Genomic DNA, 115343 nt, shown 5'->3' on the forward strand with positions numbered 1-115343 from the left:
TAGATCGTCTCTTCAGGTCGCCGTGTGAGTGCAAAGTAAATCACGTAGAACCACGACAAGACGCCGGCCACAATCGCCCAAATGATCGAGCGATTGCGTTGCCACGAGCAGACGACGGCAATCGCCGCGCCGAGGCTAATGCCGGAAGTTGTCACTGTATGAGCGGCTTGGTTGGTGACATCGGCAAGGATCATGATCATATTCTCGTTGAATGGCTTAAGTTGAAACGTCGCGTGCTCAAGCTTTTGCGGCAAAAGTGACGGCCAGGATATTATCGCGAATCAGAATCGGTGAAGCCACAGCAGTTTTTGGCCGCGCGGAGTTTTGTTCTAGCGTTTTAATCCTAGCCGGAGGGCAACGCCCCTCCGGGGGTTTGCGTGGGCTTTTAGAATGCTCCCGGCCCGCTTAGCGGCCCCGCCTATTGGCATTATAAACTTGTTATTTGAGAGGTTTGGCTCTTTACAAGGACTAGTTGTACAATTGTATAAATCATCAGTAGCCCTTCAGAGAAAAAAGCCGTGACGACTCAAGAACTCAACGACTTCGTCGAGCGAGCCGAACAGATTTACGATTCGCGTTTGCGTTCGCAGCTTGAATCTCAGCATGCCTATGCGTTTGTGACCATCGAACCAGACTCTGGCGACTACTTCTTGGGAAACACCGTGAGCGAAGCGATTGGTGCTGCTCGGCAGGTTCACCCTGACAAGCTGGCCCATGCGATGAGAGCGTGCCACAAAGCCGCGGTGAATTTTGGGGCTCAGCTTCGATGATCGGGCATGTCGATGATCAAGGCCGCGCGCGCCGATGTTGATCAGTGGGAAGGATTCAAGCGCAACGATGCGGGTGGCGAGATTCGGGAAACGGAGAAGAAGGAAGCGAAGAAAGCGGCGTGAGGGTAGGTCAGGCTCCGCCTGACAAGTCAAATTTAGGAGTCAGGCAGAGCCTGACCTACGAATTAGCGAGTCTTTGTGATGTCGGTACTTATCAAGAATCGAAACGGTGATCTACTTAAAACATTAAATAAGGGGATCAGTGCTGACTTGAGCGATCAGGTATTAATAGAGGCCGTATTTGACGATCTGATACTTGAAGGGGCATACTTTGCTAATTCCGACTTGTCAAAGACGAGCTTTCGTCATGCAGACTTGTATTGGTGCAACTTTTTTAACGCCAATTTAGAAGGCGCAGACTTCACAGAAGCAGATTTGCAGGGAAGTGATTTTTCAAGCACCTGTCTCCTGAATGCGAATTTTCGTCAAGCGAACATCGCTCATGACAACGTCGGAGGAGTTGCCGTTTTCGATGGAGCGAATTTGGCAGGGGCTGATTTTCAGAGGGGCCGATTTATCTGGAGCAGATTTCAACAACGCGAAATATTCGTCGAAGACATTGTTCCCTGCCAGCTTTGACCCCAAAAATCGTGGCCTTGAATTTTTGTCCTAGCCAGCATCTATCGGAAATACGTAACCATCGAATTCCCGCTGGCTACGCCTGCGGCTATTGGAATCGGACACGCACGAAGATTCCTTTAGCTCCCCGCCTTGGCCGAAAAGTGCAATAGGTCAGGCTCCGCCTGATAAGACAAATTTAGGAGTCAGGCGGAGCCTGTCCTACGAACTGCGTTTCCCCCGGCCCGCGTTGCGGCCCGGCTATTGGCTGGTATCTCTGCGCGATAGGCGAGTCTTTATCTCGCGGCCTAATATCAGAATCCGCTCTTTCTCTGCCACCGTTTCGGCAATGGCTTGTTTCCAGCGTGTCAACTCAGCAGAAGTGAATTCGCGGTAGATTCGTTTGGCTATTCGCTTGGTCATCGCTTCAGCACAAAAATGGTCTCTTTAAATTCATTACTGTGAGATGAGTTCATCAAACAAGGCCTCACCAGCGTCAGTAAAATCCATGCGATTGTCAGTTCGCCAAACCAAATTTAACTCGATAAGTTGTTCAAGCACTTCTTTTGGAATTGCCTCGCAATCAGATTCTGAGTCGCCGATTTGCAACATCACATTCTTTTGAGCCTCTGTGAGATCCATCATTCATATCCTCAAAAAGTTTGACTTACTCCGCACTAATTAACCTAAATATACAGTGATTCATTTTCGTCTGGAATTCCCGCCCGTTGACCCCCCTCCCCTGGCCGCGCTATACTCGCGGTTTCGCTTAATTCCGGCTTCGCAGCGATGCCGGCTAACCTGCCTCTGCGGTCGTCGTGGGTTCATTGCCCCGGGCCCGCCTAATTGACAACTTAAATCATGAAAATTCACGAATATCAGGCCAAGGAACTCCTGCGTCAGGCCAAGATCGCCGTACCCGAGAGCATTGTCGTCCGCAATGGCAAAGAAGCCGCCGACGCCTTCAATAAACTGGGCGGCAAGATCGCCGTGGTGAAGGCTCAGATCCACGCCGGTGGCCGCGGCAAGGGGACGATCAAAGACAACCCCGCCCAGCGCGGCGTGCAGTTGGTGAAGTCCGCCGACGAGGCCGCGAAGGTCGCCGACAACATTCTGGGCAAGGAGCTGGTCACGATCCAAACCGGCCCCGAGGGGAAGCAAGTCAACCAAGTGCTCGTCGAAGCCGGTTGCGATATCGCCCGCGAGTTGTACATGGGTATCGTGATCGACCGTGCGGCGGGCTTGCCGGTGTTGATGGTCTCCAGCGAAGGGGGCATGAACATTGAAGACGTCGCCGCCGAAACGCCCGAGAAAATTTTCAAGGAACACTTTTGCCCCGACGCCGGCTTACAGCCCTATCAAGTCAACAAGCTCTGCTATCGGCTGGGGATCAAGGGGGCGAGCGTTCGCAGTGCTCAATCCTTCATGCGAGCGATGTGCAAACTGTTCGTGTCGCTCGATTGCAGCCTCGTCGAAATCAATCCGCTGGTGGTGACCGGTGCCGGGGATTTGATCGCGCTCGATGCGAAAGTCACCTTCGACGACAACGCGATGTTCCGTCACAAGGATCTGATCGAACTCCGCGACATCGCCGAGGAAGATCCCAACGAAGTTCGTGCCGGCAAGGCGGGACTCAGCTATGTGCAGCTCGAAGGCAACATCGGCTGCTTGGTGAATGGGGCAGGGCTCGCGATGAGCACCATGGACCTGATCAAACTGCACGGCGGACAACCAGCGAACTTCCTCGACGTCGGCGGTGGCGCCCAAGTGGAAGCGGTCACCGAGGCGTTCCGCATTTTGCTTTCCGACAAAAACGTGAAGGCGGTGCTGGTCAATATTTTCGGCGGCATCATGCGGTGCACGACGATCGCCAACGCGGTGCTGGAAGCCTACAAGCAAGTCCCCTTCAACGTGCCGCTAGTGGTGCGATTGGAAGGGACCGAAGTCGAAGAAGGCCGCAAGATTCTCGCCGGCAGCGGCGTGGATATCATCTCGGCAACGGATTTGACCGACGCAGCAAATAAGGTCGTAGCGGCTGCAAAAGCTGGTAAATAAAATCTTTACCACAAAGGCACGAAGAACACCAAGAATGTTCTTCGTATCCTTTGTGACTTAAATGGTTACATAAAGAATTGCAAATACTGATGAGCATTTTAATCAATAAAAACACCCGCGTGATTTGCCAAGGCATCACCGGCAAGGTTGGCGAATTTCACACCAAGGGCTGCAAAGATTACGGCACCAAGATGGTCGGCGGCGTTACGCCCGGCAAGGGTGGCGAAACGGTCGAAGGCCTGCCGGTGTTCGACACCGTGATCGAAGCCGTCGAGCAGACCGGCGCGGATGCCTCGATGATCTTCGTGCCGCCGGCGTTTACGGCTGACGCGATTCTCGAAGCGGTCGACGCGGGGATCAAAGTCATCTGCGCGATCACCGAAGGGGTACCCGTATTGGATATGGTGCGCGTTTACAGCCGCATCAAAGATCGCGACGACGTGCGGCTGATCGGTCCGAACTGCCCCGGCGTGATCACACCCGAGGAATGCAAGATCGGCATCATGCCGGGCTACATTCACAAGAAGGGCCCCGTCGGCGTGATGAGCCGCAGCGGCACGCTCACCTACGAAGCGGTGTGGCAATTGTCGTCGCTGGGCCTGGGCCAATCAACGTGCGTGGGCCTGGGCGGCGACCCGATCGTGGGGACATCGTTCATCGATCTGTTGAAACTCTATCAGGCCGATGACGACACCGAAGCCATCATCATGATGGGCGAAATCGGCGGTAGCGCCGAAGAAGAGGCCGCGGCGTTCGCCAAGGAGCACGTCACCAAGCCGATGGCCGCGTTCATCGCTGGCCGCACGGCTCCTCCCGGCAAGCGAATGGGACACGCGGGTGCAATCATCTCCGGCGGCAAAGGAACGGCCGAAGAAAAACTCGCCGCCTTGGAAGACGCAGGGATCGAAATCGCACAAAGCCCCGCCGACATGGGAGCCGCGGTGAAACGGGCGATGGGGCGTGGGAAGTAATTTGTGAGCCAGCGGGCCAACTTTCAATAGATAGTGGACCGCCGCGACAAGCCTGGTGGCTCAATTTGGTGGCTCTTACAGATTCGAACTCGGCAAATAAAGATTGGGCGCTTGAAGTGTCAGTAGCGCCGCGGCGGTGCAAAATGTGCGGGCCGTGATGCAGTGGTGGCCGGTCCAGCTGCCGTCGTTGTTCTGCATTTTGATGATCCGCTTTTGAACGGTCGGATACCATGTTTGCCAATCCCCGTCGCGCTCGTTGAGCAAGCATTCGGTCACAAAGAAGAAGGCCAGATATTCTTCACCACCGGCTTGTTCGAAGGGGCGGGAATCTTCGCCCGCGATCCGTAAAATGCGTTTCACGCAATCTTGAAACACGGGATCGCCGCGATAGTTGAGCGAATACAACACGCGAATGCTGGACGCATCTTTGTAAAGACTGTGCATCCAGCTGCCTTCATCTTTGCCGTTGTTTTCGCGAAGCTGTTTGAGCAGCGCGTCGCCCGCCGATTTCGCGGAGGCGTTGACCTTGAGGCCGGTGGAACTCGAAACTCGCAAGCTTTCCCAGCCAAGAACGGTGCCCAACACGGGGGCCCAACTTTCGTTGCCCCAGGTGCCTTGCTTGCCTTGGGTTTGGCAAATGATCCAGACACATTTCTCGAGCGCGCGAGTGACGTCATCCTCCGCCGCGGCGGCTTCGCCGCGCACCTGGCTCAAAAACAAGGCTGCCAGAAAGATGTCGGCATTCGCGCCAATCTTGCGCTGCACGAGAGTTTGCTCGCGCGCGGGAATTTGATTGTTCGGAAAACGGTCCAGCATGTTGAGCACGGCATCGAGCACGCGCATCAATTCCTGCTGGTGGACGCCGCCGGTGGGGCAATTTCCTTCCGAAAGCAACGCCAAGCCCAGCATCGCCGTGCAGCCCAAATCGGGCGGATGGCCGATGTCGGTTCCCACCGAGCCGTCGTTGCGCATTGCCGAGAGCAGCCACGTCATGCCGCGATCGATTGTCTTACGGCATTCGGGCGAAATTTTCTGAGCGGGGGTCGAGCTGGCTCGATTGCCGGAAAGTGACGGGGCGCTATCTGCCCCCCATGCCGGTGATATCACAGATGCCAACATGACCCAAACGGCCATGCACGGCTTCAATCGACTATGCATAAGATTTCCCTGTCCAACTGGGACTCGCCGCGTACCTGGTTTATTTTATGCAGGAGCGTGCAAGAAAGAACAGCAATTTGCATTGATTGCTGGGCAAAGGCGTTTTTTTCAGCGTTGAATCAATAGGAGCAGCCAATTCTCCACAACAGGGTGTCGTCTAAGTCGACATTAGGCGCGTTTTCGAAATCGAGCTTACGGTTAAACACAAAGCCGACGTCGGTCCTCCAGTTGAGTCCCCCAAGGCTTTTTCTTTCGAAGCCAGCCAATAACCTTATGTCACTGGCCGCCAATATGTCGTGTTCACCCGTGGATGGGTGCTCGATCGACCATCTGCCACCGGCAAATTCACCGCCGAGAAAAACCCAGCGTGTGACGCCTGTTTGGGGATCACCCCAGGGCAGCTTCCAAGATACCCTTGGCCTGGGGAAAACGAATTCATAAGTGATGTCGGGATTCGTATCGTTGATCATACCCACGATCGGTAGGACGGTTGTCTCGCCAATGTTCACGTAGGCTGCCCCGAGGAGCCACTTATGTCCTGACTCGGCGACATAAACGGCCATCGCACGGCCCATGACTTGAAACGCATCGGAGTTGTCGGCCTCCCAATCGCTGAAACTGCCGAGCGTCACGGCCACGTCCATTCCCCAGGGCCCGGTGCCAAACTTGCGCATGTGGCGAAAGTCGACCGAGGCGTCGTAGACCTGGTTTGGCAAATCAAAATTCTCCGCTCCCTCGATGAAATGAACCCCGAAACGGGGCGTGATGAGTAGTGGTGTATCGATCTGAAAAAATGGAAAACCCAGCACTACAGCGGTTTCAACGTCGTTCCAACCGAGATCAGCCGAATTGGGTTGCGGCACGAGCGTATAGTTCACGAGCAGCTTTTGAAAGATTCCCTTGCGTACCCCGGGAGGCAATGACGGTTCTGCTTGTTCCGTGATGCCGTCTTCGCCCGTCGGCATCATGTCGACTGACACGTCGGCAACTTTTATGATTTCAGGATCGGGAACGACTGACTCGAGTTCGACTTGATCGGTTTCTGTGGTCCAATGATTGTGTAGGGCTTCTGGTTGATAGGGAACTCGCTCGGCGATGGCGGTTCCACCATAAACCGCTTTGGTTTGAGCGTAGGAATTGACACTGCAGTCGGCACAAAAGAACGACCAGCCCGCGGCCCAGCAGAACCCTATCCAACGCCATGAAGGGGTGTTATGCATGGTGACCTAAAATTCGATGCCGGCGCGAAGCATAATCGTGTCATCAACGTCGAGCGTGCCCATTCCCGATTCCGCGTAATAGATTTGGCGGTCGAAGACATAGCCTACTTCAAAGTGCCCGCGGGCTTGCGTTTGTGTTTCCCATTCGACGCCCCAGATCGCGCGGATGTCGTTGATGTCGATATCGTCGGGGACACCATCGCGGTCGACGGTCCAGCGGCCACCCGAGGCACCGTATTCGCCGGAGAAATACATCCAGAACTGAGCGGTTCCCATCGTGGCCCAACGGCGGCGAATCTTGGGGTTGGGAAATACGGCATAAAAGTCCCACAATCCGCCCGGACGCCAATGCACACCACCGGCAGGCAAAATCTTGATGTCGTTGCGATCCAAGTACCAGGCACCGAGCAGGAAGTCCATTTGCGGCGTCAGCGACATCACGCCAAGCCCGCGACCCATGATGCGAAACGAATCGCTGTTCACTTCTTCAAAGTCGCTATAAACGCCGGTACGCAGCCCGAGATCGGCTGAGAAAAACTGACTGAATTGGGGATGCCAAGCCGTGTCGAGATAGGCGTCGTACACGCGAGGTGGCAAATCGTAACCAGGTAACCGAGGTCCCGACAACCAGTTGAACGCAAAACCCGGGGTGATCAAAAGTGGCGTGTCGGGATTGGAAAATATCGGCAGGCCGAACGTCACATCGAGTTCGGTGCGATTGATCCCTAGAGCATCGGGCGAGCCGTTGTCATACAGCCAGGTTTGTTCCCAACTGATCTGCTGCATCAAACGTTGGAGCTTGGCCACGCTTCCGTCGGGGTTGCCGTATTGGTAAGTGCTCGAGGAACTCTGTGACGGTAAACCGTTGGGATAGAGCGAGCCACTCTGCTCGGTCACGCCGGGGGTCACCGGTGGCGCGGCTTGCGGCAGGATGGGCTGGGCTGTCGTCGGCTGAATTCCTGTCGGAAAGTTCGGAGTTACGTTGTACGGAATATCCGCGGGGGGCGTTCCCAACGTCGGGTTGGTGTAGGGATCGAACGTCGGCGTGATCGCGGGAGCGGGGGTGACCGGTGCCGATTGAAAAGGAGGCGCGGTCGTGGGCGGAACCACCGACGGAAATTGCACACGTTGAGCGCAAAGGAGATTGGTGCAAACCAACCAACCGATGATTCCTAACAGCAATTGCCGACAAAAACGCAACACGCGAGACCTGGGTGGGCGGGGGACCACGGGACGAAAGGACGACCGGTTCGCCGATTTCGCGGTGCAATTCGTACTTTGCCCGTGGCCGGGCGTCAAGCTTGATTCAGGTGCTAGCTGGGTGGGGATACCGTGGCTTGTGCTGGCAGATGAGGAAAATCTCTAAATCTTGCGCATCGGCTGTAGCCGAGGACGGAATTCCACGGCCTGAAACGCTGGCTGCCGCCTGCGGCTAGCACTGCGATAGCTCTACTATAAGTTCAGATGTCCCTTATCCGGCACGCCGGGGTGGCCAGAGTCGGTGCGATAGCGGCGCTGGATACTGCCCCGTTTGATGCGGCGTTGGGCTCTGCTGCGTAGTGCCACCAGACAAATCTCTTGGCGATTGAAGGCCAATTGCCGCACCCGCACGTCGCGATAGCCCCAGCTGCGCACGCGGTCGACGAACTCGCGGACATTCTCGGCCAGCGACCACTCGGCGAGCTTGAGGGTAAGGACCATGCCGCGGATCGTGTCGGTCTTGTTGCGAACAATGTCTTCCACGGCATCGAGCGTGTAAGACGGCGGGACATTCATATCGGCGGCGAGCCACCGCACACGGTTGAAGTCCTTTTTGGGGACTTCGGTGCTTCGGCGACGGACATGTAGAAAATTCGGATGCGCGGCCACCAAGTCATCGACTTCCGCCGGATCGATGCCGATCACAAACAACCCGCGCTCAAGCAGCGCTTGTGCGGCACCCCCGGGCGAGCACCCGAGCTCGGCACAGACTTCGCCCCGTGCGAGCGGCAAGGCGGCCCATTCCAGGGCCTCGGCCATCTTGAGATACGCCCGGCTGACCATTTCCTCGGGCGGCGTGATCTTCGGCACTCCCCCCACCCAACAGGCGGCACGGCGGCTGGTTTGATGCACTCCAATCCACCATTCCCTGGGCTCGACAAGGACGACATCCAGAACCCAAGTGTTGGGCTGGCTTGCTCCCTGGGAGGCATAGGAATGAGTCTTGAGCGATTCATTCGGTGAGCTGGCTCGCAGTGCAGCATCGACTTCGGCTGCCAAAGGCGTGGGGCCGGGCTCAAAGCCGTCGCCCCCCGGAGTCGTGCGGTCACGCTGCCAGACATGCAAATCGCTTAGTTTTTTCTCCGCGAGCGCCTCGGTCACGCCGGGCAGGTGCCAAACCGCGGTGGCCAGTTCTGCGATTTTCGTGCCGATGACTTTTCCGAGCGAGAAGCCCCACGTCCGCGCGAAGGTGCTGCGCAACTGGAAGCCATCAGGATTCTCACACGCCGCGTCGAACTTGAAGGTGACAAATCCTGGGCGCGAAAATGAGGGCCGCAGATCGGGGTGGCTTTTGGCGAGCTCCGCTTTGAGCGCAGACTCAGCCCCGCATTGACAGGAAACGAACAGATATTGGGGCGACCAGGGCATGGTGAGTTAAGAAGTGCCTTCTGACTTGAGTTGTCATTCCGATGGGAGTTCTACGACCAGAGGAATCTGGGTTCACTCGTCACACGTATCAGAGGACGTACACGGGGGTAACCCAGATCCCTCAGTCGGCAAGCCTCCCTCGGGAAAACATTCTATGCCAGAAAGGCTTCGAGCATCACTCCCAAACCCACTCGGCCCCTGGTTCGGGTAAACTTTTACGGACTTCGCCGACAGAGGCAATCTCTTCGACTTGATCGGTCAAAGCCCACGGGACAATTTGCACGCCCCCAGAGGTGCTGATGACGAAGTCGCGACGGCGACGCACGAAATTGGCCTTCGAGGCCACTTGCTGCGGGGCATTGTACTCGGACAAGGCCACGTCGTGGGTTAGCTTGGGCAATTCGAGATTCGCCTTGGCCATCAAGCCTTCTTTATCGAGCAATGCAGCCACGACGGCCAGATCCATCGCGTTTCGCAACTGGCCAAACGACGAATCGTGGTCAGCCAATTCCGTGAAACGTTCGGTCAGAGTATTCGCCCACTTCGTGGCGGTTGCACTTCCCTTGCTGGACGCTTCTTTCTTGCCTTCGGCGTTGAAATGGTCTTCTTCGGTCATGCACTGCACCCCTTGGCCACGAATTTGCCAGGCCAAACCTCCACCATCACGGGCCAGCGGTTCGTACTTGGGGGCGAGCCACCAACGCGGGGTGGCACTCTGGCTACCGCGGCTTGTGGCCAGCATGTCCATGAAGCTCGGCATGTTGCCGACGGGGGATTGCTCAAATCCCATGGCCAGCCGCTTCATGCGAAAGTCCGCCGCCACCAACGTGCGAGCAAAGTGGCTCGTGCGGGGCACACCACTCACGGTCACCACTTGGGGACCAAGAGCTTGTTCCATGGCAGGCAAGGTTTCATCAGGATTTCCCATTTCGCGGAACGTGCTGAACACTTCGTTCAAACGTTGCATGCCTTCGGGCGTAGGATCGATGGAGCAGGAAATCGCTTCAAGTTGAACCGTGTCGCGTGAACGCAGGGCCACGATCAAATCTTCAAGCAACAATACGGGGCGGCCCGTCGTGGCACCGACGACGTTGCCCAATTGATCCATCCGCCAACCTTCAGCGGGACCGGCGATCACAACGTCGTTCTTTTCGGGATAAACAAAGACATATTCCACCCGCTGCAAACCGGCGAGATAACGAATCGCTTCGGGCAATTCTTTGCCTTCAGCCAAGTGCTTGGCAATTTCCGCTTCGAGTTGCTTGAGCGACACGGCCCGCAGATCGGACCAAGCTTGCAAGTTTTCTGGAACCGCATCGAGGGCCGTCTCACGCACAGCGGCGAGAGCGGCTTCGTCTTCGACCGTGGGTGCATCAACCACACCATCGGCATTGACCGACACACCACCGACCGCCTGTTGAACGATCTGAGCGTGTGTACGTGCCGTGGTGAACGTGAGTGCCGCGCACATCGCAAAGGCGACAAGAAAACGACGCGAGAAGGAAATTGCTCTGTTCATCTCTGTGAAAACTCCTCAAGACCGATTGCAATGCAGCTCGGTGGTCATGTGTCTGGACACGATGACGACAAAACAATCCGAGCGGTAGCCCCGCGGGCTCGGTCGGAAACATGCCGCCAATACCTTCCAGACTAGTCGCTAAACTATTGATATTCAACACTTTTTGCCCGTTCTTCCCAGCTTGGCAGAGAACGGGAGAGCCGGCGCAGGGCCAAAATATCACGGGAAACGGCAATCGCGGGTCATCGCGCCCCCGCCAAGGTCGCTTTGTGCCAATTCTGCGGCCGTGGGTGAACGCTTGGGACCGGCCACCACCAACATTGCTGGCGGACGATCCTAGGCGGATCGGATACAATAAAGGTCTGAGCGTCTCTTAAAACTATGGGCCAAGCATGAATGCGTATTTGATCATCCGCGAGGGCTCCAAATGGGCCGACGTAATCCGGCTTGTTCCGGGCGAGTCGGCAACCATGGGGCGTGCCCCGACCAACACGGTCGTGGTCAAGGATGAACGCTGCAGCCGCAATCACGCTGAGATCTTTTTCACGCAGGGCCGATGGATCTTGCGCGACCTGGAAAGCCGCAACGGCACGCTCGTGAGCGGCGAGAAGGTGACCCGCGATCACGAGCTCCAGCCGGGCGATATCGTTCAAATTGGCAATTCGCATCTGGCGTTTGTTCATGATCTGACACAGGCGTTTCCAGAAACGGGCGCACTGCTGAAATCCTCCAAATCGGTCGCCGACGCCGACGAGATCACCGCCGGACATGGCGACGATGCCGATAGCATCTTCGAGGCCTACGAGCCGACGACGATCACGCACCGCAAAGATCAAAGTAAGTTCCTCGATGAACCTTCTATCGACGAAAGCGACGAGATCTTTCCGAAAGTGGGACGGGCGGCGGCGAAGCTCTGCCGCTTAGCGTTTGAACTTGCCAAAGCAACCGACGTGGTTTCGCTCGCCAACGGCGCACTCACCGGATTGTTCGAAGGGACTGGCGTCGATGCCGGTGCGATCTTGCTGCGATCGCATGATACGAGTGGCAAGCGTAAAGCCGATGAACTCGACGTCGTTGCATCACGCAGCGACAGCAGCCATTCCTATCATCGCGTCTCGCCATTTTTGACTTCGACCGTGCTGCGTGACGGCCAGGCCGTGATGGCGCGCAATGTGATGGACGACAGCAACCTCGGCAATCGCGATAGCCGGGGCGAGATTCTCGCCACGAGCGTGATCTGCGCACCCATCCGCATGGCGGGCAGCATTTATGGCTTGATTCATTTGTACACGACCGACACGGATCACTACACCGACCCCGATGATTTGGAATACACCCTGGCTGTGGCCGACACGGTGGGGGTCGCGCTCGAGAATCTCAACAAGCGGCAAGAGCTGGCCGAGAATCTCAACCAAATGCGATCGGAGAACGTGCAACTCCGCGAGCAGTTGGGGGTGCAAAGCGAAATCGTCGGCTCAAGCGACGTTATGCACCAAGTGACGCTACAAATCGCTCGTGCCGCGCCGAGCCGCGCGACGGTGCTGATACGCGGTGAAAGCGGCGTGGGTAAAGAACTTGTCGCGCGGGCGGTGCATTACTCCAGCCCGCGGGCCAAAAGCCCTTTCATCTGCCTCAATTGCGCGGCACTCTCGGAAACACTTTTGGAAAGCGAGCTCTTCGGTCACGAAAAAGGTTCGTTCACAGGTGCCACGGAACGCAAGATTGGCAAGTTCGAGCAGGCCGACAAAGGGACGCTGATGTTGGACGAAATTGGCGAGATGAGCCCGTCGATTCAAGCCAAGTTCTTGCGAGTGCTAGAAGGCCATCCTTTCGAGCGCGTGGGGGGCAGCCAGCAAATCAAAGTCGACGTCCGCGTGATCGCCGCCACGAATCGTGACCTGGAAAAAGACGTCGCCGAAGGAAAGTTTCGCCGCGATCTTTATTTCCGGCTGCATGTGTTGGAAATCATGGTCCCCGGGTTACGTAAACGTCCCGAAGACATCCCCGAGTTGGCTGAGTTCTTTCTACGAAAGTTCAGCGAAGAGACGGGCCGTAAACTCAAAGGTTACACGCCGCGGGCGATGGAAGAATTGCTGCGTTACCGCTGGCCGGGCAATGTCCGCGAGATGAAGAACGTCATCGAACGGGCCGTAGTGCTCGCGCGTGGTGATTATGTCGACCACAGCGACTTTGCTCTCTCAACGCTCAAAACGGCGGGCGATACCGAAATGGGGCATGACCCCGCCGCGTTCCTGCGGGAGTACGAACCAATGTCGCTCGCCGACGTCGAGCGAATTCATATTCTACAAACGCTTAAAGCCACAGGTTGGAACAAAAGCCGCACGGCAACAATTCTCGGCGTTGAACGGTCGACTTTGGACCGCAAAATCCGCCGGTATGGCTTGTTGGAAGAAAACACGCGGCAGCGATAAAGAAATGGAACGCGGATGAACGCTGATTAGACGGATTTACGCGGATAAATATTTTTAGCTAGTCTGCGGTAGATCCGTCGCATCCGTGGTAATCTGCGTTCTCTATTGTGGACCTTCTCGTGGAAAAAGCTTTTGATCTCATCGTCTGCGGCTCATGCGTGGTCGACGTATTGGTACGGCCCGTGGCGCTTGATGTCCCGATTGGCGGTGGGCAGCTTGTCCGCACCGAACCACTGGTCATCACCACGGGTGGCATTGTTTCCAACACCGGCACCACGGCCGCGCGGCTGGGAATGCGAACGGCGGCCTTCACCTATGTCGGCAACGACGAGTGGGCCAAGATCATTCGCGGCCGCTATGAGAGCGAAGGTATTGATACGTCGCATTTGATGACGCATGAATCGGCCCCGAGCAGTACGACCGCGGTGCTGATCGATCCGAGCGGCGAGCGAAGTTTTCTGCATGCCGTCGGCGCACCGAAACTGCTGAACAAGGATTCGTTTCTCGCGCAGCTTGATTTCTTTGCCAAAAGTCGAGTCATGTTGTTGGGCTATTTCTCGCTGCTGCCAAATTTGCAAGACGATTTGCCGGAGGTGCTCGCCGCGATTCGCAGCGTGGGTTGCCAAACGGCCCTCGACGCGGCAGGGAGTGGCGGCACGCTCGATTCGCTCGCGCCCTGCCTGCCGCATTTGGATTATTACGTTCCCAGCTACAAGGAAGCCGTGCATCAAACGGGGGAAAGCGAGCCTGAAAAAATCATCGCTGCGTATCGTGCGGCGGGAGCGACGGGACTCTTGGGCGTAAAATTGGGAACCGACGGGGCCCTGCTAAGTCCAGTTAATAGTGAATTGATCAAAATTCCCGCGATTACTCCGCCGGGGCCGGTGGTCGACACGACCGGCGCAGGAGATTGCTTCTTCGGCGGACTGCTCGCCGGTCTACTTCGTGGTCTTAATATCGAAGACGCCGGCAAACTGGGGGCGGCCTGCGGCGCGTATTGCGTTACCGGATTGGGGGCGACGACGGCGATTTGTGATTACGCAGCGACGGCGAAATTGGCGGGGATCTGACTAAAACTCATCCGCTGCGACATAGGCATCAATGACAGCTTGGTCCCCTTCGGCTCCTGGCTTGGAGTTGCCGTGCTCCATGCCGACAATGCCTGCAAAGCCTTTGCCGTGGATATGCTTGAAGACGTTGCGATAGTTGATCTCACCCGTGCCCGGCTCGTTACGGCCGGGATTGTCGCCCACTTGAAAATAGGCAATCTCATCCCAGGCCTTATCGATGTTGGGGATGATATTCCCCTCGGAAATCTGTTGGTGGTAAATATCGAATAGAATTTTGCACGACGGGCTGTTCACGGCCTTGCAAATCAGATGGGCTTGCGGGGTGAATTGTAGAAACTGTCCAGCGTGATTAGCCCACCAATTCAACGGTTCGAGCACCATCACCAAATCGTGCGGTTCGAGAATCTCCGCCGCACGGCGTAAGCTCTCGATGACGTTGGCGGTTTGATAGTCGATGTGCTGGCGATTGTCGACGTGCCCCGGGACGACGGTCATCCACTTGGCATTGACGCGTTTGGCGACTTCGACGGCGCTGCGGATCCCGGCCAGGAATTTTTCGCGGCCTTCCTCGCTGCCGCTGGTGAGTTCCGGCTCGCCCCAAGGAATCGCATGGGCGACGAATACCCCCATTGTCATTCCCAAGTGGCCCATCGTCTCGGCGATCTTTTCCTGTTCTTCAACCGATCGACCAGCCATGCCGTTGTCTTCCCAGGCCATGAAGCCTTGCTCGCTGGCATAGCGAAGTTGATCGAGCAAATCCTTGCCAGCCAGGTTCTCGAACATGCCAAAATGCGGAGCATATTTCAGCTTGAACTCTCGGATCGAACCCGTTTGGGCCTGGGTGCTGCTGGTGGTCAACATGGCGCTGGCTCCCAGCACGGTGGTCGCAGCCAAAAAATCGCGGCGCTGCATGTGGTGTCTCCCTCGTGGAATAGAAAAGATTGCGAGGGTATTGTAACCAAGTTAGTCGGCAATGTACCACTGCCGTGTTTTGGGCTTATACGGCATCGGGACGATGCCGGCTAACTGCTACACATCGAATTTGATGCCTTGGGCGAGAGGCAAATCTTTGGAGTAGTTGATTGTGTTGGTGGCTCGTCGCATGTAGGCCTTCCACGAATCGCTGCCCGATTCGCGGCCGCCGCCGGTTTCTTTTTCGCCGCCGAACGCGCCGCCGATCTCCGCACCGCTCGTGCCGATGTTCACGTTGACGATGCCGCAATCCGAACCGGCTGGCGAGCAGAACAATTCCGCTTCACGAACGTCGCTCGTGAGAATCGCCGATGCCAAACCTTGGGGTACGCAGTTATGAATGCCGATCGCTTCTTCCAGATTCTTGTACTTCATGACGTACAAAATCGGGGCAAAAGTTTCTTGTTGAACGATCGCGGCATCAGCGGAGATTTCGACGATGGCTGGGCGAACATAGACACCCGATGGCACGCCCTTTGTGACTCGGCCACCGCCATGGACTTTACCACCTTGCTGTTTCGCGGCGGCGAGGGCGTCGTCCATCATCTTGCCGGCTTGCTCGTCGACGAGCGGGCCGATTAACGTCCCTTCTGCCGTGGGATCGCCAATCGGCAACTTTTCGTAAACTGTCAGAAGCCGTTTTAGCAACTCGTCGGCAATCGATTCGTGGACGATCAATCGCCGCAACGTTGTGCAGCGTTGGCCGCAGGTTCCCACCGCGGCGAAGGTGATTGAACGAATCGCCAAATCGAGATCGGCACTGGGGGCGACAATCATTCCATTGTTGCCACCAAGTTCCAGCAGCGAACGACCCAACCGCGCGGCGACCGTTTGCGCGACGGCTCGGCCCATGCGGGTAGAACCGGTCGCCGAGATCAGCGGCAACAGGGGTGAAGCGGCAAGTGCCTGCCCCACGTCGGCGGCACCGACGACCAAGCAGGAAATCGCGGGATCGATGCTAGGATTATCTCGCAAAGTTTCCGCGACGATTTGTTGGCAAGCAATCGCCGTGAGCGGAGTTTTTTCGGATGGCTTCCACACGACGGGATCGCCACAGACCCAAGCCAGGGCCGCATTCCAGGCCCAGACGGCGACGGGAAAATTGAACGCCGAGATCACGCCAATCGCCCCCAGCGGCAGCCATTGCTCGGCAAGCCGATGGCCGGGCCGTTCGCTGGCGATCGTTTTACCGTAAAGCTGGCGACTCAAACCGACGGCGAAGTCGCAGATGTCGATCATCTCTTGCACTTCGCCGAGGGCTTCTTGCGTGATCTTGCCCGCTTCCCAGCTCACGATCTCCGCGAGCGGCGCTTTGTATTGGCGTAGCTTCGCGCCGAACTGACGCACAAACTCGCCACGCACGGGAGCCGGAGTTGTCCGCCAAGTCCGAAACGCGGCATTCGCGGCCGTGATCGCCGCGTTGGTTTGCTCAGCCGTGGCCATGGGGAACTGCGCGAGCTGCTCGCCATTGATGGGCGATTTCACGGTGAGTTGCTCCCCCTGCCCTCCTTGCCACTGGCCACCGATTGCCAGAGCTTCCAAGTTTTCGCCCATGGTGAAGATTTTTAGAGCGTGTTGTAGTCGACTGTTCATATCGATTGCTTTTCTTGTGGCCCCCGTGGCTTGCGCCTGGGGCTATGAGTGGTATATCTCAGTTTGCGCTGAAGCGGGTTGAGATTTTGGAATCGTAGTGCTTGCCGAAGCGATTGGCCAGGAATTTTTCGAAGTCCACTTCTTCCTGCCGCACAAAACCGGAACTCGGCAGCTGCCCTTGCATGTGCATATCGAGCACGGTGCAAATGCCTGCTGCGGTGGTAATTTGGATGGCGCTCCAATTTTCGCCGTCGATCTTTTCGTGGTAAATCTTGCGAGCGTCGGTGATCTGAACGAGTTGCCCCTTACGCATGCCGGTGACCGTGCAGAATGTCACGACGACGTCTTGGAACGTGATCGGCACGGCGTGTTCGAGAATATCTTTGAGCAAATCGCGGCGCTCGCTCAAGCGAAGTTCATTTATCAACAGCAGCATGTGCTCTTGATGGCCCATGTAGCGAATCGTTTTGTAATTGAGCATTCGCACCTTGCCGTCGAGCGATTCGCAGAGCGTCCCCAAGCCACCGCTTGTGTTGAACGCTTCGTATTTGACCCCGTCGAGCGAAAAATGCTCCAATCCTTCCAAGGGCAACACATCGATTCGCTGCGACTCGTGAATCGCTTCACACGGATTGCAGTATTCGTTGATCAAACCGTCGGTCGACCAAGTGAGGTTGTATTTGAGTGCACCAGTGGGGAATTGCGGCAAGGCGCCCACACGCATGTTCACGGAATCGATCTTGTCGAAACCTTTGGTCAGATGATTGGCCACGATCGAAATAAAACCGGGAGCCAAACCGCATTGCGGCATAAAAATTTGATTCTTCCCCGCCTTGCCCGAAATCGCGTACACGGCGCGGGTGGTGGCTACGTCTTCGGTGAGATCAAAATAGCTGGCCCCCGTCTCAAGTGCGGCTTGCGCGACCAACGGGTTGTAAGCAAAGCTCAGCGCCGAGATCACCGAGTTGCAATCTTTCATCGCCGCGGCCAGTTGCTTCACGTCGGAAGCATCGACCACCTTGGTGTCGACCGCGACCGCTTCGGCGATTCGCATGAGCGCGGTGGCATCCGCATCGGCAACAATGACTTGGTAGTCGCCGGAATCAACCAAGAAGTGAGCAATCATACGGCCGATTTTTCCGGCCCCCAACAACAACACGCGGTGCATACACCAACTCCAAACCTAAATAAAACCGACGAATGAAAGAAACCAATGCTCGTTGCCGCCAATTTTCAGAATAGCAGAAGTGCTAAACACGGGAACAGACGAGTTGCGCCGTTGCGTGAAAAAGTTGCGCAGAAAGCGCAGGCGAAAACGTATAACCGGGAGGACCCGGACCGTGTGACGGTCCGGCTATACAGAAACGGATCGCGGATTAAATCCCGAGTTGCTTGCAAACTTGGGTCATGGAGGTTTCTTGGATCTCGCTGTAGTAGTCGTACATGTTGACCACTTCCCGGCCCAAAGCGACTTCGAAGGTCTTCTGCGAATCGGGTTTCGCGACGCCGACGTTGCTGACATCTTCCAGGCCGATATTGGAGTTGAAGATATTCGTGGCGGCAGGGCCGAAGAAATCTTCGTACTGCTGGGGCACAAGGCGAATCGTGCCTGTGGCGAGCAGATCATCAATCAAGGTGTCGCTATCACTCCTTGGCAGCTGGGCTGGGAGCGCCGCTACGATTTCAAACCGGAAGTAAGCGAGGTCCTGATCCCAAAGCTCTTGCATATCGCTGGGGAAACTCGCGAGTGCTTCACGCATCACTTCGTAATAATGCTCGGCATAGCCGGGATCGCTTTCTTTGAGCTTGAGATTGTGTTTGCCTTGATCGAAGAGCGCCTCAAACATTTCGCGGCCCTGGGGAGTGAGCGCCTGCAAGCGTTCCTCGAACTCGACAAACGTTTCCTGGTACTGGGCTTCCTCGAAGGTGCCATCGCCGTTGGGGAATTTCAGCGTCACGGGCGGTGCTAAGCAGGAAGTTTGCCGCAGGATGAAATCTTTTCCCACGGGTCCCTGCCAAACGGGAATTGTTTTGATGCCCCGCTCGAGCATTTCTTCATGTGCCGCGGGGACGGACGCTACTGAGGGCGTGAGATGATTGAACGCCAGCGAGTTGCTTACCAGCACCTGGCAAGCGACTTTGTTGATCTCGTTAAGCTTCTTGTACTCAGCACGGCTGATAAGAGCTTCTTCCGGGCGAGTGAATAACTTCACACAAGAGGCAACGAACCGGTCGGCTTGTTCTTGATTCAGGCCCCCCTGCTCTTTGCCTGTTTTGATCAATGCCAAGAGTTCATCGCTAAAGATATTTCTCCTAGCGATGATCGATTCCACATAGGGGCGATGTTCGGCCGGGATACAATCCAGCGACAACCGCGAACAGAAAATGCGAAAGCCGTTTTGCTCGATTTCTTCCACCGTGATCGGACGGTAGGCCGTGCTTTCCACTGACACTTTTTCGCGAAGGTCGTAATAGTTGACCGGATAATCGCCCATTAAGGCAAATAGATCGCTGATCGTGCGGAGTTCTTCGTCCGAAGCACAGCGAATCGCGGCATGCATGATTTTGCCCAGCCGCTTGGCTTCGCTCTCGCCGGCCTTATTGTTGATGTCGCGCGCGACGGCGATCATTTGCTCGTAGATCGGCATGCTCTTTTCGAACATGGCTAATATCTTGTGAACGATCTCGCTGCGGATCCAACTGGGCTTCACAAACTCGGTAGACATAATCGCGATCCGATTGGGCAATGGGAAAGTGTTTGCTCTGTTGTCAATTTAGCATGGCTCGCGCTGAACGATAAAGCCTCTCGTTTGCGTTTAACGGAAACTTCTCTCGCTGCCTGGCGACATGAAACCAATTGCCAGCGACGGCGAAACGGTTATTGTGTATCAAAGCTTGATTCGCGCTTTTCCGTTTTCGATTCTCTTGATTTGTAGGGCTCCTCATGAATCCGCTGCTCGGCGTGTTGTTTCATTGGATCGGCGGTTTCGCCTCGGGTTCGTTTTACGTACCTTATCGCCGCGTGCGCAACTGGTCTTGGGAAACGTACTGGCTTGTCGGCGGGGTGGCTTCGTGGATTATCGCGCCGTGGTTGTTCTCTTTCATTATGACTGAGGACACGATCGGAGTGTTGCGCGCCCAATCTTGGAGCACCCTTGGTTGGACATACCTCTTTGGTGCGATGTGGGGCATGGGGGGACTCACCTTTGGACTCACGATGCGCTATCTCGGCTTGTCGCTTGGTATGGGCGTGGCTCTGGGATACTGCGCGGCCTTCGGCACGCTCGTCCCGCCGATTGCCAAGAGTTTGTATCCCACTCTGCCGATTGATACTCCCACGCTCGGCGAAATTGCCGCAACGTGGCCCGGCAAAATCACGTTGCTTGGCGTGGGAATTTGTTTGGTCGGGATTGCCGTCGGCGCGCTCGCGGGATTGACCAAAGAACGCGAAATGCCCGAGGAGAAAAAGAAGGAGTCGATCAAAGAGTTCAATTTCAGTAAGGGGATCGCCGTCGCGACGTTCTCCGGCATCATGAGCGCTTGCTTTGCGTTTGCTCTCACTGCTGCCGATCCCATTGCGAAGACAACGGCCGCGGCTGGAACGACCGAACTGTGGGTGGGTCTGCCGAAATTGGTTGTAGTGCTCTTGGGTGGTTTCACCACCAATTTCCTGTGGTGTGCAATGTTGAATCTCAAGAACCGCTCGGGCTATGAATATCTGGCGAGCGAGCTTCGCGCCCCCACGCACGGTAGCAGCGACGAAACGATTGTCGAAACCGCGACCGACGCCCCGGGTGAAGAGATGGCGAAACACGCGGCGGACCTTAGCGCCAACGGCGATCGCAGCGTTCCGCTCGCCAACAACTACTTCTTCTCTGCCTTGGCGGGCACAACGTGGTACATGCAGTTTTTCTTCTACACGATGGGCGAAACCCAGATGGGCAAGTTTGGCTTCGCGAGCTGGACTTTGCATATGGCAAGCATCATTATCTTTAGTACGCTCTGGGGAGTGATCCTCAAGGAATGGCACGGCACGAGCAGGAAGGCCAAACTGCTGATCACGGCCAGTATTGCTCTGCTGATTTTCTCGACCGTGGTGGTGGGTTACGGCACCTTGCTTAAGGGACAGGCCGTCTCGGCCCATTAGCCAAGCCTTGATCCGGCATCTATCCATTGCCCAGCATCTATCCATTGCGCTAGGCAATCATTAAAATGCGCATGTTTGCAGCGCTCCACCGGCGCGAAGCGTAGCCACGATCAACGTTTGGCTCGCCAGCGGCGGCACCGGTCGAGCTATTGTTAAAACCATAGAAATCGTGCGGCTGCCCCCAGCGGCCGTGCCAATCTTTGCCCGCCAATCCTCGAAAGGTCCCGTCGTGTTTGAAACCAACTATCGCAATATGCCTCTGCCGGGCGATTTGAAGGATCTGCTTTCCTCGTGCAAAAGCTTTTTGGTACCTAAGGATCGGCAAGCGATTCTCGACTTGGCCCTGGGACCCTATCAAAAGGGAACCTACGAAGTGACCTACGATGTTCCAGGCAAGGGAAATGTGGTCGAAGCGGTCGTGGTGAAATGCAAAAACGGCCTGTCGGTGAATTATCCTGACCCCCTGATGCGCCGCCGCGACCCCGATTGCATGGTCGTGGCCGACGATCAACCATCGGACAAGCAACGCTTCAGCGACCGTTTTGGTGAATCGTTCACCACACTCCGCAACGACACGTTTGAATGGCTTAAGGCCCAGGACCTCATCTTGCTGCCGCTCTATACCGGTGGCAAGGAACTTGGCTTCCCCACGCTGTTGGTCGCCCCCAAGAATGCGGCGTTCTTCGTGGGGGCTTTGGCGGACCTGCAAGAAATGCTCCCCGCTGGCCTTGTTGAGGCCGACTTCAATCCCAAAGCGATCATTTATCTCGCGCCGCCCTTCCGCCATACGCACTTTCATGGCCGGCAAGTTGTCGTGCATCATCGGCTGGAAGGTATGCACGAAATTTTTGCATACAACCTTTATCCTGGCCCCAGCGCGAAGAAGGGTATCTACGGCGTTTTGATTCACCACGGCGAGCAAGAGGGGTGGATCACGGCCCATGCGTCGACGGTGCAAGTCATCACGCCGTACGACAACGTCGTCACAATCATGCACGAGGGAGCGAGCGGCGGCGGGAAGAGTGAAATGCTCGAGCCTGTACATCGCGAATCCGACGGTACCTTGCTCTTGGGTCACAATCAAATCACGGATGAACGCCGCAAGTTGACGTTGCCGCGTGGTTGTGAGTTGCATCCCGTCTCCGACGACATGGCGTTGTGCCATCCCAACCTGCAAGAAGCCGATCAACGGTTAGCGGTTGTCGACGCCGAAAATGCTTGGTTCCTCCGCTTCAATCACATCAGGCGCTATGGCACGGACCACTACTGGGAATCGATTTGCTGCCACCCCCCCGAGCCACTCTTGATGCTGAACATGGACGGCAAAGAGGGGGCCACTTGCTTGATCTGGGAACACATTGAAGATTCTCCCGGCAAGCCCTGCCCGAATCCGCGGGTGATTATGCCACGTCGCATCGTGCCGAACGTGGTGAATAATGCCGTCTCGGTCGATATCCGCAGCTTCGGCATTCGCACGCCGCTGTGTACCAAGGAAGAACCAAGCTACGGCATTCTGGGGTTGTTTCATATGTTACCCCCATCGCTCGCTTGGCTCTGGCGGTTGGTTGCACCGCGGGGTCATGCCAATCCCAGCATTACCGATTCCGACGCGATGAGTAGCGAAGGGGTAGGCTCGTTCTGGCCATTTGCGACGGGTCGCCGGGTGACGCAGGCGAACTTGCTGTTACGTCAAATTGTCGACACGCCCAAAACTCGCTATGTTTTGGTCCCCAATCAACACGTGGGGGCCTGGCACACTGGCTTTATGCCGCAATGGCTGGCGCGAGAATTTCTTGCTCGCCGCGGCAGCGCGAAATTCCGGCCCGAGCAAATTCGGCACGCGCGTTGTCCCTTATTGGGCTTTGCCATGCGTTCGATGCAAATCGAAGGGACAACAATCGCTAAATGGTTTTTGGAAACGCACACGCAACCCGAAATCGGCGAAGAAGCTTATGACAAAGGTGCGGAAATCTTGTACGACTTCTTCCACCGCGAATTGGCTAACTACTTGGAAGACGACCTCGACCCGCTGGGACGGAAGATCATCCAATGTTGCCTCGACCGCGGCTCGGTGGATGACTACATTTCGCTCCTCCCCGGCGCGTAAGATTTTTTAATAGCTACCGGCGCAAGCCGGTGGTCGCATCTGCTTCAACCCCCGGCTTGCGCCGGCGGCTAGGCGAATTGAACATTAGGCGGAAATTGATGGAAACGAACGACCTCACCTTGAGCGATCTCGCGGAGCGCACCGCGGCAGCCTTTCAGAAGCACTTTGGCCGTCCCGCCAAGTACATCGTGGCTGCCCCTGGCCGCGTGAACATCATCGGCGAACACACTGACTACAACGACGGCTTCGTGTTGCCGATGGCCATCGATCGCTACACCGTGATTGCCGGTGACATGGCTCACGACGACCGCCCCATCCGCGCGGCACACATCGTGACGAGCACTTTGGGCGAAGAGCACGAGATTTGCCTCGCGGGCGAACATTCCGCCCCGCTACCCACTTGGGCGAAGTACATCCGCGGCGTGTTTGAAGCCGCGGCCGAACATGCGCTCGTCCCGCCGATCTTTGATGCCGTGGTGGATTCCAACGTCCCGCTCGGCGGGGGACTCTCCAGCAGTGCCGCCCTCGAAGTCGCCACGGCCACGTTGCTCGAACAACTGGCCGGCAGGCAGCTAGATCCGAAAGTCAAAGCCCTGCTCTGCCAACAAGCCGAACATCGCGGTGCCGGCGTGCCTTGCGGCATCATGGATCAATTCAGCAGCGTGCTGTGCGAAGCGCGGAACTTGATGCTGCTGGATTGCCGCAGCCAGGAAATTCGCATGGTGCCAATGAGCGACCCCAGCGTCACCGTGCTCATTATCAATACAAATGTAAAGCACGAGCTCACCGGCGGTGAATACGCCGAACGCCGCGCACAATGCGAAGCCGTCGCTAAGATTCTGGATGTCCCTTCGTTGCGGGAAGCTACTCCCGCTTTGCTCGAAGCGAAAAAACCCAAGCTCGACGACGTGCACTATCGCCGAGCTCGGCATGTGATCGGCGAGATCGACCGCACAGTCCGTGCCGCGGATGCCATTGCTGCCGGACAGTGGGACACGGTCGGAGAATTGATGTACGCCAGCCACGATTCCCTGCGCGATGACTATGAAGTGAGTTGCCCGGAACTCGATGCGTTGGTAGAAGCCGCCCGTGGGCTCGGGACAAGCCAGGGCGTGATCGGCTCGCGAATGACCGGCGGCGGATTCGGCGGTTCCACGGTAAGCCTTGTGCGTACTGCCCAAGCCATGGAAATCGCCGACGCGATCTGCGAGCAATACCGCCAAGCCACCGGCATCACGGCCACGCCGTTTGTCACTCCCCCGGCACGCGGGGCGCATGTGATTATGACAGCCTAAATATCAAGTCTGGAATTACGCACTTCGCAACGGTTTGATCCGCGCAATATCTTGCTTGATTGCCTGGGAGGCTTGCCATAAATCGACGGCCCTTTGTGCGTTGAGCCAAAACTCGGGCGAATTTCCAAACAGCCGCGCGAGTCGCAACGCCATTTCAGGACTAACGGCGCGGTGTCCACCCAATAACTCATTGACCGATTGCCGGGAAACGCCAATTGCCTCGGCCAGTTTGGCCACAGTGAGTCCAAAATCGGGCAGAAAATCTTCCTTAAGCATTTCGCCTGGATGCGTCGGCTGCCGTCTCATCTTTGTATTGGGAATCGTCATACTTTTGAATTGTACTCAGAAACTGCTTTATACCGACAGGCCATCGTCCTACAGTCAATTGTCCACGGTCTTCCTTATTCTTTCACCGCCCCCAGCGTCATTCCCGACACCAAATAGCGACTCAGGGCAATAAAGACGATCACTACCGGGATACTGACCAGAATCGACGCCGCGGCGTAGAGGGACCATTGCGTCGACATGCTCGCTTGGAAACTCTTGATCCCTAGCGGCAATGTGAACATGTCGCGGTCTTGCAAAACCTGGGCGGCCACGATGTATTCGCTCCACGCGGTCATGAAGCTGAAAAGCGCGGTGATCACCAACCCCGGCACGGCAATCGGCAGAATAATTCTCCAGAAAGCGCTGAATTGGCTGCAACCATCGATCCGAGCGGCTTCTTCGAGCGACGGTGGAATCGTGTCGTAAAAGCCTTTCATTTGCCAAATGCAAAACGGCAAGGCCGTCGAAACATAAAAAATCAACAGCCCAAAGAATGTGTCCACCAGATGCAGCTTCGCAATGATGATGTAAAGCGGCAGGAGCAGCATCGTCGCGGGGAACATTTGTGTCGTTAGAATCGCCAGCATCGTCGCCTGTCGGCCGATGAATTTGAAACGGCTCAGCGCGTAGCCACCGATCGAAGCCAGCACCACGCCGGTAATCGTCACAAGCGTCGAAACAATCAGCGAATTGCCAAGCCACTTGAGGAATGGCTGCTCGGTGAAGAGTTGCTTATAAGCAGCGAATGTCCAATTTTCGGGGATGATTGAGAGCTCGGTGGATTGGAGTTGGTTCCCCGGTCGCAACGAAATCGAGAATACCGTCAGGACGGGCCAAATGCTGATCGCTGCGAACAGCAACAGAAAGAGGTGCCGACAAATCGTGATGTAGCGGGGTTCGTTCATAGCTTAGGTGTACACGCTTTCCGTTGCGCGGGTTTTGTGCAGCGAAAACAAACTCACGGCCAGCAGCATCGCGAAGATCACCATCGAGAGCGCCGCGCCGTAACCGTAGCGATAAAAACTAAACACAGCCTTGTAGACGTAGGAAACCAGAATGTGTGTTTGGTCAGCCGGTTCGCCGCCGTTGGAGACCAACCAGATCACATTGAGGTTGTTAAAAGTCCAAATTGCTCCCAGTGTCACTGCCGGAGCCAACACCGGTTTCAATAATGGAAGCGTCACGTTCGTAAACTGCTGCCAACGGTTTGCCCCGTCGATGCGAGCGGCTTCGTAGAGTTCGTGCGGGATTCCTTGCAAGCCACCCAGTGCGATCACCATCATAAACGGATAACCCAGCCAGACGTTGGCCACGATGCACGCCGTGAATGCCAGCCCCGGCTCACCGAGCCAATTCAATGGCTCGATCCCGAACCAATTGCTCAGCACGAGATTCACTGCGCCGTAGTCGTAGTGAAACATGCTCCGCCAAGTGAGGGCTGTGATGTAAGCCGGCACGGCCCAGGGAATGATCAGCAGCACGCGGTAGAGCGTTTTACCGCGAATTGGTCCGTTGAGCGCAAGTGCCAGGGCAATGCCGATGCCCACATGGAATACGATATTCACCACCGTCCAAACGATGGTTTTCAGCAGCACCCAAAAAAATATGTCTTCCGTGAAGACTTCCACGTAGTTGCGTAGCCCGATGATCGACCAGTCCTGAAAATTCGTAAGCGACATGTTCGACATCGAGAGCAGCACGTTATAGAAAAACGGGAACACCACCGTCGCAAACATCACGAGAATTGCCGGGGCGATCAGCAAATAGGCGAACGGCTGCTTGCGGACGTCGGGCAAGAAGTTGAACAGACTTTCGCGCTGCCAAACGACGAGCGTTCCGCAAATGATGATCCCAGCGAGTTGCCAGACCCACGCGGCTGCGCTCGGCTTGGATTCCCGATGGATAAGCTCGATAGCCTGGAGCGCATTGTCCTGCATCGCATCGGCGGCTTCTTGTGGCGTGTTGCTACCACCGAGCAACGACTGATACGGAGGCCGCATAGCATCCCATGTCGCACGCATCTCGGTGGAGACGGGCATGATCCGTCCCCGATCGAGTTGTGTTTTCGAGGCTTGCAAGGTGGCATCGCTCTGCATCAAAGGATCGTCGAGCAGTTTTTTACGCGAAGGCAAAATCCGCACTTGCTCCATGAATTTCCGCTGAGCCTCTTCGCTCGTCATAAATTTGGCGAACTCCATCGCGTCGTCGGCAGCTTGTGGCGAAACAAACGGGTTGAGCGAATAACCCTTCGGCGAAACCATAGGTGCCATCGGTTTGCCCGTCTCGCTCACCGTCGGCAGCGGCGCGATGGCGGCATCGATGCCTGCCGTTTCCAGATAGTCGGTCCAACTCCAATCGCCGTTGATGATCATCGCGGCCTTGCCCGACTTGAAGAGCGAATCGGCCGTCTCATAGTCGCAGTTCCGCGGCACGACTTTGTGCTTGTCACGCAGCGACAAAATAAACTCGTAGGCCTTGGCGCTTTCCGGAGTGCTCAAGGCGGGAACGGATTGTCCTGAATCATCAAAGACCCAAGCCCCATAGCCGGTGATAAACGGCACGGCAAAGAACGGTTCGACGAAATTCCAAACCAGTCCGTAACGATCTTTACGGCCATCGTTGTCATCATCGACCGTATTCTCGACCGCGAGTTTGATCATCTCGTCGGTAGTTGTCGGCGGTTCTTTAATAAAGTCCCGGTTGTAAACGAGTGCCAAATGATTGCCAAAACGATCTGGCAGCAGCAAAAGCTGCTCGCGATCCTCATTTATTGGATCAGGCAAATAAGTGAGCGCACCCTCCACGAAATCGTCGGCCATCTCGGGCTCCACCCAGGGATTCATGTCGGCCACGATGCCCATTGCGTGAAACGCGCCCAGCACGTCCGATGGGCCGTATATCAGTTCGGGACCGATGCCCGCGAGGGCCGCCGCTTGATACCCGCTCCGCAGTTCTTCGGTTTCCTTGTACAGCGTGCGGACTTCGATCTCCGGATGCGCGTGCTCAAAATCCTGGACGAGTTGATCGAGCATCACCCTGTCGCGGGGAACCATCTGATGCCACAGCGTGATCACACGCTTATCGGAATGTTCACCGCAACCAGCGACGAGCAACAGACAAGCAGCGGCGAACGCAAATCCGATGCGAATACCAACCGCTTGAGAAAACATGCGTGCGTCACTCCTGATGAGCTTTCTCAACTAGGACCACACCTTCCAGCGGCGGGACTTTGATCACATGAACGCCGTCGCGTTTGTCGATGGAGATTTCCGGATTTGAATCTGAAGCTGCCTCGACGAGCGACAGCAATTCGCCGTTCTTGCTCGGAATTTCCCAGGAAAAGGTCGCATCGCCCCGATTAATCGCAATCAACATTTTTTGCCCGTTGGCTTCACGTTCGAAGGCGAAGAACTTAGCGTCATCGTCACTGGCTATGGGCTTAAAACTACCGTGCGATAACACTGGATTCTCACGGCGCAACTGGATCATGCGGCGATAGAAATTATGCAGCTCCTGGTCGAACGCCACTTCGTCCGGTTCGCGTTCACGTTTGAGCGGGTCAGCGGCTTGTGGTTCGTACGTCAAATCGTCCCACACCATCGGGAGACGATTGCAGGGATCGTCGGCTCCCCACATGCCCGTTTCGTCGCCGTAATAAACCATCGGCGCGCCGAGAAAAGTCATTTGCATCAACGCAACCAAACGCTGAATCTGCTTTTCACGTTCGTTAGGTTTGCGCACGCTGTAATCGTTGGCGTAACGAGGCGAGACTCGTTCACTCACGTCGTAGTCAAACCGCTCGGGCTGTAAGTAGGGCTTACCCGTGGCATTTACGATCATCGAGCCGACTCGTTCGGTGTCGTGCGAATCGATCAAATTCTGCATCGCATACTGCATAACCGGCGGATATTCGTTCAATCGGTTAACAAGCTCCCGACCAAAGTCATGCGGCGTGAGCGTGCCGTCGACGAGATAGCCCTTCACCAAATAGGCGAAGCCGTGGTAGTTCATGGTTCCCGAGAAATGGCCATCGATCAGATGGTCGCGGGCGTTGTCCCAAAATTCGCCGACTGTGTAGGCCTGGGGATTCAGTTTACGGACCAACTTATTCCAATCATCCCAAAAGCCCATGGGAACTTCGTTGGCCACGTCCAACCGCCAGCCGTCGACGCCGTCGCTGGGATCGCCGTCGCCATTAGGATCCATCCACCGCCGCGTGATATCGAAAACGTATTGCTTGGGCCCTGGATGAAGGTCGTCTTGCTCTTTTGTGTCCGCAAACTCAGGCAAAGTGTCGAAACCCCACCAACTCTTGTAGCGAAATTCGTTGTGCGACGTATTAGGGTCGTCGAAATACTGCACGATGTACCAATCTTTGTACGGCGACTTTTCTTGATTCTCACGCAAATCAGCGAACGCAAAGAAATCGCGTCCCGTGTGATTGAACACTCCATCGATAATCACACGCATGCCACGCTTGTGGATCTCGCTGACTAATTGCAGAAACAACTTGTCGGCGGCGGTCCACTGCCATGTCTTGGGATCGCTCGTCTCAGCGGCAATCAATTTCAAATCGCCGGCGGGATCGGGCCCAAAATAGGGATCGATATGGTGCATCGACGAGCCGTCGTATTTGTGCAACGACTTGCCGTAGAACACGGGATTGAAATAGATGGCGTTGATGCCAAGGTCTCGCAGATAATCGAGCTTATCGAGCACGCCTTGCAGGTCGCCACCATAACGTCGGTTAAACACACCCTTTTCAAAAAAGTTCTCGCTAAGCTCGCGTTCCCAATCGGCTTGGCCGTACCAATCGCTCGTCCAGGGAGTGATCTGCCAATTCTGGGGAACACCCGCGTGATCTTCCAGCGATTCGCGCACGGGATTGTTCTGTGAATCGCCATCCCGGAAGCGATCGGGAAAGATTTGATAGAAGATCGCTTCCTTGACCCAAGCCGGCACGAATCGCTCAGCAACCTCGGCCACTGGGTCTTCTTCGGGCACTTGGTCATCTTCGGGCAATTCCGACGGGTCGTCGATATTCGCGACGCGAACTTCGGCCTCCGCATCGTTTTTCGCAACTTTGGCAGGCGCAGGCTTGGTCGTGATGGTTAGTACGGGAGATTCCTGACACCCCGTAAGCCCTAATCCGCTGAGGCTCGACCCCAATAGCAAGATCCATGTCCGTGTTTGCAACCAACCGATCATTCTGCTCAGCCCAAAATCTTTCTGGATCAAATTTGCGATTTGCAATTCGTTTTATCGTAGAGAGAAAAATTCAAAAATAAGGGCTGGCCGCGATAGTGGGGTATCGCGGCCAGCCGGAGGAAGTCCACAACAAGCTTTAGGCTCGTCGGCGAAGCAGACCGCAGGCGGCAGCGGTCACGCTCAACAACACCAACGAACTGGGCTCGGGGACTGAGGTGAGAGCCAGAGCGGCAACACCATTAGGAATCGTTACGAACTGCTCACCGTCGGCCTCAAACTCCAGATCCGGAAACAAGCTGCCAAAGTTGCCACTTAAAATTCCCGTTCCCGAATATTGGTTCGATGAGAAATCGTGACCTGTTCCGTTGACATAAGCCAACAGTTTGATGTCGCCTGTTGGGTTACCAAGCGCAGATAACGGAATTGAGAATTCCAAGCCAGTGATGACGTTTTGGGGATCACCCGTGACGATGGCGCCACTACCTCCTTCTACACCAGCCACATTGCTGTTGTTGAACGCCATTTCCAAACCGATCGTATTGTTGAAATCGCGGTGGTTGAGGGCGTTGGTGGGATCGTTGGAGTCGACCGGCAAGGCCAGCTCAAGCTCAGGAGCCACGCAACCGGCGCCGCCATCGGTGGAATCAGCCGTACATCCCCCTGCCCCCAAGGCATAGTTCTGATCAATCAACTGACCCTGGGCTAAACCTGGCAAAGCTGGTCCTATCAACTGTGTTGTCGAGGGTCCACCAATGAAGGGATTGAAAGGAAAGTCAGTCAAATTGCGATCTGTCGCGTAACGATCTTGCCATTCTTGCAAATCAAGTCCATTAACCGCTCCATCACCGTTGGCATCCCCCTGGGCTTTGGTTGCTCCGGTCGTAAGTTCAGCATTCCGCTGCCAAGTAAGAAAATCACGACCATTCACGGAGAAGCTGCTATCAAAGTCCGGCCCCAGTGGACCACGTAAAACATTGGGCATGCCTAACGGAGCCATTTGATAACCGGCACGTACAACCTCTCCAGCCGTCCCTTGGGTCAAGTCGGCATAGTGAGCGCTGATTGCCCAGAATCCACGGCCGCCTACATTCTCGCCACCATTGGAAAACGTGAGATAACGATCCGCGTTGAAGTCGGCATCAAAAATTAATCCATCTTGACGCTGGAGCGCGCCATCAGTCGTGCCAAAGCCTCCGCAGCAGAACGCGTCTACCGCCGCCGGCAATTGAGAACCGATAATCTCGTTCACGCCGCCCGGTACCGAATCAATGTACACTTCGAGCTTGTTGAAGTTCGTTTCCAAATTGCCGGTGATCGTCACATACAGTCGGCCATTGGCAACGGTGCCAAAAACTTGATTGATCTCCGAGCCCCCATTGGCGGTTGCAACTAAGTCGCCACCGTTATTATCTCCGAACTGTGTTTGCGTATTCTGAATCGATAGCGCCGCGCCATAGCCGTCGCCAACGGTCGCCGAACCGTCAATCGTTGGGGCAGCCAATGCGTTGCCCCCCATGACTAAAGCCGCCGAGACAGCTAAACCTGCAAGAAAAAACTTTTTGGAACTCATTGTCATTCTCCCTCTACTGATGCTAAGGCCATTGATGGCCAACGCCCTCTTTTGAAATGAACGATAGCTGATTTAAGGTTTCCTGAAACGTCGCGGTAACACACCGCACATGCACAAAACAAATCCCAATAAGGTCGACGGTTCAGGAACCGTCGCGATACCTGTTATTGTGGCCGTTTGGCTCGAAAAACTAGAACCATAGGCCGCTTGCCAGATAGCCAGATCCGCGGCATTGATGACGCCATTAAGGTCGGCATCGCCTTGATCGTAGCGCGCCCCTGCCAGCAGGTTGCTGTTTCTCTGCAGGATCAAGAAATCACGACCGTCGACGTCGCCATCGAGATCGAAGTCACCATTGACGGTCTGCACGATATTTGTCAGCAATGTTTGCACGTCGAGAGCATCGACAACGCCATCGACGTTCAAGTCGCTGAACCAATCGCTCGTGCCAAAGTCGGCATACATCGCGGCCAAGTCGCTAACATTGGTCAAACTGTCCTGGTTGATATCACCACGACGGAGCAGAACACCGTTAAAGGAATTCAAAATCGTCGGCGTCACTCCCGACGAAACAAGGTGTGGTCCCAAGGCGAACAAGTCGAGATTATCGACTCGCCCATTGCCGTCGAGATCAGCGGCGGCATTAAACTGGGCGTTCTGGCTGTAGAGCACCGACTCGAACGAGCCGTTGCCGATGCCAGCCAGATCCGAGGTGCGAACCTGACCGTTAAAATTTAGATCCCCAAAACCGGCACCTACGCCAGTGGTCGTAAACATTCCCGGCGTTCGCTGAATCGAATATCCATGGGTGCCATCGTAGCTCGGCTCGAACGTCACAACGGTCGCGACGTGATTGCCTGTGCCGACGTTGTTGAATCCATACACAAATTTGCCCGCGTCATAGCTGCCTGCGCTGTTCTGACCGTTGAGCGCCATCTGCAGAATTTGTGCATCCGACAGGCCAGCAGGTAAGTCAAGAAACAAATGCATGCCGCTGGCCGTGCCGTCGGTCGATTCCACGACCAAATCGCGGTTTTGCAGCGTGTTGGGACTGGAAGCATAGGGAGCGAAGCTCACGATCTCCGATTCCGGTGCGAAACGGTCGACGTAAATTGCTCGTTTGAAATCGGTAAAAACCGCGGGTCCGCCATCTCCACCTGTGCCGGAATCGCGATGGCGAAAAGCCCGCACGGTGATAAAGTGCCGTCCTTCGGCAAGCTCCGAAGTATCGATCGTTTGCAAGTAGGTGCCGTTGCCGCCGTTGGTGTAACCAGGCACGCGAGTGTCGGTAAATTCTTCAAAACCATACGCCACGCTGCCGGGCGTAGGGTTGTCAATGCCCGCCAAATTATTCAAATCCATGCCATCGTTAATCCGAATTACGGCTGTATCGCCATCGGCGTGGTAATCGCGCACCATCTGGCCGTTCGTGGGATCGAGCAAGCTCACAGGCGTCGTGTTGAGTTGTACTACAAATGAATTCTCACGGATGATATCCATGCTGCCTAAACGGGCGGTCCCGTTATTGGCGGCGGTTGGAGTCGTGCCTGCAATAGAACCAGCCGTATTGGAAATGCTCAAGTTCCCTTGCGGCGTTGCCAAACCGTAAATGACATACCCGCGACCGTGAGTGTCGTTGCTCGGAATGCTCATATTGATCTGTCCCGAGCCATTCACTTTGATCGTCTCGGGAATCACATTATTCGGATCAACAAAAGAATCGGCGGCATTGCCGGTAAGTTCAACAAGAATCGAGCCCGGCGCAAAACTCGTTTGCACGCCGTTGCGAGTTTCGACGTAGGCATCGAGCCTGCTGTTCAAACCCACGATGGCCGAATTCGAGCGCTCATAGATATAGATATTTGATTCCTGATTTCCATTACCATTTCCATCGCCAAAAGCCTCATCGATCCACCGCTCCTGAAAGTTGCCTCTTCCGTGCGAATTGCGAATCTCCACGAGCTTGGTAATCGTGCTACCGTAGAATCCGCCGAGAGCATCGTCTTTGCCGTCGTTGGGAAAATCGCGGTTGTCGCCAAACTCGCGGGCATTCAGATAAACATTGGCCTGCCCAGGCCGCATCAGCGTGTAGGCGTAAGCGACGTTCTTGAGATAAGGAAATCCGCCACCCAAATTGTCGTGGCTGTCGACAAACGACACGCCTTGACTGCCATTTTGCAGGCCATCGTCCTGAAAATCTTGGCTGGCATTGCGGATGCCGTGCCAGTTGTTGGCCAAGCCGTTGCCCGAAAGATTGTCCCGCATCGCATAGAACAAGGGAAAATCCAACGCATCGCGATTGCCACCCACTGTGGTGTTATCTTGGGCAATCGCGTATTGGCTTGGCAGGTCGTGGCGAATAAAGGTTTGCAGGTATCCCTTGTTGCCGTCGAGAATCTCACCAAAGGAATAAACGGGCTTGAACGTGCCATCGTGATTCAAGCGGGGATTCGCGCGAAACACGGCCTGATCCATATAGTTCAGGACCCAAGTCGGCATGTGCTTCACTGCATCGGTGCGAAAACCATCAACCCCGATTTCTTGGACCATCCACCGCGCGTTCCGCATCAATAGCCCAGTTGCGTTCTCCACAACGGGATCACCACTGAGCGGCGACTCTGTGTTGAAATCGTAAAGGGTCACCGTGGCGTTGAGCGCGGGATCAAACACTTGGGTGCCGCCCAAATCTTGATCAGCATAAAACCGGGCATTGTTGGGATCGGGCTGGTTGTAGACCGTGCCCGCGGGAATGTTATTGGGATTGCCTGCTTCCACAGGGTTACGAATAAACTGATAGTTCTTTTCCTGGGCAATGTCGTACAAGCCAGCCAGCCGACCTTCCAACGGGTTGTTATCAAAATTGATAAAGGGATCGTGGAAATCGCCATAAGCGTCGCCAGGTCTTGTCATCACGAAACCTGGATAGCCTCCTAAAGCCACGAAGCCAGGATCCAAGGACGAGCCAAAGCCGTTGTGGTTCCAAATGAGATCGGTATAGACGCTCACGCTCGCTCGATGGGCCGTCTTCACAAGCGATTTCAGTGTATTCTCGGTGCCGTACAGCGTTTCATTCTGAGGCTTGCCCAAGTCAAAACGATCAAACACATCGTAGCCGACGGAAAAACCGCCGGTGTCCGCTCGCGTTGGAGGAGGCAACCACATCGCACCGTAACCCGAGTAAAACACGTCAACCTGTCGATCTTCGATCGTGCGCCACTTAGCTTCGAACATTTGCAGCGTGGCAGGTTGGGAAACGTCCTGAGCCTGCGCAAGTTGACAAAATGCCAACAGCAGCCCGCTCCAAACGATTCGCCAAGTGGTCAAAAAACTTTTCATCAACTTTGCCTATCTCTGCTCTCTGTTCACGATCAACACGCTATTAACGTCGCTGCGCTGTGTTTTGCCACCCTGCGGGTGGTGTCGAGGTGAGTTCCAAATTGATTTCGTTGGAACCAGGTTCGACGCTAAAGCTCAAGCCCGAAGTGCTCGGGGAGGCATACCACTTGGGTGTGATCTCTTTACCCGGAGGAGGTGGACCACCGCCTTCGGATCGAGTCCTGGAGGGCTCCCTCGCAACTACGGAGACGTTGTACTGCCCGGCAGGCAGTCCGACCTCACGGCCTGTAAAAACTTCGTAACTACCAGATTGATCTACTCGTGCGTAACCTAGAGGGCCTCCCGAGGCAGGTACAAAAGAGATGGCACCAGTTTGAACTGGGCTACCATCTAATGTGACCATCCCCACGACCGTGGCATCGTAAGGCCCACCACAGCCAATTGATCCTGCCAGCACTAAAGCAATACAACTACCCCACCATAGCTCTCGCCTTGCCGCTACCACAATTTTCCTCCCACAAAACCAACAAGTATTTCAAAACGCTTACGAGCCGCCGAGCGTCTAATTCGTGGATTCATCCGCAAATAAACGCGTCTTGAATAACATCACTCTAAACTACTGAATCGTCGCCACTTCTCCGCCTTCCCGCGTCGAAAGCGCTCGATAACTTACCGTATCTATATTTTCTTGGATAAAATGGACCGACCCATCAGCCATCACAAACTGAGCGCCGCCCGGATGCAGGCTCTTAAAACCTCTGACGCTTTTCGACTCAGTTCCATCTTGTAATTCTTCGGGTGTATATTTTAGTAACGTGGAATTAATCGGGATGCTGCATGTCGCCCAGTCTCCATCGGCAAAGTATGCTGCAGAGTGATAATCTTCGGAGACAACGTTCTCGCCGACCATGATTGTGTTGCTGGTTCCATCGGTCACTGATTTCAAGTTAAGAGGAATCCAAACGCTCGTTCTCTGAAAGATACCATTGTTGGACATAGTGCCGTGCGTGTCGGGTGATCCACTTTCAGGCGGAAAAGCTGCTATTATGTCGCAGGGAATCGCGCTAATTGATAGTAAGGAGTCACCTATGCAGCCCTTATAGCTTGTTGTGGCAGTGATGGCGCCGTCCCACCAAAATTGTTCGTTGGACGGCTGGGCCGACGCATCAGAAGGACATGTTGTTAACGGAAGTTGCGTTCCTACAATGTCACGGATGTCCATATCCCCCATTCCTCGACCATTGTTGGCTCGTGCTGCAAACGAGCCACTGTAATTGGCCACGATACGGTCGTGGAAGGCTTGCTGCTCGACTTGTGGCAAAATGTCGACGATCCAACCTTTCCCATTCAAACCCGACGGTGGGTCTGCAGCCGCAACAGTGGTTTGAGTGCTGCCGTTCGCACAGTCGACTGTTCGCTTTTCAAATCCCCATTGGGTCACACTTTGTGGGATATGCTTCTTCACGTCATGGAAGTTGATTACTGCCAAGCCAATGTTCTTCAAGTTGTTGGCACACTGCGTTCTTCGCGCCGCTTCGCGGGCCGCTTGCACTGCCGGTAGCAACAGCGCCACCAAAACGCCGATGATGGCGATCACCACCAATAGCTCCACCAAAGTAAAAGCCCGCTGGCCACGACAACGAGTAAAAGCATTCATGACAAGACAATCCTTGGAAAAGATCCCTCGAAACAAATAGCGCTGACGCGCTTTAAGGTGGCAACCGCCGATCGCTTACCAATGCCGGGGAGCACGGGCAAGCGAATCGGCGACTGCCCAACAAACAAGGACACAATTCCGTTTCCCGAAGGAAACGGCTAACTCTTAACGGCGACGCATTGCCAAACCCAACAACGACAGACCCATCAAGGCCAGCGAAGTCGGTTCGGGGATATCGCGCGGAACAACAAGGCTGAAGAATTGATCACCAGCAAAGTTATTGAAGTTAATACCTGACAAAGTTCCAGTAAAACCACCCGCGCCGTCACCACCCAAATTTCCTTGCGGGGCAGGCAGCCCACCCAAGATTTGATTCGAGTGATAATTGTTATCACCGTTGCCGTAGGCAGCGTGAATTTTGATCAAGTCGCCGGGGCTTGGATTGCCAAGATCCGACAATGCAATCGAAAACTCAAAACCCGTTGTAACCGCGGCGGCAGCAGCTTGATTGGCAGCCGCAGTACCACCGAGAACACCAGCGCTGTTGCTATTGTTGAATCCAAATTCCACGGGGCTACTAATGAAGCCCGTGAGAACTCTATTGCCGGCATTGTTCAAGCCGTTGTTTCCTGGATTGACCACTCCGGAGGCGATTGGACCAGGACCAGCACTGGCACCACCATTGACACCGACGACGGCATTGCCACCGCCAGCGCGATTGGCCAAGTCAATTTCAAAGTTGCCCCCACCCCAACGTCCAAACAAGTGGTAATCAGCCGCAAAGCCCGCGTCGAAAGTTAATCCGCCAAAGTTCTGGCTCACATTGTTGAAATCGTATTGAGGAATATTGGTCAATACGTTCTCACCACCAGCCACGGAATCGATAAAGACATTAACTTTATTGAAATTCGGCTCGATATTGCCAGTAATCATCACATAAAGTCGGCCACCCTCGATCGTGGCATAACCTGCGTCGAGTTCGCCGCCACCACTATTGCCGCCCGAGGAATCTCCAAACTGGGTCTCAACCGTTTGCACGGCCAAGGCCGAGCCATAAGCTCCGTCCAAGGTGCCATCCACACTTGGTGCAGCGATCGCGGGAGCGGCCATCAAACAGCCAATGGCCAAACAAAGAAGTCGTCTCATTAGTCCACCTCCGGGGTTTTTCCCCAACACGTTAGAACAAACAACAATGAAGCTCCGCAAAGTTGAACCGTACACGTGTAACGGTCGAGCCCTACGTCACCCCTCCAATTAGTGCCTCTTGAAAATGCCCCACCATCCCGAAAAGTCTTAGGCAGGCCGGGCCCTCACGACCCTGCCCACATTCTCAACCGGGCTCGGGACGAGCCGGCTCACTGACAAGCTCAAAATAAGTTAATCAAACAAGTGACCATGCGTGAGCGTCGCCAAGCTGACGTTGCCCCCGCGTGGAAAAATTCTCATCACAGGTTCGTCCTTAGCGATTGCATGCCGCTGCATGCCTCGCTTGCCTCCCCACCGCCCGGTCACCGCTAAAAAGTGCGTTCCAACGTGGATCTCATCAAGTTCGTGGATCTTGGCTCCATGGAAACTTGCCATGCTGATCCGATCGAACGCAAAGTTACCGCGTAGCACCGCGTCGACCGTGGATGCTTGCTCGTCGCGCAACGATTCGGGATTGCGAAACACTTCCACCACATCTCTATTTTCCACCCCGAATGTGATTTTAACAACAAAAAAGTTTTCTTCGGTATTCTCTTCACCGAGGGCTGGGAAGTTCTTCGCACCGTAGACATTATAATTCGACGTCACGCCATAAGTGGTTTCCTCGGCGCCGTGGCCAATTGACAGTACGCGATTGGCATTTCCATCGCTCCGGTGCAATTCGAAGCCATAGAAGTTGTCGGCGGTCGCCGAAACTCGTTGTACGAAACTGACATACACGTGCCGGCCATCACGCCCGATCAGCCGCACATCGTCCTGGCTTTCGACCAATCCTGCAGTATCAAAAATACTTCCCACCGAGGTTGCCAAAGTCCGGCGAATGCGATTCTGAGTGGCCGTTTGTACGGCACGGTTCCCCACGGGCACAATCCCCTTAGGGGTCAAACTTCCGCGACTGACTCGGTTGGAATCGGCTCCCGCTTGGCTGTCGGCCGCAATACTGAACCAAGCTCCCGCCCAACCGAAGCCACCATTCTGGGCATCGAGCGGGCCTTCGGGATAATCAAAACCTTCGTAGGCTAATAATCCGTCACGAGGGCCGGTGGTCGGCTCCAAACTCCGCACAAAGGCTGCCACGTCGGCAGGAAATTCCGCAACGGTCGTAGAAATCGGATTTACACTGGCGGCTTCCGACGAATTCAATTCTAGGCGACGCGTCGCCCGGCCACCGCTGTCGAGGACGTTGGCTTTCACCACACCATTAAAGACGTGAACTTCTGAGGCCCCCGATTGCTGGGCCATCAGGCCGAATTCCGTCCCAACGTCGAACACGTCGAGCGATTTGGTATGCACGCGAAAGCCACGGGATTGGGCAGGCACAACGGCGGCCATCCGACCTTCATACAACTCGACTTCATGGGGAGCGTTCACCACGAAACGTGCGGGACTTTCCAAAAGTACGGTTGCGCCATCTTGAAACGTCACTTCCGCTATCCCTTCAGTGAGCATCAATTCTTGTCCGGCGACAAGTTCCGAGCCGTAACCCACACGATGAGCAGCGTTATCTTTCCAAACGCTATTTTGCGTGCCCGTCACGCGAGCCACAATTTGGCCCGACAATTGGCCACTTAACTCGCTCTTGGAAAAGGAATAAGTCAGCACGCTGGAAAAGAGTGCCACTGCCGCCAACGCCGCGGCGATGGCCCAAGTCGGTAACCTTCGCCAAATGGATTCGCGTTCGCCAGCGTAAGTCGTGTGTTGATTCCCTTGAGTGGCGATTTCTCGTCCCAGAGCTACTAGCCCGCGATCGACTTCGCCATCTAATGCATTGAGCGCGGGATTGGCCAAAGCCGAGCCTTCCGCATCTAGACAAGCATCGAGTTCCATGTAATCCATGTAAACCGCGCGGGCCACGGCACTTTCGGCGAGCGTTTCCTGCAACCAAGATTCGTCCAGCGGAGCAAGCTGCTCGTTGCACAAGTCGCCGAGGACTCGCAACAGCTTTTGCTTCTGCGGAAAATCTTGTTGTGAAATGTCGCTCATACCAAACCTTCTGCATCGAGCGTGCGGTTGATGCACTCAAACAGCACGCGGCGAATTCGATTCATCGCCTTATAAACTGTATTCTCAGGCCGGCCCAGTTTGTGGGCCGTCGCCTTGAAGTTCACTTTATGATCTTGATAACACTCTTGAACCAAGGTTCGATCCGCGGGGGTCAGTTTTGTCAGACATCGCCGCAAGGCATCGCGTCGATAATCAAACAGATCCACGCGATCCACGGCCTCGGTTGCCAACAAATCAAATGTCACTTCGTCGAGCTGAAAGCCGACTTGTTTGCGTTGGCGGCGGAACTTGCGAACCTGGTTGTGGGCGATCACCGCCACCCATTTCACAAAGTCCGTCCCCAACTGAAACGTCTCATACTCCCGCCACAGGATCACGCACACTTCCTGAAATACTTCCTCAGCCTGAGCCGTGTTTCCCAGCAGCGTGACCAAATACGAGTACAGCCAACGATCATGCTTAGCGAACAACCGGGCAAAGGCATCCCTTCGGCGACTCTCATCATCGAAAGTCTCGGCATCCCAGTCGTCTTCTGAATGTTCTAGCCCTGGCTCGTGAAAAGTCACGGTGCGGCTCCTCCACCCAACCGCTCGAAAAGTGCGTCCTAACATAGTTAGGCGCGACGGCGGCGAATTTGGTATCGAAAAGTCTGTAAGATTTTGAGGTTTTGGTTAAGCAATCCACCCTTCTCGTTATAAGCCATTGCGAGCCTTAGGTTTAGGACTTATCGCCTCGATCTCCCGAATTATTCCTGGCACGCGAACTGCAAGTTTACTGAGCCTCTGGCAATCTCAGCTCACTCATACTCAGGAGGCTATTCCGATGAAACCGAATCCCCCAGCACCCCATCAACCGCATTTGGCCCCGAATACGAACGAAGACCGTCGACTTAATACACCCAATGACGTCGAAGAAAAGATCGACTGGCAAAAGTAAATGGGCGATGGCGACAAGTCGCGAAACCTGCGCGGCAGCGATGCCAAGCGTCTCAAGGGGGGAGAAAAAGGAGCTTAAAGCGGGGCCGAAGCGACCTTCTCGAGGGACTGCTGACGGGGGATGTGTCGATGCGATACAATACGCGCTTCATCTCCGCCAGTAATCCGCAGGAGCCCTCGCCATGTCCACTGCCCAAGCCTGGGTTGCCCCCGCCGCTAAAGAGATGTTTGTCCGCCAGGAAATCGATCTGGGATCGCTCGCTCCTGACGACGTGGAAGTCGCCGTTGAGCATTGCGGCCTTTGTCACTCCGACCTTTCTGTATGGCACAATGATTGGGGCGGTTCGACGTACCCGGCGGTCCTGGGGCACGAAGTTATCGGCCGAGTGACAGCCGTTGGTTCAGCCGCGAAAGGGCTTCAAGTGGGCCAGCGCGTCGGCGTCGGCTGGACGGCAGGCAGCTGCATGTGTTGCCGCCAATGCCTTTCCGGCGACCAGCATTTGTGCGCGCAAGCCATCCCGACCATCATCAAACATCTTGGCGGTTTCGCGAATGTGGTTCGCTCGCATTGGGCCTGGGCAGTGCCACTTCCCGAGAACATTAACGCCGCCGACTCCGGTCCCCTGCTCTGCGGTGGGATCACGGTATTTAATCCACTCGCCATGCATGCCAAACCCACTGACCGCGTGGGTATTGTCGGCATCGGTGGCTTGGGACACATGGGTGTAAAATTCGCGGCGGCCTATGGTTGCGACGTGACGGCTTTCACATCGAGCGAAAGCAAATTTGAGGAAGCCAAAGGCTTCGGCGCCCATCATGTTGTTTCCAGTCGCGATTCCGCAGCCATCGCGAAACTGGCCGGATCGCTGGATATGCTGATCGTGACCGTGAATGTCCCGCTCGACTGGAATGCGCTCATCGGTTCCCTAGCGCCAAATGGTCGGATGCACGTGGTTGGTGCGGTGATGGAGCCGATTCCAGTTGTCGCGATGTCGCTCATCATGGGCCAAAAGAGCATGTCGGGTTCCCCCACGGGTTCGCCCATCGATATGCGCACGATGCTCGAGTTCGCCGCGCGGCATAATGTGACGCCCCAGACCGAGCATTACCCCATGAGCCAGATCAACGAAGCCTTCGCACGACTGGAAGCGGGCAAGGCTCGTTATCGCATCGTGCTCGACGCAGACTTTTAACCTCTTACCCAGGTCCCACGGTGTTGAAAACATCGCTGACCCACCATTCGATGTAGCCATCGACGATCGGCACGGGGTGAAAAACTATCATAGGGTAATACAACCACATTACGCCGTAAAAGCCGTCCCAGCGCGTGGCTTCGCGCAAGCGAAAGGCGATTCCCAGCACCGGCCCTATGCTGAGCACATAGAGGAAAACGACAACGGTGATGATTATCACTCTGCGCCGCCACCGGCTGGGCGTAGGCGCATGAGAATACCGATCTTCTGGCATTGTTTGCATCAGCTACCCCCCAAACCGCCCCGCCCCCAGAAACTCCACTGCCAACTCCGTCCCCCCTGCGAGCGCCATATCCGCGAGCGCCTTACCCAACACCGGTACAAACTTGAAGCCATGCCCCGACAATCCCGCGGCGAAGACGACGTTCGGCTCACTAGGATGTCTATCCACAATGAAATTCTCGTCGGGTGACATCGTGTATAAACACGTTTGATGCTCCACCAAGCCGTTAGTAACTTCCGGCAAGTGTGCCTGAATAAAATTCTGCACACGCTCGGCGTCGTAAGCTTCGATCTCGCGATTGTATTGCAGTGGATCATGAATTGTTTGCCCGCCAGAGTGTTCCGCGACTTTCAAACGTCCTCCGATTTCGGGAAATCCATAAAACACTCCGTGCGGCAGTTCATATAAATAACAAGGCACCTTGGCATACGGTTGCCTCGCCGCGTACCAAAAGACGCTCTTCCGCCGCACTTCGAGTTGTAAGTTGAGATCACCGAGCAAACTCTCAGCCCACGCCCCCGCAGTAATGATGAGCTTATCGGCGATGATCATTCCTTGTGTGGTGTGCAAACGAATGGGGGTCCCTGGTTCCCAATCCAAGACTTCACAGGGCGCTGCAATGGTCGCCCCCGCTTGCTTGGCTGCTTCCAGATAGCTGGCTACGCATTCTTCGACCAGCAAATATCCGGCACGCGGTTCGAGCACGCAGGACAACTCATAGGGCACCCGCAACGCGGGCCACTTGGCTTCGACTTGCTGCGCCGTATAGTGCTCGACGCATAGGCCATGTTCCTTAGCAGCCTGAAGAACGCCGGGGACCACTTGCCCATTTTCGGGTCCGACCTGCAACAGTCCCGACTCAAAAAAAAGTTGCTTGCCGGAGTGTCTTTCCAGTTCACTCCACAGCTTGTAGCTTTCCAGCAACAGAGGCGTGTAGCGTGGATCTTCGAAGTAGGCTTGGCGGATGATTCGCGTCTGGCCATGCGAACTTCCTCGGTTGTGCGGCGCGATAAACCGGTCAATACCGATTGTGCGGGCCCCAGCCGAGGCCGCCTGCATTAAAGCGGCACTGCCAACGCCACCTGTTCCCAAAACAACCACGTCGTAGTTGGCCATTTTTAAGCTTTGATCCGATTACCATTCGGGGAAATGCCACAATCCACACATCTATTATGGTGGGTACTCCACACTCGTGAGATAGGTTTTGATATCGAATCAAAATTTCTCGTCGCTGCAATCTTATTTGTGCACCAAGGATCAGGCCACCGATGGAAGCCGTGCTCGAAAACACGGATGTTGGCTCATTACCGCTCATCGATTGCGTAAATTGCGTCAAAACGCTGCCGCTACGCATCTCACGCGACATGGAACAATCATCCGTCTGGATCTGCGCGGGCTGCGGCGTCTCGTTTGTCGGTCTGGCTCATCCAGAATTGCTCGAGCGCCAAGGCCGTTTGATTCGCCTGCACGATCAATATTTCGATGACACGACACTTCCCGATATTCCGGTACATATTCGCCGACACATTGCCTCGCTCGCGACGCGGAGTGCTCTACCCGCGCATCTGGAAAAGCGACGCTCGGAGCGTGTCTATAACGCGATGGTCATTCAAGCCGTCGAAATGGATCACAACTTTGTCCTCCAAAACAAAGTGATGAAAGTGATTCTTACAGACATTTCGCGCGACGGCGTCGGGCTCGCGATTCCTCAAACATTGTCGCACAATCTATTGGCCCTAAAATTTCCAGCGACCAGCGGTAGCGCGATCCAAGCGATTGTTAGCGTTGCACGGCAACGCGACTTGTCTCCCCCGTTTATCGAATTCGGTTGCGAGTTCGTCGCGCGGTTGGGCAACTAGCGTCGATTCGTCAGCGTCACAACTTCACGCGGCGCGGGTCCAATGTATTCGGCCAGTGGTCGCACCAACCTATTGTCGGCCAGTTGCTCGGACACATGCGAAACCCAACCCGCGGTGCGAGCCATCACGAATATCGGCGTGAATAAGTCGATTTCAAAGCCCATCAAAAAGTAAGCCGGTCCCGCTGGGTAATCCAAGTTGGGATAGATTTTCTTTTGAGCAACCATGTGCTCTTCGAGGATATTGGAAATCTCGACCCACTTCTTTTCGCCTTTGAGTTCGGCCATTTGGTCGCGGAATTTGGTCATCGTGGGGACGCGCGAATCGCCCAACCGGTAAACACGATGGCCAAAGCCCATCACTTTTTCTTTTTTCGCCAGTTTCTTGTCGAGCCATTCCTTGGCTTTATCCGGCGAGCCGATTTCTTGCAGCATGTACATCACTTCTTCATTCGCGCCACCATGCAGCGGCCCTTTGAGAGTTGCAATTGCTCCCGTGATTGCCCCGCACAAATCGGCGAGCGTCGACACGACGACCCGCGCCGCAAAAGTGGAAGCGTTGAAACTATGCTCCGCGTACATGGTGAGTGAACCATCAAACGCCTTCACGACTACCGGATCAGGAACTTCGCCAAAGCACATGTGGAAGAAGTTGGCCGCAATCGACAAATCTTGCCGCGGTGCAATCGCCGGTTTGCCGTGACGCATCCGCTGAAACGCGGCGATCGCCGTTGGGATTTTCGCGAGTAGCAGCGTGCCTTTGGCCAACGCCGACTCGGCGGTTTCGTCGCCAGCAAATTCGGGCTCCATTCCTAAATAGCTGACCGCAGTACGGATCGCATCCATCGGATGCCCCTTGCGGGGAAAACGCTCGATGACTTCGAGCAAGGGGGCACTGAGCTCGCGGGCAGCACGTTCTTTCTTTTCAAATTCTTCAAGCTGGTTCTGTGTCGGCAGTTCGCCGTGCATCAACAGATAGGCCGTCTCTTCAAAACGGCAATTCTCAGCCAATTGCTGCGCTGGATAGCCACGGTAATAGAGCGCCTTTTCCGTGGCGATCACGTTGGAAATCGCCGACGTATCGAAGACAATCCCTTCTAGGCCCTTCTTGGCAACAAATTTATCGTAATCAGTCATGAGATTGTCCCGCCGTTACAGTTTGAAATTAAAAAGCTCTTTATCAATGGCCGCGTATTTTTCGTAACCAAGTAGTTCGTAAAGCCGCGCGCGAGTTTGCATCTTGGGCACAAGGGATTCTTGAGTTCCCTCGTCGGCAATGACGCGTAAACCATCTTCGACGGCTTTCATCGCCAGCCGCAATGTGGTGACCGGGTAGATGACCAAATTGTAACCCAATTCGGTCAGTTGCTTGGTGTTCAAGAGCGACGATTTCCCGAACTCCGTCATATTGGCCATCAACGGCACGTCGATCGCTTGCCGGAACGCCGCGAATTCTTTTTCATCAACGAGTGCCTCGGGAAAAATCATCTCCGCGCCTGCGGCGACATAACGGTGTGCCCTATCTATGGCGGCGTTGAGGCCATCGACACCGCGAGCGTCGGTGCGCGCAATGATCAAAAAGTTGGGATCAGTTTTCGCGTCCACGGCGGCTTTAATCTTTCGCACCATGTCGTCGACGCCGATCAATTGTTTGCCATCCAAATGTCCGCAACGCTTGGGGAACAATTGATCTTCCAAATGGCAACCAGCCAGTCCCGCTTGCTCCATCGTTCGCACGGTGCGAGCGACATTCGCGGGTTCGCCAAAACCCGTATCGATATCCACCAGCGTGGGCAGATTCACCGACCGTGTGATAGCCTCCGCGCGTGCGGACACTTCAGTAAGGGTCGTTAAACCAATATCAGGAAGTCCCAAGTCGGCCGACAACGCAGCGCCGGAAATGTAGACCCCTTCAAATTGCAATTCGGCGATCAACATTGCCACCAGCGGCGAAAACGCACCGGGAAAGCGCAGGAGCCTGCCACTCGCCAGTTCACTACGAAACTGCTGACGGCGTTCGGCGGCATTAACGACTTCATTCATCAGAATATCCCCGCCGTGTTGCGCTCAGTCGAATCGACAGATCCTGCGGGGAGTTGCACGTTGAGCATGCCGATTTCCGCCGCCGTTAAATTGTTCAAGCGCTCACACAATCCGAAAAAGCGTTCCTGCTCGGTGGCTTCCACCAAACCGGCTGTAATCGTGCTGAACTTATTCTTGTAGTCGGCCCGTGCAAATGGCCGAGCACCAAAGGAATGGGCATTCGCTACCGCAAGCTCGTCGCTCAGCTTCTCGCCGTTCTTGAACTCGATCACCACGCGCCCGCCAAACGCCTTCTTAGCGGGATCAGCTGTGTGATAGCGCTCGGTCCATTCGGGATCTTCGACGGTTTCGATCTTCCGCCATAACGCCACCGTGGCTGGCTGGCTCGCTCGCTCCGGCGTGTAACTATCCACATGATGCCAACGCCCATCTTCGAGTGCCACCGCAAAGACATACATGATGCTGTGGTCCAGCGTTTCACGCGAGGCCGTCGGATCGAACTTCTGCGGATCGCCCGAGCCGGTGCCAATCACATAATGGGTGTGATGGCTGGTGTAGATCGTGACTCGCTCGATATCGTTGATGCTTTTGATCTGTTCGCGCATTTTGAAAGCCAGATCAATCAACGCCTGCGATTGATATTCGGCGGAATGTTCTTTCGTATAGGACTGCAAAATTGCTCGTCGCGGCTCGCCCGGTTCTACTAATGGCACTATATATTCGCTTTTCGGTCCATCGAGCATGTAAGCCAACACGCTGTCTTCGCCTTCGTATATCGGCGAAGGACTTCGTTCCCCGCGCATCGCACGGTCGACCGCCTCGATGGCCAGCTTTCCTGCATGGGCCGGGGCGTAGGCCTTCCAGCTGGAAATCTCACCCTTCCGCGATTGGCGCGTTGTGAACGACACATGCACCGTCTGTTGAATTGCTTGATAGACCACTTCCGTGGGGAGCTTGAGCATCGCCCCAATCCCCGCAGCCTGGGCAGGGCACAAATGGGCGATGTGATCTTTCTTGTGCTTGTGCAAGCAAATGCCGGTCACGAGCGACATCTGCACTTCGTAACCAACCACCGCGCCGCGCACGAAATCCGCGCCCGAACAACCGAGCTGCTGTGCCACCGCGAGAATCGGCGGAATATTGTCGGCCGGGTGGGAATAGTCCGCGGCCAAGTACGTGTCGTGCATATCGAGTTCGCGCACCGCCGTACCATTCGCCCACGCAGCCCACTCGGCATCAAACCGCTTGCCGTTATTGATTCCAAACAGCGTTGCCCCCGCTTCGCGAGGATGAGCCAACGCCTGCTCACGCGCGGTTCTCACCGGCTGCCGATTGATAGCAGCCACCGCCACGGCGGCATTGTCGATTACGCGATTGGCCACCATCTCGGCCACGCCCGGTTCGACCGGCACGGGATCGGTGGCCAATTCGGCTAATTTCCACGCGAGTTGCTCTTCGCGCGGTGGCGTGGCGGCGGACGGAAAAACTCGAACGGTATGCTGCTTCATCGTAGATTGGGTAAGGTGCCGAGAATGAAAGATTTCTATTTTGCACAACCTGCCCACTCTATGCGAGGGCACAGCTATCACAACTTGCCAAAAGTAAACCCGTGTTGTGGTAATCTCGGTAATCCGGTACGTTGCCAGCCGCTCTAGCACTCGCCGACCTCCACTCCGCCGGGGTCAGCGACGCGCGACCACTTAGGGTCCGCGACGATTGCTTATTTCAAGGAAGAACCCATGAGAATCGCCCAGCTAAGCCTCGAAGGACGAGGGGCCTGGCCCGACCTGCATATTGAGCAGCTTGATCCCCAGCTTAACGTATTTTTTGGTAAGCCCGCCGCAGGCAAAAGCTCGGTGGCTCAGCTTGCCAATCACTTGATCTACGGAAAATCGCATAGCCCCTGGCGGCAGCAGTTCGGCCAAACCGTTCCGCTGACCGAAGGCCGGTTGGTCGTGGAAAGTTCCCGCGGCAATTTTGTGCTGCGCCGGCATTTGGACACCGACCGCACGAGTCGCCTGACAGTGGCTGCCGTGGGGGGTGGGGCTGTTGATAGCCGCACGGTGCAACAACTGCTGGCTGATCTCACGCCGCAAGTGATCGCCCAATTGATGGCAGTCGACTTCGCGGAAGCGCCGTCGGTCGACTGGTTGCTGAAAAAAGATTTCACACGCGAGCTAGCCAAGAATCATGGCAAGCATTTGAATTCCCGCGCGGGGAATTACTGCACTGTGGGTCAAGAAATCGAACCCACGAATTCGCTCGATCGCCGGCGCGTGGATGAGCTCATCCGCCAGCGTGATGCGATCGCCGAGGCGATTGAAAAGCAATTGGGGATCCGCCGTCAAGAAGGCAGCGTGCTCTCCAATGAACTCGCCGACATCGAACATTTGCTCGAATCCAAACGCCGCGAACTCGAAGCCGTGCAAGCCGACTTGCGGGTCGTCGTTGGCGAAATCGCCGAGTGCGAAACACGCCTGCGCTATGTGTCGCTCGAAACGGCGGTCACAAGGCAAGCCAAAGATCACAACCTGCAGGCCAAACGCCAAGAACTCACGCAGCTGGAAAGCGAAATCACGCGCTGCCGACAAGCTCTCAATGATTTGCAAGCTCGTGAAGCGGTGGTCCGCGCGGAATTGGCACAAATAGCCCCCGATGGCACGGCCGACCGAGTAAGTTATCTAACCGATAGCCGCACAACGCTCAATGTGCTCGAAAAACTCGTGGCGGACCTCGACGGTGAAGTCGCCCTGCTCGCCCGTGCGCATGAACCGGGCCGCTGTTTGGGGCACGATTCGCATGCCAAATTGTCCCCCGTCGCCGCGATGCTTCGCCAACAGGTCTATACGCTATGCGGATTGGTGACCGAACAAGAACGCTATAACCGCCGGCAACAACTCAACATCGAATCACGCCAAGTTTCGCGGGCCCAACTCGATTTGAGCGAACGCCTGGAACACTTGCTCTCCCGGCGTGAATCGTTGGTGAACGAATTGAATTCGGTGGGGCAACCCGTTCTCTTGCGGCCTCAATCCCCAGCGGTCGAACATTGCCAATGCGATCATCACGCCGAATTTGTCAGCCATGCCGATCCTTTGCTGGTTGGCTACGGCACGCGTCATCCGCAAGAAGCCGAATTACGTGCTCAGTATCAACACTTGTTGCAGCGGCAGGAAACTTTACAGACTGCGGCCGATGCACTTGCCCATGATCTGGCCGATTTGGAAACACGCTGGAACGATGTTCAGCGTGAACGCGCCGGCCTCGTGGGCAATGCCAGCCTCGAAGAGCAACGGTTTGAGCTGGAGCGGTTGGAAATCAAGATACGCGAAGCGCTCAAGCCAGCGACTCAAACTGTTCCAACACAACAAGCCACTTGGCGGGCTTCCGATATTCTCGCGCAACTTACCGCTGGTAAGCTCGTCCAAATTCGTTTGGAGCGTGATGGCCGTCATCCCGTTGTGATCGATCATCTCGGCCAAGCCTACGAACTGGGTTCACTGAGCACAGCCGCACATGACCAATTGTATCTGTCACTCACGCTTGCGCTCGTTTCTTCGTTCGCTCGCCGTGGCGTGCATCTGCCGTTGATTCTCGACGAGCCGTTCCTCCGCCAGGATGCCAGCGGCAGTGCCGCTCTGGCAGGTGTGCTTGACGAATTCGCTCGCGCGGGACATCAGATTCTCGTCTTCACGGAAGACATGGACGCACTGCGACGATTTGAATCGCTCAATTCGACAATCCACGATCTGGCTCGCCTCCGCCGTCAGGTAGCTCCCGAACCGGCCACAGAAGTGGCCACCGCGGAAACCACGCTCACTCGCTTAGTCCGTGAAACGGAAGACGGGAGAATTACTCCCATCCTGCAATTCCGCGATCCTGGCGTGAATCCGGAACATCACTTTTACTTGACCGAGAATAGTTCGCTGGCAGAATTTCCTGTCCTAGGCAGCGGCACGACTGAAGCTTTTGCAAAGATTCAAATTGTCGAAGTCGGTCAGCTCATTGCCGCGGACCCTGTGATTGTGGCCACGCAATTGAATCGCACTTCCGTCACTGCGGAAACCGTTGCCTTGTGGCAATCGCATATGCGGCTCATGTGCGCTGTGCCGGGGCTTACACTTAACGACGCGCAAGTTCTCACGGCCTGTGGGATTCGCAGTTTTGCTGAATTACGCAAGGCCGTGCCTATCGAACTCGAAGCCACGATTCGCGAATTCTTGCGCAGCGATCGGGGGCAACGTTTTGCCAATGCGATTGGCCGATTCAACGCATCGCAAATCCGCGAATGGGTTCATCTCGGCACACATACCAACAAACCAAGTCAGCCCGCGGCACGAAACACGACAACGCCAACTCCGAAGGCACCTAAACTGCGAACGATCACATCCGCAGATCGTGAACCACAATTTCACTTGAGCCTTCACAGCGAAATCGAAGCGGCACCTTCGATTGGCCCTCAGGCGGCCAAGTATTTCAATGCCGTGGGGATTCGCACGGTCGCGGATTTCTTGAATGCCAATGCCGCGTCCGTGGCGGCGGAACTGGGACAGCATCATATTACGGCCCATACGATTGCCGATTGGCAAATGCAGGCACGGCTCGTCTGCCAAATCCCCGAGCTCCGTGGTTATGGGGCGCAGCTTCTGGTGGCGTGTGGCTTCACGTCGCCCGAGCAAATCGCGGGCACGCGTGTGGCTGACCTGATTCGCAAGATTCAAGCGTTCTGCCAATCGAAGCAGGGACAGCGCATCTTGCGAAACAGCGAAGTACCTTCTCCCGCGAAGATCAAGCGGTGGATTCAAAACGCTGCCCAGCGTCGTCCGCTGGAAGCCGCTTAACGAAGCGAACGGCCTGACAGTAACAATACACTTGCCAGCAGCAGAATTGTGCTTGGCTCGGGCACAGCCACGATTGATGTAAGTGGTCCTGGCCCCGTATAGGCCCGTTGCCAGAACAGAAAATCCCGGCCATCGCTGTCGCCGTCGTTGTCAGTGTCGCCGTTGGGATTCACGCCGTAGGCGCTTTGCCAGATTAACAAGTCGGCACTATCCACGTCGCCGTCTTCATTGAAATCGGCCGGATTAAACACTGGTGTCGGGTTGATGGTCGTGTAACCGACATCTCGCAAAAAGGCCAAATCGAGCGCCGTGAGCGATTTCCGGGTTCCAATGGTGATCGTGGGATCCATCACCGCTTCTTGGGCCGCACCATCGGAAATACGAGTGCTCATCACTCCCGAAGCGATGTGGTCGCCCGCGCCATTGATCAGCCCTGCTCCGCTCCCCTGTAAGGCGATCACATTCGATCCGGTCCAACTGGTACCCGACACCTTCGAGTCCCAAGTATCCGAAGCGCCAATGCCGATGGCATGCAGCATCTCGTGCAAGGCTACGGAATAAAGATCGTTCTTACCGGGAGCGACGGAAATAGTATGATCAAAATGCCAATAATTGCCCAAATCAGTGTCGTTATCTTTTGCACCGTTGTTGTTGCCGTCCCAGTCGAGAGACAATGAGCCGTAGCTAATGCCAACATCAATCGAGTAATTGTCTGTAAAGCTTCCGACTGTCGATGATCCCGTTAAGGTTCCGATCACCGGTCCCCCACCTCGTGTGTAAGCCGCTTCTGAAAGGCTCTCGGCTTGGTTGACCGCGCCGGGCCATTGGCTGGGGTTCGCGGGGTTATATGTGCCGCTCAGATTAAACCCCGTACCTGCTGGTCCGCCAAATCCCAATGTGTTACCACCTATTGACCGGGCACCGACAATGATCCTGACCGTGTTCGCGGTAATCGTTGCATTTTCTATCGTGGTCGACGTGCTATTCACAGGATCGTTGTATTGGAAATTCCAGTCGAACTCTGCTTCTGCAGCACCGTTCGTACCTGTGTAGATGTCAGTTGTAATGGCTGTCAAATTGCTGGTGATTGCCGCCGAAATGTCGCTCGCGGCGGCATTAATGGCCGCCTTTGCTGCGGTGTCATGTGTGGCAGAAAAGAGAACTCCGCTCGGGTAAGTGAGACTGATATTGATGGCTGAAGCAGCCTGGGCTACTGCGAGCAACAAAAGAAATGTAGCACAACCCTTCAATACAAATCTTCGCCTCATACTTTGACTCCCTGAAGTCGAAATCTGTCTCTACCTTACTTTAATCAGACATAGCTGCACTGAGAACCTTATTTGCGATTGATGTTGCAAATCGGTCAGATTGCTCCATATCTAGCAACCGTCGCTTCATCGCCAAACCTTCTGCCGCAGAATACCCGCCGATTTTCCCGCCGGATGCCAACACCCGATGACAGGGCACGATCAGGGGAAAGCGGTTCTTGCGCATGACCGTCCCCACGGCCCGGGCGGCACCGGTGTGGCCCACTTCCTCGGCCAATTCACCGTAGCTAACAGTTTTACCCCGGGGAATCGCTCGGCAAGCGGCAACAACTTCGGCTTGAAAGTCACTCATGCCGTATAGCGAGAGCGGCACATCATCGAAATCCACCGACTCACCCTCGGCGAAGCGAGTTAACAAGTCGACCACGTGATCGCTGGTCCGCGCCGATGCCGTCGAGTTGTCCAGCATGGCCTCGCAAATTTGGTCGCTTCCTTCATCAGCCTGAAACCGCTCAAGGGACTGCCGCGCGGCTCGAGCCGACGGATGCCCAAACGAAATGCCAATGACTTCGCCGTCTAATACGGCCAGCGACATGTATCCCAATTCCGTGGCAAACTCGACAATCATCCTCGACCTCCTTCGGAATCGACGAATTTCTAAGCATGCTCATCATAGCCGATTTTTCCCCTGATCAAAGAAAAACTTGCAATGGTGCAGTTTTTCACGGGGTTTCTAAGTCGGCAGCCCATACCTATACTAAAATTAAGCCCGGAACTCATGGATTGAGAAACAGAGTCACTCCGGGCCGATCAACTGGGATGCCCTCACACGATGAATTCGTATCATTCGCTTGCCGACGACTACTACGTCAACATGAATCTCAGTACCGAGATGGAGCTTCCCAGCAATCGGGAAACGGTGCTGCATTTCTTCGAGCAGCTTCAAAAAGCCTATCCCGAGATGCGGAACTTCTACACCCGCGAGAACCGCGATTTTGTGTTGGAAGAAGACAAAGATCGTGCCAGCCATCGCTGGTGTACCGTCGAACCTCGGAGAATTTCCTCGGGCTGTGTTAATCCCGAGGAGTTTGATACGGCGCTGGTACAGCATCGCAGCGTGCTCGACATCGCGCCCTATGCCCTTTCGGTGAGCCCACTCGATTGCGAGGCGATGGATTTGCTGATGGGCTTCGATTTTAACTATCGTGGCAACCACAACCAATTGATGGCCGAGGCTTTGGGACTTAGCCCCGCGGTGGAAGGTTTAGCAGCGCTGCCCGGTGCGACCATCATCAATCACGAACCCAGTATCACGATCGCGCTCGATGATGATTGCCGTTTGCAATGCCGCTTGAGCGTCGAATCGCGAACCAATGCGTTTCAGATTCGCACGGGCGATTATCAAGACGAGCAATTGAGCGTTTACGTCACGGCCCGCCACTACGGCAGCCTGCCACCCGGACAAACTTATCTCGACGTGCTGGTGCGTTTGCAAGAAGTTTGCCGGAAGGTCGTCGACAATTACGCCGTAGAAGCGGTCTTGCATCCGCTCGCCCGAGCGATTGCCCTCGGTTAAGTTGGCCTACTTGGTCATGCCGTATTGATCGAGCTTGCGTTTGAGCGTCGTGCGATGGAGTCCCAAAGCCCGTGCCGCGGGGGCGCATTCATTCGAATAACGATCCATTGCACTCGCTAATAGCGCGGGCTCAAGTTCTTCAAGAAACTTTTCGTAGACGAAGCCCTCGGCTTCGGGATCGTCGAGCAAATCCGTGGCCCGTTGCTTGGCCAATTCCTCCAAGGTGTCGTGCGATCCCAGTCCTGTCGACTCCGTCTGCAACATCGGCAGTGCCGCCGGCAAATGCTCTGGCAACACAAGCCCCGCCCGCGCAACCACGAGGGCGTGTTCGATCGCGTTGCGCAACTCGCGAACGTTCCCATACCAAGGCCGCGAACTCAGCTCATTGATTGTCTCTTCGGCAAAGCTCACCGTGGCGCCACGTTTTTCGAGTGCAAAATGCCGGGACAGCAGAGGAATATCGGCCTGTCGTTCGCGCAGCGGTGGAATCTCAATCTCAAAAGCGCTCAAACGAAAATACAAATCTTGCCGGCACTCACCGGTTTGAACTTTGCTAAGCAAGCTTTCGTCGCTCGCCGCAATCAAACGGCAATCCATTTTTATTGGCTGTTCGCTCCCCGCTGGAACAATTTCGCCCGACTCCAGCGCTCGCAACAACTTGGCTTGCACGCCGAATGGTATCTGAGCCACATCTGCCAAAAACAGCGTTCCACCCGTGGCTTCAGCCAAGTGCCCATCCCGAGCGTAACCATTGCCTTCGCCAAACAATTTGGCTTCGGCCTGAATTGCATCCAAGCCAGCCAAATTCACCGTCACGAATGGCCCCGGGGAGCGAGCGCTGTGGCGATGAATGGCCCGCGCGGCTGTGGCTTTGCCAACACCGCTTTCCCCTTGCAACAGCACGGCCGCATCGGAACTCGCAGCCAAGGCAATCCGCTTGAACACGGCCTGCATCACTTGTGTCTTGCCAACCATTCCCTCAGTTTGTTCGTTGGGTTGTTGATTGCTCATCACCTTATTCGCAAGCAAAGCACGCCGGATCGTGCCACGAATTTCCTCCAAATCAAAAGGCTTAAGCACATATTCGAACGCCCCGTTCTGCACGGCTTTCACGGCCGTGGGCAAATCGCCGAAGGCCGTGATGACCACAATTGGTGCCTCGCCCAGAATACGGCGAAACTCCTGCATCGCGCTCAGACCGTCCATGCCCGGCAGCCGCACGTCGAGAATGAGTAAATCAGGCTGACTTTCCGCGGCGAGCCGTAGCCCCTGCTCCGCCGATGAGGCGACGAAAACTTGAGCCCCCAGCGACTGCCCCAGTTTTTCGAGGCCCCAACAAATGGCTTGTTCGTCATCCACGACGAGTATTTTGGACATATGTTCCGTTCCTTTCTTCGGAGGCCAAACTTATAGCAGCAGCGGCAATCGCAAGCGGAAGCTTGTTTGGTTATTCGTTCGGCTCCAGGCAATCTCGCCGCCATGGGCTTGGGCCACTTGCTGCCCAACGGCCAGACCTAATCCTACTCCCTCGGCCTTGGTGGTGACAAATGGCTGGAATAACTTTTCCGCCACTGTATCCGACATTCCCGCCCCCGTGTCGTTGACTACTAGTTCAACCGAATTGCTATCCGTCAGCCCTAGTCTAACCTGCACCTGAGCTGAATTCGTGTGGGAAAATTTCTGCGCGGCCTCGATCGCGTTGAGCAACAGATTGACAATCACCATGCTCAATAATTCACGGTTGGCGAGCACTGTGATGGCTGCTTGACTCGGTTCCCAAGTCAGCGCCACATTCGTATGACGTGCCGCGGGACGGACCAGTGGTATCAGTTCATCGAGCAACAATTGCAAATCGAGGGGTTGTTTGATTGTTGTCGAATCTTCGCGGCCCAGTTGCAGAAAACTCTGCAACCGGCTTTCCATAAGTTGCAACTGACTTTTCGCGACGGTCAAACTGTCGTCACTTGTTGAAAGTGAACAGTTTTCCGCGTGAAGATCGACCGCCAACCGGCAACCCGTCGCCGCATTGCGCATTTCATGGGCGAGTCCTGCACCCAACATCGCTACGGTCCGTACTTGTTCGGTCTGCCTGACATGCTGCTCGTATTCGCTCAGCCGTGTGGCCGTTTGATTGACAGCGATGGCCAAATCTCGCACTTCATCGTCGCGCTCAGGGAGTTCCAGTGGCTTGAATTCTCCGCCGGCCAAGCGCTGCACACCGGTTCCCAAGCGCGCGAGATTGCGGCTGATTCTTTGCGCGATCCACTGCGTCACCAAAGCGACCGCGAGAACCGCGAACATCCCGATCACCAGCGGCGGCAAGAACGCGCTCCTCCAAGCTGCGTCATACTGTTCGCGAGGAAACAACACATGCAGCACACCGCTTGCCGACTCACCCCAGGGCCGCTTCAATTCCACGGCCGTGTGAAAGTACGCTTTATCACCCAAGGAAATCTGCGGGCCCAAGGCGACATCTTCAGTCGTGTTCGCCAGCGGCGTGCGGGGAAGTTGCATCGACCCCGGGGAAATACTTTTGGAAATTGGCAAACCTTCCTGACTTATCAAAACAAACTCCGCGCCGGAAAGATCCTTCATTTGACGCAGCACCGCGTCGGTCAATGGAAAGTTCGAAGACTTCAGAACCCGAACCACCCCCTGCAATTGGCGGTCGATGGAAGCCTGCGTTTCTTGCGTGGCTCGCCGCGCATTGATAGCACCAACAGCCATTAAGCTCGCCGCTGCCACCACCACCAGCGGCATCATGATTTGATATTGAAGGGGAATTCGCACCGATACGCTCGAAATACGGGCCAATATGCCAGTGTCGCGCAACTCGACAGGGGCGACGAATGTTTCAGCAGGCAATTTTAGATCAGGTTTAAACGAATACAATCTGTCGACGGCTCATAGACTCACGGCCACCGACTTTTACGAAAAAAGAGATTCTTATTATGACCAAATACAACCCGCGTCGAAATGGATTCACGCTCGTCGAACTGTTGGTGGTCATCGCTATTATTGGCGTGCTCGTGGCCTTGCTGTTGCCCGCAATTCAAGCGGCTCGCGAGGCGGCACGGCGCTCACAATGCCTTAATAATATGAAGCAAATGGGCCTAGCCTTTCTGAATTATGAAAGTGCTAAGAAAGAGTTTCCACTGGCAACAATCAATCCAGACCCTAATGCACCCACTGGAACACCTATCCCTGGTATTAACAATTGGGCACCTTTCATCTTGCCTTACGTTGAGCAAGGAAATTTGATCGTAGGATACGATCTCGACGTCGATTGGTGGCGCGAACCCAATCGTACAATCGTACAAAATCCCTTAGCACTGTTGCTTTGTCCGTCGACCCCCATTCAGCAACGGTTGCAGGATAAACCGGAAGCGAGTCCACCCAATAAGACGGGTGCTTGTGGAGACTATTTCACGCCAACTGGCGTGCATATGGATATCAACACCTCTTTGGCCGCCGACCAGCAAGTGGTCAACTACAACGAAAAACTTTCCACGGGGGCTGACAACCTCGTCCTCGATGGCGTAATAGCCGAGCAATACGAATTCAATAAAAGCAATCAAATCAAGAATGTCTCCGATGGAATGTCGAATACGATCATGCTCGGCGAATGCGTGGGACGCGAGGACGTTTACCGTGGGCGGGAGTTCTTTGGAGTCGATTACACCGGAAGCCCACCTATTCGTGCCCGCGGCGGAGCTTGGGCGACTACGGACAACCCCTACCCCATCGGTTCGCGTAACCCTTGGAAGGCTGCTTTTGGTACGATTCCCGGCACGGTTTCGATTAACAATTCCAACGAATGGGGCCACTGCTATTACAGCTTTCATCCCAGTGGTGCTAACTTCACTTTTGCCGATGGATCGGTTCGCTATTTGAGTGAGGATATCAGCCTGCGAACCCTTGCCGATCTTACGACCCGTGCCGGCAGAGAAATCATAAAGGAATATTAGTGGGACGCTTCGGCATCAAGGAATTCAATCGCTGTAAAACTGGTTTTATGTTGCTCTTGGTTTGTTCGGTATTTGCCGGATGTGGAGAAGCATTGCCGACGCTTGCGCCCGTGAGTGGCACGATCACACGAGCGGGCAAACCCGTGGCGGAAGCTAAAGTTACTCTTTTTCCTCAAGGTGAACGACTGGCCGGCTTACCGCTGCCCATCGCGATCACTGATGAGAGCGGTAATTTTTCTATAACTACGATCTCAGGCAATGACGGCGCACTTCCGGGGCCTTACACGGTAGCAGTTGAACTGCGGGCTCCTCGGCGCGCGGGTGAAGAAATGGTGCGCGACGGCACACATCTGCTTCCACCCCGCTATGCCGATCCTGCCACCAGTGGGATCGTCAAAGAAGTCACCGCGGAACCCAATCAGTGGGAGCCGATTGACTTGCCGGTGCGCTAGCTTGGCCGTCACTCACGAATAAACACGTCGTGATATTTCCGTGCTTCGTTTTGCCATTCGAATAGCACCTCTTTGTCGAGCGGCTGGGGCGTGGCGAAGCTTGCGCCCAGAACTTCGATTTCGTTCTCGCCGTCGGCATCTTTCGCAGGCTCCACGTAAACAATCTCGAGCCCTAACAGCTTGTGAACGTCGTGGTGCCGACGGTCGCGATCGAGCAGCAGGTAGTCACCCAAGAATTCTCGCACGGTTTTGGCGCCGGACGATTTCAAATTCGTGCAGAGCTTTCGCCATCGCATGTTGGGAAAGTTCGCCGACGCCAGTGACGGTTTCTCATAGGAAACGGGACTAGCCCCGGAGAGCAAATCTTCGCTATGTCCATCGGCGAATTGGGCGTGAAAGACAAACCAACCGTCGACTGCTTCGTGGATATTTGTGAACATCTTCCAGCTTTGCCGCCAGCGAAACACTCGCTCCAGATTTCGCACGACTTCCGGCATTCTCCAACTGGGGGTGACAACGGTTATGCAGGACCAAAGCGATACCAATATCGCCAACGCCAGAAACGTCTGCTTGCAGCCCCGCAGCACAACGTGCGTTCTCGGTGGCTGATACATTCTCGTTTCGCTGGCAGCAGAATCTTTGAGCACTACGGCCCAAAATTTTTCGGGCAGAAATGCGGTGTAAGCCACCAGGCACACATACGGGAACAATCCAATCGTAAAGCACGCCGCCAAAGCGATATGAAAAAGAGCTAAGACCGCCAGCACCGCCACGCGCAACCAACCTCTTGAAAGCAAAATCGCCAGCGGGCTCAAGAGTTCCAGATAGAGCGTCGCAGGCGTGAGCGGCTTGAGCAATTCAGGATGCCCGGCAAGCCACTGTCCCCAACCAGTGACGACATAATCTTTGGAAAGCGCCAGTTGAATGGCATCGCCCGTTTGCCACACGTTCTGTTGCCACTTGAGCAGCGCGGTGCTCACATACACGAACGCCACTTGCGAATAGAGTGCAAAACTCGCCAATGAAATGACTGCCGCAGCGGCGGTCTTATTACTCTGCCTGGCATCAACAGACCATTTCGCACCCAAAGGCAAAAAAATCCCCCAAAACGTCAGCAGTGCCAGATACTTGTCCCCAGCGTTGAGAATCAGCGGGTTCCGGAGGTGAAGCGATGCCAAGAGTACCCAAGAAATCGTCGCGGCCCAGGTCGTTCGATAGCCGGCAACCAACATCCCTGCGGCGATCCCCGCGACACAAAACAACAGTGCCTGAAACCAGGGCGCACCATTCACCAAATGCAACGACCAATGAGTCAGTGCATTTGGGCTGGTAGTGAGCAGCGACCGCGGCAAGAGACCTTGATCGGTGTAAAACGCCACGAGATCGCGCGAACGGAGCAACAGATCGATCAGGATCAGCAGCCCCAGGCCGATCCGCAAACAAGCGAGCGAGCGAAGATCGAGCGCAAACAAACGTTTGATCGGCTCAATCACCGACGAAAGTCGATCCATCGATTTCGCTCGTCAAAATTATGTTGCAGAATTGAGATCGCCCAGGGATTGCAATCCCTGGGCGTTTAGATCGTACTCGTGCTTCGATTTAGGACCTAGTCCACATCGGCTGCTTCTGCAGCTGATGCCGCTTCCTCAGTTTCCGACTTTACCTCATCAGCCTCGTCTGCGGGCTCGGCACTTTCCTCTTCCTCGCCGCCTTCGTGCTCTTTCAATTCGGCAGTTGCCAAATCTTTTCCGGCCAGGATATCGTCCAACTCTTGGGTGAGTTTCTGTTCTAGGTCGCCCCCAAATCCCACATGCACAACTTGCACGCGACCTGCCTTATCGATCAACACCGTTTGCGGAATTCCCGACACGCCGTACAGCTCGCTGACCGAAGAATCTTCGTCCAGCAAGACCGGAACATTCAGATTGCTTTCGGTAAGAAACTCTTTGATCACGTCCGGCGTTTCAGCCACATTCACCGCGTAAAATACGACGTTCTTATCAGCAAACTCGCCGGCAACCTTCGAGATGATCGGCAGCGCTGCCGTGCAAGGTCCGCACCATGTTGCCCAGAAGTCGAGAATCACCGCATCTTTATCTTTGTAGGACGCCAACGAAACTTCATTGCCTTCCAAATCCTTAACCGTAAACTCCGGTGCTGGTTCGCCCAGCAGCGGATGTGGCGGCTGCTTGGGCGTCAACGCCTCGGCCAACGAATCGGCCTTCTTAGCTCCTTCGGGAGGAGTAAACACAAAATCGCCTGCAGCAGGTTTTTTCTCGAGGTCCCAGTCAGTGAAATCCAAGTTGGCGACAATTTTGACCGAGTCGGCCTGGCCGGGGGGCGCGATCTTCGTAACGTCGGGCACGATCTCGACTCGCCGCACAAGCATGTGATTCGCTGGATCCGCCCAGACCTTCAGCTGCGTGCCGTTGTCGCGTTCAAAAGACGCGACCTGATATTCTTTGCCATCAATGACTTCGCTGGGCAATAGTTTTGATTTCTTCTTGTCTTGCAGTAAAAACTTTTCGAGCCCCTCGCCCTGGAAAATCTGTGCGAGTGAACCAGCCCCCAAGATCATCAACGACTGTTCATCGTCGAGCGAAGGGATCGTCTCGTCGGATAATTTTTCAACGACATAGCTATTGACCATAGGGAGATAGGTGGTCACCTGTTCGCCATCGGAAATGCTTGTCCCCCCCATCGCGCCGCTTTTACGAACGATGGCCCAACGATTCGGTTTTTCGATCACGATATCGAACGCCGCGTCCATGTTCTGCTCTTGGCCTTGGACCGAGATATCGAGCGCCACTTCCAAGTCCGTGCTGTAGAAAGGCAATTCCTTGAGCGATTTCTCGATCTGCTCTACGAATTCCTGGGGAGTTTTGGCGGCTTGATTCGAGCAACCAAACAAAGCGCACATACAGAGACAAACAGCGCACCAAACCGAGCGAGTCATGGTCAGCTCAACTTATATGAGAGTAAGGCCAAGAAAAGCGCACGAGCCAGCCGTGCCACGGCCACTCATTATCTGCGACTTGTCGAAAACCGGCAATTAGCAAATCGGTCGAAAACGCCGGTTATGGACCAACTCATGCACTCAGCAGACGGTCAACGCTTTGGATCAAGCGGTCCATCGGGAAAGGCTTGCGTACGTAATCATCGACGCCCAGCATTTCGGCGTAGGCTTTGTGCCGTGCCCCTTCGTTGGCGGTGATCATGATGATCCGATGCCGCTTTTCGCCCATGCGCTTCAAGCGTTCGAGCACAAGAAAACCGCTCCGCTTGGGCATCATCATGTCCAGAATGATCAAATCGGGCGATTCACGCTCGATCAAGGCGAGCCCTTGATTGCCGTCGCGAGCCACCAGCACTTCATAGTCGTTGGCTTCCAAAGCCAGACGCAACGATTCGATGATTTCGGCATCGTCGTCGACGAGAAGAATCCGTTTACTTCCGCTTGCCTGACTATTTTCGCTTGACTGGGCCATGACCGGTTTTTCGTTCTGGGTTGTGCGTACACTGGCAAACCCTCAAGATTACCGATCTACCGGCAATTTACAAGGGTAAGGAGCCTTGGGAAATCGACGGATTCCCCGCTATTTCCGAGCCCGCATGGCCGCCCGCTTGTCGCGAATGAAGGCCACATGATGGGGAATGTGTTTGCTCACCCGCTCGATCAACTGCCGCAACGTGAGCGGGCCATCGGTGCTATGAATGCCGCTGCGTTGCCAAGTTTCATCGGGAATATTTCGCAAGATGAGGGCTGTTTGGTTGCGAATCGTCTGAATCAACAGCAGCTCTTCGGCAACGTCTCGTTTTTCGTAGAACAACGTGCGCTCAAAATCATCCGGCTCGCCGTTGAATAGTGTCGGATCATCTTCGGCTAGCACCCGGCGAATCCGCTCGGCATTAATGACTTCGAAATCGGCAATGTGGCAAACAACTTCCTGCACGCTCCACTTGCCGGGCGCGATCCGCGTTCGCAGTTCCTCCGGAGTGAGATCCGCAACCGCGTCGACTAATTCTCTCGCGGCATCTTGGTAAGCCGTGATGAGATCGTTGTTGGAAAGTGAACTGGTATCCATGCAATTACTCCTTTGATTTTGCGTAGAGTGAGCGTGGTTGACTGGCCCGAAAATTGCTACGCTAGTCCCCTTTATCGAGTCCCACGCATACACCGTCAAGTTCGTCCCTATGAGTAAACAACCCGCTAAAAAACCTGCCAAGCAAATCGCATTTCCGAATTTACCTTATCTGCCGCGCGATCCCAAAAAATATTCGCCGGAAATCGCGCTCATCGGTTGCGGTGGTATCACGAAGCATCATCTTACCGCCTATCACGCGGCGGGCTACCGTGTGACCGCGCTCTGCGATGTGAAAATCGAAAATGCCGAGAAACGTCGGCAGGAGTTTTATCCCCACGCGCAAGTTTTCACCGACTACCGCGAGATGCTCAGGCTGCCCAACATCGAAGTCGTAGACGTCACGACTCATCCGCATAATCGCCCACCAATTATTAAGGATTGTCTCAAAGCGAAAAAGCACGTGCTCAGCCAAAAGCCGTTTGTGCTCGATCTTGACGTGGGCGAAAAGCTCGCGGATCTCGCCGATCAAATGGGTGTGTCGCTGGCCGTCAATCAGAATGGGCGTTGGGCACCGCATTTTAGTTACCTGCGTGAAGCCGCTCATTCCGGCCTGTTGGGCGAAATCGTCGGAGTGCATTGCGGCGTGCATTGGGATCATAGTTGGGTCAAAGGAACTCCGTTTGAACAAGTCGAGCAACTCATTCTCTATGATTTCGCCATCCACTGGTTCGATTTTCTTTCCACGGTGATGAGTGCGGAAGCCCCGACGCGCGTTTATGCTTCGACGGCCAAAACTAAAATCCAAACGATCAGCCCCGCGCTGTTAGGGCAAGTGCTCATCGAATACGACAATGCGCAGTCCACGCTCACCTTCGATGGCAACGTGCCCAAAGGTTCATGGGATCGCACGCTCATCTCGGGCACGCAAGGTCTGATTCGTTCCGCGGGAGTGAATCTCGCGGGGCAACGAATCGAAATCGTCACCGCCGACGGAATCATTTCGCCCAAGATCAAAGGGACGTGGTTCCCCGACGGCTTCCACGGCACAATGGGCGAACTGCTGTGCGCGATCGAAGAAAAACGCCAACCCTCGCACAGCGCGCGAAACAATCTGCGAAGCTTGGAACTCTGCTTCGCCGCAGTAGCGAGTTCGTTGCGGCATAAACCGATCGTGCCAGGAACTGTGCGTAAGCTGTTGTAAAAATATGTTCCCGCTCGCACAGGATTGAGCCACATTGCACGAAGCTTTGTGAATTACATGCCAAATCTCTTGCGGTCCCTAGGCCGCAAAACGCTTCTTTTGTAGACTGGCCAATGGATGAGCATGCGGACGCGTAAGGCTAGCGCCGCAGTTGCATCGGACGTGGACCATGTTGCTAACCGAAAATTTGCTGTTTGCCGAATGGTTGGACGTGGTGATGTTGTCGCGCATTCAGTTCGCGCTGACCATCATGTTTCACTATCTGTTTCCCCCGCTCACGATCGGTATGGGGGTCGTCCTCGTCTATCTCGAAGCCCAATACTTGCGCACTCGGGAAGCCATCTACGAAGAGGCCGCGCGGTTTTGGACAAAAATCTTTGCCGTCAACTTTGCCATCGGCGTGGCCACCGGCATCGTCATGGAATTTGAGTTCGGCACGAACTGGGCAACGTATTCCCGCTTCGTGGGTGACGTGTTTGGTTCGGCGCTGGCGGCGGAAGGCATTTTTGCGTTCTTTCTCGAATCGGGCTTCCTGGCCGTATTGGTGTTTGGCTGGGACAAGGTGAGCCCAGGCTTTCATTTCTTTGCCGCGTTGATGGTGTCGCTTGGTTCGATTTTCAGTTCGATCTGGATCACGGTCGCCAACAGTTGGCAACAAACCCCCGCCGGACATCATATCGTCCCGATCATGCGCGACGGCCAGCCGTGGGTTATTAACGGCGAAGTCATCCGCCGGGCCGAGATCACCGACTTCTGGGCCATGGTTTTTAATCCATCGACCGTGCACCGCCTCATCCACGTGTGGTTGGGGTGCTTTATTCTCGGTGCGGCGTTTGTGATGAGCATCTCCGCCTGGTATTTGCTCAAGAACAAGCATCGTGACTTTGCGGAACGCTCGTTCACAGGTGGATTGTGGCTTGCCACGATTTCGAGCCTTGCCATGTTAGTGAGCGGACACTTCCAGGCCCACAAAGTTTATGAAACGCAACCGGCGAAGCTCGCCGCGTTTGAAGCCCATTTCAAAACGGGCCCCGCGGATATGAGCATCATCGGCTGGCCGGATTCCGAATCGGAAACAATCAAAGGCAATCTCGCGATTCCCGGCGGGTTGAGCATGCTGTTGTTTAACGATCCCGACGCGACGGTGATCGGCCTCGACAAGTTTCGCGAAGAAGATCGCCCCCCCGTGGCGATTTCATTCTTCAGCTATCACATCATGATCGCCATCGGTATGTTTTTTATTGCCATCACCTTGATGGCGACGTTTTTGCGATTTCGCAATACGCTGTTCAATCACCGCTGGCTAATGTGGACGTTCGTCTTTGCCGTGATTCCCGCGTTCATTGCCAACGAAGCGGGCTGGGTTGCCGCCGAAGTGGGCCGTCAACCGTGGATTGTCTATCCGCCGTTTGAACAAACGGAACGTGGCGAGCGGCTCATCAACGACGAAGGTCAGTTCGTTTACGACGAAGAGGGAGGTTTGCGAACCACCAAAGCCGTGTCGCAAGCCATTACCGCCGAGCAAGTCGTCGGTTCGATCATCATGTTCACGGCCATCTACATGTTGCTCTTTGTGATTTGGGTTTATGTTTTGCATCAAAAGATTCAAAAGGGCCCGGAGAGCGTGTCCCAGAAAGTGACGACTGACAAACCTGGTGCCATGGGTGCTGCCACGGCGCGTGTTGAGCATCGCGAGTCGCTCACCGATGCCAAGGAGCAGCATTAACCATGGATTTGAATCTGATTTGGTTTGTGCTGCTGGGGATTCTGCTTGCTGGGTATGCAATTCTCGACGGCTTTGATCTTGGCGTGGGCATTCTGCATCCGCTGGCCCGCAGCGACGAAGAACGCCGGCTCGTGATGAGTTCGATCGGTCCGATCTGGGACGGTAACGAAGTCTGGTTGGTGACCTTTGGCGGTGCGCTCTTCGCCGCATTTCCCGAAGCTTATGCGACGATCTTCTCGGCATTTTACACGCCGTTTATGCTGCTGCTGTTTTGCTTGATCTTTCGCGGCGTGAGCTTAGAATTTCGCAGCAAAGTTTCCTCGGCCCAGTGGCGAAATCTGTGGGACTATGCCTTTTTCGGCTCGAGTTTGATCGCGTCGTTTTTGTTTGGTGTCACCACAGCCAACGGCCTGCTGGGTATTCCACTCAACGAACGGGGCGAATTCATCGGTGGCATTCACGATTTGTTGCGCCCCTACCCCATTCTCATTGGTCTGCTCACCGTGGCCATGTTTGCTTTGCATGGCGGGCTTTACTTGCACCTCAAAACCGAAGGGGGCACGCAGCGACTCTTCTATCGCTGGATCTGGCATGCCTGGGGTCTGTATCTCGTGCTCTGGAATTTGGCGACAATGTACACGCTCGCCGAAATTCCCCGCGCGACGGCCAATTTCAATCACGCCCCGTGGGCCATGGGGATCGTGTTGATCAATGTGCTAGCGATGGCCAACATCCCGCGCTGTATTTATTACAAGAGTATCGGCCAAGCTTTTATTTCGTCATCTCTAGGAATCGCCTGCCAGGTGGCACTCGTGGGGATCGCGCTCTTTCCGAATCTCGTAACAGCGAGCAACGACCCCGCCAACAGTCTCACGATTTACAACGCCGCATCAAGTCAGAAAACGCTGACGATCATGCTGATCATTGCCGTGATCGGCATGCCCGCCGTCATTAGCTACACGACGGTCGTCTATTGGACCTTCCGCGGCAAAGTGACCGAAGACATTTACGGTCATTGATTGCCATCTAGGCGGTCCGGGAAGCAGGACGAAGAAGTTTTCCCCGGATTGCGTTGCAATCCGGCTATGAAGAAAACCGAAGATTACGCCGCGATGTTTTTCTTCGCGCCATACAAAGCTTCGCAGATCGCACTGGCTATCTCGGCCGAAGCAAGAGGACGTGCCAAGCCTCGCATGTTGAGCGCCATCGTCTTACGCAAATTTTCGTCAATCAGGATATGCGTCAGTTCGCGAGCTAGGGCTTTATCGAGCGAACCGACTTGCGACGCCTCATCAATCAAACGGCAAGCCTTCGAGGCGGCGTAAACTTTGGCATTCGCGAGTTGCTGATCTTCGCGTGAAAATGCGTAGGGAACCAACAAAGCGGGCACACCGGCGAGTGCTAATTCCGCGAGCGTCGTGCCACCGGACCGGCAAACAACCAAATCGCTTTCGAACATCACTGAGGCAATTTCATCGATGTACGTCACCGCCAACGCGGGCACGCCCAACTGGCGGTAACGCTGCTCGGTTTCTTGCAATTGGCCTTCACCCGTTTGATGAACGATCTGCCAATCGGTCAAAAGTTCTTGCAGCTGCTTGAGCGCCGCTGGCATCGATTCGTTGAGCGAACGTGCCCCACCGGCACCGCCGAGGATGACCATTCGCTTCTGCCGGAGCGGATTGGGTTCGCGCATGCGTTTTTGCTGCAAGCGATTAAACAGCGCTTCGAACGCTGGCCGGACGGGATTCCCCGTCACTTTCACAGGGGCTTGCACATGGAGATGGGGCTTAGTTTCTTCAAAAGCCACGCACACCATTCGGGCCGCGCGTGCCAGCCAACGGGTGGTGCGGCTCGGCACGGAATTTTGTTCGAGCATGATAAACGGCGTACCGCGTTCGGCGGCGGCTCGCACGACTGAGGTGCTCGTGTGCCCGCCGAGCCCCACGACTAGCGACACATTCTGCTCCCGCAGAATCCATTTCGCGGCGCAGTAACCAGCGATGTTGTCCGTGACAAACCGCAGGGCCTGCATCGGATTTCTCGGCAATGGCTGCGACGGCACGGTCACATATTGATAACCGGAAGTTCGGACAGAATGCTTTTCACGGCAACGGCCAGGACCAGCGAACGAAATCACGGCCTGAGGGATTTGCTGGGCAACGTGGGCTGCCACCGCGATCCCGGGAAAGAGTTGCCCCTGAGCCCCACCGCCGGCAAACATGATATGAGGCGACGACGTGGTCATGATTTGTGATCGCTACGGGTTTCAAGAAAATCCGCTGAGCAACCGGGGCAACGCGACGCGTTACCCCGGTGCCCAGACATAAGCTTCATCGTGAAGCACCTATCAGGCAGCTGACCCAGAAGCTGCCTCGGATAGGCTCTATTGCTCCGACCCCAGGGAGGGCAGTTTGTCAGACCCCGCAATCCAACAAAACTTACGATGAAGCTTCAACAGTTTCCAATAATTTCAATGTTCGCCTAAGCCGCGGCCGACAACGAAAACTGTGCACGATCGTCGAGCAAATCGACGAGCCGGTCACAGCCTTCCTGATCGACGCCCAAGAGCAACACGGTGTCGCCGGGCAACAATCGACAGGCCAACAACTCACAAGCGGCACGACTATCGCGACAAACGACAACATTGGCAAGGTCAAGTCCTGAGTCGCGGGCACCAATGGCCACTTCTCGGCCAGACATGCCGCAGCTCACCAGCACCGACGCGCCACCTTCGGCGACGATGGACTGACCGAGTTGCCGTCCCGCACTGATTTGCGACGTATCGCACAGCACCATGCGACGACCGGTGGCTCTGAATCCTCGCAGTAGCTCCAGGGCCTCGGTCGTTTCCTGATGCGTGACAATATCCGCACAGAGTAGTGATGTACCTTGTGCAACGCGTACTTGCATCGCTTCGCGATGGATACGCAGATGCGTGACTTTGTGTTGTGGTTTTGGCTCTAACATAAGAGTATCAATCCATTCCATGGTCAAACTGGGTCCTATCTTCAAGCGTTGACTGAAAACCTTAGGCAACCAAGCGAAGCATGGGCTGCTTCACTCGGGCATACAATAGATGGCGAGTCAACGCGGCATCGCCCTCTTCTCCGTTTACGGCAAATGTTCCATAAGCTCGCTGCGGCTCCCACCGACAGCCAGCAATCACAACTACGTCACCAGGTTGGGCCAGACCCACCGCACAAGCGATGGCTTCTGCCCGATCGGTCACGATTTCTACGGTCGCGCGTTGTTCGCTATCGCCGACACCCACTTCCTCTTCGGGAAAGGGGCGGGCCACAATAGCGATGTCGGCCAAACGGCTCACCACATGAGCCACGGCCAATTGTTCTGTATAGGTTGCTTGCCCAGGATCACCCAACACGCACACCACGCGGCCGGTGCATAACTGCCGAGCGGTTCGCAAGCTCGCCCGCAGCGACTCGGCGGTGTTGGCGGCATCGACATACACGGGAAATCCTTGCCCGCAGTCGACACGTTCCATCCGGCCTGGAAGATTCTCAACCGCTTCAATTCCCGCGGCGATCAACTGCAAGTCGATGCCGTATGTCAAAGCGATAGCCGCCGCAGCCAAACAATTCGAAATATGATGCTCACCAATCATTGTGGTCCGCATCGCAGCGGACTGGCTGCCGGCCGAGATCATGAAAACTTGTTCGTTGGAATGCTGTTCGATCAGGTACGCTGAAACTTCAGCTTGACCTTTCGTGCCGTAGGTCAGCACGGGTCCGTCGACGTGATTGAGCCACTTGATGCTCACGGGATCGTCGGCATTGAACACCGCCACGCCCGCCGGATCGAGTGATTCAAGAATCCGTCGTTTGAGATTACGATAACTTTGCACCGAGTTGTGCAAATCGAGGTGGGCGTCCGACACGTTCGTAATACACACCGCATCAAACGCGACACCGGCAAAAGCGGATTGAGCAATCGCTTCGCTCGAAACTTCCATCAAAGCGTGCGTGCAACCCGCGGCAACCATCCGCTCCATCCGTGAAGCCAATTCAGGAGCCGAGGGAATTTCAATACCTGCGCTGTGCGACATGCCGTCGTAGCAGCCGACGCCGCTGATCTTGCCGCAATGCTTGCCGGCCATCGCGAAGATCGAATCCAACAAAGCGATAACCGTCGACTTGCCGTGGGTGCCGGTCACGGCGATCACGGGCAAAGTCACGTGAGGATTGCCCGACAAGGCTTGGCAAAGCTTGCCGTAAGCCACGCGGCTATCTGCCACGATATAGGTGGGCACGTCGAACACGGGAACCGGCTCTTCGCAAACAATCGCGATCGCGCCCCGTTCGACGGCTTGTTGAACGTAGGGGTGGCCGTCTTCTTCGTTGCCGAGTCGTTCGGAAAGGGCTACGAAAACGTCGCCAGCTTGAACTTCACGCCAATCGCTCGTGCAAGTCGTGGCGAGAATGGACTGAGAACCAGTACGGGTGGCGTCGGCAAACAACCGCTCCAGTGAAACACTACCGTGCAAATCGGCGGCGCAAGTTTTTGTCGCGTGCATCATGCCAGGCCTCCTTGCCTGGGAGCCGACACCACTACCAATGCGGGGGGAGCGGTGTCTGCCGTGACGGCTCGTGCGAAGAAATCCGTTTCTCCGCTTTTGCCCTCGAGTGGTGAAGAATCTCTGGGAAGGCTCTTCTGCGAGGGCGAGCCGGATTGTGTTCATTTGCGAAAATGTGTCAAGGCGACTTGCACGAGATTCAAAATCAACACGCTATCAGCTTAATCCTGCTGGTTTGCCGTAGACTTTGTCCCCCGCTTGCGCTGACAATGCAGCTAGCGTTAGCCGGTATCGTGCCGATGCCGCGTCCAAATTCTCAAACATTTTGCTAACAATGGCTGAAGAAGATTTCGACGTCGCCGCGTTGGCTGCTTATCTACATATGCTGCCTACGCAAATCTCCAAACTCGCCGATCGCGGTAAGATTCCCGCGCGACGTGTGGGTGGCGATTGGCGCTTTTCGCGAGCCGAGGTTCACCATTGGCTCGAAGATCGTATTGGCCTCTCCGACGATGGCGAGCTCGCTCAACTTGAAACCAGCCTCGAACGCGCCGATAAATTGGCCGAAGGCGATCTTTCGATTTCGGCATTGCTGCCCGTGGAAGCGATTGCCATCCCCTTAGGGGCACGCACTCGCAACAGTGTGATTACCGATATGGCCCAATTCGCGGCCAACACGGGTTTGTTGTGGGACGCCGCTAAGATGGCCGAAGCGGTGACCGCGCGTGAAGCGATGCACCCTACGGCGCTCGACATTGGCGTGGCGCTCATGCACCCCCGCCGACCGCAAATTTCAATCCTTAGCGAGGCCGTGATTGCACTGGGGATCACCAGCCAAGGCATTCCCTTCGGCGGATCCAGCGGTCTGACCGACGTTTTTTTCCTAATCTGTTCCACGAACGATCACGAACATTTGCGCATCCTGGCCCGTTTGAGCCGCATGATCACCGACCCCGATTGGCTGTTCGCATTGCGCGATGCCCCCGATGCAATCGCCGCCCACGATTTAGTCGCCCAACGCGACAGCGAACTCAATGACTAACGCGTCTCATCCCCCTCTCCGGTACTCCGGGAGGGGCTAGGGGAGGGCAACAGGCCTAAGAATAATGTTGTCCACTCCAACCATAGCCGAATCACGACACGTAACTTGCTTAGGTACTTCCACAACCACCATCCTCGCCATCGGCAATTGGAGCCACGGCGAGTTCGCCCTTTGTGTTTCACAAATCAAAGGAGCCAACGACTGGCTGTTTGCCGAAGACTCCAACTCCGCCTGCAAAATCCTAGCGGGCGATCAATTCCAGCCGCAGCTGATCCTGCTCGCGCAACCCTTGCCTGGTAGCATCCAACAACGCGAGATCGAACAACTCCGCCGCCTTGCTCCGCTAGCGAAGATCGTTGTCGTCGCCGGTAGTTGGTGCGAAGGGGAACTTCGCACGGGAGTGCCTCTTACCGGCGTGCTGCGTCTGTATTGGTATGAATTTCTCTCCTGGTGGCCACGGCAACTTGAAAATAACGCAGCTTGTTTACCGAGTTTAGATGGCCCGCTGACGCCAAGGGATTTCGCGGTCGATTGGGATTGCGAGTTGGATGCAATCGCCGCCGTGCATTCACCCTCGCTCGCCAGCTTTGAAACTATCGCCGCGACTTTAGAGCATCACGGCATCGACTGCGTTTGGTCTCGTGAAACTTCGCAAATCCCCGTCGACGCAAATCTCGGTCTGTGGGACGGTGGTCAGCTCGATCCACCAGAACTGGCCCAGTTGCAAACCTTCGCCAGCACGATTCAACAAGCCGGTGGCAACATGATCGTGCTGCTCGACTTCCCCCGCAAAGAAAATTTCACCCAGCTCCGCGCGATGGGCATTCACACAATCCTCGGCAAGCCCTACATCATCAACGAACTCCTCGCCGCTTGCGGCTTAGCGCTCCAAACAACATCACCAATCTTCTAATGCCGTCCGCAAAATCTCGCGTTTCCAATCGGGCTCATGCACGGGCCAACACCGCACGTCGCGCAAACCCTCGGGCAAGTCCTGACAATCATATTGCGCTGGCTCGCCTTGTTTGTGAGCCACCTGCCAGGTGCTCAATTCCGCTGGCACCATCGCCGGTGACCGCCGCAGCACGTTACTCTTTCGCCAAACCAGCTTCCCTTGATCGAACAACGAAATAATCACACTGGGCGACATCGAGAGCATCCGCCGCGCGATCAGTTCGTGGCTGGCCGTCGTGTAAATCTGCTTGAGCTCACACAGATCCCAATCAACGGCAAAACCATCCGCGCGAAACCACTCGAACGGCAACAACAGGGCGTTCGCCAAATGATTGGCCATCTGCTCGCGTTCCGCCGCGACGAGATCGGTCGGATCGATTCCCAATTCCGAGAACACCTGATGCGCGGCGTATTCGCCAATCTCGTGAGCGACCGCCCACTGCCGCCGTTCAGGCCGGGGATCATCGGCGAGCAAAATTGTCCCTCGCCCCGCGCGATTGGGGAGCCCGACGCGGATAAAGCGTGCCCGCACAGCGGCTTGATCGTCGCGCGCGATGACCAATTTCAGCCGCTCCGCGATAAGCATCGCATCGATCGGTGGGCGGTCGATCCCCGCCCCGGCCAGCAATTCCTGGGCACAATCGTTGATCGTTTCCTTCAGTTGTTCGACGGGAATCTCGGTCAGCATGATCGCCCTCCGCAAACCATTTTGTGTACATATGTATAGTACGCGAGTTTGGCGATTTGGCAAGCCTTAGGGCCTAGGATCGCGGCTGCCGCGGCTATTCCCAATCTGTTCCAAGAGGTATGATGGGGGATTGTCTGCCCCGTTCAGACGTGAACAGGGGGCGAGCCAACTCCAGGGACGTTTAGTGACCACAACATATAGTACCGACTACGATACGAAGACGGACCGCACAGGCCCCAAGGGTCGTTATGCCTTCATTAGCCTCGGCTGTCCCAAAAATTTGGTCGACAGCGAGCGAATGCTGGGCATGCTGCAGCTCGACGGCTATCAACTGGTCAACGATCCCCAGGGGGCCGACTTTGCGATCGTGAACACCTGCGGCTTCATCGAGCAAGCTCGCCAGGAGTCGTTCGGTGCGATCGATGAAATGCTTGAGCTCAAACGCCAGGGCAAACTCCGTGGCGTGATCGTTTCGGGGTGCCTCGCCGAGCGTCAAAAGGAATCACTCCTGGTCGACCGCCCCGGGATCGACCAGCTCGTCGGCGTGTTCGGTCGCGAAGAAGTCACTAAAGTTGCCGACCGGCTGATCGGTGGGCTCGCCGAACAGCGGAGCGTTTTTCAACCGGCCCCCACGCACACGCTCCCCGATAATCAGCGATTGCGGATCACCCCCAAGCATTTCGCCTTTCTGAAAATCAGTGAAGGCTGCGACCGGCTCTGCACGTTCTGCGCGATTCCTAAGATGCGCGGCAAGCATGTCACCAAACCGATTGAAACCGTCATCGCCGAAGCCAAAGAACTTGCCGCCGATGGCGTGCGTGAGCTGGTCGTCGTCGCTCAAGACACGACCTATTACGGCCTCGATCTGTACGGCGAAACTCGGCTGCCGGAATTGCTAAGACAATTGGAACAAGTCGAAGGTCTCGAGTGGATTCGGCTGATGTACTTGTATCCGATGTATTTCAGCGACGAACTGATCGACGTAATCGCGGCCAGCAAAAAGATCGTGCCGTATCTCGACATGCCGTTGCAACACGCGAGCGACTTCATGCTCCGCCGTATGCAACGCCGCGTCACGCGGAGCGAAACCGAAACTTTGCTCGGCAAGCTGCGTGCTGCGATTCCGAATCTCGTCATGCGGACCACGATGATCACCGGTTTCCCTGGCGAGACTGAAGAACATGTCGCGGAACTGGAAGAGTTCATCCGCACGCAAAAATTTGAGCGGCTGGGTGTGTTTACTTATTCGTTCGAGCCCGACACCCCCGCGGCGAAACTTCCCGACCATCTTCCCGAAGAAGTAAAGGCCGCGCGTCGGGATCATCTGATGGGCGTGCAGCAAGAAGTTGCGTTCCAGTGGAACGAGAGCCAAATCGGTCGGCAGGTGGATGTGATCCTCGATTCGCAAGTCCCCGGCGAGACCAACGCCTGGATCGGCCGCAGCCACGCCGATGCCCCCGACGTCGACGGCATTATCTATGTTTCCGGCGAAGGCCTTGCCGCGGGGAAGATTGTCCCCTGCGAAATTGTCGCCCGGCAGGAATACGATCTCATCGGGGTGGCGATTGGTGAGCCGAGGTAGCTGACCATCAGTCAAGAGCTAAGAGACAAGAGTCCAGAGCCAATCAGCCTGGCTCTGGACTCTTGTCTCTCGACTCTCAGCACATTCACAATAGACCATTCTCGAAACTTCAATTAAGCTAATATCAGCGTCGATTAGCGTCCCTCCGCGGTTGATTTCTTATGTCTGAATCCACGGTCACCAACCCGTCCACCACCGTGTGGAACTTTCCCAACCAGCTCACGCTGGCGCGGATCGTGTTGGCGTTGGCGCTCTTCGTATTTTTGCCGCTGGGTTGGTACAAAACTTCGCTCGCTTTGTTCGTCGTGACGGTCGGCACCGATTGGCTCGACGGCTACTGGGCGCGCAAATATCAGCAGATCACACAATTCGGCCGCGTGGTCGATCCGTTCGCCGACAAGTTGCTCATCTGCGGCGTCTTCATTTTGCTCGCGGCCATTCCACCCCTGACCAACGGAGTTTGGCCATCGGGCATTGCTGCTTGGATGGCGGTCGTCGTGACGGGCCGCGAATTGCTTGTGACCGCGCTACGAACTTTTGTCGAACAGCATGGCGGCGACTTCTCGGCCAAGTGGGTCGGCAAATGGAAGATGGCCCTGCAATGCTTGGCTGCCGGTTGGAGCATGGTGCATCTCACTTACGTCGATCAGGCCACGAACACTTGGCGAGTTGTTCCTCCCACGTGGATGACGCAGGGCCTCACCGCCGTGGCCTGGGCGATGGTGCTGCTCACGCTCTATTCCGGCGTGAGCTACGTCCGCTCCGCAGTGAAAAAATTTAGCGCCAACTGATGCGATACGAACATGCCTGTTGAAACCAGCTTCGCATCGCAGGTGTTCATCATCGGCACCTATCTGTCGAGCCTCGCGGCCTTGTTCTTCCTGTTTCAGCGTCACATTTTTGGCATGCGGCTGCTGGCCTACGAACCCCGCTACCGTGTTCCCTGGGGATTAAGTGTTGCGCTGTTGGCATTGCTTTTTCCACTACTGGGGATTGTCAGCGCGTTCTTGCAGGTCGATTCTCCGAAAAGTCCCCAGACCGTTGTTGAGCAACACACGCCGGAAATTGTCGAAGAAGTTGAAGCGGCAGTTTCTGACGGCGTGAATTCTGACGACGCAAACGACGACGACCATTCAAACTTTGTGATCAACGCCCTGGTGTCAACCACACTGATGCTGTTCTTTGTGGTGGCTATCGCGCTCCTCCTACGCTCCACGGTCAATGCGAATAGTAGCGATCTTGGCGTGCCGCAAAACAAAGAAGAATGGTTGCATGGCGCCAAAGCCGGCGTCGTGGCGGCCTTGGCTTCGATTCTGCCCGTCTTTCTTATTCAACTGTTTTTGATTCTTGCCTTGCAACCCGAGACCGAGCATCCGCTCATTGAGGAGCTAAAGCAAACGCATACCCCCGCGATGATGTTGATGGGCATGGTGATGGTCGTCGTCGCGGCTCCCATTTGCGAGGAATTCACGTTTCGTTTGTTGTTTCAGGGTTGGCTCGAAAAATTTGAAGACGAGTTGATGGGCTTCACCGCCACGGAACGACCACAACCGATTGAAGTTGAAGGCGACAACGCACTTTCGGAAGAGGACGAGGTAACCTCTGATCCACTCGATGATGACGACGAAGAGCCCAACGTCCTTCCGCTGCCGCTCACTCCGCAACCGATGCAACTCCCGCGGGAAGGCTTGCTCCCCGGCGTGCCGCACGGTTGGTTGCCAATTCTCTCCAGCGGCACGATTTTCGGCATCGCCCACGTGGGCCACGGCGTGTCCCCCGTTCCGCTGGTTTTATTCGGAATCGTGCTGGGCTACTTGTATCAGCGCACGCATCGCCTGGTCGCGCCAATCGTCGCCCACGCCGTATTCAATTCCTATTCGATGATTCTGTTATGGCTCAGCCTCGGCTAGCCAATAGCCGGGTCGCTACGCGGGCCGGGGCTCGGGATGACACACCGACCGTGTCTTTCCTATAATTCCCCATAACATCCCATTCCCAAGTCAGAGCACACGGCCTTGAATATCACCCGCAATCCCACCCGCTCGGTTCGCATCGGCACAACCGCCATCGGCGGCACGCACCCGATCGCCGTGCAAAGCATGACCGCCACGCACACGCAGAACATCGACGCCACGGTCGCGCAAGTGAACGCCCTGTATGAAGCCGGGGCCGACGTCGTACGGATCGCCGTCGATAATCAGCAAGATGCCGCCGCGCTCGCCGAAATTCGTCGCCAGACAAAGGCCAACCTCTCGGTCGACCTGCAAGAAAATTATCGCCTCGCCGAGTTGGTTGCCCCGCACGTCGACAAAGTTCGCTACAACCCGGGCCACCTTTATCATCACGAGCGCACCAAGCCGTGGCAGGAAAAAGTGAAATATCTCGCTGGGGTAGCCACCGACAACGATTGTGCCATCCGCGTCGGCGTCAATTGCGGCAGCGTCGATCCCGACAAACGCAATCAATATCCCGAAGATGATTCGATCAGCCCGATGCTCGATAGCGCGCTCGAGCATTGCCGGCATCTCGATGAGTTGGGTTTTACACGTTACTGTGTATCGCTCAAGGATTCCGATCCCAACAAGGTGATCGAGGTGAATCGCCGCTTTGCCGAAGTCCGTCCCGACGTGCCACTGCATCTGGGCGTGACCGAAGCCGGCATGCCCCCCGACGGCATCATCAAAACCCGCATCGCGTTCGAGCAACTCATCAGCCGCGGCATCGGCGACACAATTCGTGTGTCGCTCACCGTTTCCAATCCGCGCAAGCCCGAGGAAATCGCCGCAGGACGACAAATCCTAGCCGACATCGCCGCCGGGCGTGTCCGCTCGTTCGTCGATTATGGCCTCGACACGCTCAACATCATCAGCTGCCCCAGCTGTTCGCGGGTTGAGAACGAAGCGTTCATCGAACTCGCCGAACAGGTGAAGGAAATGACCCGCTACGCTGCGGAAAAGGCGATCACGATTGCCGTGATGGGCTGCCGCGTGAACGGCCCCGGCGAAACCGACGACGCCGACCTCGGCCTGTGGTGCGGCCCGCATTACGTCAACCTCAAACGCCGCAGCGAATCGCTAGGGCAATACCCTTACAACGAGATTTTGCCAAAGCTGAAGCAGGAACTGGATGCGCTGATCGCGGTGAGGTAAAACAGAACCCTAAAAAACTTGCACATTCGCAGAGTGACGATTAGCAATGAATCTTCCTAACGCGAACTCGGCGACTATTCCAGATGAGAAAATTATCTTTTACCTTCTGAACATTACGCATCGTCGTGGTGGCAGCAAAGCCAAGCTTCTCAACGCACTTGGCTATGATGTTCGTAGTTGGCAAGTGCTTGCAAACGATATTCTCCAACAGCACTTAGCGGCAGAGGTTGTCGAAAGCCGTGATAGCATATGGGGGAAACGCTACGAGATCGTGGCACCTTTGACAGGTCCTTCGGGTGATACCGTCATGTTCCGCAGCATCTGGCAAATCGATCTTGGCACGGACTACCCCCGATTGATTACAATGTATCCGGAGTAACTTATGTCTGATTTCGAACTTTACAAAGATGTGATTCTAACTGCGGACTTGCCGGGAGAAGGTCTACGCTCCGGTGATATCGGCACGGTCGTTGAGCGGCATGAAGTCAAAGGTGTTGATACGGTCGGCTACAGTGTTGAATTCTTTGACATGACTGGACACACGGTTGCGGTTGCCACAGTCCCCGCCGATCAACTTCGCTTGCCGACCTCAGCTGATCGTCCCAGTGTTCGAGCTATGTCGAACACGGAGTAAGTGCTTAGATTCGTAGACCGGAACGAGTTGCACGAAGTTCCGGCAATTCTGAGTGTTTACTAAACCCTGCCGGAACTGCGCCGAGCTTGTTCACGGCCTACAAAAAATCCTATCTACTTACTTTCCGCGCTAATGGTATTCTGACTCTACCATTTCACCCCTAGCCGGAGACTCTCCCCATGCACCGTACCTGCACATTGTTCCTCTTTCTCGCTTGCCTTCTCACCCTCTCCCCCGCCCTTGCCGCGGAGAAGTCTGCTGAGAAAACCATCACCGTCCCCCAAGAGGGCGTTACCAAGTTCACCGTCACCGGCAAGGCGCCCTTGTTTCGTCTCACGGCGTCGACAATCTCCGGCGGGTCGATTGCTGCCCCCAAAATCACTGGCAAAGCGAAACTGCTTGATTCCTATTCTGTGATCCACGTCGGCGAAGGGGGGCCTTTGATCGGCGCACATCAGAAGGAGTTTGTCTTTCAAGCCACGGGCATAGGGACGGTCACGATTGAGTTCAAGAAGACCTATCCTACGCAGCCTGAGCCGGAAATTGAGACTTATACGGTGACGGTGAAGTAGTGGTGAGTTGCGAGCTACGAGTTGCGAGTAGCGAGAGTCAAAATTAAAACACCTGAGGCTACCGCCTGCGGCTACTAAAGAAATTCTCTCTCCGTGAACTCCGTGTCTCCGTGGTAAAAATTAGTCACTGGGCCAAGCTGCGTGGATTTTGCTACAATACGCTCTCACACACTTGGAGAGTCAAACATGTCGCAAAAAGTTCCTCGCATCTTGGCCTTTGCCGGTAGCGCCCGTAAAGATTCTTACAACAAAAAACTCGTGAAGATCGCGGCCGATGCTGCCCGGGTGGCTGGTGCCGAAGTGACGCTGATCGATCTGGCCGATTATCCGCTGCCGATCATGGACGAGGACTTAGAAAAAGAGGGCTACCCGGAGAATGCCCTCAAGCTGCGTCAACTTTTTCTTGCCAACGATGGGCTCATAATCTCTTGCCCGGAATACAACAGTTCGATCACACCCATGTTAAAGAACGTGATCGACTGGGTGTCGCGTCCCCAACCGGACGAACCACGCTTGGCGGCTTACATCGATAAGGTGGCCGTATTGATGGCGGCATCCCCCGGCACGCTCGGCGGCTTGCGTGGCTTGGTTCACGTGCGTGCGATCCTGGGGAACATCGGAGTGCTTGTGTTACCCGATCAACGCGCCGTCCCCAACGCTCATCAGGAATTCACTGACGATGGCCAACTACGTGACGAACCGTTGCTTAAGGGCGTTCAAGGCCTAGGGGAATCGCTGGTGAAAATGCTTAAGCGTTTGGGCGAAGCTTAAGGCTGTGGTGGATTCTGCGTAGGCCCCGCATCCAAGCGGATTGACGCTAGGCGTTAGCTAGCTTTTTCTGGTATTCTAGTAGCAGCTAGAATTTTATTGGATGACCGTGCTGAGTCTGGGTGCCATTGCTGGCTTGCCCAGCAGTGTCTTCGCAGCACGGGTGGGCAAGCCACCCGTGGCACCCGGTATGGTTTGTTCACCACATTCAGTCTGAGGTGTAGCGAATGATCGATCCCGCCGAACTCATGCAAATGGCCATCGAAACCTGCCGTGAAGGGATTGCCCACGGCCAAAGCCCGTTTGGTTGTGCCATTGCCATCGGTGACCAAGTGATCTCCCGCGCCCACAACACCGTGGTCCTCACCACCGACATCACGGCCCACGCCGAAGTGAACGCGATCCGCGTCGGTTGCAAGACGATTGAGAACATCTTCCTTACCGACGCGGTTGTCGCGACCACCTGCGAGCCCTGCCCCATGTGCATGGCGGCGTTACATTGGGCCCGCGTGGGTACCGTTTACTACGGTGCGTCGATTGCCGATGCCGACACGGCCGGGTTCAACGAACTGCAACTCCCCGCCGCGGAATTGCTGCGGATCGGCAAGAGCGAGGTGAAGTTGATTAGTGGGTTGCTGACCGAAGAATGTTGTGAGTTGTTTGACTTGTGGAAGGCCAATCCCAGCAAGGTCGCGTACTGAAGTTTAATGAGAAAGGATTGCGGCGACGATGGTTACCAAATTGGATCTGACGAGAGACTGGCTCCCGCGCTACACGGGCATGCCGCTCGAAAAATTTGGGCCTTACGTGCTGCTCACGAACTTCCGCAATTACGTCAGCAAATTTGCCAAGAAATTTGATTGCGAAGTCCACGGCGAGGATCGCCCCATGCAGGCGGCAACCAACAGCGAAGGGCTGACGATCATCAACTTCGGCATCGGCTCGCCGAACGCCGCGACGATCATGGACTTGCTCACGGCCTATCATCCCCAAGCAGTATTGTTCTTGGGAAAGTGTGGCGGGCTCAAAAGTTCCACCGAAATCGGCAATTTCATTTTGCCAATCGGCGCGATTCGTGGTGAAGGAACCTCCGACGACTACTTGCCAACGAAAGTCCCCGCGCTCCCGTCGTTTAAGCTGCATAAGTTTGTGTCCGATAAACTCGTTTCGCGCAATCTCGGTTACCGCACCGGTGTGATCTACACCACCAACCGCCGCGTGTGGGAGCATGACGACGAATTCAAGGAACGGCTCAAGGACTACACGCCGATCGCGATTGATATGGAAGTCGCCACGCTGTTTATCGTGGGGCATAAGAACGAAATCGCCCGCGGCGCTCTGCTGTTGGTGTCGGATCTCCCCATGACCGAGCACGGCATCAAAACCCAAGCCAGCGATAAGCACGTCGACACGAATTGGTCGGACGTGCATCTGGAGATCGGCATCGAATCGCTCACCGAGATCGGCGAAAAGGGTGAAGAAATCAAGCACTTCCGTTATTAGTTTGCCTTTCGTTCTTCCACATCGCTCGTGGAATCCCCCAGGCAATTCGGTTACGATTGAGCCTGCTCTTAGCCGCGTTAACTCTGCGCGGCTTCATCATACTGGAAGGCTTGCTATGCGAAATTGTCTGATTGCGTTTGCAATACTGTTATCGAGTTATCTTCCAGCGCAAGCGGAGACGCCATTCCGCATTATGACGTTCAACGCCGAGATCCTCACGGCCCCCGGCGAGCGCGGCGGCGAGATCGAAAAGTATCGCGGCGACGTTGCTCGCGAAGAGCAGTTCGAGCAAATCGCCGCGGTGATCGAAGGTCTCAACCCCGACGTGCTAAACCTCGTGGAAGTCGTTTCCAAACAAGGGGTCGATAAGCTCGTCGAGATCTTGCATGAGAAAGGACTCACCGATTATCGCGGTTATCACATCGACGGGTTCGACAACTATTCCAAGTTAGACGTTGCGCTGATTAGCCGCATCGAACCCGAAACCATCGACGGACAGCAAATTCGTTTATTCCATTCCCCGGAGAGCGATCCCACGTGGCGCCAGAGCTTTCAAGCCCCTGGTCGCGACGGCAAGCCATTCAATGCGAATGCCTCGCTGCAACGCCACGCCGTTTATATGATGGACGTTGGTGGCCACAAGCTGGGCTTTCTCGGCTTGCATCTCAAATCGAATCCCAGCGACGCTTATTCCAACGCCCAGCGGACGGCGCAAACTGAAATTGCTCGCCGCATTTTGCGTTCGCAAATCACCGGTAAGGGATATCAGCCCATCGTGCTGGGGGACATCAACGATTTCGATCCCGACGTGCCCGATCAGGATGACAATCAGGACACCGTCACCAAGGTGATCAAGAATCTCAAGGACTTTGATCCTGAAAAGCCGGGGCCAGAATTGGAGAATGTCGCGAAGCTGATGCCCCGCAAGCAGGATCGATTCACCTGTTTTTGGGATCGCAACGAAAACGGCGTGAAAGACCCCTACGACGTTTTCTCGATGCTCGATCACATCTTTCTCCCCACCGAAATGATGCCCTACGTGAAGCGGGCATTCATTTTCCACGGCGTGCCGCTCACGGCTTCGGATCACTATCCCGTGGTGGTCGACTTGGTGCTGCCCGACCGATAAGATGGAGCGGTCAAATTTGTTGAGTTCGTGAATCTGTGAGTAGGTAGTTTATGAGTCAATCAGTTGTCGCACTTATCGATCATGCCGTTTTGAGCCCAACGAAAACCGACGCCGATTTGCGCGACGCCTGTGCAATGTGCGTCAAAGTCGGCACAGCCAGCGTCTGCGTGAAGCCTGCGATGATTCCCTTGACGGCGGAGTTGCTCGCGGGCTCAAGCGTTGTGCCGAGCACCGTTATCGGTTTTCCGCATGGCGGGACAACCACTGGCACAAAGGTCCGCGAAACGGAAATCGCCTGCCGCGAGGGGGCCAAAGAAGTCGACATGGTCGTCAACATCGGCCGCGTGATTCAGCAAGATTGGGGCTATGTGGCTGACGACATTCGTGCGGTCGTCGAAGCCGCACAGGCCGGCGGCGCGATCACGAAGGTGATTTTCGAGACGGGCCTAATTCCCAACGACGACCTCAAGATTCGTCTGTGCCAGATTTGCGAAGAAGCCGGCGCGGCATTTGTGAAGACCAGCACCGGCTTTGGGTACGTCAAAGGTGCCGACGGCGCGATGCAGGCTACAGGAGCTACGGAGCATGACATCAAACTCATGCGCGCCAACGTAAGCGAGAAAGTCCAAGTAAAAGCGTCGGGTGGTATTCGTAACTATGCCGATGCGCTGAAATTCGTTCAGCTTGGGGTAACGCGCCTCGGCACGAGCGGCACGCAAGCCATCTGGCAAGGCGAACAAGGCCAGCACGCCGAAAACACCGCTGCTTATTAATTTTTTGAACCACGAATTTTACGAATAGCACGAATGAGGAATATTCGAAGCAGTATTTCCTGATTCGTGCAATTCGTTCTATTCGTGGTTATTCAGTTTGGAAGAAAATATGCTAGAGCTTTACGATCAAATCCAAACGGCGGCTGCCGCGATTCGTCAACAATGGGATCACACGCCGCGCGCGGGAATTATCCTCGGCACGGGCCTTGGTGGTTTCGCTGAGCGGATCGAATCGCCCGTTGCGATCGACTACGAGAACATCCCCAACTTCCCACGCTCCACCGCGACGAGCCATCGTGGCCGCCTCGTGTGTGGGATGCTCGAAGGAGTACCGATCATGGCGATGGAAGGCCGCTTCCATCAGTACGAAGGCTATCCGCTCAAGCAAATCACGTTGCCGGTCCGAGTGATGAAGGCCATGGGAGCCGATCTGCTGATCGTCACTCAAGCCGTGGGGGGCATGAACCCACATTATGTTCCTGGCGACGTGATGATCATCGACGATCACATCAATCTGATGGGCGACAACCCGCTGGTCGGAATCAACGACGACCGGCTCGGCCCGCGTTTTCCTGACATGAGCGCGCCTTACACGCCCGAGTTGATTGCCGTGGGGCAGGAAGTCTCGCGCAAGGGCAACTTCCCCGTCCAGCGCGGCGTGATGGTGGCCGTCACCGGCCCCAACTTGGAAACCCGTGCCGAGTATCGTTTCCTGCGTGCGATGGGCGCCGATGTCGTTGGTATGTCGACCGTGCCCGAAGTCGTTGTCGCGGTGCATAGCGGCATGCGTGTCTTTGGTCTCTCGGTGGTTACCGACATGTGTTTCCCCGATTCGCTCAAGCCGGCCGACATTAACGAAATTATCGCGTTCGCCAATTCCGCTGAGCCCAAATTGCGGGCTCTCGTTTTAGGCATTCTCTCGCACGAGAAAGCGCGAGGCTAACCGATGCTGCACGTTGCTGAACAAATCAACGCCGCGACGAAAGCCGTCCGTGAGCGCTGGTCCGTCACTCCCGCCGCAGGCATCATCCTGGGCTCAGGCCTCGGAGGGCTCGTTGAAGAAATTTCCGTTGAGGGAACCATCGATTACGGTGACATTCCTCACTTTGTGAAGAGCACCGCGATTGGCCACAAGGGCCAACTGGTTTGCGGTCGGCTCGAGGATGTACCCGTCATTGCGTTTCAGGGTCGCTTCCATTTGTATGAAGGTTACTCGGCGGAACAAGCAGCACTGCCCACGCGATTGACGAAAGCCCTGGGCGCTAACGCGCTCGTGGTTTCCAACGCCGCCGGGGGATTGAATCCGCATTATGTTGTGGGCGATGTGATGGTCATCGAAGATCATATCAATCTGATGTTCGCCAATCCGCTCATCGGGGTAAACGACGACCAACTCGGCCCGCGCTTCCCGGATATGTCGAGCCCCTACGATCGTGAATTCATGGAAACCGCGGCTCGCGTGGCGCGGCGTGAAGATTTCGTGCTGCATCGCGGCGTGTATGTCGCGATGAAAGGTCCCACTTACGAAACCCGCGCGGAGTATCGCATGGCCCGCCGCTTGGGTGGCGACGTCGCGGGCATGTCGACCGTCCCCGAAGTGATCGCCGCGCGGCATGCCGATATGCGTGTCTTTGGTTTGTCGACAATCACGAACGTCGGTTCCCCCGATGCCCCCGTGGGAACGACCGGTCACGACGTCATCAATGCCGCTCAATCGGCCTCGTCGAAACTTAACAAACTCGTGCGAGGCGTGGTCGCCACTCTTCGCTAACTCAGCAACGAGACAATCATGAATCCCGTTTGGATTATCGCCAAGAAACGCGACGGTGAAGAACTCACCAGCGAAGAAATTGGCTACTTTATCAGCAACTACGCCAAGGGGGACATACCCGACTATCAGATGTCGGCTCTTGCGATGGCGATCTACTTGCGTGGCATGTCGACCGCCGAGATCGCCGCTCTCACCGACAACATGCTTGCCTCGGGGGCACGATTTTCTTGGGATGCCGGTGGTCCGCCGAAAGTTGACAAGCACTCCACCGGCGGCATCGGCGATAAAGTTTCGTTGCCGCTCGCTCCGATGCTGGCGTGTTGTGATCTGCAAGTGCCGATGATTTCCGGCCGTGGCTTGGGTGCGACCGGCGGCACGCTCGACAAACTCGAAGCGATACCCGGCTACCGCACTAATCTCTCGATGGACGAAATGCGCGCCGTCATGGAGCGCGTCGGCTGCGTGATCAGCGGTGCGACAGCGGATTTGGTCCCCGCCGACCGCAAACTCTACGCGCTCCGCGACGTAACCGCCACCGTACCGTCGATTCCTTTGATCACCGGCAGCATCATGAGTAAGAAGCTCGCCGAGGGGCTCGATGCTTTGGTGCTCGACGTCAAATTCGGTAGCGGGGCGTTCATGAAGTCCGCGGAGCTCGCCCGCGAGTTGGCCGTTTCGATGGTCAACACCGGCAAGCGAATGAACGTGTCGACAACCGCCGTGCTGACCGATATGAACCAACCGCTGGGCCGCATGGTGGGGAACGCCGTGGAAGTGAACGAGTCAGTGGCATCGCTCGAAGGCCGAGGCCCCGCCGATTTAATGGAAGTGACGCTCGCGCTGGGCGCCGAGCTGCTCGTCTCTATGAAGAAGGCCACCACGATTGAAGCGGCTCGCAAACAGTTGCAAGCCACGATCGATTCCGGCAAAGCGCGTGAAAAATTCGCCGAGATGGTTGCCGCCCAGGGGGGCAATCTCAACGCCCCACGACCGGTGGCTCCAGAAAGTCCCGTCACAACGGACCGCGCGGGTTACATCGCCGCGATGAACGCCGAGAAGCTGGGCCAGGCCGTCATCGCCATGCGCGGCGGCCGCAAACAACTCGGCGACGAGCTCGATCTGTCGACCGGCTTCGAAATACTCGTCCGCCTCGGCGACCGCGTTGAAGCGGGGCAGCCACTAGCCACGCTGTTTTCCCCGGCCAAACTCGCCGACGAAGGCCGTCGCATGCTGATCGAAGCAATACAAATCAGTGACGAACCACCGAGTGTCGGGCCGTTAATTTTGGAGAGAATTGGGTAAAGGCATGATCTCCAAGTGGCGGTGGATTCTCCTGCAGGTATCGCGCAAGCTGTGGGTCCGTGCAACCCTCTTTGCGGTGCTCGGCGTCGTGACCGCTCTGATTTCCATCGTTGCCGAAGATCATTTGCCGTGGGAACTTCCTGGAAAAATCGGCGCTGATGCCGTCGATAATATTCTCAATATTCTTGCTTCGAGCATGTTGGCGGTGACCACGTTTTCGCTCAGCGTGATGGTCGCCGCTTATGCGTCGGCAACGAGCAACGCGACGCCACGCGCGACCAAGTTGCTCATGCAGGACACCACGACGCAGAACGCCTTGGCCACGTTTATTGGCACGTTCCTGTATAGTCTTGTGGGTTTGATCGCGTTAAGCACCGGCGCGTATGGAGATCGTGGGCGGGTTGTGTTGTTTATTGTAACGGTCGGCGTCGTTATTCTGATCGTGGTGACGATTTTGCGGTGGATTGATCATCTTTCTCGCCTGGGCCGCGTTGGCGAGACAACCGACCGAGTCGAACATGCGACCGCGAAAGCGATTGAAGGGCGAATTGATAGTCCATGCTTAGGAGGCAGGCCTTTAACAACTGACGTTCCAGCACATAAGTCGCTCATTGAAATCTTTCCTGAAACGATTGGCTATATTCAGCATATCGACGTTCAACAGTTGTCAACATTCGCGGATGATCATGATTCTCTCGTTTACTTGATGTCGCTGCCTGGAACGTTTGTCCATCCTGCTCGTAAGTTATTTTGTGTGCAGGGCGTGGACGATGAGGAAGCAGCACAAAAACTTCGGTCGGCATTCACCATCGCCGACGAGCGAAGCTTTGACCAAGACCCCAGATTCGGACTAGCTGTCTTGGCCGAGATCGGCTCCCGGGCTTTATCTCCTGCCGTTAACGATCCTGGAACGGCCATCGACGTCATCGGCCGCGGAGTCAGGTTGCTGGCTCAGTGGCGCGATTGCCCAACGGATGTTGACGAAGATGATCTTCCATATCCGAAGGTGTTCGTGCCCCCTTTGGAAATTGACGATCTCTTCGATGATGTCTATTTGAGCCTGACCCGCGATGGTGCCGGCATGATCGAAGTGCAATTGCGTTTGCAGAAGGCTCTGCTGGCCCTAGCCCAGTTGGGGGATGATCGCTACAAGGCCAACGCGGCACGCGTTTCCCGTATCGCCCTCAAGCGTAGCGAACAAGCGATGCAAATTGATTCAGAAATTTCGGCCTTACGTGAAGTAGCAAGTGAAATTGAAAGTTTAAATTCCAACTAATTCTGTCTCGTTCCCTGAATTGTATGAGGAATCTCTCCCCATGAACCAAGCCTTTCAACCACTCATCGACGCCGCTTTGGAAGTTCGCAAGAACGCCTACGCGCCCTATTCCAAGTTTCTCGTGGGCGCCGCCGCACTCACCGAGGATGGCACGATCTTCACCGGCACGAATGTGGAGAATGCTTCCTACGGGCTCACGATCTGCGCGGAACGCATTGCCGTGGGTTCGGCTGTCGCCGCAGGGCATCGCATGATCACGGCGATTGCAGTCGCCACCGAAGCCGCGGCCTCACCCTGTGGGGCCTGTCGGCAGTTCCTGTGCGAGTTTGGCGGCGACATGAAAGTCTTGCAGGTGAACGCCGATATCCCGTCGCACGTCATCGAAACATCGCTCGACGTGCTACTCCCCGAGCAGTTCGACTTCGAGAAGAAATAACGCCGTCTAAAGCGCGTGCGTTTCGCGGGACATTTCCTGATGCTTCAGAAGGTCTTCATCCTCAAGTGCCGCGAGGTAGGGCAGATTGCGGTACATGTCCTCGTAATCGAGGCCGTACCCCACCACGAATTCATCGGGAATATCAAACGCCGTGAAGTCGGGTTCGTAAACCACTTCTTGCCGACCATGCTTTCGGAGAAGCACGGCGGACTTCACGGACTTCGGTTCAAACTCATGGAGCTTTTCTACGACGTTCTTGAGCGTGTGGCCGGTATCGAAAATATCGTCGACCAACAGCACGTCGCGGCCCGAGATATCGAGCATCAACTCGGAATTGATGATCAACCCACCGCGCTCGGTCGTGGCCCCGCGATAGCTGGAAGCTTGAATCACCCCGACGCGCATCGGCTGCTCGATCAAGCGGATCAGATCGGCAAGCAACACGACGCTCCCCGTCAGCACGCCGACAATCGTCAACTGGCGGCCTTCGTAGCTGGCCTCGATCTTAGCCGCCAAGTCGGCAACACCGCGATGCAAGGTTGCTTTGTCAAATAGAGTTTTCATGTCCGCCAATCCTTGGTGCTAAAATTGCCGAAATTGCTGAGATTCATGCCTTCGAGGAACACTTGTTTTTACAGCAATAGCCCGGCGAAGCAAGCCGTCATAAAACTGGCCAAGGTCCCGCCGAGCATGGCTCGCAGCCCCAAACGGGCGAGATCGCCCCGCCGATCGGGAGCAATGCCACCGATTCCGCCGAGCTGAATGCCGATCGAGCTAAAATTGGCAAACCCGCACAGGGCGAACATCATGATATCTCGCGAACGCTGGCTGATTTCAATCGTGCTCTCGGGGGTATTGAATTTGGCCAATTGACCGTAAGCGACAAATTCGTTGGTGGCCATTTTCAAGCCCAATAACTGACCGGCAGCAGCACAATCGTTGGTTTCAATTCCGATCAGCCAAGCAATCGGCCAAAAAAGTTTGCCGAGCCCCGCTTCGAGTGACCACGCACTAGCATCAACAAAGCCGAAATAGCCGCCGATCCAGCCGAGCAAACCATTGATCACGGCAATCAATGCCAAAAAGACGATCAACATGGCTCCCACGTTGAGTGCCAGTTGCAGGCCTCCCACGGTGCCGTTGGCGACCGACTCTAGCACGTTGGCGCTCTCATCCTTGATATCGATCTTCAGCGAGCCCATCGTCTTGGGCTCGTCCAACTCGGGTTGAATCACCTTCGCCAATAGCAAACCACCCGGGGCCGAAATCATCGACGCACACAGCAAATTGCCGGCATCGAAGCCCATCGAAGCCAAAGCGCCCAATACGCCCCCTGCCATCGTTGCGAAACCACCCACCATGACGGCGTTGAGTTCGGAGGTTGTCATGCTGCTAATATACGGCTTGATCACCAATGGAGCTTCCGTCTGGCCAACGAAAACATTCGCTGCCGCGGAAAGCGTCTCTGCCCCCGAAGTGCGCATCGTCTTCTGCATGACGATGGCCATCACACCCACGATCTTCTGCATTACGCCGTAGTAGTAAAAGATCGACATGAAGGCTGAGAAAAAGATGATCGTCGGCAGCACTTTGAACGCAAAGAAGTGGTCGGCATAGTTAGCACCAAAGACGAAACTTGTCCCCGCGTCGACACAACTCAGCAGCGACACAAAAATGAAGTCGACTTGCTCAAAAAGCCATTCACCTTGCGATGTCTTGAGAAAAACAACTGCAAAGACTAATTGCAGCGCCAAGCCGCTCACTACGGTCCGCCAAGGGAACTTATCCTTGTGCGAACTCATCAACCAAGCCAGGGCGATCATCGCCACAATGCCAAACACGCTGGTCAGATTTTGCATGAATCGATCTCGGAGCTAGGCCACACGTTGACAATTAGTGCGGATGGACGGTGTTGAAAATGCGGTCACCGGCGTCGCCTAGCCCCGGGACAATATACTTGCGGTCGTTCAAAATCGGATCGACCACACAAACAAAAATTTGTGCTTCGGGAAATTCCGCCGCCACGGCATCGACCCCTGCTTGCGAAGCGATCAGTGAAACGACCTTCACTTGCTTCACGCCCCAAGCACGTAAGGTCGCGAGCGCCGCCATGACCGACCCCCCCGTGGCCAACATCGGATCGAGCACAATCGCCACGTCGACCGGTGACTTCTCCGGCAGCTTGTCGTAATAGCGCACCGGCTGGGCCGTTTCCTCGTCGCGGTACAAACCCAAGTGCCACACTTCCGCGGTGGGAACCAAATCCAACACGGGATCCACCATCCCCAATCCAGCCCGCAGAATGGGAATCAACCCCACGCGTTCGGCCAACTCGACACCGTCGGTTTCTTCGAGCGGCGTCTCCACGCGGGTCTGTTCGAGACTCAAATCCTTGGTGGCTTCGTAGGCAATCAGCGCGGCGAGACGCCGGACCGATGCCCGAAACAACGAAGGTTGGGTAAACTTGTTCCGCAACTTGGTGAGATGTACTTGCACGAGCGGGTGATCGACCACGGTCACGCCGCCGATTTGGCTGGCCGGGAGGTCCATAGATTTGTCCAAGGTACTGCTGGGCATGGGAAAATCCTCGACAAGGGGCGGAGGTGCGCGAGTGGCCCTATTCTAATCGTGCGATTCTGCGGTGAGAAGCAGCAATGGCCGCGTTTCAATGAATCGCCGAAATCCGCAACTCGTGGAGTCGTGGCAATCAACACCAACGCTACACTTTAACTCACCTGGCAATGCTCGATCATCTCGTCGGGGGTACAGACATAGCTCACTATGAACGGCCCGAACTCGGCATAGCGGGCGCTTGCTTCGTCGAAGCGCATCCGGTAGACGATGTCTTTGAGATACTCGGGATTGGTCGCCCAAAGCGTGACGCCCCATTCCCAGTCGTCGAGACCCAAACCAACTGTGATGAGCTGGCTCACTTTCCCCGCGAAGGCCATCCCGCTGCGGGCGTGCTCGCTCATCATGTGATTGCGATCTTCCTTGCTGAGCGTGAACCAGTTCTCGCCCACTTTGCGCTTCTTGTTCATCGGATAGAAGCACGTGTTGGGATACGCCGGGAAGTCGGGCGTGAGCCGCTGCTTGTTCATCCCTTCCAAGCGGTTGGCATAGCCTTCGACCTTCGCCGCGTAGGTGGGGCTGTCGACGGTTTCCCCTTCGGCAATCAAACGCTGGCCGAATTGCTCGACCGAGGGAACATATTCGCTAATCTCGGTCATCGAAACGAACGAGTAGCCAGGAACAAGTGCTTGGCCCAAGGGCGATGCGAGAAGTCGTTGATTGACCCGTTCCACTTTCAAGGGATCGGGGTCCATCATCATCAAACCGAAATCGGCCTTGTGGCCACTGACCAGCGACGTTTGCAATCGCAGCGGAGCGTCTTCAGCCGCGGGGTCGAGTGCTGCAATTATTGCGGCAGTGGCTGCGGAGCGTTCCGCTCGATCCATCCGCGCGAGTGCGGCGCGATTCCACGAGTAGTAGAGATGGCTGCAATGCCATCCGCCCGCGGCAGGCGCTAAAGAGATCTCGGTAGGAGTTGAAGTAACGTGCGGGCGGCTCATGATGGCTAAGTCGACGAAGCAATTGGAGCAAGTGAGCAAATTCAGTCCGCATCGTAACAAATCTCCCGTAATAGTCGTAAGGGGTTAGAAAGTTCGAGGCAAGATCCTCTCAACGCAGGACAAGGAGCGTATCTACTTTTGTGTACGCAGGATTCAAGGATTTGTTGGCTGCACAAGTTCATTCCTTGCGCAAGTTGCTGAGAAAAGCCATAAACACGGCGACAGCCGTCAGAGAAGAGCGCCATCCCAGCGGCGATCACGTAATCGATGCCGCCACATTTAACGGGATTGGCTTCGAGACGCCCGGCTAACCGCTGCAGCGTGAGATGCACGGCACTGGTGCCCTCGAAATGCATGCTTCCCTCGATGAGGGCCCAGTTGAGATCGCCGTTAAGTAGGCTTTCGTAACTCCGCATATCTTTAATTTTAATTCGGCTCCCCGGGTTGGCTAGTTAAAGCAAAATGAAATCTTCACAAATTCGTAGTGGTGGCTTCCAGCCGCCATCAACTGGAGCAGAATGTTCCAGCTAAATAATTACCTCCACCACGGCTCGATCAAAATCTTCCACCAAACGGGCAAGTACCTCATGCGTCAACGTCGCGGGCACGATCGCCCTTGGGTTCGCCGGTTGCTTTTCATAGCGGCAGAGCGACACACACCCGCCGCGGCGGAGGGTGAGCTCGTAGTACTTCAGCCCATTGTCATCTTTATGGGGGGGATTGCTCCTCATCTGCACGACACACCCCGTCGCATCGATTTCAATGGGCGAAATCGGTTCAAGTAAATAAGTCACCCGCAAGCATAACGCTCGACTCGCGGCTTGCAGTTTCACGATATCGGCGTGGGCAAGTTCCGCTGTTTCCAGCGTGAAATCACTCACCGAAGCACTCAGCGCATCGCATTGCTCGACGCGGCACTTCACGGTGCGCGGTCCATCCGCTGCCACGACACGCTGCTGTGTCTGCCCGATGAGTTGACGCAATTCCTGCAAAAAGTCGTTGCGGAGTTTCATATCCCCCCCTCCGCTTCGTCGAGCAAATCAATCCTGTCTCCTTTTTCGATCTCGTGGTCCGAACCGTCAAAGGACAACACCGTGCGTGTCTCTTCCAGGCACGTCTCCAAATGAACCGGCCGGCCCCAAATCCGCTGCAAATTTTCGAGCGTGTCGCGGGCGTAATCCATCTGCAACTCGACACCCGAGAATTTGTGTTCCAGATACAACTCGCCACGGTTTTTGTAATTGCCGTCAACCACGGCGATCCTCGGTCGGCCGCGGTTGGTCAGACTTTCGAGGAGTTGCTGTTTGACTTTGGGAAACTCACGGCTTTCGATCTCATAGACATCGCTACGCGTGTTGTAGCCAAAACGAAACAGTTTGTGCTCGCGAACGAATTCCAACGTCAGAAACTCGTCGATAAACGTCAGGTCATTGTGAATCTGCCGAACCTCAAAAATCTTTTTGCGGCCCAACCCCGCATCCGTGTTCCAGGTTTCGCGCACTCGGTGGTCGTCGCAATCTTCATATTCCGAGCCAAACGCGCCACGATTCCAGCGATCTTCAATGTTGCGGAACAGTTCGATGCCGACCTTGTACGGATTGAGCTGCGTCGGCGAACTCGCCAGCGTGCCGCTGTGATGGTCGCAGTAATTAATAATGTCGGCCCCAGTCAGCCCCTGCCGGATCATGATCGTTGAGTGCCAGTAGCTGGCCCAGCCTTCGTTCATGATCTTGGTCTGCGCCTGTGGAGCAAAGTAATACGATTCATCGCGCAAAATCGCCAGTACGTCGGCCTGCCAACTATTGAGGGGCGCGTGTTCCAGCAGGAACAACATCACGTCGCGTTCCGGCCGCTCGGGAAATTTGCGCACCGGTGGAGCTTCTTCCTCTTCATCGGCCTGCATTCGGTGCCGAGGATTAATGAACGCATCCATGTAATCCTTGGCCTCAAACCTCGCCGGGCCACGCCGTTGTTCCTTGGCATCGCCGTTAAAATCATAGCGGCTTTTATCGTCGCGGCGGCGGATGAACGGCGAATGAATATCGATCAAGTCCTCAATGCTCAGGCAGGTGTCGATAAAGCTTTCCACCTTTTCGATCCCGACTTCGTCCATATAGCGACGAATCCGGTTGCCGTGATTCGCCATCTCGTCCATCATCTTGCGGCTGGTGTGGGCAAACCACTGATTGTTCTTGAAGAAGTCGCAATGCCCATACACGTGAGCCATCACCAGCTTCTGGTCGATCAAGCCGTTGCTCCGCATCAAGTAGGCGTAGCACGGATTGTTGTTGATGACCATCTCGTAGATTTTTTGCAGCCCGTAGTGATAGCCCTTGCTGAGCTGCTCGTACTCCATCCCAAACCGCCAGTGCGGATAGCGCGTGGGAAAACCACCGCGGGCGGCGATGGCGTTGAGCTGATCGGCGTCGATTAACTCGAATATTGTCGGATAGAAATCCAGGCCATAAGCGGCCGCATAACCTTCGATCTCCACTTGGATCGCGGCCAGTTCCGGCGTCAAATTTCCGAGTTCCGCTAATGCCATGTTGATACTTCAGTGTTAGCCGCAGGCGAAGCCAGCGGTTCAATTACATCTACGCAGCCTTCTGCAACTCAAATCGCGTCGATTCCAGCGCACGGATCAAGTCATAAAACCGCGGCAACTCACGGGCAAACTCCCGCCGCGCGAGCGCGATTGCTTCGACTTCATCGTGCGCGATCACCACGACTTCCAAATGACCAACCCGCACCCGATAGCGGTGCATTGTTTCAGCCGAGTTCACCATATCACTTGCCCTTGCCTAAAAATGTCTTGATCGATTGATAGATGGCTTCTTTGTCGGGAATTTCAGACAGGATTAACGAGGGATGATTCGCGAATTGCTTCTGCAAGGCGTCGATAAAGTCGCCGCTACCGTACGGGCTTTCAACCTGTCCGTAGCAAAAGGCATTCACCGCCGGCAGCAGCTTTTGTCCCAAAATGTCAAACGCCACACGATTGTCGTCACCCCAGTTGTCGCCGTCGGAAAATTGGAAGCAATAAATGTTCCATTCCGATAACGGGAAATCGCGATCAACCAGATCCGCACATACTTTGTAAGCCGAGCTGATCCGCGTCCCACCACTTTCCCGGGTGTGATAAAACGTGTGTTCGTCGACTTCTTTCGCCACGGCGTCGTGAATGATGTACCGCTTTTCGATCCCCTTGTATTGGTGACTGAGCCAGGCATCGATCCAAAACGCTTCGTTTCGCACGATTTCCTTTTGCTCGTCCGTCATCGAGCCCGAAACATCCATCAAATAAATCGCGACGGCATTCACTTCCGGCAGCGGCACGTCGTTCCACGAGCGATACTGTTTGTCGCCCTTGATCGGTACCACGTTCGGATTGTCGGGGACGTATGTTCCCGTGGAAATCTGCCGCTTGATCGCCCGCAAATAAGTCTTCTTAAAATGCTTGAGCGATTCGGGGCCCGTTTGGCGGATGCTGTTGTACTTGGCTTTTTCGCTTTCAATCGTGGCCGTGCCTTTGGGTTGAATCCGCGGCAGTTCCAGTTCCTCACCGAGCATTTGTGCCAACTCGTCGAGCGAAACTTCCACTTCCATCAAGTGGCCCGAACCTGGCTCGCTCCCCGCACTGCCGGCTCCTTCTTCACCATCACCTTTTCCCAGCGGATCGCCAACGTCGCCGTCACCTTGGCCGACACCTCCCGAACCATTCTTGCCATATTTGAAATGCGGCACGTCGAGCTGCGGCACCGGGATGCTCACCGCATCGCGTCCCTTGCGGCCGATCATTTCGCCATGAGTGATGTACTTGCGCAGATTCTGCCGGATTCGTCCGCGGACGATTTGCTTAAACCGGCGTCGATCGCGTTCAATGTCCATCACTATTGTAAATCCCTGTTCCGACTGTGGCTGACCTCTGTGAGGTCGGATTTCTTAAGTCGGACCTCAAAACATCCGAGGTCAAAGACCTCAGCCACAGTCAGTTAATGCTTCTCTTTAGCATCACCTCGCGCGAAGATGCTCGCCACATAGTTCAACACGTCGGTGGCACTTTCGTCGTCGTAGCCGTGATCCCGAATTAAACGGCCCTTCACCACGTCGATTTTCTTTTGCGTGTCTTCGTCGATCACGTTGGAAACCAAGCTCGTGAGCTTGATCGAATCCTTTTGATCTTCAAAGAGCTTCAATTCCAGCGCTTTGTTAAGCCGTTCGTTCGTCTTGTAATCAAACTTCTTGCCGTCGATCGAAAGCGCGCCGATGTAGTTCATGATCTCGCGGCGGAAATCATCCTTTCGGCTATCGGGAATATCGATTTTCTCTTCAATCGAGCGCATGAGCCGTTCATCTGGCTCTTCATTCTGGCCGGTGAAGGGATTCTTCACTTTTTCCTTCTGCGTGTAGGCCTTGATATTGTCGATGTAGTTGCCGCACAGTCGCTTGAGCGCATCTTCGTCGGCAGCAATTGCTCGCTGCACTTCCAGCTTCACGATGTTTTCGTACTCTTCCTTCACAACGCCCAAGAGATCGCGGTATTCCTGCTTCAATTCCTCGTCGTTGATGAGGCTGTGATGCTTGAGCCCGCTTTCCAATTCGTTAATAACCATAAAAGGATTGATTGAACGCGCTTCGGGATGTGCCACCAACGCGTTGGAAATCTTGTCCTGCACGTACCGCGGCGAGATTCCTACCAGGCCTTCATTGTGAGCATGTTCGCGCAACTCGGCGATGTTTTCCTCGGTGAAGCCGGGCAAGCTCTTACCGTTGTACAGCTTGAGTTTCTGCAACCGGGTCAAACCAGCGTGCTTTGGCTCTTCCAATCGCGTGAGAATTGCCCACATCGCGGCCATTTCAATCGTATGCGGAGCGATATGCCGATCCTTCACCGTCTCCGCGTTGTAATCCTTCTCGTAAATCAGCTTCTCATGTTCGAGCGTCGTCACGTACGGGATATCGATCTTCACCGTTCGGTCACGCAGCGCTTCCATGAACTCATTATTCTTCAACCGTCGGTATTCCGGCTCGTTCGTGTGGCCGATGATCACTTCATCGATATCGGTCTGCGCGAATTTCTTCGGCTTGATCCGATGCTCCTGGCTCGCGCCCAATAAGTCGTAAAGGAACGCCACGTCGAGTTTCAACACTTCCACGAACTCGATAATCCCGCGGTTCGCGACGTTGAATTCGCCGTCGAAGTTGAACGCCCGCGGGTCGCTGTCGCTGCCATAAACGGCGATCTTGCGATAGTTGATATCGCCGGTCAGTTCCGTAGCGTCTTGGTTCTTCTCGTCCTTGGGCTGGAACGTGCCGATGCCGACGCGATCCTTTTCGCTCAAGATCACGCGCTTCACGCGGATGTCTTGAATCACGCGGGTCCAGTCGCCGTCGTACTTTTTCAGCCGTTGCTGATACATAAACCGGCAGTAGGGATCGAGTTCACCGCGAATGCGAACCTTGAAATCGCCTTCTTTGTGACCTTCATTGAGACTCGCCGCGACACCCTCGCGGAAACGCTCCGGAATCAGGTGCAACGGCTCCTCGTTCATCGGGCACCAATGCACTTCCTCGGGATCCTCGTCGTCGGCCCAACCCAAAGTGTAGAGCGCGCCTTCGTCCGATTCGCTGTAACGCTGCAAACCTTGCTTCAACAGCCGCACGATCGTGCTCTTGCTGCTTCCCACGGGACCATGCAACAGCAACACCCGCTTCTCGATGCCATATTCATAGGCCGCGCTCTTGAGCGCGTTCACCAAAAGATGCAACGGTCCCCGCAAGCCATACACGGCGTCGTGACCTTCGTTCGTGGGGTCGTCGAAGAAGTGGTAGTGATGCTCCTTCTCGCGGCCTTTTTGGATAACGTCCACGCCGTATGAGAGAATCATGTCGTAGATGCGCTGATAAGCGGTCCGCGTCACCTTGGGGTTTTCGCGAACGATGTCTAGATATTCCTCGAAGGTACCGACCCAATTCTTGCGGCGAAATTGGTCGCGGTCCTGACGTTGCGATATGATCGAGATGATTTCACTTCCATTGACCATCGTAATGCTCCTTGGCGCGACGGTGGCCCCCGCTCTAACGGAGGTCGGCGTGACGCGGATTCCTCTCTGTGGCTCTGGGTTGGTAAGGGGATGTTAGGAAAGCGAATAGTGATTCAGTCGTGGGACGTAGGTCTCCTTCATCGGGTATGGTTTTCAACAGCGCTTCGTTCAACTCGGCGCGTCCTTGCGCGGACACTTAGAGACACAACCCAACCATTCGGGTTCTCGCGCTCAATTCACACTGCGGGGAGAGCGGGTGCGAACGGCCAACAAAAGCAGTCGGGCAAAGTTGGCCAAGGCGGGGAGTCGGCGATCAAGATAGTGATGCCGAGCGGCGCGAGACTCGTAAGCAGGGTTGGTAAACTGACCGGGCCCTATCTTACAAGCGAGGGGGCGGACCTAAGCGAAGGTTGGCAAAGAGCGTGGAGAATTTCTCTATCCGGGTGGGGCGTATCGTCGTCTGGCGGTGCCCGCGAGAGCGAGCACAACATTTGGCTTGTTATTGTGCTGTCTCTATCTCCAGTATCGACTCCGATTTCAATGCAGGCAACATCGACTTTGTGTCGAGTTGCTCGGCGCGATACTCGTCGAGACAGCAGACACCACTCGCAAACTATTGCTAGCAAACAATTTGTGGCCGAGCAAAATCAGAAAATGGAATGCAAGATCAGGCAAAAATAACTTGGAATTTGACTCGATTTTCGCACTCGCGACATTCATTTTCTCTGAGGAAATTGCAGGTTTTCTCGTCGTGAAGCAACGATTTCCAAGCGGCGCTAGCAACCAACGGAGAAACTTGAACGGTTGTGCAAAGTTTTCTCAAAGTTCCTGTCGTAGCGGGTCGATAACCTCATTACACGTTTTGTTCTCGGGGGGGCTACCGAGACGCAAGCGGTGCTGGCATTTATCCAAGCCACGACCTGCTGCGTCGATCTCCAAGGCAAAACCAACGTGAAAAACTCACGCTGGTGGCCTGAGAGGCGATCGATGACTAGCTCACGACTCTGCAGCATTAAGCTTCTCTTCACTGGTTTCGTCGCGACGATGCTCTGCATCGCCACGGCCAGTGCCCAAGATAATTCGCTCCGGTTTCAGCGTCCGGGTCGCGCTGGCGAATCCTCGGCAACGACCAGCCAACAAAAATTCCGCGCGCCTTCGCAAGCCGTCGCACAACCGGTGAAGCAACCAGTTGTGGTACAACGAGCAGCCGAGCAACCTGTTGCTCAGCCCGTCGCGAAGAAGCCGGCTCCCAAGAAAGTTGCCGCCAAGGCGCCCGTGCAAAAAGCAGTCGTTCCGGTTGCGACGAAAAAAGTCGCCAAACAACCCGTGCGACGAGACACTCAAGTTCGTCGCGCTCAAAGCGAAGAACTCCCTATGACCACCGAAGCGGAAACTTGGGAAGAACCTATCTACGTTGATGGCGCGGGCATGGATCCCTCTATGCAAGGCGACATGGGCGGCTATCCCGAGATGGCCATGGGTCCACAGCAAATGGGCGGCTGCCAATGCGATGCTTGCATGCGTGGGGGCGTTGGTTGTGGCATGATCGATCCTGGTTGCGGCATGATGGACCCCGGTTGCGGGTGTGCCGAACCAAGCTGTGGCGTAGCGGGTTGCGGCGATGCCGTTCGTCCCCGCGGGCCCGATTACTGGTGCTTCCCCGTGTGTCTGCCTCGCTTGAAGGACGTCAGCGCCTGGGGTGGTGTCCACGGTTTCCGTGGTCCGCGTGACTTCATTCCCGCTGGCCGAAGTGATTCCAACTTCGGTTTCCAAGAGGGTATTAACTTGAGCGGTCGCGCCCCGTTCATCGGTTTCATGTTTCCTGAACTGAACTATCAATTAGGCTATCAAGCCTTGCAAAGTCGTCTCTCCGGCACTGAAACTTCGACGGACAGCCGTGACCAACAGTTTATCACTGCCGGTCTCTTCCGTCGGACTTGCACCGGCTTGCAATTCGGTGTGGTGTGGGACTCGATGCACGACGACTTGGACGAAAGCGTCTCGCTCCACCAAGTCCGTTATGAGTTAAGCCTCAAGACGCCCAAAGGCCGTGAAATCGGTTTCTGGGGGGCGAGCCCTACCAACAGCGGGACGTCGTTCAACGGTGTAAATGTTGTTGAATACGAAACGGTCGGCCAGTATTGCGGTTTCTATCGTTGGAATTTCCGCGGTGGCAACCAGGGTCGCATCTGGGGTGGCGGTTCGAGCGAAGGGGAAGGCATCGTCGGTGCCGACTTCTATGCTCCGCTCAATGACCGTTGGTCCGTGCAAACCGGCTTCAATTATCTGATTCCCGACGAAGATGCGGGCCTTGCCGGCGTCTCGCAAGAATCATGGAACATCGGCATCAACCTAGTTTGGCACTGGGGCCGTACGGCTCGCGAAGGAAACACCAGCCCCCATCGGCCACTGTTCTCCGTGGCCGACAATGGCTGGATGTTTGTTGATCGTGTTCAGTAATCAAGTCATTCTGAAGGAGCCTAGGCGACAGAAGAATCCGGCGTCAGTCTCAGCAAGTCATCCATAAGTGGAGATAGTGCGAACCAGATCCTTCGGTCGGCGAGCCTCCCTCAGGATGACTTTGAGTTTGCCTTTTCGTGCCTAGGCGTGATTATTTATCTTCCGGTGAAATCACGATGTAATTGCCAGCAGTTGCCGGCTGCCCCTAGCGACCCGGGTAATTTCCTCAATGTCGCGAAATTTGGGTAATTTCGGCGCTGCGGCAAGCCGAAGTCGTGATTACACTCAGTTGTTTATCAAGGCCCGGTGAGAGTTCACTGAGAAGAGGCCGCAACCGAACATTGTCATATGGAGTGAGATTCATGCACACGATTGAAACCCATTGGGAGGACGAAGAGAATAATCGCCACGTTGCGTTCGCGGTGGAATTTGTCCGCCGGAACGACGCCGTTGAGATTCAATCGCTCACTCCCAAGCAAGTCACGTTTCTTTGTCCCCAGTCGAACGCCCCGCTGCGCAGCATCGGCGTCTGGACCGAAAAGGGCCGCGAACTCTTGGCCAACCAATTCCGCGCCAGCGAGCAGATCGCTCAACTGGAAAAAGAAATCGACGCGCATCTGGCCGTCTAGGCAAAGACACTTTATCGAACAGCAATAGCCCACGGCGAAAGCCGTGGGTTTTTTCATGCAAATACGGCGCTGGCTTACCGTCGATCCAAGCGGAACTTGTGCAGATCCACTTTCGGCAAGGTATTTACTTCGCGACCCATGTTGATGGGAGTCACGGCCCCCGCACCTTTAATGCCCCATTGGGCAAACGTCACTTTGAGTTCAAGCGTTTCCGGCGTCTCGTTCGGCCGCGGCCGCAGGATGGTGAACATCACGGAATCCCCAGGCTCGTGTTGGGCAATCAGGTCTTTCATCGCCAGAAAATCTTTGATCTCTTCGCCGTCGATCTTGGCTATGATGTCGTTCTCTCGAATGCCCGCCTTGTCGGCGGCACTTTCGGCCACGACCTTCGCCACAATCGCTTGATTGCCGGAGGTCATCCCCTGCACACCTAGAAAGGCACCGCTCCCCACGTCGACCTGGGCCTTAATCTTACCTTTCAGATTTTCGATGGCCTCCGGCGTGATTTGCTTCGCCCCATAAAGTTCCACGCGTAGCAGTTGCGGCATCCGCTCTAAAACTTCCAGCGCCTCATCACCGAGCGGAGCAGAATGGTAACAAACCAGCACCGCGTGAGGAACTTGCGTCAGATGCTCAAGCCCTTCGACGCCACCTTTCCACTCCGAGCCAATCACAATTTGAACGCTGTGGTCGGGGCGTGTGATCATCATTCCGTTGATCTGCACGCCAATTTGGAAGGAGCCCCCTAGCTTCGCGATCTCTTTGAGTGCGACATTCTCGCGCACCTGGGCCAACATTTCTTTGGCTATGGCCGCTTCTTTGGGGCGATTGGCCAGACCCGCCAGTGCTTCGAGCGCCGCAACCTGGAGCTGGGCGTCCTCGGCTTCCGACCAAGTGAGCAATATATTCAGCGCCCGGGTCGAACCTTCCAGCGTGCCGTTTCGAGCCGCTTCCACGACCTCGTTAATCGCGGGAATCCCGGCTTCGGTGAGCCGCTTTTGCGACCGTTCGCGGGTATCGAACAGTTCGCTGTCGAGCTCGCCGACCCACCAGGAAATCTCGCCCTCGGAATTGGGGGACGATTCCTCAACCGGCGCAGGCTCGGCCCACAGTGGGCCCGCCACCACGGAGGCCAGCGTCACAAGGCAGTAGAACAAGAGATTACGCATGTCGTAATTGTACCACTTTCTGCGTTTTTGTCCGCGACCAATATTTCGTCACGCGCGGTCTCTTTATTTAAATTGCCTATTCGATTACGCTCGCAGACATGAAATTTGCCCTGCTTGGCGCCGATCCCGAAAGTTGCCTGCTCGTCGCGAGTGCCGCGGAATTGGGCCACGAAATTGTCTGGTATGGCGACGTTGCCCAGGTCGACCGGGCGACCCACCCCTGGCTCGCCGAGGCCGATCAGGCCGACGATTGGGAAGCACTGTTCGACCGCGACTTTTGCGATTTCGTCATCGTGGGTTGTGGTGACGCCCCCTCGGCTCGCCGGATCGAGCAAGTCATCCAGCTTGTCCGCATCGGCATACCCCTGCTCACCACGTTTCCGCTGCACGAATCGGTGCTGACCTATTACGAAATCGATATGGCCCGCCTCGACAGTGGCGCGGTCCTGTGGCATTTCAATCCGCTGGTGGCTCAAACCAACCGCATTGAAGAATTCGCCAGTTGGATTCACAAGGGACACCCCGAGCTGGGCCCCATCGAGCAACTGATCTGCGATCGCCCGCTGGACGACCGTTCCAAAGACAAAGTCTTGTGGCATTTCGCACGCGACGTGGAACTCTTGGACAAGATCGCCGGGCCCCTCGATCGCCTCGGCGCGCTTGGCTCGCCCGACGAAGCGGCGACCTACTCGGGCTTGAGCGTTCAACTACTGGGCAAAAGCCAAGTCCCGGTCCGCTGGGCCGTGGGTCCCGCGGATCAATCAACTTACCCATCGCTCACCTTCGTGGGTCAAAAGGGTCGTGCGCGATTTGAGTTTGATGAAAGCAGCGTCTTTCGGTCGCTGGAAACCTCGATACCTCACGAGCTGGTTCCCACTACCGCCGCCGCGCATTGCATCAAAGAGTTCGTCACCGCGGTGGATGAAGTGCGTTCGCGCACCACTTGGCTTGCGGCACTCCGCGCGATGGAGCTCACCGACACGATTGAAATCAGCTTACGTCGTGGCCGGATGATCGACGTGCATCATCAGCAACTCACCGAAGAGTTATCATTCCGAGGCCGGATGTCGGCCGTGGGCTGCTTCGTGCTGCTGCTCTTGCCGCCACTATTGATCTTTGCCGGTTGGTTTGGAGATCTGCTGGGCCTGCAATTCGCCAAAAACTGGTGGGCCATCGGTCTCTTGGGGTTACTCGCCCTATTTCTGCTCGTGCAGTTCGCACCGAAGCTGCTACTGAAAAAGCCAAACAACGCTGACAATTCCTAGCCCACCGCGCAAGCGGTGGGTCTTGCCACGCCCCTTCAATACAATTGCCCATATTGGCGAAATCCGATATATTCTCTTGGCATTGGCTAGTAGTTTCTAGCTCTATGTAATTGTGGCAGCAAGGAAGCAATATGAGAAGTTTTCAAGCGAACTCCAACATTGTTGCGCACTTTCAGGTAGTGCTGCTCATTGGATTGACCTTCTTTGCCTCTATCGATGCAAATTGCGGTGAAGATGCGACTGCGACAATCAGTTTGCTAGAGCCTATCGATGTCGCGACTGCCCAACTTGAAGAGGGGCTCACTCAGCTACTAGCTGACAAAGTGTCAGATTCTGACGAACTGCTGCAAGCAAAGTTTGCTTCTGCCTTAGAGCTTTTTCGAGACGGCAAATTTCAAGAAGCACTCAACGACGCTAATGCCGTTATAAATAGTTCTGATGATAATGCGCGTGCTCATACACTCTTGCTGGGGCTTGGAGGCGCAATTGAATTTCAGCTTGAAAATTACGCTTCTGCGAAAAGACTTCTTCTAAAGTCGCTCAAAACGGGTTTTGAAAGCAAGGTATTGAGTGACGAAGAAAAAGCGTCGTTACTTCATTTTTTGGCGGATACTTTCTCACTCATGGCGGAGTATGAGGATGCGTTAGCTGCCCTGAAAAAAGCTGAGGAGCTTCACAATTCTTCGGACAGATCGAACGATCTCATCAATCAAGCAACGTTAAAAGATTTAGTAACCGTCTATTGTGAGTTGGGAGATATCAACAAGGCTACGGAAACATGTGACCGAATGAAGCAAGCGACGGATATGTCGCAAAAAGAGCAAGAATTACTTCATGGTTTGTATTTGTCGGCATTGGGAAGGATCGAGTTCGAAAATTGGGATTATAAGAACGCTTCGATACACCTCGCCCAGGCAGTAGAGATATGGCAGCGATTCCCAGAAAACCACATCGAGAGAATCCGTGCTCTCCTATTTTTGGCGACGGCGGAAGCCAGAATACTCGTCTCAGAAAAGATGCATAAGGAGCGCGCAGCACACGGCGAAAAGTTAATCAATCAAGCCAAGGAACTGACCGAGAAATCGCTGGGAAAGCGTCACCCTTTGTACACGATGTCCCTATTGAACGCCGCGGAAATTCAGATGTATCTCGGCAACTTAGAATCTTCCATGCAGCTGCTAGAGCCGGCAACAATCTATGATGTGAACTCCAGCAGTTCTATCGGAATTGGTTATCACTCGCAGTTGTATGCTGGATATCTAGATGCACAACAAAAATGGGATGAGGCCGAAGAAGCCACCATGTGTGCCTGCGCAATTTTCAAGGCGAGAGGCCAGATGCTCCGGTGTGCTGATACTATGTTGATTCTAGCAGATGTGCATATGTCGCAAGGAAAAGACACTCTGGCTTTGTGGGAATCTGCGGCAGCGGAAAAAGAAATTGAAGACAAGGTAGGCCCATATCATCCAATACGAGCGCAGGTCTCACACTCTCGAGCAAAAAACTTTTTCAATAAAGGAAAATACGAAAGTGCTTTGACACTTTTTGAACTGAATGTAGCTGCATACAGACGGTTTTACAAAGAAGACAACATTTGGGTGGCGATTAGCCTCACTCATCTCGGCGACAGCCAAGTAAAAATGGAAAATTATGCCGTAGGTTCAGAGACGCTACGTTCAGCTATATCTCTCATGGAGTCGAATGGATGGACACAAAGGCCAGAGTATCGCATCGCCCACCGCGCACTTGATGCGGCTGATCAACAACTCGCCAAGAGTAAGACGGCATCTCAAAAGCATTAGCAAACACAACCCACACTTGTTGTGGATTCTAACTCACTCTCTTCCCTCGACCCCTGCTAGCATCTCCTCTTCCTCTGACTTTAACGGTTACACAAAAGTTGTCACCCATCGCGTGCCGATTTTGCGTTTAGGGAAAAATGCCGTTGGCTCGCGACCTTGGGGGGCCGAGCCAGCCGTTTGCCCCGTTATCCGAAACAGGGGGGGCCGTGTTTCAACGCGTCTTGCTTTATTCAGCGCTAATGCTGACGGCGGCTGGGATCAACGGCTGCGCACCAATTGCCTGCGGCACGAACCAAAGCGGCTGCGCGATCGATAGCGTGCTCGGCTGCGGTCAATACGGCGGTGGCGGCAATTGTTGCGATTGCGGTGATGGCGTTTGCTGTGCCTCTGGTGGTGGCTGTCACAACGGCTGCTGTGGCATTCGCGGACGATTGGCGGGTTGCACCTGCGGCGGCTTAGGTCGCTGTGGCATCTGCCAAGCCCACGCTCGCCTGCTAGCATTAAAGCACCAGCATTGCATGATCGCCGTGGGACCCCCGGCCGTTAAATTTCAGCCTCAGATGCCGCCGGAGTTTCTGCCGGTTCCGACGCAGCCGATTATGGCCAATGTCAACACGTGTGCCCCAGTGGAAATGCGTGGCTCAGTCGACGCCGGCTGGGGCCGCTATTTCGTGGTCGAGCCTCACGACTGAGTTCATTCTCAATCCTTCCGACCTCAAAGATGTCGGCTACAGCTTTTGACTGTAGCCGAGGTCTGTGACCTCGGTCTTTCTCCGTCCTCGCTCTTTTCTGGGGCTGAGGTCTCCGATATCGGTCTTGGCAATATCCGACCTCAAAGAGGTCAGCCACAGCTTTCAAGATCAGCCACAGTTAGGGCCAACTCTGATCACGGCTGAATCGCAGCACAATTTTCGTGACCGGCCTATCTGCCGCATAACTTGAGCACTGTTTTCTACGACTGACAATCTGGGGGTTTTATGAGGGAGGCCGGTCGTAGCGTTTAAGCGCCCCGTGACGGCTGGCCGATCAACGCTTCTGTCTAACACCGACTTTCCCCGCAGATTGTCGGCCCGGCATTATGGCGCGTCGGCGTGCCAGTACCCTCATTCGGACGACCCACATGCACGACCTGCGCTCCCGCGACGCCGTTCTGAAGTTGTTTCCCGCCGGCCTGCGATTGCTCGCCATTTTGGGATTGGCCTGTTCGGTGCAGTTGGTGAGCGCGGCTGAAAGTGCCCGCATGACGCCCATCGTGCGTGCGGTTCGCAACGCCAGCCCGGCCGTGGTCAATATCCAAGGCCAGAAGTCTGTTGTCGAAACCACCGAATCATCCCGCCAGGTTTCCAAGCAAGTCAACGGCATGGGCACCGGTGTGATCATCGATCCCCGGGGTTTCATTCTCACGAACTTCCACGTCGTCGATGGCGTGAAGCGGATCAACGTGACACTTTCCACCGGCCAAGCGTTCGTCGCCAAGATCGTGGCCCGCGATGCTCAAACCGATTTGGCGATTATCCGTATCAATGCGTCGTTTGAGCTTCCCGTAATCAACATTGGCTCGTCCCGCGATCTGATGACCGGCGAAACGGTCGTCGCCGTCGGCAATGCCTTTGGCTACGAAAACACGGTCACCACGGGTATCATCAGCCAGCTGCACCGCAACGTGCAGGTGAACGAAACTCAACAATATCTTGATCTCATCCAAACCGATGCCAGCATCAACCCCGGCAATTCCGGCGGCCCGCTGCTCAACATCGATGGCGAAATGATCGGCGTGAATGTCGCCGTCCGTGCGGGGGCCCAAGGGATTGGCTTTGCGATTCCCGTGGACAATGCCCTGGAAGTCGCCACGAAGCTGATGAGCATCGAGCAGCTTGATAACAATTGGCACGGCATGGCCGCACTGACGTTAAACACAGCTGGCCCGGTGACGATTGCCCGCGTCGATCGCAATAGCCCCGCCGAAGTTTGCGGCATCGCCCGGGGCGATTTGATTCAAAGCATCGGCAGCACCCAAATCCGCCGCCCGATGGACATCGAGCGAGCTTTGCTGGGACGGCGCTCTGGCGAAAAAATTCCCGTGCAAGTTGTTCGCGACAACCAGGAAATGACCGTCGACCTGCAACTCGCTAGCAAGACGGGTGCTCCCACACGAGTGAAAGAACGCGAACCAGCCGATACCTTCGATCAAGCCACCTGGGAAACGCTCGGCCTCATTCTTGAAGAAGAACCCGCCGAAGGCTTCCGTGAAAAATCGCTGCCCTACGAAGGGGGCATGCGGGTTGTTTCGGTGAAGCCTGAAAGTTCTGCCGCCCGCCAAGGGGTTCGCGAGGGCGACATTCTCGTCCGCTTCCACCGCTGGACCACCGTCTCACAAGCCGACGTGCAATTCTTGGTCGACCACGCCGACACACTCTCTCAAGCCGGGTCACTGAAGTTCTACATCGTCCGCGGCGACAAGACGCACTTTGCCCAGATGGAAGTGGCGAATCGTGTGGGCACCGTGCGGTAGATTATTTCCATATCTGCACGTGATAGACGACAACCTTCATGTCGTCAGGTATGCAATAGAAGTGAAGAGCAAGCGGTGCCTCGATAATTAGCCGTCTATTAGCGTGACGAGATTAGCCAGCGTTCAATGGATCTGATTGCAGCTGATCTTCAAGTGAGTTTGCTGCGTCAGCCACGGCTTGGCGATCGTCACTCTCAAGCCAAATATCGGCAAGCCTGCGGTCGGCGGATGGCAAATACACAACCGCACACTTCATTTGACACCCAACCGCATCCAGGTTTCTTCGAGAGTACAACCACCTGTCTCTGCGGCACGACGCTCAAGTTCTTCCTCGCTCAAATCACATTTGTAGCTGGCATAGAGCATCTTGACATACTCGTCTTTGGGCAAGAAATGACCAAGCACATGACCGTTGGTGTCTCGCAACTCGATATGCGATGACATTCCTCCAAGCATTTGTTGAATCGACGGATCAACGGTAATTTGTGCCATGGTCGTAGCCCTCGCAAATGGAAAAAGCCTTCTCTGCTTAGAATTATACCATAGCCCCAGCTGCGGGCACGCAACAAAAATGACCGTCATTGTTTGGAGAGCAGTCGTATTATTTCGTCGAAGCTTGATTGGCTTGGTGCGAAACCGGAACTATATCCGCGTCCCCAATTTGGTGGTGATAAATCGCAGTTGGGTAGTAAATCTTTGATGATTTGGGTCTCAACTTGGCACAAAGTAGCCAAGCTCTCTGCGTAGACTCCATAGCGAACGCCCTTACTGGCAGTGCTAATCACTGGATAAAGGCCGAAAATTGCCGCACTAGTTTTATAGCCGGGTAACTGTGTGCCAAACGAGATGTTCCCTTGTGTTGTAGATATTTCCTCAAAGATTTGGGAAAGTTTTTTGACTAATACAGAATAAAGGGGACCAACTCCCCGTTCATCCGCGATAGCCTGTAATTCATCTTTTGTCAGCTTCGGTTTTCTAGAGATTTGCGAAGCAGGATTCTTCTTTCTATCCGCTTCAGCTGTTAAGCCAATTAATCGCGGTACCAATGTTTTAAGCCCCTGGGCCTCGTAGTGTTTAATCTCAACTCCCAGTACTTCAGCAGGATCCATCTGGACGTTCAGAAATTCTATAATACGCCTAAGTTCTGATGGAATGACGTCTGCAACGAAAAGCAATCTAATTCTTCCCGCCTGAAGGTTAGTCTTTACCTTCTGCCAAAATTCTTCAGAGTTCCCGCCATCCAAAAACTCCGTGAGCCGCATTTCCGCGTCTAATCCCTCTTTGTTGCAGTTTTCGACAAACTCAGCCTGAACACGATCAATCGACCAATGAACTACTGCATTAGCAGCATAGTCCAGAAGCTGTCCAACCACTTCGCGACGAATGCGAGTATCACTGCTGCGCTTGACTTCAACCAGCGTAGGCGTTCCTTGTTGATCGACGAACAAATGATCTAAGGACCAGCGGTCACCAGCGCCTTCCTCGGCAGCGATGCCCATTTCTCGACGTATTAGCAACCACCTCCTCGGTGAGTCGCCTTGTTCGGAATCGCCAGACAAAAGATCAGGATACTGCCTAAGTAAATCTTGAAAGATGTCTTCGCTAGCAAATGGCGACTCCATCATTTCAACCAAACGGTCATTAACAACGTTAAAAATGCGACTAGCCATGTTGATTCTTGTTAGAGTTGTCTTGATCCTGCTTTGAACTTTTCATTATTTTGCGTTTTTCATCAACTCTGCGCCAAAGCTCTTCTTCGGAGATAAGTTCAACAGAGCCCGACTCGATTTCGGCAACCCTGCGTTTGAGTTCCGCAATCTCGGCATCAGAAATTCCAAACTTCCTAAATGCTTGGTCGAATTCTTCACTCATGGCAGACTTAAAAAGAAAATGGCCGCGGAAAAATTCCACGGCCACTTATTATAGTAAAATCAAACTAGTTTACTACGCCATCGCCACCGTCACGGTCTTGAGTTCCGTGTACGCAGCCAAGCCTGCTTCGCCCAGTTCACGGCCTAGGCCGCTTTCTTTGAAACCGCCAAACGGCGCGGCTGCATCGAAGACATCGTAGCAGTTGACCCACACGGTGCCCGCGCGGATCTTCGAGGCGAGCGTGTGCGCCTTGCCAATGTCGCGGGTCCACACGGCAGCGGCCAAACCGAATTGCGTTCCATTCGCACGACGGGCAATCTCATCCAGATCGCTGAATTTCAGCACACTCATCACGGGGCCAAAGATTTCTTCCTTGGCGATCCGCATATCGTCTTCGACGTTGGTGAACAACGTTGGCTCGATGAAGAAGCCCTTATCGCCATGCCGTTTACCACCGCTGACGAGCTTCGCGCCATCTTTCTTGCCGTATTCGACATACTGCAAAATCTTGTCGAACTGGGCCTGATCGACCTGTGGTCCTTGCTCGGTTTCGGGATCAAACGGATCACCCACTTTGCGAGCCTTGTTCTTCGCTTGGAGACGATCCACGAACTCGTCGTGAATCTCGTCCTCCACGAACAATCGGCTACCAGCACAGCAGCACTGGCCCTGATTGAAGTACAGTGCGAAGTGCGCTCCATCCACCGCGGCGTCGACGTCCGCATCGGAGAACACCACATTTGGGCTCTTGCCACCGAGTTCGAACGTCACGCGCTTCATCGTCTCGAGCGCGCTGCGTTGAATAATCTTGGCCGTGTTGCCTTCACCGGTGAACGCAATCTTGTCCACGCCCGGATGCGCAACGAGTGCTGCACCTGCCGTGGGACCGTAACCCGGCACTACGTTGATCACGCCGTCGGGGATGCCAGCCTTCTGAGCAAGCCGTGCCATCCGCAAACAGGTGAGCGGTGTTTGCTCGGCGGGCTTCATCACGATCGTGCAACCGGCAGCCAGCGCGGGTCCCCATTTCCAGGCGGTCATCAATGCGGGAAAGTTCCACGGAATAATCTGACCCACCACGCCGACTGGCTCACGCTTGGTGTAGCAGAAATAGTTGCCGCGGATGGGAATCGTTGAGCCATGAATCTTATCAGCCCAACCAGCGTAGTAGCGGATGCAATCGATCACCAGCGGAATGTCCGCGGCGCGAGAATCGCGGATCGGCTTGCCATTGTCCAGTGTTTCGAGTGCGGCGAGTTCTTCGGCATTCTCTTCCAACAAATCGGCGAACTTGTACATCAACCGCCCACGATCGCGAGCATCCATCCGCGACCATTCGCCGCCGTCGAACTGCTTGCGCGCGGCCTTCACGGCCAGATCGATGTCAGCCTTGTCCCCCTCGGCCACTTGCGCGATCACTTCCTCGGTGGCGGGATGAATCGTCTCAAATGTTTTCCCACTCACCGACGGCACCCATCGGCCATCGATAAAGCATTGCGACTGGCGCACCTTGGGTTTGGGAACTTTTTTGGACGACGGTTTTTCGGTAACGGTGGCCATGATTGAATCTCCGCGGGAACAGATGGCTCGATAAGTCGCTAAGCAAGGAATTATAGGCGATTAGCGTCCTGACATTCTAGCATCGCGGATAAGCAGTCGCCTAGTTGCAATTTTTCGCAACCAACTTAGCGACATAAAGCGGTTGGCCTGAAAGCCACACTAGATTTCACGGCCGTTCGGGCGCTCAATCATTTTGTTGACGCTTAAAGTGAGTGCAGAAGCAATAAAGAAAACGCCAATCGTCAGAGATCCTTTCCAAGCAAGCTTGTTATTAATATCCCCCCAGATCAGAGTCAGAGCAAAAACAATTCCAGCAATAATGCAAACGATGCAGATCGTATAGCAGATAAGATTGAGTTGCTTTAAGTTCACGGATGCACCTCGACGTTTGGGCCCAATTTTTACTCAGAGCAATTTGTCGGCCGTTGTGAGTGAAAATTGTGCTCATAGCTGAAGTATATCAGAAATCTTAGAATCGACGAAAACGCAATCTGCATCTACGCCACGCTACGCAGGAATAGTCAATATGCCCAAGATCAACGGCATCCTCGAAACCGCACTCTACGTCGCCGATCTCCAGCGCGCGACCGATTTCTATTGCGCGATCTTCGGCTTTGAAATCCTCTCGCGGAGCGAACGGTTGATCGCGCTCAACGTTGCCGACTGCAACGTGCTGCTCTTATTTCTAACGGGCGTCACCCAAGAGCCGTTGGAATTTGAATGCGGAGTCATCCCGCCCCACGGCCCCGCTTGTGGCACGCACTTCGCGTTCTCGATTGCCAAGGAAGATTTCAAAGACTGGCAAGCGGAACTTTCTGCCAAGCACATCCCCATCGAAAGCATCGTCAACTGGCCCGGCGGCGCGCGAAGCCTTTACATCCGCGATCCCGACGACAATTTGGTCGAGTTTATCACGCCAGGGTTCTGGGCGCTGAAATAAGTGATCGTCTTATTGGGCTTCAAAGCAGGATGGTCACCAATACCGAGGCGTCCTCAAGCCCCTTCAGGGCATGTTCTTCGTCGCCGCTTAAATAAAGCATCTCTCCGGATTCGATGATCCTTGGCCCACGCGATGTCGTGAACTCGACGCATCCCTCCAAACATTGCACCGTGATCTCGCCCGCGACCTTGTGCGATGGTATGACTTTGCCCGCGGGCAACACGAGCCGTATCACTTCCAAGCGTTCAGTTTTAATCAGTGTTTTGGTGCTAGAACTCGGTATCGCACCACTCAGAGGGCGAACGTCAATCACCTCTCCAGGTGCAGCGTGTGCAAGAGCCATCGCGATTTCCTTGGATGAGAGCTAGAAAAGGGTCTCAGCAAACGATGGCAGTATATCAGATACTCGCCAGGCGAGTGGACAAGCCCGGTAACCTGCGATTAAACCCAGCTGGCGACTTTCGACAGCGCCGGACGGGTAGAGCCGTTTTGCACCGAAGTACCTTTGCGGAACACGTAGCCCCGGTCGACTTCGATAAACCCGAGGCTTTGATAGAAGGCGAGTGCTTGTTCGTTGGTCGACATGCACTGGGCTTCGATCGTGGCTACGCCGCGACGGCGCAAGAGGCGAAAGGCTTCACCCAACAGAAATGAGGCACATCCTTGCCGCCGCCACTCAGGCAGCACTTCCAATTCAAACAGCCCGGCGGTACAGATTCCCCAACAGGCCGACAGGGGTTGCACGTCCCAGAACGACGCCGTGGCAATGGGCGTTCCGCTGTTCTTGTCGAGCAACTGGAAGCGGTCACGTTGCTGTGAACCCCACACGCAGGCTTCCCACCAATTGCAACTTAACGGGTCGACCGTTTCCTCAAACCTTGTCACGCGGCCAATCTGCCGGACCTTGCGGGAAACGGAGGGGCGAAAACGCACAAGGTCGTTTTGCAGAATACATACCTGCCCCGCTTCGCTATAACCCCGGCGCGAGCACGATTCGCGGAGCAATTTGTTCGCTTGCAGAACGCCAGGGATTTCGCTGCCGCCGTACAAACCCAAATAAAACGAGTTAAGCGGCTTGATTCCTCCAGCGTAAATCACCGTGGCTCCCGACGAACGCAAATACTCTTCGCTCGCGGCCAGCAGCATATCCACCAGCGTGTTGTCTTCGAAGCCGGCACGCAACATCAGCATATGCGTCGTGCCCATGGTCTTATCAAGCTTCGTGCCGTCGTCGTTGGGACCGAAACCAGCGTGGGCAAAACCGACGACCTGCCCGTCGAGTTCTGCAACGATCAATCCATTGCGATCGAAGTGCGCCTTCGAGAACACGGCGAACTCCAACATCGGTGCCGACACGGGCTGTAGAATCCCCCGTTGCGGAGGTTGGCTGCGCCAAATCTCAGCTAGGTGTGGTGGATCCGTGTTGCGAAACGGTCGAAGGTGATACACTTTGCGTACGACATCCAAGGTGGGACAGTGGGATGTTCTAGGCGGGAGCTCACTGAAGTTGCAATGAATCAGTAGCTCTTCAGATTATGGCAGGGATGGCATCCGTAGCAAGTGGAAGTGCAAAATCTGGCCGTACAATTATGCTTTTGCGAAATGGCCACCTGTCAGGCAGCTTGTTGTTTTCGCAAAAGCCGACGATTTTGGCGGTCATCGGGTGATCCACGCCACCGCCGATGAACCCACCAATACTGATCCGGGGCATCTCGGACCAGCTTTTCGAGGTTCTTCGTGTACCATTCGGTAAGCAAAGGAATCGTTCCCAAGGCAAAGTCCTTTTCCTCCGGGTCCACGATTCCGGTGATATCCATCTTGATGCAGAGTGGCCCGCCCTTTCGCACCGCCGCCGATACCAAAGTGCGTGCCTTACTTCCTAAAGAGAACACAGCCACCGCTTTATGAGTTGAAGCCGGTCGGCCAAAGAATTCAACCCAACATCCTGCGGTGCTGGCGAATTGATCCCCTAACAGCACCAGGGTCCCACCCTGATCCAGCACCTCAGCGATCTGCGGCCCGCTGCCATGTTTGGGTAACATGTACTGCCCCTTCGAACCGCGAAACTCATTCACAAAGCGATCCAAATAGGGATTATCGAGCGGCCGGGCAATCGTGTGGGTCGGAAAACCATGAAGCGCAAGTAAATAGCCGCCGAGTTCAAAATTGCCAAGGTGGCCGGAAATGATCACGCTTGGCCGATCATCGATCAACGCCGCAATCGCCGCGCGCATGTTGGTGAAGCTAGAATGCTGCCGCCAGTTGGTGCGGTGCAGCTTGCGCGGTGCATGGGCGATTTCGGCAATCATCAAAAACAGATGCTGCCACATCGCGAGCGCAATCTGGTCGCGTTCGCCTTGAGACTTTTCCGGAAAAGCGATTAGCAAGTTTTCTTCGACGACCTGCCGACGAAAGCGCAGCACGTTCCAACAGACCCAGCCGAATTGATCGCAGATAGGCGCAATCATCTTGAGCGGCATCGCCTGCAAGCCACAGATCAATATCCGCACGATGAAATAGACAACGTAATCAACGACCGGCTTCATGCGCCCCGCAGCTCCTTCCTTGGAGCGAACATTGTCGCCGAAAACCGGGATACGCGGAAATACCGATTCCCCGCTAGCTTGTCACGCAAATACTGCTAGCCGGAGAGCAACGCCTTTCCGGGAACACCCGTAATTTTGCAGAAGCCCGCGCTCTCCGCGCCTCTGCGTGAGACCTCTTACCCCGCCAGCTTCACCGACTTGCCCGTCTTCGCCGATTTGTAAATCGCCAGGATGATCTCCACCGATTTCCTCGCCTCGGGACCGTCAATCGCCGGGGTCGTGTCGTTCTTGATTGCTTTTACGAAATCCTGAAACTGCTTGGCGTGGCCGTGGTGCCCAATCGCGGCGGGATCGGCGGCGCCACCTCCTGAACTCTTTTTGTTTTTCATCGCCTCAAGAATCGCGTCATCCCCACGTGCCTTGTCGGCGAATTCCCAACTCTTGATATCCTCTTCTTCTAACACGGCCGAGCCGCGCGTGCCGTGCAGTTCGATCCGCTTGAGATAGCCTGGATAAACGCCCGTCGACGCTTCGATCACGCCGAGCGCGCCGTTGGCAAACGTCAGCGTGGCCGTGGCGACGTCTTCGACTTCGATCCGCTTGTGCGCGAGCGTGGCTGTGAAGGCCTGCACTTTGGCCACCGGTCCCATCAACCACATCAATAGATCGACCGTGTGAATCGCTTGATTCATCAGCGCGCCGCCGCCGTCGAGTTTCCAAGTCCCTCGCCAGGCGCCGCTGTCGTAATACTCCTGCGACCGCCACCACTTCACATAAGCATCTCCCAACGTCAGTGTGCCAAACCGGCCCGTGTCGACGGCTTGCTTCAGCTTGAGCGACGAATCGTGAAACCGCGATTGAAACACGGTCGACAATTTCACGCCGTGCTTTTCGCAGGCGTTGATAATCTGATCGCAACGCCTAAGCGTCACTTCCAGTGGCTTCTCGATGATGACGTGCTTACCCGCCTTCGCCGCGGCAATGGCCGGTTCCATGTGCGCGCCGCTCGCGGTGGTGATCGCCACGGCGTCGACCTTGTCATCGGCCAGCATCGCCTCGAGCGAATGATAAGCTTGGCAGCCAAACTCTTCGGCCAACTTGTCGGCCTTCTCCGGCGTGCGATTGAAGCAGGCCACCAGCTTCGCCCCCCGCACGTCGCCAATCGCCCGCGCGTGAAACTTGCTAATCATCCCCGTGCCAATAATCCCAAACCCCACCGACATGATACCTCCCACGATTCACCACAAAGGCTCAAAGAGCACGAAGAAAAGTAGTTCTTAATTTGACGACACTTGCCCAAAGAGCATATTCAATTTGGCGATGTTTCGACATACTTGGAACTTCATAAATTGATGTCCTTGGTGCCCTTTGTGTCTTCGTGGTTAACTTCCGTGCCCAACGAACCCCAACTTCACGTCGTCCTCTACCAGCCCGAGATTCACTACAACACCGGTAACATCGGCCGGACCTGTGTGGCCGTCGGCGCGAAACTGTGGCTCGTCAAACCGCTGGGCTTCAACATCGACGATGCCTCGGTGCGGCGGGCCGGGCTCGATTACTGGGAACT

The 115343-nt window shown here is 55.3% G+C and carries 103 protein-coding genes (2 of these 103 cut by a window edge); 45 read left to right on the forward strand and 58 right to left on the reverse strand.

Translation table 11 applies throughout. From position 1 onward, the window contains the following. A protein-coding gene (locus SH678x_RS12675) for a hypothetical protein (protein ID WP_496918819.1) crosses the window boundary here: on the reverse strand, positions 1-194 show its 5' portion. 1 nt of this gene lie to the left of the window's left edge; 194 of the gene's 195 nt are visible here — the first part of the coding sequence; it begins with the start codon at positions 192-194; the stop codon is cut by the window's left edge — 2 of its three bases fall inside, at positions 1-2. Positions 195-518: 324 nt separating this feature from the next. On the opposite strand from SH678x_RS12675, the gene SH678x_RS12680 reads away from it, so the two are divergent. After that, the gene (locus SH678x_RS12680) at positions 519-770 is read left to right on the forward strand and encodes a hypothetical protein (protein ID WP_496918820.1); all 252 of its coding nucleotides are present in this window, start codon (positions 519-521) and stop codon (positions 768-770) included. A gap of 201 nt (positions 771-971) precedes the next feature. Next, positions 972-1409 carry a pentapeptide repeat-containing protein gene (locus tag SH678x_RS12685; protein ID WP_496918821.1) on the forward strand — a complete coding sequence of 146 codons (438 nt, stop codon included), beginning with the start codon at positions 972-974 and terminating at the stop codon, positions 1407-1409. Between the two features lie 435 nt (positions 1410-1844). Here the strand turns inward: SH678x_RS12685 and SH678x_RS12690 are convergent, their stop codons facing one another. Continuing rightward, a complete protein-coding gene (locus SH678x_RS12690; RefSeq protein WP_496918822.1) occupies positions 1845-2033 on the reverse strand; it encodes a hypothetical protein in 189 nt (62 codons plus the stop codon). A gap of 216 nt (positions 2034-2249) precedes the next feature. On the opposite strand from SH678x_RS12690, the gene sucC reads away from it, so the two are divergent. Both sucC and sucD read left to right on the forward strand, forming a co-directional pair. Next, entirely contained in the window at positions 2250-3443 is a 1194-nt protein-coding gene (gene sucC, locus SH678x_RS12695; protein WP_496918823.1) for an ADP-forming succinate--CoA ligase subunit beta, read from the forward strand. Positions 3444-3532: 89 nt separating this feature from the next. Then, entirely contained in the window at positions 3533-4414 is an 882-nt protein-coding gene (sucD, locus tag SH678x_RS12700) for a succinate--CoA ligase subunit alpha (RefSeq protein WP_496918824.1), read from the forward strand. A gap of 75 nt (positions 4415-4489) precedes the next feature. Here the strand turns inward: sucD and SH678x_RS12705 are convergent, their stop codons facing one another. The 5 genes from SH678x_RS12705 to SH678x_RS12725 all read right to left on the reverse strand — a co-directional run bounded on the left by SH678x_RS12705 (position 4490) and on the right by SH678x_RS12725 (position 10939). Next, a complete protein-coding gene (locus SH678x_RS12705) occupies positions 4490-5572 on the reverse strand; it encodes a hypothetical protein (protein WP_496918825.1) in 1083 nt (360 codons plus the stop codon). Positions 5573-5691: 119 nt separating this feature from the next. Further along, complete coding sequence (locus SH678x_RS12710; RefSeq protein WP_496918826.1) at positions 5692-6792, reverse strand: hypothetical protein; 1101 nt, start codon at positions 6790-6792, stop codon at positions 5692-5694. A 6-nt stretch (positions 6793-6798) separates the two neighbouring features. Next, positions 6799-7995 carry a hypothetical protein gene (locus tag SH678x_RS12715; protein ID WP_496918827.1) on the reverse strand — a complete coding sequence of 399 codons (1197 nt, stop codon included), beginning with the start codon at positions 7993-7995 and terminating at the stop codon, positions 6799-6801. Between the two features lie 249 nt (positions 7996-8244). Beyond that, positions 8245-9420 (reverse strand): SAM-dependent methyltransferase, encoded by a 1176-nt coding sequence (locus SH678x_RS12720; protein WP_496918828.1) that lies wholly within the window; start codon positions 9418-9420, stop codon positions 8245-8247. 175 nt (positions 9421-9595) lie between these two features. Beyond that, positions 9596-10939 carry a DUF1598 domain-containing protein gene (locus SH678x_RS12725; protein ID WP_496918829.1) on the reverse strand — a complete coding sequence of 448 codons (1344 nt, stop codon included), beginning with the start codon at positions 10937-10939 and terminating at the stop codon, positions 9596-9598. A gap of 392 nt (positions 10940-11331) precedes the next feature. Here SH678x_RS12725 and SH678x_RS12730 point away from each other — a divergent pair, with 392 nt between their 5' ends. Then, positions 11332-13371, forward strand: coding sequence for a sigma 54-interacting transcriptional regulator (locus SH678x_RS12730; protein ID WP_496918830.1), 2040 nt, complete (start codon positions 11332-11334; stop codon positions 13369-13371). A 119-nt stretch (positions 13372-13490) separates the two neighbouring features. Then, the gene (locus tag SH678x_RS12735) at positions 13491-14441 is read left to right on the forward strand and encodes a carbohydrate kinase family protein (RefSeq protein WP_496918831.1); all 951 of its coding nucleotides are present in this window, start codon (positions 13491-13493) and stop codon (positions 14439-14441) included. Here SH678x_RS12735 and SH678x_RS12740 read toward each other — a convergent pair whose 3' ends face one another. From SH678x_RS12740 to SH678x_RS12755, 4 genes are all read right to left on the reverse strand, one after another. Next, positions 14442-15353 carry a hydroxypyruvate isomerase family protein gene (locus SH678x_RS12740; RefSeq protein WP_496918832.1) on the reverse strand — a complete coding sequence of 304 codons (912 nt, stop codon included), beginning with the start codon at positions 15351-15353 and terminating at the stop codon, positions 14442-14444. A gap of 117 nt (positions 15354-15470) precedes the next feature. After that, positions 15471-17006, reverse strand: a complete 1536-nt coding sequence (gene amaB, locus SH678x_RS12745) for an L-piperidine-6-carboxylate dehydrogenase (protein ID WP_496918833.1) — start codon at positions 17004-17006, stop codon at positions 15471-15473. Positions 17007-17064: 58 nt separating this feature from the next. Beyond that, positions 17065-18174: a saccharopine dehydrogenase family protein gene (locus SH678x_RS12750; RefSeq protein WP_496918834.1), complete on the reverse strand. Its 1110-nt coding sequence runs from the start codon at positions 18172-18174 to the stop codon at positions 17065-17067. Between the two features lie 208 nt (positions 18175-18382). Beyond that, positions 18383-19732 (reverse strand): 2-oxoadipate dioxygenase/decarboxylase family protein, encoded by a 1350-nt coding sequence (locus tag SH678x_RS12755; RefSeq protein WP_496918835.1) that lies wholly within the window; start codon positions 19730-19732, stop codon positions 18383-18385. 218 nt (positions 19733-19950) lie between these two features. Between SH678x_RS12755 and rhaT the strand changes: the two genes are divergently transcribed. The 3 genes from rhaT (at position 19951) to galK (ending at position 24555) form a co-directional block, all read left to right on the forward strand. After that, positions 19951-21153, forward strand: coding sequence for an L-rhamnose/proton symporter RhaT (gene rhaT, locus SH678x_RS12760; RefSeq protein ID WP_496918836.1), 1203 nt, complete (start codon positions 19951-19953; stop codon positions 21151-21153). A 169-nt stretch (positions 21154-21322) separates the two neighbouring features. Next, entirely contained in the window at positions 21323-23260 is a 1938-nt protein-coding gene (locus SH678x_RS12765) for a DUF4914 family protein (RefSeq protein ID WP_496918837.1), read from the forward strand. A 98-nt stretch (positions 23261-23358) separates the two neighbouring features. Next, entirely contained in the window at positions 23359-24555 is a 1197-nt protein-coding gene (gene galK / locus SH678x_RS12770) for a galactokinase (protein ID WP_496918838.1), read from the forward strand. Between the two features lie 15 nt (positions 24556-24570). Here galK and SH678x_RS12775 read toward each other — a convergent pair whose 3' ends face one another. From SH678x_RS12775 to SH678x_RS12820, 10 genes are all read right to left on the reverse strand, one after another. Further along, positions 24571-24882, reverse strand: coding sequence for a HigA family addiction module antitoxin (locus tag SH678x_RS12775; protein WP_496918839.1), 312 nt, complete (start codon positions 24880-24882; stop codon positions 24571-24573). A 74-nt stretch (positions 24883-24956) separates the two neighbouring features. Then, a complete protein-coding gene (locus SH678x_RS12780; RefSeq protein WP_496918840.1) occupies positions 24957-25787 on the reverse strand; it encodes a sugar ABC transporter permease in 831 nt (276 codons plus the stop codon). 3 nt (positions 25788-25790) lie between these two features. Continuing rightward, positions 25791-28052 carry an extracellular solute-binding protein gene (locus tag SH678x_RS12785; RefSeq protein WP_496918841.1) on the reverse strand — a complete coding sequence of 754 codons (2262 nt, stop codon included), beginning with the start codon at positions 28050-28052 and terminating at the stop codon, positions 25791-25793. Positions 28053-28059: 7 nt separating this feature from the next. Beyond that, complete coding sequence (locus SH678x_RS12790; RefSeq protein WP_496918842.1) at positions 28060-30090, reverse strand: glycoside hydrolase family 13 protein; 2031 nt, start codon at positions 30088-30090, stop codon at positions 28060-28062. A gap of 136 nt (positions 30091-30226) precedes the next feature. Continuing rightward, positions 30227-31660 (reverse strand): PEP-CTERM sorting domain-containing protein, encoded by a 1434-nt coding sequence (locus SH678x_RS12795; RefSeq protein WP_496918843.1) that lies wholly within the window; start codon positions 31658-31660, stop codon positions 30227-30229. A gap of 72 nt (positions 31661-31732) precedes the next feature. Then, on the reverse strand, positions 31733-34996 hold the full coding sequence (locus SH678x_RS12800) for a hypothetical protein (protein ID WP_496918844.1): 3264 nt from the start codon (positions 34994-34996) through the stop codon (positions 31733-31735). A gap of 616 nt (positions 34997-35612) precedes the next feature. Further along, positions 35613-36653: a DUF1559 family PulG-like putative transporter gene (locus SH678x_RS12805; protein ID WP_496918845.1), complete on the reverse strand. Its 1041-nt coding sequence runs from the start codon at positions 36651-36653 to the stop codon at positions 35613-35615. A gap of 165 nt (positions 36654-36818) precedes the next feature. Beyond that, entirely contained in the window at positions 36819-37799 is a 981-nt protein-coding gene (locus SH678x_RS12810) for a PEP-CTERM sorting domain-containing protein (RefSeq protein WP_496918846.1), read from the reverse strand. Between the two features lie 231 nt (positions 37800-38030). After that, positions 38031-39842 carry a FecR domain-containing protein gene (locus tag SH678x_RS12815; protein WP_496918847.1) on the reverse strand — a complete coding sequence of 604 codons (1812 nt, stop codon included), beginning with the start codon at positions 39840-39842 and terminating at the stop codon, positions 38031-38033. Continuing rightward, the gene (locus tag SH678x_RS12820; protein ID WP_496918848.1) at positions 39839-40429 is read right to left on the reverse strand and encodes a sigma-70 family RNA polymerase sigma factor; all 591 of its coding nucleotides are present in this window, start codon (positions 40427-40429) and stop codon (positions 39839-39841) included. Before SH678x_RS12820 ends, SH678x_RS12815 begins: the two co-directional genes overlap by 4 nt. Before the next feature lie 551 nt (positions 40430-40980). On the opposite strand from SH678x_RS12820, the gene ahr reads away from it, so the two are divergent. After that, positions 40981-41991: an NADPH-dependent aldehyde reductase Ahr gene (ahr, locus tag SH678x_RS12825; RefSeq protein ID WP_496918849.1), complete on the forward strand. Its 1011-nt coding sequence runs from the start codon at positions 40981-40983 to the stop codon at positions 41989-41991. 4 nt (positions 41992-41995) lie between these two features. Here the strand turns inward: ahr and SH678x_RS12830 are convergent, their stop codons facing one another. Then, a complete protein-coding gene (locus tag SH678x_RS12830; RefSeq protein WP_496918850.1) occupies positions 41996-42211 on the reverse strand; it encodes a hypothetical protein in 216 nt (71 codons plus the stop codon). 66 nt (positions 42212-42277) lie between these two features. Continuing rightward, positions 42278-43390 (reverse strand): N-methyl-L-tryptophan oxidase, encoded by a 1113-nt coding sequence (gene solA, locus SH678x_RS12835; RefSeq protein ID WP_496918851.1) that lies wholly within the window; start codon positions 43388-43390, stop codon positions 42278-42280. 152 nt (positions 43391-43542) lie between these two features. On the opposite strand from solA, the gene SH678x_RS12840 reads away from it, so the two are divergent. Further along, positions 43543-44133: a hypothetical protein gene (locus SH678x_RS12840; RefSeq protein ID WP_496918852.1), complete on the forward strand. Its 591-nt coding sequence runs from the start codon at positions 43543-43545 to the stop codon at positions 44131-44133. Here the strand turns inward: SH678x_RS12840 and SH678x_RS12845 are convergent. Genes SH678x_RS12845 through SH678x_RS12855 form a run of 3 tightly spaced genes read right to left on the reverse strand, consistent with a single transcriptional unit; the run spans position 44130 to position 47683 of the window. Next, entirely contained in the window at positions 44130-45269 is a 1140-nt protein-coding gene (locus tag SH678x_RS12845; protein ID WP_496918853.1) for a bifunctional 2-methylcitrate synthase/citrate synthase, read from the reverse strand. The two genes, SH678x_RS12840 and SH678x_RS12845, sit on opposite strands and share 4 nt — an antisense overlap. 15 nt (positions 45270-45284) lie before the next feature. Continuing rightward, on the reverse strand, positions 45285-46175 hold the full coding sequence (prpB, locus tag SH678x_RS12850; RefSeq protein ID WP_496918854.1) for a methylisocitrate lyase: 891 nt from the start codon (positions 46173-46175) through the stop codon (positions 45285-45287). Continuing rightward, on the reverse strand, positions 46175-47683 hold the full coding sequence (locus SH678x_RS12855) for an MmgE/PrpD family protein (RefSeq protein WP_496918855.1): 1509 nt from the start codon (positions 47681-47683) through the stop codon (positions 46175-46177). The genes prpB and SH678x_RS12855 overlap by 1 nt, the downstream gene beginning before the upstream one ends. Positions 47684-47914: 231 nt before the next feature. Here SH678x_RS12855 and SH678x_RS12860 point away from each other — a divergent pair, with 231 nt between their 5' ends. After that, positions 47915-51016 carry a DUF4332 domain-containing protein gene (locus SH678x_RS12860; protein ID WP_496918856.1) on the forward strand — a complete coding sequence of 1034 codons (3102 nt, stop codon included), beginning with the start codon at positions 47915-47917 and terminating at the stop codon, positions 51014-51016. Here SH678x_RS12860 and SH678x_RS12865 read toward each other — a convergent pair. Together SH678x_RS12865 and SH678x_RS12870 are read right to left on the reverse strand one after the other, a co-directional pair. Continuing rightward, positions 51013-52284 (reverse strand): hypothetical protein, encoded by a 1272-nt coding sequence (locus tag SH678x_RS12865; RefSeq protein WP_496918857.1) that lies wholly within the window; start codon positions 52282-52284, stop codon positions 51013-51015. The two genes, SH678x_RS12860 and SH678x_RS12865, sit on opposite strands and share 4 nt — an antisense overlap. Positions 52285-52324: 40 nt before the next feature. Further along, positions 52325-52912, reverse strand: coding sequence for a methylated-DNA--[protein]-cysteine S-methyltransferase (locus SH678x_RS12870; RefSeq protein WP_496918858.1), 588 nt, complete (start codon positions 52910-52912; stop codon positions 52325-52327). A 204-nt stretch (positions 52913-53116) separates the two neighbouring features. Between SH678x_RS12870 and SH678x_RS12875 the strand changes: the two genes are divergently transcribed. Next, a complete protein-coding gene (locus SH678x_RS12875) occupies positions 53117-53860 on the forward strand; it encodes a hypothetical protein (protein ID WP_496918859.1) in 744 nt (247 codons plus the stop codon). Positions 53861-53866: 6 nt separating this feature from the next. Here SH678x_RS12875 and SH678x_RS12880 read toward each other — a convergent pair whose 3' ends face one another. After that, positions 53867-55237 (reverse strand): sigma-54-dependent transcriptional regulator, encoded by a 1371-nt coding sequence (locus SH678x_RS12880; RefSeq protein ID WP_496918860.1) that lies wholly within the window; start codon positions 55235-55237, stop codon positions 53867-53869. A 30-nt stretch (positions 55238-55267) separates the two neighbouring features. Then, entirely contained in the window at positions 55268-56650 is a 1383-nt protein-coding gene (locus SH678x_RS12885; RefSeq protein WP_496918861.1) for a sensor histidine kinase, read from the reverse strand. 161 nt (positions 56651-56811) lie between these two features. Between SH678x_RS12885 and SH678x_RS12890 the strand changes: the two genes are divergently transcribed. Both SH678x_RS12890 and SH678x_RS12895 read left to right on the forward strand, forming a co-directional pair. After that, positions 56812-57828: a DUF1559 family PulG-like putative transporter gene (locus SH678x_RS12890; RefSeq protein WP_496918862.1), complete on the forward strand. Its 1017-nt coding sequence runs from the start codon at positions 56812-56814 to the stop codon at positions 57826-57828. Next, positions 57828-58280, forward strand: coding sequence for a carboxypeptidase-like regulatory domain-containing protein (locus tag SH678x_RS12895; protein ID WP_496918863.1), 453 nt, complete (start codon positions 57828-57830; stop codon positions 58278-58280). Before SH678x_RS12890 ends, SH678x_RS12895 begins: the two co-directional genes overlap by 1 nt. 8 nt (positions 58281-58288) lie before the next feature. On the opposite strand, the gene SH678x_RS12900 is transcribed toward SH678x_RS12895, so the two are convergent. The 4 genes from SH678x_RS12900 to SH678x_RS12915 all read right to left on the reverse strand — a co-directional run bounded on the left by SH678x_RS12900 (position 58289) and on the right by SH678x_RS12915 (position 62365). Further along, positions 58289-59791: an HTTM domain-containing protein gene (locus SH678x_RS12900; RefSeq protein ID WP_496918864.1), complete on the reverse strand. Its 1503-nt coding sequence runs from the start codon at positions 59789-59791 to the stop codon at positions 58289-58291. A 95-nt stretch (positions 59792-59886) separates the two neighbouring features. Next, positions 59887-61236: a redoxin domain-containing protein gene (locus tag SH678x_RS12905; RefSeq protein WP_496918865.1), complete on the reverse strand. Its 1350-nt coding sequence runs from the start codon at positions 61234-61236 to the stop codon at positions 59887-59889. Between the two features lie 133 nt (positions 61237-61369). Beyond that, on the reverse strand, positions 61370-61768 hold the full coding sequence (locus SH678x_RS12910) for a response regulator transcription factor (RefSeq protein WP_496918866.1): 399 nt from the start codon (positions 61766-61768) through the stop codon (positions 61370-61372). A gap of 108 nt (positions 61769-61876) precedes the next feature. Next, complete coding sequence (locus SH678x_RS12915; RefSeq protein WP_496918867.1) at positions 61877-62365, reverse strand: DinB family protein; 489 nt, start codon at positions 62363-62365, stop codon at positions 61877-61879. Positions 62366-62474: 109 nt separating this feature from the next. On the opposite strand from SH678x_RS12915, the gene SH678x_RS12920 reads away from it, so the two are divergent. The 3 genes from SH678x_RS12920 (at position 62475) to cydB (ending at position 66311) form a co-directional block, all read left to right on the forward strand. Further along, complete coding sequence (locus tag SH678x_RS12920) at positions 62475-63566, forward strand: Gfo/Idh/MocA family protein (RefSeq protein WP_496918868.1); 1092 nt, start codon at positions 62475-62477, stop codon at positions 63564-63566. A 169-nt stretch (positions 63567-63735) separates the two neighbouring features. Next, positions 63736-65292: a cytochrome ubiquinol oxidase subunit I gene (locus SH678x_RS12925; RefSeq protein ID WP_496918869.1), complete on the forward strand. Its 1557-nt coding sequence runs from the start codon at positions 63736-63738 to the stop codon at positions 65290-65292. 2 nt (positions 65293-65294) lie between these two features. Then, on the forward strand, positions 65295-66311 hold the full coding sequence (cydB, locus tag SH678x_RS12930; RefSeq protein WP_496918870.1) for a cytochrome d ubiquinol oxidase subunit II: 1017 nt from the start codon (positions 65295-65297) through the stop codon (positions 66309-66311). Positions 66312-66394: 83 nt separating this feature from the next. Here the strand turns inward: cydB and SH678x_RS12935 are convergent, their stop codons facing one another. The 3 genes from SH678x_RS12935 to SH678x_RS12945 form a co-directional block, all read right to left on the reverse strand. Then, positions 66395-67540 carry a UDP-N-acetylglucosamine--N-acetylmuramyl-(pentapeptide) pyrophosphoryl-undecaprenol N-acetylglucosamine transferase gene (locus SH678x_RS12935; protein WP_496918871.1) on the reverse strand — a complete coding sequence of 382 codons (1146 nt, stop codon included), beginning with the start codon at positions 67538-67540 and terminating at the stop codon, positions 66395-66397. 236 nt (positions 67541-67776) lie between these two features. After that, positions 67777-68262: a hypothetical protein gene (locus tag SH678x_RS12940; protein WP_496918872.1), complete on the reverse strand. Its 486-nt coding sequence runs from the start codon at positions 68260-68262 to the stop codon at positions 67777-67779. A 61-nt stretch (positions 68263-68323) separates the two neighbouring features. Next, positions 68324-69829 (reverse strand): Mur ligase family protein, encoded by a 1506-nt coding sequence (locus tag SH678x_RS12945; RefSeq protein ID WP_496918873.1) that lies wholly within the window; start codon positions 69827-69829, stop codon positions 68324-68326. 331 nt (positions 69830-70160) lie between these two features. Here SH678x_RS12945 and SH678x_RS12950 point away from each other — a divergent pair, with 331 nt between their 5' ends. Next, positions 70161-70868, forward strand: coding sequence for a PTS sugar transporter subunit IIA (locus tag SH678x_RS12950; protein WP_496918874.1), 708 nt, complete (start codon positions 70161-70163; stop codon positions 70866-70868). Positions 70869-70932: 64 nt separating this feature from the next. Beyond that, the gene (locus tag SH678x_RS12955) at positions 70933-71781 is read left to right on the forward strand and encodes a hypothetical protein (protein WP_496918875.1); all 849 of its coding nucleotides are present in this window, start codon (positions 70933-70935) and stop codon (positions 71779-71781) included. On the opposite strand, the gene SH678x_RS12960 is transcribed toward SH678x_RS12955, so the two are convergent. Then, positions 71767-72510 carry an ImmA/IrrE family metallo-endopeptidase gene (locus SH678x_RS12960; protein WP_496918876.1) on the reverse strand — a complete coding sequence of 248 codons (744 nt, stop codon included), beginning with the start codon at positions 72508-72510 and terminating at the stop codon, positions 71767-71769. The two genes, SH678x_RS12955 and SH678x_RS12960, sit on opposite strands and share 15 nt — an antisense overlap. A 184-nt stretch (positions 72511-72694) precedes the next feature. Between SH678x_RS12960 and rimO the strand changes: the two genes are divergently transcribed. The 17 genes from rimO (at position 72695) to cdd (ending at position 87405) form a co-directional block, all read left to right on the forward strand. Next, positions 72695-74092, forward strand: coding sequence for a 30S ribosomal protein S12 methylthiotransferase RimO (gene rimO, locus SH678x_RS12965; protein WP_496918877.1), 1398 nt, complete (start codon positions 72695-72697; stop codon positions 74090-74092). Positions 74093-74253: 161 nt separating this feature from the next. Beyond that, positions 74254-74883, forward strand: a complete 630-nt coding sequence (pgsA, locus tag SH678x_RS12970) for a CDP-diacylglycerol--glycerol-3-phosphate 3-phosphatidyltransferase (protein ID WP_496918878.1) — start codon at positions 74254-74256, stop codon at positions 74881-74883. A 12-nt stretch (positions 74884-74895) separates the two neighbouring features. Beyond that, on the forward strand, positions 74896-76002 hold the full coding sequence (locus SH678x_RS12975; protein WP_496918879.1) for a CPBP family intramembrane glutamic endopeptidase: 1107 nt from the start codon (positions 74896-74898) through the stop codon (positions 76000-76002). Between the two features lie 105 nt (positions 76003-76107). After that, on the forward strand, positions 76108-77241 hold the full coding sequence (ispG, locus tag SH678x_RS12980; RefSeq protein ID WP_496918880.1) for a (E)-4-hydroxy-3-methylbut-2-enyl-diphosphate synthase: 1134 nt from the start codon (positions 76108-76110) through the stop codon (positions 77239-77241). A gap of 46 nt (positions 77242-77287) precedes the next feature. Beyond that, the gene (locus SH678x_RS12985; RefSeq protein ID WP_496918881.1) at positions 77288-77620 is read left to right on the forward strand and encodes a DUF6883 domain-containing protein; all 333 of its coding nucleotides are present in this window, start codon (positions 77288-77290) and stop codon (positions 77618-77620) included. Between the two features lie 3 nt (positions 77621-77623). Then, positions 77624-77875, forward strand: a complete 252-nt coding sequence (locus tag SH678x_RS12990; RefSeq protein WP_496918882.1) for a DUF4926 domain-containing protein — start codon at positions 77624-77626, stop codon at positions 77873-77875. Between the two features lie 179 nt (positions 77876-78054). Then, entirely contained in the window at positions 78055-78447 is a 393-nt protein-coding gene (locus tag SH678x_RS12995) for a hypothetical protein (protein WP_496918883.1), read from the forward strand. A 186-nt stretch (positions 78448-78633) separates the two neighbouring features. Next, entirely contained in the window at positions 78634-79218 is a 585-nt protein-coding gene (locus SH678x_RS13000; RefSeq protein ID WP_496918884.1) for an NADPH-dependent FMN reductase, read from the forward strand. A 224-nt stretch (positions 79219-79442) separates the two neighbouring features. Then, positions 79443-79916 (forward strand): nucleoside deaminase, encoded by a 474-nt coding sequence (locus SH678x_RS13005; RefSeq protein ID WP_496918885.1) that lies wholly within the window; start codon positions 79443-79445, stop codon positions 79914-79916. 28 nt (positions 79917-79944) lie between these two features. After that, complete coding sequence (locus SH678x_RS13010; RefSeq protein ID WP_496918886.1) at positions 79945-80718, forward strand: AMP nucleosidase; 774 nt, start codon at positions 79945-79947, stop codon at positions 80716-80718. 115 nt (positions 80719-80833) lie between these two features. Continuing rightward, positions 80834-81847, forward strand: coding sequence for an endonuclease/exonuclease/phosphatase family protein (locus SH678x_RS13015; RefSeq protein WP_496918887.1), 1014 nt, complete (start codon positions 80834-80836; stop codon positions 81845-81847). 50 nt (positions 81848-81897) lie between these two features. Continuing rightward, complete coding sequence (gene deoC, locus SH678x_RS13020) at positions 81898-82620, forward strand: deoxyribose-phosphate aldolase (RefSeq protein WP_496918888.1); 723 nt, start codon at positions 81898-81900, stop codon at positions 82618-82620. A 109-nt stretch (positions 82621-82729) separates the two neighbouring features. Continuing rightward, on the forward strand, positions 82730-83563 hold the full coding sequence (locus SH678x_RS13025) for a purine-nucleoside phosphorylase (RefSeq protein WP_496918889.1): 834 nt from the start codon (positions 82730-82732) through the stop codon (positions 83561-83563). A 3-nt stretch (positions 83564-83566) separates the two neighbouring features. Further along, positions 83567-84391 (forward strand): purine-nucleoside phosphorylase, encoded by an 825-nt coding sequence (locus SH678x_RS13030; RefSeq protein WP_496918890.1) that lies wholly within the window; start codon positions 83567-83569, stop codon positions 84389-84391. 18 nt (positions 84392-84409) lie between these two features. Further along, positions 84410-85693, forward strand: coding sequence for a thymidine phosphorylase (locus tag SH678x_RS13035; RefSeq protein WP_496918891.1), 1284 nt, complete (start codon positions 84410-84412; stop codon positions 85691-85693). Positions 85694-85697: 4 nt separating this feature from the next. Further along, positions 85698-86969 (forward strand): DUF2254 domain-containing protein, encoded by a 1272-nt coding sequence (locus SH678x_RS13040; protein ID WP_496918892.1) that lies wholly within the window; start codon positions 85698-85700, stop codon positions 86967-86969. Positions 86970-87009: 40 nt separating this feature from the next. After that, positions 87010-87405, forward strand: coding sequence for a cytidine deaminase (gene cdd, locus SH678x_RS13045; RefSeq protein WP_496918893.1), 396 nt, complete (start codon positions 87010-87012; stop codon positions 87403-87405). Between the two features lie 6 nt (positions 87406-87411). Here cdd and hpt read toward each other — a convergent pair whose 3' ends face one another. The 10 genes from hpt to SH678x_RS13095 all read right to left on the reverse strand — a co-directional run bounded on the left by hpt (position 87412) and on the right by SH678x_RS13095 (position 97021). Then, positions 87412-87969: a hypoxanthine phosphoribosyltransferase gene (hpt, locus tag SH678x_RS13050; protein ID WP_496918894.1), complete on the reverse strand. Its 558-nt coding sequence runs from the start codon at positions 87967-87969 to the stop codon at positions 87412-87414. A 68-nt stretch (positions 87970-88037) separates the two neighbouring features. Next, on the reverse strand, positions 88038-89264 hold the full coding sequence (locus SH678x_RS13055; RefSeq protein ID WP_496918895.1) for a NupC/NupG family nucleoside CNT transporter: 1227 nt from the start codon (positions 89262-89264) through the stop codon (positions 88038-88040). 34 nt (positions 89265-89298) lie between these two features. Continuing rightward, positions 89299-89982, reverse strand: coding sequence for a uracil phosphoribosyltransferase (upp, locus tag SH678x_RS13060; RefSeq protein ID WP_496918896.1), 684 nt, complete (start codon positions 89980-89982; stop codon positions 89299-89301). Between the two features lie 149 nt (positions 89983-90131). Beyond that, positions 90132-90977: a hydrogen peroxide-dependent heme synthase gene (gene hemQ, locus SH678x_RS13065; RefSeq protein ID WP_496918897.1), complete on the reverse strand. Its 846-nt coding sequence runs from the start codon at positions 90975-90977 to the stop codon at positions 90132-90134. A 41-nt stretch (positions 90978-91018) separates the two neighbouring features. After that, positions 91019-91393, reverse strand: a complete 375-nt coding sequence (locus tag SH678x_RS13070; protein WP_496918898.1) for a hypothetical protein — start codon at positions 91391-91393, stop codon at positions 91019-91021. A gap of 111 nt (positions 91394-91504) precedes the next feature. Continuing rightward, the gene (locus SH678x_RS13075) at positions 91505-91990 is read right to left on the reverse strand and encodes a hypothetical protein (protein ID WP_496918899.1); all 486 of its coding nucleotides are present in this window, start codon (positions 91988-91990) and stop codon (positions 91505-91507) included. Next, complete coding sequence (locus SH678x_RS13080) at positions 91987-93522, reverse strand: SpoVR family protein (protein ID WP_496918900.1); 1536 nt, start codon at positions 93520-93522, stop codon at positions 91987-91989. The genes SH678x_RS13075 and SH678x_RS13080 overlap by 4 nt, the downstream gene beginning before the upstream one ends. A gap of 49 nt (positions 93523-93571) precedes the next feature. Then, complete coding sequence (locus SH678x_RS13085; RefSeq protein WP_496918901.1) at positions 93572-93763, reverse strand: hypothetical protein; 192 nt, start codon at positions 93761-93763, stop codon at positions 93572-93574. Position 93764: 1 nt separating this feature from the next. Then, a complete protein-coding gene (locus SH678x_RS13090) occupies positions 93765-94865 on the reverse strand; it encodes a DUF444 family protein (protein WP_496923068.1) in 1101 nt (366 codons plus the stop codon). Positions 94866-94969: 104 nt separating this feature from the next. Further along, positions 94970-97021, reverse strand: a complete 2052-nt coding sequence (locus SH678x_RS13095) for a PrkA family serine protein kinase (RefSeq protein WP_496918902.1) — start codon at positions 97019-97021, stop codon at positions 94970-94972. 987 nt (positions 97022-98008) lie between these two features. On the opposite strand from SH678x_RS13095, the gene SH678x_RS13100 reads away from it, so the two are divergent. Further along, positions 98009-99481, forward strand: coding sequence for a DUF6666 family protein (locus tag SH678x_RS13100; protein ID WP_496918903.1), 1473 nt, complete (start codon positions 98009-98011; stop codon positions 99479-99481). Positions 99482-99843: 362 nt separating this feature from the next. Beyond that, complete coding sequence (locus SH678x_RS13105) at positions 99844-100110, forward strand: hypothetical protein (protein WP_496918904.1); 267 nt, start codon at positions 99844-99846, stop codon at positions 100108-100110. Positions 100111-100184: 74 nt separating this feature from the next. Here SH678x_RS13105 and SH678x_RS13110 read toward each other — a convergent pair whose 3' ends face one another. Continuing rightward, positions 100185-101279: a PDZ domain-containing protein gene (locus SH678x_RS13110; protein WP_496918905.1), complete on the reverse strand. Its 1095-nt coding sequence runs from the start codon at positions 101277-101279 to the stop codon at positions 100185-100187. Positions 101280-101377: 98 nt separating this feature from the next. Between SH678x_RS13110 and SH678x_RS13115 the strand changes: the two genes are divergently transcribed. The 4 genes from SH678x_RS13115 (at position 101378) to SH678x_RS13130 (ending at position 106858) form a co-directional block, all read left to right on the forward strand. Beyond that, positions 101378-102544: a hypothetical protein gene (locus SH678x_RS13115; RefSeq protein WP_496918906.1), complete on the forward strand. Its 1167-nt coding sequence runs from the start codon at positions 101378-101380 to the stop codon at positions 102542-102544. 131 nt (positions 102545-102675) lie between these two features. Next, positions 102676-104346 (forward strand): tetratricopeptide repeat protein, encoded by a 1671-nt coding sequence (locus SH678x_RS13120; protein ID WP_496918907.1) that lies wholly within the window; start codon positions 102676-102678, stop codon positions 104344-104346. A 143-nt stretch (positions 104347-104489) separates the two neighbouring features. Beyond that, positions 104490-105038 (forward strand): hypothetical protein, encoded by a 549-nt coding sequence (locus tag SH678x_RS13125; protein ID WP_496918908.1) that lies wholly within the window; start codon positions 104490-104492, stop codon positions 105036-105038. Between the two features lie 428 nt (positions 105039-105466). After that, positions 105467-106858, forward strand: coding sequence for a trypsin-like peptidase domain-containing protein (locus SH678x_RS13130; RefSeq protein ID WP_496918909.1), 1392 nt, complete (start codon positions 105467-105469; stop codon positions 106856-106858). A 252-nt stretch (positions 106859-107110) separates the two neighbouring features. Here the strand turns inward: SH678x_RS13130 and SH678x_RS13135 are convergent, their stop codons facing one another. The 5 genes from SH678x_RS13135 to SH678x_RS13155 all read right to left on the reverse strand — a co-directional run bounded on the left by SH678x_RS13135 (position 107111) and on the right by SH678x_RS13155 (position 110662). Further along, on the reverse strand, positions 107111-107350 hold the full coding sequence (locus tag SH678x_RS13135; protein ID WP_496918910.1) for a hypothetical protein: 240 nt from the start codon (positions 107348-107350) through the stop codon (positions 107111-107113). A gap of 86 nt (positions 107351-107436) precedes the next feature. Further along, entirely contained in the window at positions 107437-108528 is a 1092-nt protein-coding gene (locus SH678x_RS13140) for a hypothetical protein (protein ID WP_496918911.1), read from the reverse strand. Then, positions 108521-108769: an addiction module protein gene (locus SH678x_RS13145; protein ID WP_496918912.1), complete on the reverse strand. Its 249-nt coding sequence runs from the start codon at positions 108767-108769 to the stop codon at positions 108521-108523. The genes SH678x_RS13140 and SH678x_RS13145 overlap by 8 nt, the downstream gene beginning before the upstream one ends. A 33-nt stretch (positions 108770-108802) precedes the next feature. Beyond that, positions 108803-110290 (reverse strand): aldehyde dehydrogenase family protein, encoded by a 1488-nt coding sequence (locus SH678x_RS13150; protein ID WP_496918913.1) that lies wholly within the window; start codon positions 110288-110290, stop codon positions 108803-108805. A 159-nt stretch (positions 110291-110449) separates the two neighbouring features. Continuing rightward, complete coding sequence (locus SH678x_RS13155; protein WP_496918914.1) at positions 110450-110662, reverse strand: hypothetical protein; 213 nt, start codon at positions 110660-110662, stop codon at positions 110450-110452. Between the two features lie 154 nt (positions 110663-110816). On the opposite strand from SH678x_RS13155, the gene SH678x_RS13160 reads away from it, so the two are divergent. Beyond that, the gene (locus SH678x_RS13160; RefSeq protein ID WP_496918915.1) at positions 110817-111230 is read left to right on the forward strand and encodes a VOC family protein; all 414 of its coding nucleotides are present in this window, start codon (positions 110817-110819) and stop codon (positions 111228-111230) included. A 19-nt stretch (positions 111231-111249) separates the two neighbouring features. Here SH678x_RS13160 and SH678x_RS13165 read toward each other — a convergent pair whose 3' ends face one another. The 4 genes from SH678x_RS13165 to SH678x_RS13180 all read right to left on the reverse strand — a co-directional run bounded on the left by SH678x_RS13165 (position 111250) and on the right by SH678x_RS13180 (position 114999). After that, positions 111250-111573 carry a cupin domain-containing protein gene (locus SH678x_RS13165; RefSeq protein WP_496918916.1) on the reverse strand — a complete coding sequence of 108 codons (324 nt, stop codon included), beginning with the start codon at positions 111571-111573 and terminating at the stop codon, positions 111250-111252. A 98-nt stretch (positions 111574-111671) separates the two neighbouring features. Next, complete coding sequence (locus SH678x_RS13170; RefSeq protein WP_496918917.1) at positions 111672-112586, reverse strand: GNAT family N-acetyltransferase; 915 nt, start codon at positions 112584-112586, stop codon at positions 111672-111674. 257 nt (positions 112587-112843) lie between these two features. Further along, complete coding sequence (locus SH678x_RS13175) at positions 112844-113776, reverse strand: lysophospholipid acyltransferase family protein (protein WP_496918918.1); 933 nt, start codon at positions 113774-113776, stop codon at positions 112844-112846. A 176-nt stretch (positions 113777-113952) separates the two neighbouring features. Beyond that, a complete protein-coding gene (locus SH678x_RS13180; RefSeq protein WP_496918919.1) occupies positions 113953-114999 on the reverse strand; it encodes a Gfo/Idh/MocA family protein in 1047 nt (348 codons plus the stop codon). A 168-nt stretch (positions 115000-115167) separates the two neighbouring features. Between SH678x_RS13180 and SH678x_RS13185 the strand changes: the two genes are divergently transcribed. Continuing rightward, positions 115168-115343, forward strand: the start of a protein-coding gene (locus tag SH678x_RS13185) for a tRNA (cytidine(34)-2'-O)-methyltransferase (protein WP_496918920.1). 301 nt of this gene lie beyond the right edge of the window; the window shows 176 of its 477 coding nt (coding positions 1-176); its start codon is at positions 115168-115170; its stop codon lies beyond the right edge, outside the window.

The organism is Bythopirellula superficialaquae (assembly GCF_059632245.1).

Coding starts and splice junctions, on each gene's coding strand:
- SH678x_RS12855 (WP_496918855.1), bottom strand. CDS start 47,683: ATGAAGCAGCATACCGTTCGAGTTTTTCCGTCCGCCGCCACGCCACCG.
- hpt (WP_496918894.1), bottom strand. CDS start 87,969: ATGAAAACTCTATTTGACAAAGCAACCTTGCATCGCGGTGTTGCCGAC.
- SH678x_RS12920 (WP_496918868.1), top strand. CDS start 62,475: ATGAGTAAACAACCCGCTAAAAAACCTGCCAAGCAAATCGCATTTCCG.
- solA (WP_496918851.1), bottom strand. CDS start 43,390: ATGGCCAACTACGACGTGGTTGTTTTGGGAACAGGTGGCGTTGGCAGT.
- SH678x_RS12755 (WP_496918835.1), bottom strand. CDS start 19,732: ATGTCTACCGAGTTTGTGAAGCCCAGTTGGATCCGCAGCGAGATCGTT.
- SH678x_RS12795 (WP_496918843.1), bottom strand. CDS start 31,660: ATGAGTTCCAAAAAGTTTTTTCTTGCAGGTTTAGCTGTCTCGGCGGCT.
- galK (WP_496918838.1), top strand. CDS start 23,359: ATGGAAACGAACGACCTCACCTTGAGCGATCTCGCGGAGCGCACCGCG.
- prpB (WP_496918854.1), bottom strand. CDS start 46,175: ATGAATGAAGTCGTTAATGCCGCCGAACGCCGTCAGCAGTTTCGTAGT.
- SH678x_RS13075 (WP_496918899.1), bottom strand. CDS start 91,990: ATGAAACTCCGCAACGACTTTTTGCAGGAATTGCGTCAACTCATCGGG.
- SH678x_RS13115 (WP_496918906.1), top strand. CDS start 101,378: ATGAAATTTGCCCTGCTTGGCGCCGATCCCGAAAGTTGCCTGCTCGTC.
- SH678x_RS13180 (WP_496918919.1), bottom strand. CDS start 114,999: ATGTCGGTGGGGTTTGGGATTATTGGCACGGGGATGATTAGCAAGTTT.
- SH678x_RS13080 (WP_496918900.1), bottom strand. CDS start 93,522: ATGGCATTAGCGGAACTCGGAAATTTGACGCCGGAACTGGCCGCGATC.
- SH678x_RS13015 (WP_496918887.1), top strand. CDS start 80,834: ATGCGAAATTGTCTGATTGCGTTTGCAATACTGTTATCGAGTTATCTT.
- SH678x_RS13085 (WP_496918901.1), bottom strand. CDS start 93,763: ATGGTGAACTCGGCTGAAACAATGCACCGCTATCGGGTGCGGGTTGGT.
- ahr (WP_496918849.1), top strand. CDS start 40,981: ATGTCCACTGCCCAAGCCTGGGTTGCCCCCGCCGCTAAAGAGATGTTT.
- SH678x_RS12910 (WP_496918866.1), bottom strand. CDS start 61,768: ATGGCCCAGTCAAGCGAAAATAGTCAGGCAAGCGGAAGTAAACGGATT.
- SH678x_RS13105 (WP_496918904.1), top strand. CDS start 99,844: ATGCACACGATTGAAACCCATTGGGAGGACGAAGAGAATAATCGCCAC.
- SH678x_RS12720 (WP_496918828.1), bottom strand. CDS start 9,420: ATGCCCTGGTCGCCCCAATATCTGTTCGTTTCCTGTCAATGCGGGGCT.
- SH678x_RS12880 (WP_496918860.1), bottom strand. CDS start 55,237: ATGTCCAAAATACTCGTCGTGGATGACGAACAAGCCATTTGTTGGGGC.
- SH678x_RS12775 (WP_496918839.1), bottom strand. CDS start 24,882: ATGACGATTCCCAATACAAAGATGAGACGGCAGCCGACGCATCCAGGC.
- SH678x_RS13165 (WP_496918916.1), bottom strand. CDS start 111,573: ATGGCTCTTGCACACGCTGCACCTGGAGAGGTGATTGACGTTCGCCCT.
- SH678x_RS13110 (WP_496918905.1), bottom strand. CDS start 101,279: ATGCGTAATCTCTTGTTCTACTGCCTTGTGACGCTGGCCTCCGTGGTG.
- SH678x_RS12705 (WP_496918825.1), bottom strand. CDS start 5,572: ATGCATAGTCGATTGAAGCCGTGCATGGCCGTTTGGGTCATGTTGGCA.
- SH678x_RS13150 (WP_496918913.1), bottom strand. CDS start 110,290: ATGGCCACCGTTACCGAAAAACCGTCGTCCAAAAAAGTTCCCAAACCC.
- pgsA (WP_496918878.1), top strand. CDS start 74,254: ATGTCTGAATCCACGGTCACCAACCCGTCCACCACCGTGTGGAACTTT.
- SH678x_RS12710 (WP_496918826.1), bottom strand. CDS start 6,792: ATGCATAACACCCCTTCATGGCGTTGGATAGGGTTCTGCTGGGCCGCG.
- SH678x_RS13010 (WP_496918886.1), top strand. CDS start 79,945: ATGGTTACCAAATTGGATCTGACGAGAGACTGGCTCCCGCGCTACACG.
- SH678x_RS12875 (WP_496918859.1), top strand. CDS start 53,117: ATGAATTCGTATCATTCGCTTGCCGACGACTACTACGTCAACATGAAT.
- sucC (WP_496918823.1), top strand. CDS start 2,250: ATGAAAATTCACGAATATCAGGCCAAGGAACTCCTGCGTCAGGCCAAG.
- SH678x_RS13160 (WP_496918915.1), top strand. CDS start 110,817: ATGCCCAAGATCAACGGCATCCTCGAAACCGCACTCTACGTCGCCGAT.
- upp (WP_496918896.1), bottom strand. CDS start 89,982: ATGCCCAGCAGTACCTTGGACAAATCTATGGACCTCCCGGCCAGCCAA.
- SH678x_RS12785 (WP_496918841.1), bottom strand. CDS start 28,052: ATGTTTTCTCAAGCGGTTGGTATTCGCATCGGATTTGCGTTCGCCGCT.
- SH678x_RS12890 (WP_496918862.1), top strand. CDS start 56,812: ATGACCAAATACAACCCGCGTCGAAATGGATTCACGCTCGTCGAACTG.
- SH678x_RS13035 (WP_496918891.1), top strand. CDS start 84,410: ATGAATCCCGTTTGGATTATCGCCAAGAAACGCGACGGTGAAGAACTC.
- SH678x_RS13040 (WP_496918892.1), top strand. CDS start 85,698: ATGATCTCCAAGTGGCGGTGGATTCTCCTGCAGGTATCGCGCAAGCTG.
- deoC (WP_496918888.1), top strand. CDS start 81,898: ATGAGTCAATCAGTTGTCGCACTTATCGATCATGCCGTTTTGAGCCCA.
- SH678x_RS12975 (WP_496918879.1), top strand. CDS start 74,896: ATGCCTGTTGAAACCAGCTTCGCATCGCAGGTGTTCATCATCGGCACC.
- hemQ (WP_496918897.1), bottom strand. CDS start 90,977: ATGAGCCGCCCGCACGTTACTTCAACTCCTACCGAGATCTCTTTAGCG.
- rhaT (WP_496918836.1), top strand. CDS start 19,951: ATGAATCCGCTGCTCGGCGTGTTGTTTCATTGGATCGGCGGTTTCGCC.
- cydB (WP_496918870.1), top strand. CDS start 65,295: ATGGATTTGAATCTGATTTGGTTTGTGCTGCTGGGGATTCTGCTTGCT.
- SH678x_RS12730 (WP_496918830.1), top strand. CDS start 11,332: ATGAATGCGTATTTGATCATCCGCGAGGGCTCCAAATGGGCCGACGTA.
- SH678x_RS12960 (WP_496918876.1), bottom strand. CDS start 72,510: ATGCTGACCGAGATTCCCGTCGAACAACTGAAGGAAACGATCAACGAT.
- SH678x_RS12805 (WP_496918845.1), bottom strand. CDS start 36,653: ATGAATGCTTTTACTCGTTGTCGTGGCCAGCGGGCTTTTACTTTGGTG.
- SH678x_RS12840 (WP_496918852.1), top strand. CDS start 43,543: ATGGAAGCCGTGCTCGAAAACACGGATGTTGGCTCATTACCGCTCATC.
- SH678x_RS12725 (WP_496918829.1), bottom strand. CDS start 10,939: ATGAACAGAGCAATTTCCTTCTCGCGTCGTTTTCTTGTCGCCTTTGCG.
- SH678x_RS12900 (WP_496918864.1), bottom strand. CDS start 59,791: ATGGATCGACTTTCGTCGGTGATTGAGCCGATCAAACGTTTGTTTGCG.
- SH678x_RS13025 (WP_496918889.1), top strand. CDS start 82,730: ATGCTAGAGCTTTACGATCAAATCCAAACGGCGGCTGCCGCGATTCGT.
- SH678x_RS12780 (WP_496918840.1), bottom strand. CDS start 25,787: ATGAACGAACCCCGCTACATCACGATTTGTCGGCACCTCTTTCTGTTG.
- amaB (WP_496918833.1), bottom strand. CDS start 17,006: ATGAACAGTCGACTACAACACGCTCTAAAAATCTTCACCATGGGCGAA.
- SH678x_RS12750 (WP_496918834.1), bottom strand. CDS start 18,174: ATGCACCGCGTGTTGTTGTTGGGGGCCGGAAAAATCGGCCGTATGATT.
- SH678x_RS13100 (WP_496918903.1), top strand. CDS start 98,009: ATGACTAGCTCACGACTCTGCAGCATTAAGCTTCTCTTCACTGGTTTC.
- SH678x_RS12905 (WP_496918865.1), bottom strand. CDS start 61,236: ATGACTCGCTCGGTTTGGTGCGCTGTTTGTCTCTGTATGTGCGCTTTG.
- SH678x_RS12845 (WP_496918853.1), bottom strand. CDS start 45,269: ATGACTGATTACGATAAATTTGTTGCCAAGAAGGGCCTAGAAGGGATT.
- SH678x_RS13070 (WP_496918898.1), bottom strand. CDS start 91,393: ATGCGGAGTTACGAAAGCCTACTTAACGGCGATCTCAACTGGGCCCTC.
- SH678x_RS12815 (WP_496918847.1), bottom strand. CDS start 39,842: ATGAGCGACATTTCACAACAAGATTTTCCGCAGAAGCAAAAGCTGTTG.
- SH678x_RS12945 (WP_496918873.1), bottom strand. CDS start 69,829: ATGATGCACGCGACAAAAACTTGCGCCGCCGATTTGCACGGTAGTGTT.
- SH678x_RS13000 (WP_496918884.1), top strand. CDS start 78,634: ATGTCGCAAAAAGTTCCTCGCATCTTGGCCTTTGCCGGTAGCGCCCGT.
- SH678x_RS13090 (WP_496923068.1), bottom strand. CDS start 94,865: ATGGACATTGAACGCGATCGACGCCGGTTTAAGCAAATCGTCCGCGGA.
- cdd (WP_496918893.1), top strand. CDS start 87,010: ATGAACCAAGCCTTTCAACCACTCATCGACGCCGCTTTGGAAGTTCGC.
- sucD (WP_496918824.1), top strand. CDS start 3,533: ATGAGCATTTTAATCAATAAAAACACCCGCGTGATTTGCCAAGGCATC.
- SH678x_RS12690 (WP_496918822.1), bottom strand. CDS start 2,033: ATGATGGATCTCACAGAGGCTCAAAAGAATGTGATGTTGCAAATCGGC.
- SH678x_RS13175 (WP_496918918.1), bottom strand. CDS start 113,776: ATGAAGCCGGTCGTTGATTACGTTGTCTATTTCATCGTGCGGATATTG.
- SH678x_RS12940 (WP_496918872.1), bottom strand. CDS start 68,262: ATGTTAGAGCCAAAACCACAACACAAAGTCACGCATCTGCGTATCCAT.
- SH678x_RS12985 (WP_496918881.1), top strand. CDS start 77,288: ATGAATCTTCCTAACGCGAACTCGGCGACTATTCCAGATGAGAAAATT.
- SH678x_RS12995 (WP_496918883.1), top strand. CDS start 78,055: ATGCACCGTACCTGCACATTGTTCCTCTTTCTCGCTTGCCTTCTCACC.
- SH678x_RS13130 (WP_496918909.1), top strand. CDS start 105,467: ATGCACGACCTGCGCTCCCGCGACGCCGTTCTGAAGTTGTTTCCCGCC.
- SH678x_RS13140 (WP_496918911.1), bottom strand. CDS start 108,528: ATGGCTAGTCGCATTTTTAACGTTGTTAATGACCGTTTGGTTGAAATG.
- SH678x_RS13030 (WP_496918890.1), top strand. CDS start 83,567: ATGCTGCACGTTGCTGAACAAATCAACGCCGCGACGAAAGCCGTCCGT.
- SH678x_RS12790 (WP_496918842.1), bottom strand. CDS start 30,090: ATGATCGGTTGGTTGCAAACACGGACATGGATCTTGCTATTGGGGTCG.
- SH678x_RS12740 (WP_496918832.1), bottom strand. CDS start 15,353: ATGCAGCGCCGCGATTTTTTGGCTGCGACCACCGTGCTGGGAGCCAGC.
- SH678x_RS12800 (WP_496918844.1), bottom strand. CDS start 34,996: ATGAAAAGTTTTTTGACCACTTGGCGAATCGTTTGGAGCGGGCTGCTG.
- SH678x_RS12935 (WP_496918871.1), bottom strand. CDS start 67,540: ATGACCACGTCGTCGCCTCATATCATGTTTGCCGGCGGTGGGGCTCAG.
- SH678x_RS13055 (WP_496918895.1), bottom strand. CDS start 89,264: ATGCAAAATCTGACCAGCGTGTTTGGCATTGTGGCGATGATCGCCCTG.
- SH678x_RS13135 (WP_496918910.1), bottom strand. CDS start 107,350: ATGGCACAAATTACCGTTGATCCGTCGATTCAACAAATGCTTGGAGGA.
- SH678x_RS12810 (WP_496918846.1), bottom strand. CDS start 37,799: ATGAGACGACTTCTTTGTTTGGCCATTGGCTGTTTGATGGCCGCTCCC.
- SH678x_RS12685 (WP_496918821.1), top strand. CDS start 972: ATGTCGGTACTTATCAAGAATCGAAACGGTGATCTACTTAAAACATTA.
- SH678x_RS12950 (WP_496918874.1), top strand. CDS start 70,161: ATGGCTGAAGAAGATTTCGACGTCGCCGCGTTGGCTGCTTATCTACAT.
- SH678x_RS12915 (WP_496918867.1), bottom strand. CDS start 62,365: ATGGATACCAGTTCACTTTCCAACAACGATCTCATCACGGCTTACCAA.
- SH678x_RS12870 (WP_496918858.1), bottom strand. CDS start 52,912: ATGATTGTCGAGTTTGCCACGGAATTGGGATACATGTCGCTGGCCGTA.
- SH678x_RS13095 (WP_496918902.1), bottom strand. CDS start 97,021: ATGGTCAATGGAAGTGAAATCATCTCGATCATATCGCAACGTCAGGAC.
- SH678x_RS12865 (WP_496918857.1), bottom strand. CDS start 52,284: ATGAGGCGAAGATTTGTATTGAAGGGTTGTGCTACATTTCTTTTGTTG.
- SH678x_RS12955 (WP_496918875.1), top strand. CDS start 70,933: ATGTTGTCCACTCCAACCATAGCCGAATCACGACACGTAACTTGCTTA.
- SH678x_RS12990 (WP_496918882.1), top strand. CDS start 77,624: ATGTCTGATTTCGAACTTTACAAAGATGTGATTCTAACTGCGGACTTG.
- SH678x_RS13005 (WP_496918885.1), top strand. CDS start 79,443: ATGATCGATCCCGCCGAACTCATGCAAATGGCCATCGAAACCTGCCGT.
- SH678x_RS13120 (WP_496918907.1), top strand. CDS start 102,676: ATGAGAAGTTTTCAAGCGAACTCCAACATTGTTGCGCACTTTCAGGTA.
- SH678x_RS12925 (WP_496918869.1), top strand. CDS start 63,736: ATGTTGCTAACCGAAAATTTGCTGTTTGCCGAATGGTTGGACGTGGTG.
- SH678x_RS12860 (WP_496918856.1), top strand. CDS start 47,915: ATGAGAATCGCCCAGCTAAGCCTCGAAGGACGAGGGGCCTGGCCCGAC.